The organism is Cognatishimia sp., assembly GCF_049116455.1.
GTDB lineage: Bacteria > Pseudomonadota > Alphaproteobacteria > Rhodobacterales > Rhodobacteraceae > Cognatishimia.
The window spans coordinates 336502-446932 of the sequence record NZ_JAGDYW010000003.1 but is presented as its reverse complement, the minus strand read 5'-3'; the positions used below and the strand labels follow the sequence as shown (position 1 = coordinate 446932).

At 53.4% G+C, this 110431-nt stretch carries 120 protein-coding genes and 1 tRNA gene; 72 read left to right on the top strand and 49 right to left on the bottom strand.

The annotated features are described in order from the left end of the window. Nucleotides 1-137: 137 nt before the first annotated feature. The 5 genes from scpA to JXQ85_RS07120 all read left to right on the top strand — a co-directional run bounded on the left by scpA (nt 138) and on the right by JXQ85_RS07120 (nt 5008). Nucleotides 138-2276 (top strand): methylmalonyl-CoA mutase, encoded by a 2139-nt coding sequence (gene scpA, locus JXQ85_RS07140; RefSeq protein ID WP_421748193.1) that lies wholly within the window; start codon nt 138-140, stop codon nt 2274-2276. A 141-nt stretch (nt 2277-2417) separates the two neighbouring features. Continuing rightward, on the top strand, nt 2418-2897 hold the full coding sequence (locus tag JXQ85_RS07135) for a GNAT family N-acetyltransferase (protein ID WP_421748192.1): 480 nt from the start codon (nt 2418-2420) through the stop codon (nt 2895-2897). A 39-nt stretch (nt 2898-2936) separates the two neighbouring features. Then, nucleotides 2937-3617: a TerB family tellurite resistance protein gene (locus JXQ85_RS07130; protein ID WP_421748191.1), complete on the top strand. Its 681-nt coding sequence runs from the start codon at nt 2937-2939 to the stop codon at nt 3615-3617. Beyond that, complete coding sequence (locus JXQ85_RS07125) at nt 3617-4621, top strand: endonuclease/exonuclease/phosphatase family protein (protein WP_421748190.1); 1005 nt, start codon at nt 3617-3619, stop codon at nt 4619-4621. The genes JXQ85_RS07130 and JXQ85_RS07125 overlap by 1 nt, the downstream gene beginning before the upstream one ends. A 30-nt stretch (nt 4622-4651) precedes the next feature. Next, complete coding sequence (locus tag JXQ85_RS07120; RefSeq protein WP_421748189.1) at nt 4652-5008, top strand: hypothetical protein; 357 nt, start codon at nt 4652-4654, stop codon at nt 5006-5008. Here JXQ85_RS07120 and JXQ85_RS07115 read toward each other — a convergent pair. From JXQ85_RS07115 to JXQ85_RS07100, 4 genes are all read right to left on the bottom strand, one after another. Continuing rightward, nucleotides 5005-6543, bottom strand: coding sequence for a Ppx/GppA family phosphatase (locus JXQ85_RS07115; RefSeq protein ID WP_421748188.1), 1539 nt, complete (start codon nt 6541-6543; stop codon nt 5005-5007). The genes JXQ85_RS07120 and JXQ85_RS07115 overlap by 4 nt on opposite strands. 68 nt (nt 6544-6611) lie before the next feature. Further along, nucleotides 6612-8792, bottom strand: coding sequence for an RNA degradosome polyphosphate kinase (locus JXQ85_RS07110; protein ID WP_421748187.1), 2181 nt, complete (start codon nt 8790-8792; stop codon nt 6612-6614). A gap of 167 nt (nt 8793-8959) precedes the next feature. Then, nucleotides 8960-9631 carry an HdaA/DnaA family protein gene (locus JXQ85_RS07105; RefSeq protein ID WP_421748186.1) on the bottom strand — a complete coding sequence of 224 codons (672 nt, stop codon included), beginning with the start codon at nt 9629-9631 and terminating at the stop codon, nt 8960-8962. A gap of 1 nt (nt 9632) precedes the next feature. Then, the gene (locus tag JXQ85_RS07100; protein ID WP_421748185.1) at nt 9633-10712 is read right to left on the bottom strand and encodes an AI-2E family transporter; all 1080 of its coding nucleotides are present in this window, start codon (nt 10710-10712) and stop codon (nt 9633-9635) included. Nucleotides 10713-10917: 205 nt separating this feature from the next. On the opposite strand from JXQ85_RS07100, the gene JXQ85_RS07095 reads away from it, so the two are divergent. After that, entirely contained in the window at nt 10918-11124 is a 207-nt protein-coding gene (locus tag JXQ85_RS07095; protein WP_421748184.1) for a hypothetical protein, read from the top strand. A gap of 122 nt (nt 11125-11246) precedes the next feature. Here JXQ85_RS07095 and JXQ85_RS07090 read toward each other — a convergent pair whose 3' ends face one another. Together JXQ85_RS07090 and ftrA are read right to left on the bottom strand one after the other, a co-directional pair. Beyond that, on the bottom strand, nt 11247-11576 hold the full coding sequence (locus tag JXQ85_RS07090; protein WP_421748183.1) for a DUF1330 domain-containing protein: 330 nt from the start codon (nt 11574-11576) through the stop codon (nt 11247-11249). A gap of 89 nt (nt 11577-11665) precedes the next feature. Beyond that, the gene (gene ftrA / locus JXQ85_RS07085; protein WP_421748182.1) at nt 11666-12655 is read right to left on the bottom strand and encodes a transcriptional regulator FtrA; all 990 of its coding nucleotides are present in this window, start codon (nt 12653-12655) and stop codon (nt 11666-11668) included. A gap of 108 nt (nt 12656-12763) precedes the next feature. Between ftrA and JXQ85_RS07080 the strand changes: the two genes are divergently transcribed. Together JXQ85_RS07080 and proS are read left to right on the top strand one after the other, a co-directional pair. Next, nucleotides 12764-13138, top strand: coding sequence for a nuclear transport factor 2 family protein (locus tag JXQ85_RS07080; protein ID WP_421748181.1), 375 nt, complete (start codon nt 12764-12766; stop codon nt 13136-13138). 464 nt (nt 13139-13602) lie between these two features. After that, entirely contained in the window at nt 13603-14955 is a 1353-nt protein-coding gene (proS, locus tag JXQ85_RS07075) for a proline--tRNA ligase (protein WP_421748180.1), read from the top strand. 74 nt (nt 14956-15029) lie between these two features. Here proS and JXQ85_RS07070 read toward each other — a convergent pair whose 3' ends face one another. Next, a complete protein-coding gene (locus tag JXQ85_RS07070) occupies nt 15030-15437 on the bottom strand; it encodes a hypothetical protein (protein WP_421748179.1) in 408 nt (135 codons plus the stop codon). Between the two features lie 83 nt (nt 15438-15520). Here JXQ85_RS07070 and JXQ85_RS07065 point away from each other — a divergent pair, with 83 nt between their 5' ends. The 4 genes from JXQ85_RS07065 (at nt 15521) to JXQ85_RS07050 (ending at nt 18502) form a co-directional block, all read left to right on the top strand. Further along, complete coding sequence (locus JXQ85_RS07065) at nt 15521-15871, top strand: MerR family transcriptional regulator (RefSeq protein ID WP_421748178.1); 351 nt, start codon at nt 15521-15523, stop codon at nt 15869-15871. Between the two features lie 90 nt (nt 15872-15961). Beyond that, nucleotides 15962-16471: a DUF2937 family protein gene (locus JXQ85_RS07060; protein ID WP_421748177.1), complete on the top strand. Its 510-nt coding sequence runs from the start codon at nt 15962-15964 to the stop codon at nt 16469-16471. A 74-nt stretch (nt 16472-16545) separates the two neighbouring features. Next, entirely contained in the window at nt 16546-17829 is a 1284-nt protein-coding gene (locus tag JXQ85_RS07055; RefSeq protein ID WP_421748176.1) for a lipoprotein-releasing ABC transporter permease subunit, read from the top strand. Next, the gene (locus JXQ85_RS07050) at nt 17822-18502 is read left to right on the top strand and encodes an ABC transporter ATP-binding protein (protein ID WP_421748175.1); all 681 of its coding nucleotides are present in this window, start codon (nt 17822-17824) and stop codon (nt 18500-18502) included. Before JXQ85_RS07055 ends, JXQ85_RS07050 begins: the two co-directional genes overlap by 8 nt. Nucleotide 18503: 1 nt before the next feature. On the opposite strand, the gene JXQ85_RS07045 is transcribed toward JXQ85_RS07050, so the two are convergent. Together JXQ85_RS07045 and JXQ85_RS07040 are read right to left on the bottom strand one after the other, a co-directional pair. After that, nucleotides 18504-18950 (bottom strand): DMT family transporter, encoded by a 447-nt coding sequence (locus tag JXQ85_RS07045; RefSeq protein ID WP_421748174.1) that lies wholly within the window; start codon nt 18948-18950, stop codon nt 18504-18506. 42 nt (nt 18951-18992) lie between these two features. Continuing rightward, nucleotides 18993-19655, bottom strand: a complete 663-nt coding sequence (locus JXQ85_RS07040) for a DNA-3-methyladenine glycosylase I (RefSeq protein ID WP_421748173.1) — start codon at nt 19653-19655, stop codon at nt 18993-18995. Nucleotides 19656-19891: 236 nt separating this feature from the next. On the opposite strand from JXQ85_RS07040, the gene JXQ85_RS07035 reads away from it, so the two are divergent. The 3 genes from JXQ85_RS07035 to JXQ85_RS07025 all read left to right on the top strand — a co-directional run bounded on the left by JXQ85_RS07035 (nt 19892) and on the right by JXQ85_RS07025 (nt 22362). Continuing rightward, nucleotides 19892-20515: an ATP-dependent Clp protease proteolytic subunit gene (locus JXQ85_RS07035; protein ID WP_421748172.1), complete on the top strand. Its 624-nt coding sequence runs from the start codon at nt 19892-19894 to the stop codon at nt 20513-20515. Between the two features lie 159 nt (nt 20516-20674). Beyond that, the gene (clpX, locus tag JXQ85_RS07030; protein WP_421748171.1) at nt 20675-21940 is read left to right on the top strand and encodes an ATP-dependent Clp protease ATP-binding subunit ClpX; all 1266 of its coding nucleotides are present in this window, start codon (nt 20675-20677) and stop codon (nt 21938-21940) included. 65 nt (nt 21941-22005) lie between these two features. Continuing rightward, nucleotides 22006-22362, top strand: coding sequence for a RidA family protein (locus tag JXQ85_RS07025; RefSeq protein WP_421748170.1), 357 nt, complete (start codon nt 22006-22008; stop codon nt 22360-22362). 75 nt (nt 22363-22437) lie between these two features. Here JXQ85_RS07025 and JXQ85_RS07020 read toward each other — a convergent pair whose 3' ends face one another. Together JXQ85_RS07020 and JXQ85_RS07015 are read right to left on the bottom strand one after the other, a co-directional pair. Then, nucleotides 22438-23133, bottom strand: coding sequence for a Hint domain-containing protein (locus JXQ85_RS07020; RefSeq protein ID WP_421748169.1), 696 nt, complete (start codon nt 23131-23133; stop codon nt 22438-22440). A gap of 454 nt (nt 23134-23587) precedes the next feature. Then, nucleotides 23588-24073 carry a flavin reductase family protein gene (locus JXQ85_RS07015; RefSeq protein WP_421748168.1) on the bottom strand — a complete coding sequence of 162 codons (486 nt, stop codon included), beginning with the start codon at nt 24071-24073 and terminating at the stop codon, nt 23588-23590. Nucleotides 24074-24325: 252 nt separating this feature from the next. Here JXQ85_RS07015 and JXQ85_RS07010 point away from each other — a divergent pair, with 252 nt between their 5' ends. The 3 genes from JXQ85_RS07010 (at nt 24326) to JXQ85_RS07000 (ending at nt 27468) form a co-directional block, all read left to right on the top strand. Continuing rightward, nucleotides 24326-25156, top strand: coding sequence for a sulfite exporter TauE/SafE family protein (locus tag JXQ85_RS07010; protein WP_421748167.1), 831 nt, complete (start codon nt 24326-24328; stop codon nt 25154-25156). A 190-nt stretch (nt 25157-25346) separates the two neighbouring features. After that, the gene (gene dusA, locus JXQ85_RS07005; protein ID WP_421748166.1) at nt 25347-26405 is read left to right on the top strand and encodes a tRNA dihydrouridine(20/20a) synthase DusA; all 1059 of its coding nucleotides are present in this window, start codon (nt 25347-25349) and stop codon (nt 26403-26405) included. 199 nt (nt 26406-26604) lie between these two features. Further along, a complete protein-coding gene (locus tag JXQ85_RS07000; protein ID WP_421748165.1) occupies nt 26605-27468 on the top strand; it encodes a calcium-binding protein in 864 nt (287 codons plus the stop codon). A gap of 59 nt (nt 27469-27527) precedes the next feature. Here the strand turns inward: JXQ85_RS07000 and JXQ85_RS06995 are convergent, their stop codons facing one another. The 3 genes from JXQ85_RS06995 to ccmI are packed head-to-tail and all read right to left on the bottom strand — an operon-like array spanning nt 27528 to nt 29511. Beyond that, the gene (locus JXQ85_RS06995) at nt 27528-27791 is read right to left on the bottom strand and encodes a DUF1289 domain-containing protein (RefSeq protein ID WP_421748164.1); all 264 of its coding nucleotides are present in this window, start codon (nt 27789-27791) and stop codon (nt 27528-27530) included. Between the two features lie 23 nt (nt 27792-27814). Further along, a complete protein-coding gene (ruvX, locus tag JXQ85_RS06990; protein WP_421748163.1) occupies nt 27815-28297 on the bottom strand; it encodes a Holliday junction resolvase RuvX in 483 nt (160 codons plus the stop codon). Beyond that, nucleotides 28297-29511, bottom strand: a complete 1215-nt coding sequence (ccmI, locus tag JXQ85_RS06985) for a c-type cytochrome biogenesis protein CcmI (protein WP_421748162.1) — start codon at nt 29509-29511, stop codon at nt 28297-28299. The genes ruvX and ccmI overlap by 1 nt, the downstream gene beginning before the upstream one ends. A gap of 207 nt (nt 29512-29718) precedes the next feature. Here ccmI and JXQ85_RS06980 point away from each other — a divergent pair, with 207 nt between their 5' ends. Continuing rightward, on the top strand, nt 29719-30117 hold the full coding sequence (locus JXQ85_RS06980; protein ID WP_421748161.1) for a hypothetical protein: 399 nt from the start codon (nt 29719-29721) through the stop codon (nt 30115-30117). Nucleotides 30118-30265: 148 nt separating this feature from the next. Continuing rightward, entirely contained in the window at nt 30266-30865 is a 600-nt protein-coding gene (locus JXQ85_RS06975; RefSeq protein ID WP_421748160.1) for a superoxide dismutase, read from the top strand. A 49-nt stretch (nt 30866-30914) separates the two neighbouring features. Here the strand turns inward: JXQ85_RS06975 and JXQ85_RS06970 are convergent, their stop codons facing one another. After that, nucleotides 30915-31922 (bottom strand): hypothetical protein, encoded by a 1008-nt coding sequence (locus JXQ85_RS06970; RefSeq protein ID WP_421748159.1) that lies wholly within the window; start codon nt 31920-31922, stop codon nt 30915-30917. Nucleotides 31923-32084: 162 nt separating this feature from the next. After that, a complete protein-coding gene (locus JXQ85_RS06965; RefSeq protein WP_421748158.1) occupies nt 32085-33458 on the bottom strand; it encodes a tryptophanase in 1374 nt (457 codons plus the stop codon). 245 nt (nt 33459-33703) lie between these two features. Between JXQ85_RS06965 and JXQ85_RS06960 the strand changes: the two genes are divergently transcribed. Next, nucleotides 33704-34345 (top strand): LysE family translocator, encoded by a 642-nt coding sequence (locus tag JXQ85_RS06960; protein WP_421748157.1) that lies wholly within the window; start codon nt 33704-33706, stop codon nt 34343-34345. Between the two features lie 6 nt (nt 34346-34351). On the opposite strand, the gene JXQ85_RS06955 is transcribed toward JXQ85_RS06960, so the two are convergent. Beyond that, nucleotides 34352-34900 (bottom strand): TIGR00730 family Rossman fold protein, encoded by a 549-nt coding sequence (locus tag JXQ85_RS06955; protein ID WP_421748156.1) that lies wholly within the window; start codon nt 34898-34900, stop codon nt 34352-34354. A gap of 100 nt (nt 34901-35000) precedes the next feature. Here JXQ85_RS06955 and JXQ85_RS06950 point away from each other — a divergent pair, with 100 nt between their 5' ends. After that, nucleotides 35001-36542 (top strand): LysM peptidoglycan-binding domain-containing protein, encoded by a 1542-nt coding sequence (locus JXQ85_RS06950; RefSeq protein ID WP_421748155.1) that lies wholly within the window; start codon nt 35001-35003, stop codon nt 36540-36542. 165 nt (nt 36543-36707) lie between these two features. Next, nucleotides 36708-38531, top strand: a complete 1824-nt coding sequence (locus JXQ85_RS06945; RefSeq protein ID WP_421748154.1) for an ABCB family ABC transporter ATP-binding protein/permease — start codon at nt 36708-36710, stop codon at nt 38529-38531. Here the strand turns inward: JXQ85_RS06945 and JXQ85_RS06940 are convergent. From JXQ85_RS06940 to JXQ85_RS06930, 3 genes are read right to left on the bottom strand one after another with little or no spacing between them, the layout of a single operon-like run. Next, on the bottom strand, nt 38501-38947 hold the full coding sequence (locus JXQ85_RS06940; RefSeq protein ID WP_421748153.1) for a hypothetical protein: 447 nt from the start codon (nt 38945-38947) through the stop codon (nt 38501-38503). The two genes, JXQ85_RS06945 and JXQ85_RS06940, sit on opposite strands and share 31 nt — an antisense overlap. 14 nt (nt 38948-38961) lie before the next feature. Then, the gene (locus JXQ85_RS06935; protein WP_421748152.1) at nt 38962-42675 is read right to left on the bottom strand and encodes an efflux RND transporter permease subunit; all 3714 of its coding nucleotides are present in this window, start codon (nt 42673-42675) and stop codon (nt 38962-38964) included. Next, the gene (locus tag JXQ85_RS06930; protein ID WP_421748151.1) at nt 42672-43913 is read right to left on the bottom strand and encodes an efflux RND transporter periplasmic adaptor subunit; all 1242 of its coding nucleotides are present in this window, start codon (nt 43911-43913) and stop codon (nt 42672-42674) included. Before JXQ85_RS06930 ends, JXQ85_RS06935 begins: the two co-directional genes overlap by 4 nt. A 206-nt stretch (nt 43914-44119) precedes the next feature. Here JXQ85_RS06930 and JXQ85_RS06925 point away from each other — a divergent pair, with 206 nt between their 5' ends. From JXQ85_RS06925 to der, 3 genes are all read left to right on the top strand, one after another. Continuing rightward, a complete protein-coding gene (locus JXQ85_RS06925) occupies nt 44120-44800 on the top strand; it encodes a hypothetical protein (protein ID WP_421748150.1) in 681 nt (226 codons plus the stop codon). An 84-nt stretch (nt 44801-44884) separates the two neighbouring features. Next, complete coding sequence (locus JXQ85_RS06920) at nt 44885-46189, top strand: PQQ-binding-like beta-propeller repeat protein (RefSeq protein ID WP_421748149.1); 1305 nt, start codon at nt 44885-44887, stop codon at nt 46187-46189. Between the two features lie 47 nt (nt 46190-46236). After that, nucleotides 46237-47703: a ribosome biogenesis GTPase Der gene (gene der / locus JXQ85_RS06915; protein ID WP_421748148.1), complete on the top strand. Its 1467-nt coding sequence runs from the start codon at nt 46237-46239 to the stop codon at nt 47701-47703. Between the two features lie 51 nt (nt 47704-47754). On the opposite strand, the gene JXQ85_RS06910 is transcribed toward der, so the two are convergent. Beyond that, a complete protein-coding gene (locus JXQ85_RS06910) occupies nt 47755-47898 on the bottom strand; it encodes a hypothetical protein (RefSeq protein ID WP_421748147.1) in 144 nt (47 codons plus the stop codon). An 84-nt stretch (nt 47899-47982) separates the two neighbouring features. Here JXQ85_RS06910 and JXQ85_RS06905 point away from each other — a divergent pair, with 84 nt between their 5' ends. Further along, nucleotides 47983-48219: an EF-hand domain-containing protein gene (locus tag JXQ85_RS06905; RefSeq protein WP_421748146.1), complete on the top strand. Its 237-nt coding sequence runs from the start codon at nt 47983-47985 to the stop codon at nt 48217-48219. A 58-nt stretch (nt 48220-48277) separates the two neighbouring features. Here the strand turns inward: JXQ85_RS06905 and serS are convergent, their stop codons facing one another. Further along, complete coding sequence (gene serS, locus JXQ85_RS06900) at nt 48278-49570, bottom strand: serine--tRNA ligase (protein WP_421748145.1); 1293 nt, start codon at nt 49568-49570, stop codon at nt 48278-48280. Nucleotides 49571-49776: 206 nt separating this feature from the next. Between serS and JXQ85_RS06895 the strand changes: the two genes are divergently transcribed. The 11 genes from JXQ85_RS06895 to JXQ85_RS06845 all read left to right on the top strand — a co-directional run bounded on the left by JXQ85_RS06895 (nt 49777) and on the right by JXQ85_RS06845 (nt 57999). After that, a complete protein-coding gene (locus tag JXQ85_RS06895) occupies nt 49777-51003 on the top strand; it encodes an EAL domain-containing protein (RefSeq protein ID WP_421748144.1) in 1227 nt (408 codons plus the stop codon). A gap of 138 nt (nt 51004-51141) precedes the next feature. Beyond that, the gene (gene yajC / locus JXQ85_RS06890; RefSeq protein WP_421748143.1) at nt 51142-51426 is read left to right on the top strand and encodes a preprotein translocase subunit YajC; all 285 of its coding nucleotides are present in this window, start codon (nt 51142-51144) and stop codon (nt 51424-51426) included. 22 nt (nt 51427-51448) lie between these two features. Further along, the gene (gene secD / locus JXQ85_RS06885) at nt 51449-53110 is read left to right on the top strand and encodes a protein translocase subunit SecD (protein WP_421748142.1); all 1662 of its coding nucleotides are present in this window, start codon (nt 51449-51451) and stop codon (nt 53108-53110) included. A gap of 2 nt (nt 53111-53112) precedes the next feature. Further along, nucleotides 53113-54081, top strand: a complete 969-nt coding sequence (gene secF, locus JXQ85_RS06880; RefSeq protein ID WP_421748141.1) for a protein translocase subunit SecF — start codon at nt 53113-53115, stop codon at nt 54079-54081. Continuing rightward, nucleotides 54074-54826, top strand: coding sequence for a TSUP family transporter (locus JXQ85_RS06875; protein WP_421748140.1), 753 nt, complete (start codon nt 54074-54076; stop codon nt 54824-54826). Before secF ends, JXQ85_RS06875 begins: the two co-directional genes overlap by 8 nt. A gap of 25 nt (nt 54827-54851) precedes the next feature. Continuing rightward, nucleotides 54852-55211: an Mth938-like domain-containing protein gene (locus JXQ85_RS06870; RefSeq protein WP_421748139.1), complete on the top strand. Its 360-nt coding sequence runs from the start codon at nt 54852-54854 to the stop codon at nt 55209-55211. Nucleotides 55212-55214: 3 nt separating this feature from the next. Then, entirely contained in the window at nt 55215-55832 is a 618-nt protein-coding gene (gene ccmA / locus JXQ85_RS06865; protein WP_421748138.1) for a heme ABC exporter ATP-binding protein CcmA, read from the top strand. Next, nucleotides 55829-56485: a heme exporter protein CcmB gene (gene ccmB / locus JXQ85_RS06860; protein WP_421748137.1), complete on the top strand. Its 657-nt coding sequence runs from the start codon at nt 55829-55831 to the stop codon at nt 56483-56485. Before ccmA ends, ccmB begins: the two co-directional genes overlap by 4 nt. A gap of 92 nt (nt 56486-56577) precedes the next feature. Then, on the top strand, nt 56578-57330 hold the full coding sequence (locus JXQ85_RS06855; protein WP_421748136.1) for a heme ABC transporter permease: 753 nt from the start codon (nt 56578-56580) through the stop codon (nt 57328-57330). Beyond that, entirely contained in the window at nt 57327-57476 is a 150-nt protein-coding gene (gene ccmD, locus JXQ85_RS06850; protein WP_421748135.1) for a heme exporter protein CcmD, read from the top strand. Before JXQ85_RS06855 ends, ccmD begins: the two co-directional genes overlap by 4 nt. After that, complete coding sequence (locus tag JXQ85_RS06845) at nt 57469-57999, top strand: DsbE family thiol:disulfide interchange protein (RefSeq protein WP_421748134.1); 531 nt, start codon at nt 57469-57471, stop codon at nt 57997-57999. The genes ccmD and JXQ85_RS06845 overlap by 8 nt, the downstream gene beginning before the upstream one ends. Before the next feature lie 24 nt (nt 58000-58023). Here JXQ85_RS06845 and JXQ85_RS06840 read toward each other — a convergent pair whose 3' ends face one another. After that, nucleotides 58024-58368 (bottom strand): DOPA 4,5-dioxygenase family protein, encoded by a 345-nt coding sequence (locus JXQ85_RS06840; protein ID WP_421748133.1) that lies wholly within the window; start codon nt 58366-58368, stop codon nt 58024-58026. A 171-nt stretch (nt 58369-58539) separates the two neighbouring features. On the opposite strand from JXQ85_RS06840, the gene JXQ85_RS06835 reads away from it, so the two are divergent. After that, the gene (locus tag JXQ85_RS06835; RefSeq protein ID WP_421748132.1) at nt 58540-59253 is read left to right on the top strand and encodes a DUF1223 domain-containing protein; all 714 of its coding nucleotides are present in this window, start codon (nt 58540-58542) and stop codon (nt 59251-59253) included. Nucleotides 59254-59322: 69 nt separating this feature from the next. Here JXQ85_RS06835 and purB read toward each other — a convergent pair whose 3' ends face one another. Then, the gene (gene purB / locus JXQ85_RS06830; RefSeq protein ID WP_421748131.1) at nt 59323-60627 is read right to left on the bottom strand and encodes an adenylosuccinate lyase; all 1305 of its coding nucleotides are present in this window, start codon (nt 60625-60627) and stop codon (nt 59323-59325) included. A 77-nt stretch (nt 60628-60704) separates the two neighbouring features. Here purB and JXQ85_RS06825 point away from each other — a divergent pair, with 77 nt between their 5' ends. Beyond that, nucleotides 60705-61040 (top strand): hypothetical protein, encoded by a 336-nt coding sequence (locus JXQ85_RS06825; RefSeq protein ID WP_421748130.1) that lies wholly within the window; start codon nt 60705-60707, stop codon nt 61038-61040. 60 nt (nt 61041-61100) lie between these two features. Here JXQ85_RS06825 and JXQ85_RS06820 read toward each other — a convergent pair whose 3' ends face one another. The 6 genes from JXQ85_RS06820 to JXQ85_RS06795 all read right to left on the bottom strand — a co-directional run bounded on the left by JXQ85_RS06820 (nt 61101) and on the right by JXQ85_RS06795 (nt 66780). Continuing rightward, entirely contained in the window at nt 61101-62318 is a 1218-nt protein-coding gene (locus JXQ85_RS06820) for an alpha/beta fold hydrolase (protein WP_421748129.1), read from the bottom strand. A 114-nt stretch (nt 62319-62432) separates the two neighbouring features. After that, nucleotides 62433-62732, bottom strand: coding sequence for a YciI family protein (locus JXQ85_RS06815; RefSeq protein WP_421748128.1), 300 nt, complete (start codon nt 62730-62732; stop codon nt 62433-62435). 141 nt (nt 62733-62873) lie between these two features. Then, nucleotides 62874-63620 (bottom strand): hypothetical protein, encoded by a 747-nt coding sequence (locus JXQ85_RS06810; RefSeq protein WP_421748127.1) that lies wholly within the window; start codon nt 63618-63620, stop codon nt 62874-62876. 39 nt (nt 63621-63659) lie between these two features. Then, a complete protein-coding gene (locus tag JXQ85_RS06805; RefSeq protein ID WP_421748126.1) occupies nt 63660-64784 on the bottom strand; it encodes a glycosyltransferase 61 family protein in 1125 nt (374 codons plus the stop codon). A 202-nt stretch (nt 64785-64986) separates the two neighbouring features. Further along, complete coding sequence (glnA, locus tag JXQ85_RS06800) at nt 64987-66393, bottom strand: type I glutamate--ammonia ligase (protein ID WP_421748125.1); 1407 nt, start codon at nt 66391-66393, stop codon at nt 64987-64989. 48 nt (nt 66394-66441) lie between these two features. Further along, nucleotides 66442-66780: a P-II family nitrogen regulator gene (locus tag JXQ85_RS06795; protein ID WP_265020959.1), complete on the bottom strand. Its 339-nt coding sequence runs from the start codon at nt 66778-66780 to the stop codon at nt 66442-66444. A 183-nt stretch (nt 66781-66963) separates the two neighbouring features. Here JXQ85_RS06795 and JXQ85_RS06790 point away from each other — a divergent pair, with 183 nt between their 5' ends. The 3 genes from JXQ85_RS06790 (at nt 66964) to tig (ending at nt 70512) form a co-directional block, all read left to right on the top strand. Then, nucleotides 66964-68712: an NAD(P)H-hydrate dehydratase gene (locus JXQ85_RS06790; RefSeq protein WP_421748124.1), complete on the top strand. Its 1749-nt coding sequence runs from the start codon at nt 66964-66966 to the stop codon at nt 68710-68712. A gap of 190 nt (nt 68713-68902) precedes the next feature. Then, nucleotides 68903-68987 (top strand) — tRNA-Leu (locus tag JXQ85_RS06785). Nucleotides 68988-69177: 190 nt separating this feature from the next. Next, complete coding sequence (tig, locus tag JXQ85_RS06780) at nt 69178-70512, top strand: trigger factor (protein WP_421748123.1); 1335 nt, start codon at nt 69178-69180, stop codon at nt 70510-70512. A gap of 125 nt (nt 70513-70637) precedes the next feature. Here tig and JXQ85_RS06775 read toward each other — a convergent pair whose 3' ends face one another. Both JXQ85_RS06775 and JXQ85_RS06770 read right to left on the bottom strand, forming a co-directional pair. After that, entirely contained in the window at nt 70638-71207 is a 570-nt protein-coding gene (locus tag JXQ85_RS06775; RefSeq protein WP_421748122.1) for a YdeI/OmpD-associated family protein, read from the bottom strand. Between the two features lie 78 nt (nt 71208-71285). After that, nucleotides 71286-72218 carry an alpha/beta fold hydrolase gene (locus JXQ85_RS06770; RefSeq protein WP_421748121.1) on the bottom strand — a complete coding sequence of 311 codons (933 nt, stop codon included), beginning with the start codon at nt 72216-72218 and terminating at the stop codon, nt 71286-71288. 84 nt (nt 72219-72302) lie between these two features. On the opposite strand from JXQ85_RS06770, the gene JXQ85_RS06765 reads away from it, so the two are divergent. Further along, nucleotides 72303-73016, top strand: a complete 714-nt coding sequence (locus tag JXQ85_RS06765) for a helix-turn-helix transcriptional regulator (protein WP_421748120.1) — start codon at nt 72303-72305, stop codon at nt 73014-73016. Between the two features lie 282 nt (nt 73017-73298). Here JXQ85_RS06765 and JXQ85_RS06760 read toward each other — a convergent pair whose 3' ends face one another. From JXQ85_RS06760 to rpsF, 6 genes are all read right to left on the bottom strand, one after another. Continuing rightward, the gene (locus JXQ85_RS06760; protein WP_421748119.1) at nt 73299-74225 is read right to left on the bottom strand and encodes an acyl-homoserine-lactone synthase; all 927 of its coding nucleotides are present in this window, start codon (nt 74223-74225) and stop codon (nt 73299-73301) included. Nucleotides 74226-74391: 166 nt separating this feature from the next. Then, nucleotides 74392-75093 carry a LuxR family transcriptional regulator gene (locus JXQ85_RS06755; RefSeq protein ID WP_421748118.1) on the bottom strand — a complete coding sequence of 234 codons (702 nt, stop codon included), beginning with the start codon at nt 75091-75093 and terminating at the stop codon, nt 74392-74394. Nucleotides 75094-75135: 42 nt separating this feature from the next. Then, the gene (locus JXQ85_RS06750; protein ID WP_421748117.1) at nt 75136-75540 is read right to left on the bottom strand and encodes a helix-turn-helix domain-containing protein; all 405 of its coding nucleotides are present in this window, start codon (nt 75538-75540) and stop codon (nt 75136-75138) included. Between the two features lie 208 nt (nt 75541-75748). Then, nucleotides 75749-76369 (bottom strand): 50S ribosomal protein L9, encoded by a 621-nt coding sequence (gene rplI / locus JXQ85_RS06745; RefSeq protein ID WP_421748116.1) that lies wholly within the window; start codon nt 76367-76369, stop codon nt 75749-75751. A 12-nt stretch (nt 76370-76381) separates the two neighbouring features. After that, nucleotides 76382-76609 carry a 30S ribosomal protein S18 gene (gene rpsR, locus JXQ85_RS06740; RefSeq protein WP_073249614.1) on the bottom strand — a complete coding sequence of 76 codons (228 nt, stop codon included), beginning with the start codon at nt 76607-76609 and terminating at the stop codon, nt 76382-76384. A gap of 25 nt (nt 76610-76634) precedes the next feature. Continuing rightward, nucleotides 76635-76991, bottom strand: coding sequence for a 30S ribosomal protein S6 (gene rpsF, locus JXQ85_RS06735; RefSeq protein WP_072790533.1), 357 nt, complete (start codon nt 76989-76991; stop codon nt 76635-76637). Nucleotides 76992-77249: 258 nt separating this feature from the next. On the opposite strand from rpsF, the gene JXQ85_RS06730 reads away from it, so the two are divergent. Together JXQ85_RS06730 and JXQ85_RS06725 are read left to right on the top strand one after the other, a co-directional pair. Then, nucleotides 77250-77711, top strand: a complete 462-nt coding sequence (locus JXQ85_RS06730) for a hypothetical protein (RefSeq protein ID WP_421748115.1) — start codon at nt 77250-77252, stop codon at nt 77709-77711. A gap of 134 nt (nt 77712-77845) precedes the next feature. Then, the gene (locus JXQ85_RS06725) at nt 77846-78418 is read left to right on the top strand and encodes a YceI family protein (RefSeq protein WP_421748114.1); all 573 of its coding nucleotides are present in this window, start codon (nt 77846-77848) and stop codon (nt 78416-78418) included. 129 nt (nt 78419-78547) lie between these two features. Here the strand turns inward: JXQ85_RS06725 and JXQ85_RS06720 are convergent, their stop codons facing one another. Continuing rightward, complete coding sequence (locus JXQ85_RS06720) at nt 78548-79753, bottom strand: cytochrome b/b6 domain-containing protein (RefSeq protein ID WP_421748113.1); 1206 nt, start codon at nt 79751-79753, stop codon at nt 78548-78550. A gap of 161 nt (nt 79754-79914) precedes the next feature. On the opposite strand from JXQ85_RS06720, the gene fabD reads away from it, so the two are divergent. The 3 genes from fabD to JXQ85_RS06705 all read left to right on the top strand — a co-directional run bounded on the left by fabD (nt 79915) and on the right by JXQ85_RS06705 (nt 82089). Then, the gene (gene fabD, locus JXQ85_RS06715) at nt 79915-80853 is read left to right on the top strand and encodes an ACP S-malonyltransferase (protein WP_421748112.1); all 939 of its coding nucleotides are present in this window, start codon (nt 79915-79917) and stop codon (nt 80851-80853) included. Nucleotides 80854-80883: 30 nt separating this feature from the next. Further along, a complete protein-coding gene (gene fabG, locus JXQ85_RS06710) occupies nt 80884-81621 on the top strand; it encodes a 3-oxoacyl-[acyl-carrier-protein] reductase (protein WP_421748111.1) in 738 nt (245 codons plus the stop codon). A gap of 234 nt (nt 81622-81855) precedes the next feature. Continuing rightward, nucleotides 81856-82089: an acyl carrier protein gene (locus JXQ85_RS06705; RefSeq protein WP_421748110.1), complete on the top strand. Its 234-nt coding sequence runs from the start codon at nt 81856-81858 to the stop codon at nt 82087-82089. Nucleotides 82090-82154: 65 nt separating this feature from the next. Here the strand turns inward: JXQ85_RS06705 and JXQ85_RS06700 are convergent, their stop codons facing one another. Beyond that, complete coding sequence (locus JXQ85_RS06700; RefSeq protein ID WP_421748109.1) at nt 82155-82466, bottom strand: HigA family addiction module antitoxin; 312 nt, start codon at nt 82464-82466, stop codon at nt 82155-82157. A 23-nt stretch (nt 82467-82489) separates the two neighbouring features. Then, nucleotides 82490-82771 carry a type II toxin-antitoxin system RelE/ParE family toxin gene (locus JXQ85_RS06695; RefSeq protein ID WP_421748108.1) on the bottom strand — a complete coding sequence of 94 codons (282 nt, stop codon included), beginning with the start codon at nt 82769-82771 and terminating at the stop codon, nt 82490-82492. Between the two features lie 143 nt (nt 82772-82914). Here JXQ85_RS06695 and JXQ85_RS06690 point away from each other — a divergent pair, with 143 nt between their 5' ends. The 4 genes from JXQ85_RS06690 (at nt 82915) to JXQ85_RS06675 (ending at nt 86897) form a co-directional block, all read left to right on the top strand. After that, nucleotides 82915-83796 carry a DUF1835 domain-containing protein gene (locus JXQ85_RS06690; RefSeq protein ID WP_421748107.1) on the top strand — a complete coding sequence of 294 codons (882 nt, stop codon included), beginning with the start codon at nt 82915-82917 and terminating at the stop codon, nt 83794-83796. A 130-nt stretch (nt 83797-83926) separates the two neighbouring features. Beyond that, a complete protein-coding gene (gene fabF / locus JXQ85_RS06685; RefSeq protein WP_421748106.1) occupies nt 83927-85183 on the top strand; it encodes a beta-ketoacyl-ACP synthase II in 1257 nt (418 codons plus the stop codon). 3 nt (nt 85184-85186) lie between these two features. After that, entirely contained in the window at nt 85187-86338 is a 1152-nt protein-coding gene (mltG, locus tag JXQ85_RS06680) for an endolytic transglycosylase MltG (protein WP_421748105.1), read from the top strand. A 106-nt stretch (nt 86339-86444) separates the two neighbouring features. Beyond that, on the top strand, nt 86445-86897 hold the full coding sequence (locus tag JXQ85_RS06675) for a hypothetical protein (RefSeq protein ID WP_421748104.1): 453 nt from the start codon (nt 86445-86447) through the stop codon (nt 86895-86897). A gap of 184 nt (nt 86898-87081) precedes the next feature. On the opposite strand, the gene JXQ85_RS06670 is transcribed toward JXQ85_RS06675, so the two are convergent. Next, nucleotides 87082-88440, bottom strand: coding sequence for a DUF3179 domain-containing (seleno)protein (locus tag JXQ85_RS06670; protein WP_421748103.1), 1359 nt, complete (start codon nt 88438-88440; stop codon nt 87082-87084). A gap of 166 nt (nt 88441-88606) precedes the next feature. On the opposite strand from JXQ85_RS06670, the gene JXQ85_RS06665 reads away from it, so the two are divergent. From JXQ85_RS06665 to cysE, 19 genes are all read left to right on the top strand, one after another. Beyond that, nucleotides 88607-89029: a hypothetical protein gene (locus JXQ85_RS06665; protein WP_421748102.1), complete on the top strand. Its 423-nt coding sequence runs from the start codon at nt 88607-88609 to the stop codon at nt 89027-89029. After that, a complete protein-coding gene (locus JXQ85_RS06660) occupies nt 88944-90323 on the top strand; it encodes a DNA-packaging protein (protein ID WP_421748101.1) in 1380 nt (459 codons plus the stop codon). Before JXQ85_RS06665 ends, JXQ85_RS06660 begins: the two co-directional genes overlap by 86 nt. Before the next feature lie 96 nt (nt 90324-90419). Beyond that, entirely contained in the window at nt 90420-91595 is a 1176-nt protein-coding gene (locus tag JXQ85_RS06655) for a phage portal protein (RefSeq protein WP_421748100.1), read from the top strand. Beyond that, nucleotides 91588-91818, top strand: coding sequence for a GTA head formation protein, RCAP_rcc01685 family (locus JXQ85_RS06650; RefSeq protein ID WP_265020930.1), 231 nt, complete (start codon nt 91588-91590; stop codon nt 91816-91818). Before JXQ85_RS06655 ends, JXQ85_RS06650 begins: the two co-directional genes overlap by 8 nt. Before the next feature lie 8 nt (nt 91819-91826). After that, entirely contained in the window at nt 91827-92369 is a 543-nt protein-coding gene (locus JXQ85_RS06645) for an HK97 family phage prohead protease (protein WP_421749037.1), read from the top strand. 28 nt (nt 92370-92397) lie between these two features. After that, nucleotides 92398-93582, top strand: a complete 1185-nt coding sequence (locus JXQ85_RS06640; protein ID WP_421748099.1) for a phage major capsid protein — start codon at nt 92398-92400, stop codon at nt 93580-93582. 153 nt (nt 93583-93735) lie between these two features. Then, nucleotides 93736-94350, top strand: coding sequence for a head-tail connector protein (locus JXQ85_RS06635; RefSeq protein ID WP_421748098.1), 615 nt, complete (start codon nt 93736-93738; stop codon nt 94348-94350). Next, complete coding sequence (locus tag JXQ85_RS06630) at nt 94347-94685, top strand: phage head closure protein (RefSeq protein ID WP_421748097.1); 339 nt, start codon at nt 94347-94349, stop codon at nt 94683-94685. Before JXQ85_RS06635 ends, JXQ85_RS06630 begins: the two co-directional genes overlap by 4 nt. Next, nucleotides 94682-95092, top strand: a complete 411-nt coding sequence (locus JXQ85_RS06625; protein ID WP_421748096.1) for a DUF3168 domain-containing protein — start codon at nt 94682-94684, stop codon at nt 95090-95092. Before JXQ85_RS06630 ends, JXQ85_RS06625 begins: the two co-directional genes overlap by 4 nt. 39 nt (nt 95093-95131) lie before the next feature. After that, nucleotides 95132-95545 carry a phage major tail protein, TP901-1 family gene (locus tag JXQ85_RS06620; RefSeq protein WP_421748095.1) on the top strand — a complete coding sequence of 138 codons (414 nt, stop codon included), beginning with the start codon at nt 95132-95134 and terminating at the stop codon, nt 95543-95545. Between the two features lie 3 nt (nt 95546-95548). Further along, nucleotides 95549-95881 (top strand): gene transfer agent family protein, encoded by a 333-nt coding sequence (locus JXQ85_RS06615; protein WP_421748094.1) that lies wholly within the window; start codon nt 95549-95551, stop codon nt 95879-95881. Continuing rightward, nucleotides 95868-96080: a rcc01693 family protein gene (locus tag JXQ85_RS06610; RefSeq protein ID WP_421748093.1), complete on the top strand. Its 213-nt coding sequence runs from the start codon at nt 95868-95870 to the stop codon at nt 96078-96080. The genes JXQ85_RS06615 and JXQ85_RS06610 overlap by 14 nt, the downstream gene beginning before the upstream one ends. Continuing rightward, nucleotides 96073-96732, top strand: coding sequence for a phage tail tape measure protein (locus JXQ85_RS06605; RefSeq protein ID WP_421748092.1), 660 nt, complete (start codon nt 96073-96075; stop codon nt 96730-96732). The genes JXQ85_RS06610 and JXQ85_RS06605 overlap by 8 nt, the downstream gene beginning before the upstream one ends. A gap of 10 nt (nt 96733-96742) precedes the next feature. Beyond that, nucleotides 96743-97375: a phage distal tail protein, Rcc01695 family gene (locus tag JXQ85_RS06600; RefSeq protein WP_421748091.1), complete on the top strand. Its 633-nt coding sequence runs from the start codon at nt 96743-96745 to the stop codon at nt 97373-97375. After that, entirely contained in the window at nt 97375-98250 is an 876-nt protein-coding gene (locus JXQ85_RS06595) for a DUF2163 domain-containing protein (RefSeq protein WP_421748090.1), read from the top strand. Before JXQ85_RS06600 ends, JXQ85_RS06595 begins: the two co-directional genes overlap by 1 nt. Next, nucleotides 98247-98711: an NlpC/P60 family protein gene (locus tag JXQ85_RS06590; protein ID WP_421748089.1), complete on the top strand. Its 465-nt coding sequence runs from the start codon at nt 98247-98249 to the stop codon at nt 98709-98711. Before JXQ85_RS06595 ends, JXQ85_RS06590 begins: the two co-directional genes overlap by 4 nt. Next, complete coding sequence (locus JXQ85_RS06585; RefSeq protein ID WP_421748088.1) at nt 98711-102634, top strand: baseplate multidomain protein megatron; 3924 nt, start codon at nt 98711-98713, stop codon at nt 102632-102634. Before JXQ85_RS06590 ends, JXQ85_RS06585 begins: the two co-directional genes overlap by 1 nt. Then, nucleotides 102631-102990: a hypothetical protein gene (locus tag JXQ85_RS06580; protein ID WP_421748087.1), complete on the top strand. Its 360-nt coding sequence runs from the start codon at nt 102631-102633 to the stop codon at nt 102988-102990. The genes JXQ85_RS06585 and JXQ85_RS06580 overlap by 4 nt, the downstream gene beginning before the upstream one ends. Before the next feature lie 107 nt (nt 102991-103097). Further along, complete coding sequence (cysE, locus tag JXQ85_RS06575; RefSeq protein ID WP_421748086.1) at nt 103098-103901, top strand: serine O-acetyltransferase; 804 nt, start codon at nt 103098-103100, stop codon at nt 103899-103901. A gap of 72 nt (nt 103902-103973) precedes the next feature. Here the strand turns inward: cysE and JXQ85_RS06570 are convergent, their stop codons facing one another. The 7 genes from JXQ85_RS06570 to JXQ85_RS06540 all read right to left on the bottom strand — a co-directional run bounded on the left by JXQ85_RS06570 (nt 103974) and on the right by JXQ85_RS06540 (nt 110335). Then, nucleotides 103974-105272, bottom strand: a complete 1299-nt coding sequence (locus JXQ85_RS06570) for a pyruvate dehydrogenase complex dihydrolipoamide acetyltransferase (RefSeq protein ID WP_421748085.1) — start codon at nt 105270-105272, stop codon at nt 103974-103976. A 12-nt stretch (nt 105273-105284) separates the two neighbouring features. After that, complete coding sequence (locus JXQ85_RS06565; protein ID WP_421748084.1) at nt 105285-106655, bottom strand: pyruvate dehydrogenase complex E1 component subunit beta; 1371 nt, start codon at nt 106653-106655, stop codon at nt 105285-105287. A 3-nt stretch (nt 106656-106658) separates the two neighbouring features. After that, nucleotides 106659-107039, bottom strand: coding sequence for a VOC family protein (locus tag JXQ85_RS06560; RefSeq protein ID WP_421748083.1), 381 nt, complete (start codon nt 107037-107039; stop codon nt 106659-106661). Nucleotides 107040-107051: 12 nt separating this feature from the next. Then, complete coding sequence (gene pdhA, locus JXQ85_RS06555) at nt 107052-108041, bottom strand: pyruvate dehydrogenase (acetyl-transferring) E1 component subunit alpha (protein ID WP_421748082.1); 990 nt, start codon at nt 108039-108041, stop codon at nt 107052-107054. A gap of 139 nt (nt 108042-108180) precedes the next feature. After that, nucleotides 108181-108483, bottom strand: a complete 303-nt coding sequence (locus JXQ85_RS06550; protein WP_265020912.1) for an FtsB family cell division protein — start codon at nt 108481-108483, stop codon at nt 108181-108183. Nucleotides 108484-108647: 164 nt separating this feature from the next. Then, nucleotides 108648-109337 (bottom strand): SOS response-associated peptidase, encoded by a 690-nt coding sequence (locus tag JXQ85_RS06545; protein WP_421748081.1) that lies wholly within the window; start codon nt 109335-109337, stop codon nt 108648-108650. 104 nt (nt 109338-109441) lie between these two features. Then, nucleotides 109442-110335: a fructose bisphosphate aldolase gene (locus JXQ85_RS06540; RefSeq protein ID WP_421748080.1), complete on the bottom strand. Its 894-nt coding sequence runs from the start codon at nt 110333-110335 to the stop codon at nt 109442-109444. Between the last annotated feature and the right edge of the window lie 96 nt (nt 110336-110431).

Sequence of the window (110431 nt, the reverse complement as noted above, 5' to 3'; positions counted from 1 at the left end):
TCTAATATAGGCCATGCGCGCGCAAATTCGATGGCTGCTGATGCAATCAATAGAATTATTTTTGCAGACCCGCGCTTAACGGGACGCAATGAGACGACCAAGGCAGCCTGCTGCTTTGACAGAAAAAGGACGTCGCCATGACTACCAACAAAGTCACCAAAGAAGAATGGGCAAAACTCGCAGAGAAAGAGCTGCGTGGCCGTCCGCTGGAAGATCTGAACTGGGACACCCTGGAAGGCATCGAGGTCAAACCGCTTTATACGCAGGATGACACCGATAAGCTGGACCACATGGGCACCTTGCCAGGTTTTGGCCCGTTCACGCGTGGTGTAAAGGCGTCCATGTATGCAGGCCGCCCTTGGACGATCCGTCAATATGCGGGTTTTTCAACGGCTGAAGAGTCCAATGCCTTCTATCGCCGCAACCTCGCCGCCGGTCAGCAGGGTGTATCTGTGGCCTTCGATTTGGCAACGCACCGAGGCTATGACTCTGATCACCCACGTGTGGTAGGCGATGTTGGTAAAGCTGGCGTTGCGATTGACTCGGTTGAGGACATGAAAGTGCTCTTTGACGGCATTCCTCTCGACAAAGTGTCTGTCTCGATGACCATGAACGGCGCGGTTATTCCAATCTTGGCAAGTTTCATCGTCGCTGGTGAAGAACAGGGGCATGATAAGGCACTGCTGGCGGGCACCATTCAGAATGACATTCTGAAGGAGTTCATGGTGCGCAACACCTATATCTACCCGCCAGAGCCTTCGATGCGGATCATTTCGGACATCATCGAGTACACCTCGAATGAGATGCCAAAATTCAACTCGATCTCGATTTCCGGCTATCACATGCAGGAAGCGGGCGCGAACCTAGTGCAAGAGCTGGCCTATACGATCGCAGATGGGCGGGAATACGTGCGTGCGGCCATTGAAGCAGGCATGGATGTCGATAAATTCGCGGGTCGCCTAAGCTTCTTCTTTGCGATTGGCATGAACTTCTTCATGGAAGCTGCGAAACTACGCGCGGCACGCCTGTTGTGGCACAAGGTCATGACCGAATTTGGGGCGAAGTCCGAGCGCTCCAAGATGCTGCGTACCCATTGTCAGACCTCTGGCGTGTCGCTGCAGGAACAAGACCCGTATAACAACGTGATCCGCACAGCCTATGAGGCGATGTCTGCAGTTCTGGGTGGCACCCAGTCGCTGCACACCAATGCTTTGGATGAGGCGATTGCGCTGCCAACTGATTTCTCAGCGCGTATTGCGCGGAACACCCAGTTGATTTTGCAGGAAGAAACCGGCGTTACCAATGTTGTCGATCCTTTGGCGGGGTCCTACTACGTCGAAAGCCTGACCGCAGAGCTGGCTGATAAAGCTTGGGCTTTGATGGAAGAAGTCGAAGAAATGGGCGGTATGACCAAGGCTGTGGCCTCTGGCATGCCAAAGTTGCGCATCGAAGAAAGTGCTGCACGTCGTCAGGCCATGGTTGATCGTGGCACCGAGGTCGTTGTCGGCGTGAACAAGTATCGCAAAGACAAAGAAGAGCCGATCGACATTCTGGATGTCGACAATATGGCGGTTCGTGACAGCCAGATCGCGCGTCTGACCAAAATGCGTGACACACGAGATGCCGATGCTTGTCAGGCGGCTTTGGCTGAATTGACACGCCGCGCGAAAGAGGGTGGCAACCTGCTGGAAGCCGCCGTTGAAGCCGCACGCCAACGTGCCTCAGTCGGAGAGATCAGCATGGCAATGGAAGATGAATTCGGCCGCCACCGTGCGGAAGTGAAGACCCTGGCAGGCGTCTATGGCGCAGCTTACGAAGGCGACGAAGATTTCGCGCGCATTCAGCAATCCATCGAAGATTTCGCAGAAGAAGAGGGCCGCCGCCCACGTCTTCTGGTGGTTAAGATGGGCCAAGACGGTCATGACCGTGGGGCCAAGGTGATTGCGACCGCCTTTGCGGATATCGGCTTTGACGTGGATGTAGGGCCATTGTTCCAGACACCAGATGAAGCTGCACAGGATGCTATTGATAACGATGTGCACGTCGTAGGGATTTCATCACAAGCCGCGGGTCATAAAACATTGGCACCACAGCTGATCAAAGCGCTGAAAAACAACGACGCAGAAGACATCATTGTTATCTGTGGCGGGGTTATTCCGCAGCAGGATTACGACTTCCTGAAAAACGCAGGTGTGAAGGCGATCTTTGGTCCGGGCACCAATATCCCTGAGGCGGCACAGGATATTCTGCGCCTCATCCGCGAAGCACGCGCTTAAATGATATGCAATACAGGGGGCAATTTGCCCCCTGTTCCACATCTCAGAAGGGCTTTGCTTCAAGAGAAATCTTGGAACAGAAAAAAGGGTTGTTTGCGCGCCCTTTCTGCCTAGGGTGGCCTCTGAATAGAGGACACGCCCATGATTATTCGCAAGGCCATTTCAGCAGATGCCGCCAGTGTTGCGGCGATTTGGAATGCTGAAATCCGTGCTGGTGTCAGCACGTTTAACTCAATTGAAAAATCAGATGCCGAAATCGCTGGCATGATCGAAACCGCAGGTGCTGCGTTTCTTGTTGCTGAACACGATGCATCCGTTGTGGGCTTTGCGACCTATTTCGCGTTTCGTGGCGGGGTCGGCTACCGTCACAGCAAGGAACATACGGTTTATCTGGCGCCTGATGCACGCGGGCTTGGGGCTGGGCGCGCCTTGATGGATGCTTTGCTTATGGTGGCCAAAGAAGACGGCGTGCATTCAATGATGGCTGGGATTTCCGGCGAGAACGAAGCTGGAATTCGCTTTCACACTGCACTTGGGTTTAAGATGGTCGCTCAAGTGCCTGAAGTTGGCTACAAGTTTGACCGGTGGATGGACTTGATTTTGATGCAGAAATTTCTGTGACGCCCTGACTTTGACGAAGAAAATACATAGATTGAACCCATGAGCATTTGGACCCAGATCAGCGAAGCCATCTCGGCGCTTGCAAACGGCGAAAGCCTATCAGAGGTTTTTGATCGTCTGCGCACGCCTCCGGAACGGTCCGTAGCCTTCACAATTGCTGTGATTGCGCTCGGGGCCAAGATGGCCAAAGCAGACGGGCATGTCACGCGTGATGAGGTCACGGCCTTTCGTGAAGTCTTTCATATCGCACCAGCGGATGAGGCAGGAGCCGCTAAAGTCTTTAATCTGGCGCGGCAGGACGCGGCGGGATTTGAAGACTATGCGCAGCGGATTCGTAATCTCTTTTCAGAGGATCACGCCTGTTTCTGTGATCTCATGGAAGGCCTGTTTCACATCGCGATGGCAGACGGAGAATTTCACCCCAACGAAGATGTGTTTCTGGATCGGGTTGCTGAAATTTTTGAGATGGATCCGGCGCGTTTCCAGGCCATCAAAACGCGCTTCGTGCCAGATGCCGAACCTGACCCCTATACGGTGTTAGGGATTGATCAGGATACGTCGCAAGAAGACGCGCGTAAGGCCTGGCGGCAATTGGTGCGCGAAACCCATCCCGATGCGATGATCGCACGTGGCCTGCCAGAAGAAGCAGTAAAACTGGCGGAGAAAAAGATGATTGACGTGAATAAGGCCTGGGAAACCATCAGCGGTAAAGCGGCCTGATGCGGATCGCGACCTTTAATGTCGAATGGTTCACTCATCTTTTTGATGATGACAATCAATTGCTTTTGGATGACAGCTGGTCGTCGCGTTATGACGTTTCAAAACGGCAACAAACTGAAGCATTAGCGCATGTTTTTAACGCGATGGACGCCGACGCGATCCTCGTGGTCGAAGCTCCCGATCAAAACAGCAGACGCGCGACAGTGCCAGCGCTTGAGCATTTTGCTGAGACTTTCAATTTACGCGCACGCAATGCGATCATTGGTTTTTCCAACGATACCCAGCAGGAAATTGCGCTGCTTTATGATCCAGACGTTTTGACAGCGAAACATGACCCCATCAGCGCGCCAGATGCGCCGCGGTTCGATCAGAGTTTTGACATCGATCTCGATGTCGATGAGCAGGCCGATACGGTGGTGTTTTCAAAGCCGCCGTTAGAGCTTGCTTTGACGACCAAGGCAGGTGTCGGCTTCCGTTTGATTGGCGCGCATTTGAAATCCAAAGCGCCGCATGGCGCGCGCAATCGCGATGAGGTGATGCGCATTTCGATCGCCAATCGGCGAAAGCAATTGGCTCAGGCCGTGTGGCTGCGTCGTCGCATTGTCAATCACCTACAAAATGGCGAGTCGCTTATTGTGGCGGGGGATTTGAACGACGGCCCGGGGCTGGATGAATACGAGGATCTATTTGGCCGATCTTCCGTCGAAATCGTGCTTGGAGAAGAAGGCAGTGATTGCCTACATGATCCACATGCACGCGCTGCTCTTGGTCGAAGATTGGCCGCTCAACCCACGACCTCTCGGTTTTATATTGAGAAAGAAAAGAGGTACTTACAAGCGCTTCTTGATTATATCATGGTGTCAGCTGATCTGCGCGCGAAACAGCCAAGTTGGCGTATTTGGCACCCGTTTGATGACCGCGCCTGTTGGCGGGATACCGCTTTGCGAGAAGCCTTATTGACTGCTTCCGACCATTTTCCTGTTACAATGGATATTGATATCTGAATTGAAATTGGCCTGCGAAGGACCCAAATCATGTCTATGAAACACTTTCTTTTGATTGGTTTGCTTACAGTTGCACCCCCAGCGATTGCTGAGGAAGAGGGCGACGGTAAATCCTTGATGCAACAGGGTGCAGAACTGTTCCTACGGGGCCTGACGGAACAGATGGAGCCGGCGATTGATGACCTGAAGGCACTCACCGAAGATATGGGGCCTCAGATGTTGGAGTTCTTTTCGGAAATGGGCCCGGCTTTTGGAGAGCTCATCGATGAGGTGGAAGATTGGAGCATTTATGAAGCCCCAGAGGTTCTCCCCAATGGCGACATTATCATTCGCCGAAAGCCAGATGCACCTGTCGAAGAATCCGAAGAAGGCATCATCGAACTTTAAGCGCTGATGAGAGTCAGGTCTGCTTTCATAGCGTTTGCCAAAGATTCCAATCGGGCTGCAGCAACTTCACCGTAAAGCGAAGATGCTGAGGCGGGGAGAGTCAGCTCTAAAGATTTCGCCGCAGGATCGTAGGCAAACTGCCCCATCTCTGCGTCCTTCTTCATCCACAGCATCGCGCCAAACCGCATGGCTTTGCCCAGCACTTCTGCCTCGTGCAGCTCTTTGTCTGTGAGAAGGCTGAACATATCCGCAAACCGTGTGCCTTCGCGCTTGTTGCGGTAGCGATGTAGCAAGGCCAACCCTAAGAATACACGCTCATTGTGGCTCAGGCCACCCAGGTTAGCGCGCGTGGCATAGTCAAAACAGGTTTCAGCCCGATAGTCAGAATGCGCGCGCCAGCTGACGTCATGCAGCAAACATGCCGCTTTTACCAAGCGCATGCGCACGGGATCTGCATTTGGAAAGAGCGGAGTGACAAAACTAAAAAGCGATTTACCAAAGCCGGGCAGACGCGCATCTTTGTTTTCAGCGAACCGGCAGGCTTCGATCAGAGGGTCGCGTTTGCGCAGCTTTTTGGGCATTTGTTCATACAGCATGCCTTCACGAATGCCGTAGGATGAAATCGCAATGTCATGTGGCTCAAACCTTTCCGCCACGCCAATCAACACTTCGATTGCCATTGGAATCAAAGACATACGCAAAGCTGATACACCGCACCGCTGGCGCAGCTCTTCTGGGTTATAGGCTTGGATATAGGCTGCGGTTTTTCGAATGTCATCTGTGTCCATCCGGTATTCATGCAACACGCGCAGCGGATAATTCCTGCGCTCCATATCGATACGCGCAATGGCACGCCAAGAGCCGCCCACCAAGAACAGACGGTTCTGCTGATCGCCCATATAGGCTTGAAGCTCATCGAGGGATTTATGAATATAGGCGCGCCGTCCTTCAACGCCTCCAGCCACATCGCGCAGTTTCAGCGGACCAAGTTGTGACGTGACGCGTTTACCAATTTCACCATCGCTCATTTCAGCGAGTTCCATGGACGAGCCGCCAATGTCGCACACAAGACCATAGGAACCAGGCCAGCCAAGTAAAACGCCTTGGGCGGAAAGACGGGCTTCTTCTTGGCCGTCAATCACGTGGATGTCCAAACCCGTTTCGCGCAGCACCTCAGCGCAAAAATCAGGCCCGTCTTTGGCTTCTCGCACCGCGGCGGTGGCAACGGCAGTCAATGGCTCGTGGCAGATGTTGGCGGCAATATCTTGAAATCTGCGGATCGCATTGAGCGCACGTACACGACCTTCGGGGTTCAGATGGCCGGTTTCGGACAGGCCAGCCCCCAGCGTACACATGATTTTTTCATTGTAGAAATACGCGGGGCTGCGGGCCGCCCCATCAAAGACCACCAGTCGAACAGAGTTTGATCCGACGTCTACAACGCCAACACGCGACAGCTTTCGCGCAGCTGCATCGTCAAATAGCGGGCGGCCAAAAGGCCCCCAATCCTGTGCGGAATCGCCAGTGCCGTCCATGAATCACTCCGTATGACGTTGATTTAAAATGCGTCAGTCATGAAGCAGCGTCAATGCAGCAGGATGCCTCAGCGGGTGCCATTTGTGTGGGTCAGTTTTGGCACATCGGCTGCACCAGCAGATCCTCGGCCAGAAAGCGACGGGTTTTCCATAAAGAAGCGGTGGCAATTAAAGGCAAATTGGCCTTCCGGCACAGGTTCACGATCAAAACCGCCATCTGGGTTCATCACCCAGCTTTGCGCCACATCCGCAAGGTTCGCTGCCATAACTTGGCTGACAATCTGCGCCTTCACGGTTGGGTTTTTGATTTGCACCAGCGTTTCCACGCGGCGATTCAAGTTACGGCCCATCCAATCGGCTGATGAAATATAAACGTCGGCCTCCTTAGATGGCATCCCGTGACCATTGCCAAAACAAGCAATGCGGCTGTGTTCCAGAAAACGTCCGACGATGGATTTCACCCGGATGTTGTCGGAAAGCCCTTTTATGCCGGGACGCAGACCACAGATGCCGCGCACCACAAGGCTAATTTTCACGCCCGCCTGAGAGGCTGCATAAAGCGCGTCGATGACTTCTGGTTCGATCAACGAGTTCATCTTGGCCCAGATTTCCGCAGGCCTACCAGCTTTGGCGTGTTCTATCTCGGCGTTGATTTTTGCAATCAGAGTGGATTTTAAGGAATGCGGCGAGATCGCGAGGTTTTCCAATCGATCGGGCAGCACGTAGCCCGACAGATAGTTAAAGACTTTGGTCGCATCGCGGCCAAGACCATCGTCGCAGGTGAAAAAGCTAAGGTCCGTGTAAATCTTGGCCGTGATCGGGTGGTAGTTGCCGGTTCCATAATGGGTATAGGTCACTAGACGGTCGCCTTCGCGACGCACCACGGTTGAGATTTTGGCGTGGGTCTTCCAATCAGTGAAGCCGTAAACAACATGCGCACCTGCGCGCTCTAATCGGCGGGATTGACGAATGTTGGCGGCCTCATCAAAGCGCGCTTTGAGTTCCACCAAAGCCGTGACGGATTTGCCGTCTTCGGCAGCTTCACAGAGGGCCTCCACGATTGGAGAGCGATTGGACGTGCGATAAAGCGTCTGTTTGATCGCCACCACATTGGGATCACGCGCCGCTTGCGTAAGGAACCTCACCACCATGTCGAAGGTTTCATAGGGGTGATGCAACAGCATGTCTTTTTGTTTAATTGCCGCAAACATATCACCGCTGTGGTCCTGAACCCTTTCAGGCACACGGGGTGTGAACGAGGGCCACAGCAAATCTGGGCGGTCGTCCAGAACCAGCTCTTTCAGATCGGCGATGCCAATCATGCCTTCGATTTCAACCACTTGATCGCTTTTCACATGCAGCTCGCGCATGATCAGATTTTGCAGACGTTTGGGCGCGTTGGCCGACATTTTCATGCGCACAACTTCGCCACGACGGCGGCGTTTCAATGCGACTTCAAACTCGCGCACCAGATCTTCTGCTTCTTCTTCGACTTCAAGGTCGCTGTCACGCAATACGCGGAAGGTGCAATGGCCTTTGGTTTTGTAGCCAGGAAACAAACTATCCAGATGCAGAAGCAGCAGGTCTTCCAGTGGCAGGAACCGCTGTTGATCGCCTTCGGTTGGCAGCTCGATAAAACGGTCAATCTGTTGTGGAATCGGCAACAGCGCCTGCAGGAAGCGTTTGTCTTTTTTACGCTCAAGCTCCAAGGCCAGAGAGTAGCCAAGGTTGGGAATAAATGGGAAGGGGTGCGCCGGGTCGATCGCCAGCGGAGAGAGAACCGGGAACACTTTGTTCAGAAAGAATTCCTGCAGGAAAGGTTTGTCGTCTTTCGTCACACCCTTGTGGTTTAAGAGCACGATATTTTCGGTTTCTAGCTCATCCCGAAGCGCCACAAAGATGCTCTGCTGGGATTGCATCAGGTTGCGCGCATCCTCGTTGATCAGAACCAGCTGTTCTGAAGGTGTTAGACCGTCTTGGCCCGGAGTGGCATTCCCTTCACGAAAAAGCTCACGCAGACCGGCCACACGTACGGTGTAGAATTCATCCAGGTTGGCCGCAGAAATCGACAGGAACCGCAGACGTTCCAATAGGGGAACGGAGGTGTTTTCGGCTTCTTCGAGCACGCGCCAGTTAAAGCTGAGCCAGCTGAGCTCTCGGTTAAAGAACCGCGAGGGGCCAGCGCTGTCGATCCCGGGCAGATCTACGGCGGTCGGAAAATCGGATTTTAGGAAGTCTGCTTGAGTCATTTGGGCCATATGCCAGAGAACGGTGACGGAAAGATGACAATCTTAGAGTGCATCGGAAGGATGTCCAGTAGTGTTTGGCAATCAAATAAACAGCTTAGAGGCGTATCTTGCGCGCCCATTGTATAGATATTGGTGTTTGGAGAGATCCGATTGTGTTGTTTTATCAACTACACTTTATTTCGCAGATGCCGGCTCGCAAACGGGCGGGTGATCGGCTTTTTTTCCGACAAAGATGCGCGATCGAGGTCTTCGACCAAATCGCGGGCGGCCGCATAGTTGCGGTCGATTTGTTTGACCAGAAACGGGATGGTGTCCGGTGTTGGTACCAATTGCCGGTCGTAGAAGAGTTTGGCCAGTAAAACAGACAGCAGCATATCGTCTGGATCAGACAGTGTGGCATTCATCGTACCCTGCATACGGCTGGCAAGGTCGGGCAGGCTGAGGCCCCAGTGTTTGGGCGCCTCAATGCCAGTTAACAGCAGTGTATTGCCTTCAGCCAACACAAGATTGTGCAAGTGAAACAGGGCATCTTGCGCTGACGGGTGATCGCCGATCAGATGTACGTTTTCCACAGCGACGGGTTTGCTGGCAAGCTGCGGGATATCGGCATCTGGCAAATCGAGGGCCTCGACAACCTGGCCGCCACTCAACCCCATCCACACATGCACCAGATGGGTTTTCCCACTGCCAGCGGGGCCAGAAATCACAAGTTTACCGCTGGACCAATTGGGCCAGTTTTCCACCAGCGCCACTGCCATGGCATTGGCTTCTGAAACAAAGAAGTCATCGCGGCCCAGTGCAGGGCGCACGGGCAAATCGAAGCTGAGTTGTTCTGCCATATTAGCCGTCTTTTTGTTCTGCTTGGCGACCGATCTGACCGGTGTAAAGCCGCGAGGCTTTGTACTGATCCGCAGCGTAGCGCACAAGCACTCCAATGGCGGCGGCCACAGGAACGGCAACCAGCATGCCAACAAAGCCAAAAAGTGTGCCGAATACCGTCAATGCAAACATCAACCAGACCGGATGCAATCCAACAGAACTGCCGACCAGCTTAGGCGTTAGCACATTGCCTTCGATCACTTGGCCCAAGCCAAAGATGGCAGCAACCAAACCCAAAGACATCCAGTCTCCCCAAAATTGGAAGAGGCCGAGGCCGATGGCCAGTGCGCCGCCCACCAGAGCGCCGACGTAGGGAATAAAAGTAATCAAGCCAGCGATAAAACCGACAACCAAACCAAATTGCAGCCCGACCAGCATAAGTGAGATGGCATAGTACGTGCCAAGGATCAGGCAGACCGTGCCCATGCCGCGCACAAAGCTGGCAAGGGTTTGATCGATTTGCAGAGACAACATGCGGATGACAGGGGCATGATCGCGTGGCAGCAAGCCGTCGATCTTGGCAATCATATTGTCCCAGTCCAATAGGAGGTAGAAGGCCACAACGGGCACAATCACCAGCAAAATGGCGACATTCAGAAGCGAAGCCGCAGAGGTCAGCGCTGTTTGCAACAAAGCACCGCCTTTGGTTTGAACTTGTTCTCCGATGGCCGCCAAGGCCTGGCTTACGGCGCTATCTGGTTCCAAAAGTTGCGGGAAACGCGTTGTTAAAAAGGTCTGCAGATCCGAGGCCAGTTGCGGGGCGGTTTGAATAAGCGATGTGGCCTGTGACACGAGTGTTGGCACAACTGCCAATACCATCACCACAAAGATGAGGATGACCACCAGCGTTATGATCGTCGTGGCGGCCGCGCGACTGCAACCCATGCCTTCAAGGCGATCTGCGACCGGGTCAAGGAAATAGGCAATGGCTCCGGCCAACACAAAAGGTAGGATCACATCTCCCAAAAACCAAAGTGCTACTAAAAAGACCGTGGAGGTGATCCCCCAATATTTGACTTGATCTTGTACCGGAAGAGCCATTCTCGCCTCGCTGCCTGTCCTGATGAGACACATGGCGTATGAAACCGTTCAAATCAAGCTTTGGCAATTTGTGGTCTCTGTCGCCAGAGATCGAGAATAAACCCCACATCACCAATATTGATGAATAAGACCATATTAATTCATTTTGAGAATGCCTAAGCAGCTCCCATCTTCTAGATGCAAACCGACAAAAGGAGATATTGTCATGACCACTCTAGTGGATCGCCAACACATTCAGCATTTTATATCGCCGGCTATATCGCCATGGGTCGCCGCGTTGATCGTCACTGCTGTCTTCAGCTTTGGACTGGGCGCGAGTATCGAACTGCCGCAGTCAAATTCTGCGGATATTGTATTGGATGGGGATATCCCTGATTGGCACGGGAACGTAAAACGCTCGCATGGCGGGTAGTTCTATGCGTTTTTTGAAGGGTTGCACCCAAATGACTATACAGACGAAATATCGTTTCAAAGTCATCAGAAGGGTGCAACCAGCTGGAAAATGGCACATTCGATTGGTGCCAAAATTTCGTTTTAGTCGAGCGCGGCAACCTCGGCTTGTACACCGCTATCATCGGCTGCAATGGTCACGCTATATTCCGAAAACGCCAGATCGCGTGACGGGATCACCGATTGATATTCGGGGCTTTTAAACACCATATCAACGGCGGCTTTGTTCGGGTATTCAACAATAAACACGGTCTTTGCAGGACGGTGCCCAACCACCACCTCGTTGATCGTGAAATTCTTTTTGATTGTTGCTCCGGCTTTTTCCAATAGGGGGCCTGTCACCCGGAAATATTCAGCCAGAGCCAACGGCTCGTCATCATTCATTGAGACCATTGCCACTACGGTAACGGACATTGCTCACTCCATATTATCATCCCACCGTCGAGCGTATCGGTGATTGTGCAATGGGGCAATGCTCACTTGGCGTTACTATTCTTTTGATTTCACAGTGGGTTGGCCTCTGCGCCAAGGCGGGCGCGATATTTGTTCGGGGCGATTCCCATGATCTTGCGGAAATCGCGGCGAAAGGTTTCTGCTGACCCAAAACCACAAATATCCCAGACATCTGTGAGGGGCACGCCACCGCGTTCCAGCAGCTCGGCCGCACGGGCGACGCGTTCAGATTTGAGCCAATTCAATGGGGTGATCCCCAGTTCTTCATGAAACCTGCGCGCCAAAGTGCGTGGGCTTGTGCCACTTTCCCGCGCCATACGATCAACAGGCCAGCTTTCATTCAACGAGGTGCGAATGTGATCTTGTAGTGTCGCCAGACCTGATCCAATGCGTGCCATGGGTTCCGGCCGCGGAATGAACTGACGCTGCCCCCCATCGCGCTGTGCAGGCAAAACCAGCCTGCGTGCCACAGACGTCGCGACCTGCGCGCCAAAATCTTGCCGAATGATGTGCAGCCCTAAATCTAGACCGGCTGCTGAACCAGCAGAAGTATAAACGCCATCACCTTCCACAAACAGGACATCCGGATTAACCGTTATGGCCGGATACATCTTGGCGAGCTTATCCGTATAGCGCCAATGTGTGGTTGCAGACTGTCCATCAAGCAAGCCAGCCGCCGCCAAAACGAACACGCCCGAACAAATAGAAGCGATACGAGCGCCATTGGCATGGGCAGCGCGTAAAGCCTCACAAAGCGTGTCAGGCACAGGGGTATCTGCGCCGCGCCAACCGGGAACGATGATCAGGCTCGCGTCTGACAGCAGATCGAGGCCTCCGTCGGCCTGCATTGTGATCCCGCCTGTCGCGCGGATCGGGCCGGGTTCTGATTTGACGGTGGCGTATCTGTACCACTGGTCAAACTCGGGTCGAGCAAGTGCAAACAGCTCAACTGCGATCCCAAACTCAAATGTGCACAGCCCGTCATAGGCAAGGGCACACACCAAGGGGGCGTTAGAAGAGGTTTTGGCGTGGTGTATCATCAGGTTTCAATGTTGGCAGGATATGACCGTTTAATGTCTATTCTGTCAGTATCGCGATTTTATGGGGCATGGCAAGACAGGGGTAGGACATTTAACGGAGTAAGACACATGAACCAGATGAACGACTTAATCGCAGCCATCGACACGTATTTTGACGCGATCCACGAATGTGATGTGGAAAAACTAAACGCCGTCTTTCATCCTCAATCTAGCCTGTTTGATGCCGACAATGGCAATGTTTTTGTAGAGCCCATTGATAGCTTCAGCCGGGATGTGGCCGGTCGGGTTTCGCCTGCTAGTGTGGGGCAAGACAAAGAGGCAGAGATCCTGATGATCGATTACCTCTCACCGATCAGTGCGACCGTGAAAATCCGCATTCGCGCTCATAAGAATATCTTTCTTGATCACCTTGGTTTTGTGAAAGGCGAGAATGGCTGGCAGATTGTGTCTAAGATTTGGAATCTTGAGCGTAGCCTCGATTAACCGATTGGCTAAATCGGCAATTTATTGATTTAGGAATTTGAGAGGACAGATGTCGCGATTTGGAAGGCCCGTAAAATATACCTTAGCGGGATCAATCATGGAGCGAACAAAAGCCTTCCTGACGGGGTACACGCCTATGAGGCGGCTCAGATCATCCCAAATGCCGAGCACATCTATGTGCCTGACGCGACCCATTTTAGCTTTCTGGCGGAATGCAAACCAAAGGGTGCAGATATTCTGAAAAAGGAAGGCGAGCTTGATCCACTACGTGGAGATGAAGGGGACGGTCCCGGGGCGCACTTCACCAAGACATGGCTGAGAAGATCGGCGCATATCTGGGACAAAAGCTATAGGGGCATGCTTTAGAGCGTGTTCCCACAACGGGACAGACATCTGCCTGCTTGCCTGCGGTCAGGGAAGGCCCTAAACCGTGGGCAAGTTAAAATTCAGCCCATGGAGCTCAGATGCGCCTGTCCCGTTACTTTCTACCGGTTCTGAAGGAAACACCTTCGGAAGCTCAAATCGTCAGCCACCGCTATATGCTGCGGGCCGGAATGATCAAACAATCCAGCGCAGGGATCTATTCTTGGTTGCCGATGGGCTTCAAGGTGCTGCGCAAGCTAGAGAACATAGTCCACGAAGAGCAGATCCGCGCCGGGCACGTGCCGATGCTGATGCCAACGCTGCAATCTGCGGACCTTTGGCGGGAAAGTGGTCGATACGATGGCTACGGGGCAGAGATGCTGCGCATGAAAGACCGTCATGAGCGCGACATGCTGTTTAGCCCAACCGCTGAAGAGATGTTCACAGATGTCTTCCGTAGTCATGTTAAGTCTTACAAAGACCTGCCGCTGACACTCTATCAAATCCAGTGGAAGTTCCGCGACGAAGTCCGCCCACGCTTTGGTGTGATGCGTGGCCGCGAATTCTTTATGAAAGACGGCTACAACTTTGACCTTTCCAAAGAAGACGCGCTGCACGCCTATAACCGTCACTTGGTGAGCTACCTGCGCACCTATGAGCGTATGGGCCTGCAAGCGATCCCAATGCGTGCGGACTCCGGTCCAATCGGTGGGGACTATACGCACGAGTTCCTCGTGTTGGCGGAAACCGGTGAATCCGAAGTCTTCTATGACAGCGACATCACTGATCTGAAATTTGGTGACCGCGAGATTGATTTTGATAGCCATGCAGAATGTCAGGCGGTCCTAGAAGAGTTCACATCTCGTTATGCTCGGACTGATGAAACCCATGACGAGGCAGCCTTTAACGAGGTGCCTGAAGAACGTCGTCGCACGGCGCGTGGTATCGAAGTGGGTCAGATCTTCTACTTCGGTACTCAGTACTCTGAAAAGATGGGTGCGACGGTGCAAACGCCGGATGGGCAGAACGTTCCTGTGCACATGGGGAGCCACGGTATTGGTGTCTCTCGTCTGTTGGGTGCGATCATCGAAGCAAGCCATGACGACAAAGGTATCATCTGGCCAGAAGGGGTCACACCGTTCCATGTGGGCATCGTGAACCTTAAGCAAGGTGACGAAGATGCAGACGCAGCTTGTGAAGCACTAGAGAAGAGCATCGAAGCGCTGGGCCTAGAGCCGCTTTATGATGATCGTAAAGAACGTGCAGGCGGTAAGTTTGCGACGATGGATATGATTGGTCTGCCTTGGCGTATCACTGTTGGCCCACGTGGTCTGAAAAACGGTGTGGTCGAGCTGACATCGCGCCGGACGGGTGAAAGCGAAGAGCTGTCACCAGAAGGGGCCGTAAAGAAGATTGCAGAGATATATGCCAACCATCGTGTGAGTGGTCTGTAAAGCAAACACACTGAGCAATCAGAATTCACTATAGGTAAGAGAAAGGCGGGGCAGACCCCGCCTTTTTTGTTGCACTAGCTTGCTATGTCGTCGTCGCGCACTGGCAGCGACTGCAATATGCCCCAAGTGACTTCAGCGACTAAGAAAATCCAGAGAATAGGGCTGGCGCCCATTAGAAGTGCATTTAACTGCCAAGCGGAAAAGGCCCAACGCCCAACAGCGTCATAGCGCGCGAGGCTGGGATTGTTCAGACGCAGACGCAGCACGGACCAGATCAACACAACTGTGCCAAAGAAGTTGGCGAATAGCACCGCATAGGTGTTGAGCGCGGGCAGGGGAGCCAATCCAAAGGTGTCATGCATTCCACCCATTGCTGACCAGAACAGTGCTAGTGTTATGGGCGTGGCAAAGGGCCAGCTGACCAAAATGTCGTACCAAGCAGAAAGCCGATAGATTTTGTGGAAAGTCGATTTGGAGAGCATTCGGATATCCTTTGTCTTCGAATGCCTGCGCGTATAGACCTTTGACATAGGTCCAAGGTCAACAGGTAATCGGCGGGGAAATCATGCGGATCGGAGAATTGTCAGAACGTACCGGGGTGAGCTGTGATGCGCTGCGCCTTTATGAAAAACGTGGGCTCATTCAATCCGTGCGTCGTGGAAACGGCTATCGCGATTTTGACAAGGTCATGGTGGAGCTTGTTGGGATGATCCGACTGGGGCAGAGCCTAGGATTTACCCTGTCTGAGATGGGCGCGCTTTTTGCACAGATGAATGGCACACTCAGCGAAGACGAAGTGGCGCATGTGCTTGGCGAAAAGCTAACCGAGATCGATAGCAGGATCGCCGGGTTGCAGGAGTTGCGCGGTATTTTGTCGGCTCGGATTGCGGCGGCCTGTCCTTTGGGGGTGACGTAGGAGCAGCGGGACTTTGCTGGTGAAGCGGTTGTAGCTTGCATAGGAACGCCTACGGCGTGAATATTTTAGAAAAAATGAAAGAGTGGCACCGTGATTGTGAAATCTTTGACATTGGCAGGCGGTTTGAGCGGTGCGGCGGCGCTGTCGCAATTTCCTGAGTATTCGCAGCAATATGCGCAGCGGCTTGGCGGGGCAGTGGATGAGCTGCGCCTATTTGTTGAAGACTTTGATGCAGATGCGGCCAGTGTTGGGTTGGCACGCGAGGCTGCACTGGTGCAATTGTCAGAAGCCGGCGCGTTGGGCGCCGCGCGGGCTGACACCATGCGCGGCAAGATAGACCGATATGATCGTTTGAATGCGGCACTGGGCGCATTGAATGACGCGGGGCCATTCATGCGCGCCTATCATGCGGCGCATCTGAATGATGCGGATATCGCGCGTGCGGCCTGGGCTGATTACAAACCTTCTATGCCTTTAACCTTTGAAGGGGCCGTGTTTTCGGGTGCCGGTTTAGTGGGCGGCGGCTTGTTGATATCACTGCTGCTGGGCTTGCTTCGTCTACCGTTTCGGCGGCGGAATGTGGCCGAGCACACTGCTTGACCCGCCTCTAGGGGCTGCTTACGGTGCGCAAAAATTACGCCCTGTAAAGGGCATTGAGTTGATTGAGAGCAAACATGGCAGTCACCGCGCCTTTTTCACGATTTGAATGGATGATCGCCTGGCGATACCTGCGTGCGCGCCGCGCCGAAGGTGGGGTCAGCGTGATGACTTGGATCAGCTTAATTGGTGTGACACTGGCAGTCTTTGCCTTGATCGCGACCTTGGCTGTGCGCTCTGGCTTTCGCACGGAACTGGTGTCTGCCACTTTGGGGGCAAATGCTCATGTGACGGTCTATCAAAGCGCAGAGGTCTCTGCCCGAGGTAAGCTGGATCGCAACATCGAAGACTTTAACGCAATGGCTGAACGCCTGCGCCAAGTCGAAGGGGTTACACGGGCCGCACCTTTGATCAAAGGGCAAGTCATGGCCAATCTGCGGTCTCGCAATGCGGGCGTTGAGATTTTTGGAATTACCCATGAGAACTTGCTGACCATCCCACGCGTTGGACAATCAGAAAATACTCTGGGGGATGTGGCGCGCTTCCCTGAGGGAATTGCGATTGGGTCCGGTGTTGCGCGTGAGATTGGGGCCTCGGTAGGGGATCGCATTAAGCTGATTTCGCCGAATGGGGTCAAAACGGCCTTTGGTACGTCCCCTCGGGTGAAGTCCTTTGAGGTGGTTTATATCTTCTCGACTGGGCGTTATCCGATTGATCGCACACGTGTTTATGTGCCGTTCTCAGAAGCACAGAGCTTTTTCAACGCCGAAGGCGTGGCCCATGAGATTGAAGTCATGGTCGAGGATCCAGATGCGGTGGAAACCCTCGCTTTGGATTTGATCAAGGCAGGCGGCGCGCGCACTTTGATCTGGACTTGGCTCGATGCATCGGGTGGTTATTTGCGGGCGCTTGAGATCGAAGACAACGTGATGTTTATCATCTTGGCGATCCTCGTCTTGGTGGCCTCGATGAATATTATCAGCGGCCTGATTATGTTGGTGAAAAACAAAGGCAAGGACATCGGTATTCTGCGCACGATGGGGCTGACCGAAGGGGCTGTTTTACGGGTGTTTTTCATCTGCGGTGCTTTCACTGGTGTGATCGGGACCGCCTTAGGTGTGATCCTTGGTTGTTTGTTTGCGATCTATATCGATCCGATCTTTTCTTTTGTGAATTACGTCGCCGGTGGCGGTGTCTGGGACCCTGCGGTGAGGGGGATTTACCATTTGCCTGCTGAGTTGCGGCTTGAAGATGTTTTGAAAGCCGTCAGTTTGTCTTTGGGGCTGTCATTCATTGTAACCATTTTTCCGGCCCGCCGCGCGGCACGAATGAACCCGGTAGAGGCGCTGCGCTATGAGTGATGTTCTTAGTCTTTCTGGGGTGACCAAAACCTATAATGCGGGCCTGCCCAATGAGGTCTCGGTATTGCGTGGCTGCGATCTGACGCTGGCCGCAGGTGAAGTTGTGGCTTTGGTTGCACCGTCTGGATCGGGCAAATCGACCTTGCTGCACATCGCGGGGCTGCTGGATACGCCTGATACAGGCACTGTTGAGATTGCTGGCCAAGAGCTGAGTGGTCGTTCCGATCGCCGCCGAACCATCACGCGCCGTCAAGATGTGGGGTTTGTCTATCAGTTTCACCATCTTCTGCCCGAGTTTACCGCGATGGAAAACATCACCTTGCCGCAGCAAGCCAACGGGGTGTCAGTCAAGGCTGCGCAAGAGCGGGCGCGGGATTTGATGTCTTCAGTGGGCGTCGCAGATCGCTCGGATCATAGACCGGCTGCGCTTTCTGGTGGAGAACAACAACGGGTGGCCTTCTGTCGCGCGCTGGCGAATGCGCCTAAGCTGCTGTTGGCAGATGAACCTACGGGTAACCTTGATCCGGCTACCTCGGATAAGGTGTTTGATGCCCTGATGAGCTTGGTGAAAGGCACCGGCATGGCGGCGCTGATCGCAACGCACAATATGGAGCTTGCGGCGCGAATGGATCGCGTGGTGCACATGCAGGATGGTGTTCTGACCGAGGGTTGATTTAGCCTTGTTGGGTCAGCCAAACGCCAAAGGCCATCACGCTTAATCCTGCTGCTCGTGTCAAAGACAGAGGCGAGACCTGCGCGCCGAAAAGGCCATAGTGGTCGATGGCGGCTGCCGAGATCATCTGGCCGATCAGCACAAAAAACACCGCATTCCCCACGCCGAATTTTGGCGCGATGAAAGTGACAGAAAGCACATAGAAAGCCACAAAGAAACCGCCGCAGAGAAATTGCTTTGGCGTGATCGATAGCCGAGACAGTTTTGGGATTTCGCCAGAGATAACCAGCAGAAGTGACGCTGCCAATAAAGCGACACAAAACAGGACCGCAGTCGCAGCAATAGGAGATCCTAGGCTTTTGCCAAGGCCTGCATTTAAAGCAGCCAATAGCGGGATACCAATACCCGCGGCAAGCATCACAAGGGCGTAGATCGTTGTCTGTGGCATTCTGCTTCCCTCATTTTCCCTCAGCTGCGCGTATATTGCAGCTCAAACGCTCATCGCCAGAACTTGACTAATCTGCGTCAGCCCGCGTCCAGATTGGTCCATCCAGGCGTTAAATGCTGTCTGAACGGCTTTTTGTGCAGTCTTTGATGTGGCAGGCTTATCAATCACGCCTTCGGCGATCAAACGTGCCGTCACGTCTTGAGATAGAATGAAACTATCGACGCCCATGAAGCGCAGACTATAGGGTGCGGACATACCACCCATTCGCGATGCCCGTTTTTTCAGCACATCCAGCAGGCCTATGAATTCAGTGGCAGGCCAATCCGCGATGACTTTGCTGATACCACCTTGATATCTGAGCTCTTGAATGAAGATCGCGTTATCGATCACGGTGCGCAGCTTCATGCCATTGCGTACCACCGCTGGGTTGCTGAGCAGTGCGTCAAATTCTTCGTCGTTCAAAAACGCACAGCGGTTGACGTTAAAGCCGTCAAAAGCCTCTTCAAATCCCGGCCATTTGTTTTCGATGACTTTCCAGTTGAACCCAGCCTGAAAGATCGACTTGGTGAATTGTGCAAGCCAGCGATCTTCGGAAATCGCGGCTAGTTCAGATGCGCTTGATGGGGAGGAAAGTAAGGCCTCTAATGCCTGCGGCCCTCCCTTACGGTCTGCAGCAATCGCAAAGAGTTCATCAAAATCGCGCATAGACCTATCCTTTATCCAATGGTTCTCACCATAGTCGCGCGGGCAGTTGTTTTTAAAGTCAAATCCCTATGCATTTTTGCACAAGGCTTGAAGGTTTTGTGCTTAGGACGGAAGGCAATTTGAAAGGTGCTCTTGCAGCTCCCGTGGCGCGATACTAAGACTCTTTTAGGCACTGGCCGATACAGTGCAGTTTACCGTGCGATTTACAGCGCAGATACAGCAAGAGGCAGGCGATTATGAAAGATCCGATTGAGACCTACATGAACCTCGTTCCAATGGTGGTTGAACAGACCAGCCGCGGCGAACGAGCCTATGATATTTTCTCGCGCCTTCTGAAAGAGCGCATCGTTTTCGTGAACGGCCCGATTCACAGCGGCATGAGCCATCTGATCGTTGCGCAGCTTCTGCACCTTGAAGCGGAAAACCCAACCAAAGAAATTAGCATGTACATCAACTCACCTGGTGGTGAGGTGTCTGCAGGCTTCTCGATCTATGACACCATGCAGTACATCAAACCGAAGGTCTCCACATTGATCTGCGGTATGGCGGCTTCTATGGGGTCCGCGATTGCGATCGGTGGCGAAAAAGGCATGCGGTTTGCACTGCCGCATTCTGAAGTCATGGTGCACCAGCCATCTGGCGGCGCGCAGGGTATGGCAACAGATATTCTGATTTCCGCGCGTCACATCGAACGCACGCGCGAGCGGTTTTATCAGATGTATATGAAGCACTCAGGTCAGGACTATGAGACCGTTCAAAAGGCGTTGGATCGCGACACTTGGATGACGCCTGATGAAGCGAAAGACTGGGGCCACATCGATGAAATCGTTGAAAATCGTCCCAAAGAAGATGCTGAATAAGCAGCTTTAATACTCTGACCCGTCGGAATGTTCACTAGCGATCACGACGGGTCAATTTGAGATTGTACAGGCGCAAGCGCTGCCCTAAGCTGGGCGGAACACGCGATACACATGATGCAGAAGCGTCCTGCGTAACTTACTGAGGCCGAAAGGTAGACCATGGCATCAAATTCCGGCGGTGACAGCAAGAACACCCTTTACTGCAGCTTCTGCGGCAAAAGCCAACATGAGGTCCGCAAGCTGATTGCAGGGCCAACCGTGTTCATCTGTGACGAATGTGTCGAACTTTGCATGGACATCATCCGCGAGGAAACCAAAGCCAGCGGTCTGAAGTCTTCTGAAGGTGTGCCAACGCCGAAAGAAATCTGCGAAGTTCTGGATGACTATGTGATTGGTCAAGCCGTTGCAAAACGCGTTTTGTCTGTTGCGGTGCACAACCACTACAAACGTTTGAACCACGCCCAGAACTCTGGCGATATTGAACTTCAAAAGTCTAATATTCTGCTGATGGGACCCACGGGCTGCGGTAAAACGCTTCTGGCCCAAACGTTGGCACGTATTCTGGATGTGCCATTCACCATGGCCGATGCCACCACGCTGACTGAAGCGGGCTATGTCGGTGAAGATGTTGAAAACATTATTCTAAAGCTGTTGCAGGCGTCAGAATATAATGTCGAACGCGCACAGCGCGGCATCGTCTACATCGATGAAGTCGACAAGATCACACGCAAGTCTGAAAACCCATCTATCACCCGCGATGTATCGGGTGAGGGCGTTCAGCAAGCACTGCTGAAATTGATGGAAGGCACCGTCGCTTCCGTACCACCTCAGGGTGGCCGCAAGCATCCACAACAGGAATTCCTGCAAGTGGATACGACCAACATCCTGTTCATCTGTGGTGGTGCTTTTGCAGGTCTGGATAAGATCATCGCGCAACGCGGCAAGGGGTCTGCAATGGGCTTTGGCGCGGATGTGCGTGACAATGATGCGCGTGGTGTTGGCGAGATCTTTAAAGATCTGGAGCCAGAAGATCTGCTGCGCTTTGGTTTGATCCCAGAATTTGTCGGTCGTCTGCCCGTTCTGGCGACGCTGGAGGATCTTGATGAAGACGCTCTTGTCACCATCCTGACCCAGCCCAAAAACGCATTGGTGAAACAGTACCAGCGTTTGTTTGAGCTGGAAGACACTGAGCTGAACTTTACCGATGATGCGCTGCAAGCCATCGCACGCCGCGCGATTGAACGTAAAACCGGTGCACGTGGTCTGCGCTCGATCCTCGAAGACATCCTACTGGACACAATGTTTGATCTGCCGGGGATGGATAGTGTGACTGAGGTTGTCGTGAACGAGGAGGCCGTGACATCTGATGCCGCGCCTCTGATGATCCATGCAGACGCAGAGGCAGAGCCCGCGTCAGCCGGTTAAGCCAAACACATAAAGTTAATCAACGGCGCGCTTTAAACCGCGCCGTTTTTCTTGAGGGATATACCATGACCATCAAACGCATCCATTCAGGCGGTGAATTCGAAGCCAAAATTGGCTACTGCCGTGCCGTTGTTGCAGGCGGCTTTGTGCATGTTGCAGGTACAGTCGGGCAGGGCGAAACCGTGACCGAACAGTGCCAATCCGCGCTAGAGACCATCAAAGGGGCTTTGGAGCAGGCCGGCAGTGATCTCTCAAAGATCGTGCGCGTGAACTATTACCTCGAAGACCGCGCAGAGTTTGAACCTTGCTGGCCGATTTTGGCAGAGGCCTTTGGTGAAAACCCTCCTGCTGCAACGATGATTGAATGTGGGTTGATCGATCCGAAATTTCGCATCGAAATTGAAGTAACGGCGCTGGCCTAGTTTCTGCCAAGCTTCAAAACGACAAAACGCGCCCATGGAGGCGCGTTTTTCTTTTAAATCAGAATCTTGTTTGGATCAGTTGATGTGAACCAAAGACGCTTCTTGTTTGTTCAACGAGCGGCGTGCAACTGCGAAATCCTGCAGGGCACCTTTGTTTTCCAGCTCTGGAAAGAGCGTGAAAATCTCAGTGCGTTGCGCGTCGCTGAGCGTCGAAACTGAATAGTCACCCGGCTGGAAGCTTTCAGACCACGCGCCGTTGCCCAGCACCACTTCGTGCTGTTCAAATAGGATGTGGAAATAGGTGACTTCAGCGACATTTGCCTTGGTGACGCCTGGTTTGCCGACAAGGTGTTTCGCCGCAACCAAAGTCTCGCGCTCATCAAACAACAAGGCGTTGGCATCATTTGCAATCAGCATGCGGTGGTTCGGAGACACCATCAGATCCGTTTCCGGCTGATTGTGGCCCAAGCTACCGGCTTTAATCAAAATCGGCTGTAGATGCGGGTTGGCAGCCAATTCGATGGCGTCCAATGACCGTTTTCCAATCCATGCGATTTCTTGCAAACCATTGTCTCGTGTAATCACGCGCTCGCCTTCGCGCAGCGCTTGAACAGGGCGTTCTCCCGCCATCGTGGCGATCTTTGCGTCTTGAGCAAAGCAAATGGTGTCGCTCTGTCTAATCGTAATGTTTCTCATGTCCCAACCTTTCACGTGCAAACGAGCCCCAACGCCTGCATTTTCCGCCATGATACTCTTGGCGGTCATACTCATACCTAAGCCTCTCATCCCAATCGGTGATCCGATCCGAGGCAATCTATTCAACAGTTTACACCTAAGTCACAGAGCGACGAAGATGGCTGGGTCACGTTTTAGACATCTGTTTGGGAAAGAAGAGGGGAATTATTTTGGGCTTCTGACCTATAAGGCGAAGTCGTTCTTGGAATGGAAACTAATTAAAGAAAATACCAGATAAAGTGCAGTGATCGTGAATTATTGTTGCCAATTTCGATACAACGGCAAACGCCGAAAAAGATTAACCAAGTGTTTAAAAGCCACAAAATCGGTGTCTGGAAAGATTTGAATTCTAATCAATTTCTGCCAATTGGCCTGATTGTCTCGGGATCGGAAACTTAACCGCCTTCAAAATGGCGCTAAGGCTGCGAATCAAACTGGTATCGGGATAGGGCAAACCCATTCCGAGAAACAATCTACTCATTCTGGGTATCTAACCGTTTGAAAAGTGGCCAAATCGGCTTTTCGCGAAAACCAAAGGATCTCCATCGCGCAGATGCGCGTGCACGACTCGCCCAATGATCAGCAGGTGATCGCCAGCGTCGTGCGTGGCGGTTTGCTGACATTCAAGCACCGTCAAAGCGCTGAGCAGCTTCGGTGGCTCTGTCATTGTCCAGGCGCTATCAAAGGCGTTAGCTCGATCAGCGAAGTCATTGGCAATCTGCTGTTGATCATCGCGCAACATTTGCACCGAAAACTGCGCCGCCTTGGCAAAAGCGTCATAGCGGTCTGAGTGTTTGTCGATAGACCAAAGCATCAGCGCAGGGTCGAGCGAGACAGAGCTAAATGAGTTGGCGGTAATCCCAACTGGGCCCTTGGTGGTTTGAGTCGCGACAACAGTCACCCCGGTTGCAAATTGCCCAAATGCCGCGCGCAAAAACTGCTGATTGTCCCCATTCGGGACGAATGCCTTAGTCATAGAAGGGCCCGCTGCTTTAATTTTGTGAGCCCAAACTAGCGGGGCGAACCTATGCAGACAAGCGGCTGTCAAAGGGATGTGAGGGGAATAATTCGAACTGGGTTAGAATTATCTTAGTGCTTTTTCACCAAACCGTTGATCAGGGATATCAGAAAGTCAGATATCATTATGTAATCTGTTGAGGACCCGTCTGTTGAGTGCTCGCTGATTTCTGGTATCAAACCTCAATTGTTTCGATCTTTGGGGGCTCATGTGCCGTACGATCCACTCCTACTTGTGCAGCTCGCAGTTGGTCTTTTGATCACCGGCGCTTTGGCGGGTGTCCTTGCAGGCCTATTGGGCGTCGGCGGTGGAATCGTCATTGTTCCGGTGTTGTTTCTACTGTTTGATGTTCTGCAGGTGCCTCAAGACGTGGCCATGCACCTCGCGGTCGGCACATCCCTATGCACAATTGTACCGACTTCGATTTCATCTGCGCGTGCGCACGCCAAACGCGGGGCGATTGACGTGGGCCTTTTAAAACGTTGGGCGCCGTGGGTGTTTGCTGGCGCATTGATTGGTGGGCTTCTATCTAAAGTGCTGAACGCAGAGGTTTTGACTCTGATTTTTGGATTTGTCGCTCTTGGCGTCTCGCTAAATATGGCGATACCAAAGACGCTGGTCATCGCGCGCGATCTCCCCAAGAACATCATAGGCGGCAGCGCAATACCGGCGGGGATTGGTGGGTTTTCGGCGCTGATGGGGATCGGCGGAGGCACACTTTCGGTCCCAATTTTAAGTGCGTTTTCCTTTCCTGTGCACCGTGCGGTGGCAACTGCATCAGCTTTCGGTCTGGTGATCGCTGTGCCTGCGGTCTGCGGCTTTATTTGGTCCGGGCTTGGCGTTGCAGGTCGCCCGCCAGTTTCATTGGGATATGTGAGTATTCCAGCTGCTGTGTTAATCTTTTCAATGAGCGTCGTAACTGCGCCGTTTGGTTCAAAATTGGCTCACAGTTTGAACCCAGCACGCCTGAAACTCGCCTTTGCATTGTTTCTATTTTTAACGGCATTGCGCATGCTTTGGTCTTTTTTCGGTGCCAGTTAAAGCACGTGCTTAGAATTTCTGTTAGAGGTTTCTGATAGCTTGATGCTTCGTTCCTGATTGTCTTTTCACATCGCTTAATTTGTGTCATATGGCCTTGTCTCAACGTGCCGAAGTTTGGTGTAACCAACCCTTTGCACAGTGATGTCCTTAAAACGGACAATTCGTAAAGAAATGCAGGAATGTCCTGGGCATGTCGGAAGTCAAACTCGATAAAATATGCGCCAAAGGCGTTTCAAAACAAAGCGTTAGCGATGTTTCAAAGGCGGCACGCCTCTCTGTAGCCCCCATGATGGATTGGACGGATCGCCATTGCAGATACTTCCATCGCGTGCTGTCAAAAGAGACATTGCTTTACACCGAAATGGTCACAGCGCCGGCGCTTGTTCGGGGTGGCGCATTGCATTTGCTAGAATATTCTCAAGAAGAGCACCCGGTGGCCCTTCAACTTGGTGGGTCGGATCCGGCAGAACTTGCGCAGGCGACAAAACTAGGTGCTGACGCTGGCTATGACGAAATCAACCTGAATGTTGGCTGTCCTTCAGACCGCGTTCAATCAGGCACATTTGGTGCGATTTTGATGAAACAGCCTCAGTTGGTCGCTGATTGCGTGAAAGCCATGAAAGACGCAACGGATGTCGAGGTCACGGTGAAATGCCGCCTTGGAGTAGATGATCAGACACCAGAGGACACGCTTCCACAATTCCTAGAAACCGTCGTCGCAACCGGTCTATCTCGGCTTACGATACATGCGCGCAAAGCCTGGCTGAAAGGCCTTTCGCCAAAAGAAAATCGCGATATCCCACCACTTGACTATGATTTGGTGCATCAGATGAAGACCGATTTTCCAAAGCTTCACCTGTCGATCAACGGCGGTATTGCGACGTTGGATGAGGCTTTGCCACATTTGGAGCGCGGTTTGGATGGCGTCATGATTGGGCGGGCCGCTTACCACGATCCAGCGAATGTGTTGTTGGACGCAGATCAAAAGATCTATGGCGCAGATTATGGCATTCAGGCGCATGACGCGGTTCATGCGATGCTGCCTTATATTGAGGCGCATGTAAGCCGAGGTGGAAAGCTTAGTCAGATCACACGCCATATGCTTGGGCTCTTTACAGGACGTCCCGGTGCGCGTGCCTGGCGTCGTGTGTTGTCGGAAGGTGCTCCGAAAAAGGGGGCAGGGCCGGAATTGGTGCTAGAGGCTCTATCATATGTGGCTGAAACGCATCGAAATCAAGCGGCTGAGTGAGGCTAGCGATTGCGTCCTTTGATAGGCTTCGAAGGTGGTAAACCCAGCGTGATGAAGCCTCATTGATTATGGTTTCGAAGCGATCAGAACCCGATGTCGGTATTGTTTCCACAACTATAACAATAACTTCTTGCGCTTTGCTTTCGCCTTAAAATTGCCTAAATCCATAATCGTTAAGATTTGTTTAAGGCGATTCATCATGGAATATCTGTTTATATTTGGTCTTCTGGCCGCAGGCCTTTCAGCAGCGGGTGTTTTTTCAAACGAGCCCATCGATGAGGACGACACGGATGAAGGTCCAGAGACTGGAGATTCGTTAACAGGATCACAGGGCGACGATATCCTTAGAGGTACCTCTGGCAATGATATCATCATCGGCAATGGTGGCGATGATTTGCTACAAGGTTATTCTGGCAACGATCTCATCGACGGTGGTTTCGGCGACGATTCATTGGGCGGTGGCGACGGTCGTGATGCTTTGATTGGTAACTATGGCGATGATCGCCTGTGGGGCGGAGCGGAAAGTGATGTTCTCGCTGGTGGCCCAGGTGACGACCGGCTCTTTGGCGGTGATGGCGATGATCTTTTGGAGGGTTGGTTTGGCGAAGACACCATGCACGGGCAAGATGGCGATGACATCATGCTGGGTGTTGATATTGACGAATTCAACCAGATTACCGAGCAAGCCAATGACGCAGATACCATGTACGGTGGTGAAGGCGAAGACCATATCCTGATGGGCAGCGGCGATGAAGCCTATGGGGATGAAGGTGCAGATATGTTTGTCACGGGTACCTATGTTTCGCCTACAGACGTGCCCATGATCAACGATTGGGAGCTTGATGAGGACATGTTGACGATCGTTGTCGACAATGGCGCTAGCGCAGTTGGAACCGTGACCATTGGTGAAAGTACAGATGGCGTGGATATGGCCAACGTATACTTTGACGGTGTTCTGGTTGCGCAAGTTGCGGGTGCTTACGGTGAAATCGATATAGATGATATCACTGTAGTTGAGGCCTCCGCGTACTCGGTCCCAGATTTCGAACGCATTACGATTTAGGCTGAGCTAGTAGGATAGAATTGGAAAAGCCTTGTCATACCGGCAGCGCTTTTCTGTGATTACTCATCAGTTGGTTGCCGGCGTTTCCGTCCACCGCGACGTTTTTTTAGCAACGCCTGCCGGGCAGGAAGCTCCTCGATCAGTGCGGCGCGTGTATCTGGCGACAACTGACTCCACTCAGTAATTTCCTCTATTGTTCGGAAACATCCTGTGCAGATTTTTTCAGTGCGGTGCATTACGCAGATCTGAATGCAGGGCGATGCGATTTCATTTCGCGCCCACACCGCGTTTTTCTGATCCTGCGAATTTTGATCTTTTGGCATTGTCCTGCCCCTATGATCCCAACTTATTGTGCACGTCTGATATGGGCCAGTCGATCTAGCGCCCCTTGTAAGATATACCCAGCCGCCACGTGATCAATAACCTCAGAGCGACGTTTTCGGCTGGTATCCGCCTCGATCAACGCGCGTTCTGCGGCAACCGTTGAAAGACGCTCGTCCCAAAGAAAGATCGGCAGGGGGGTGAGCTGAGCCAGATTACGGGCAAAGGCGCGAGTGGATTGAACGCGCGGTCCCTCAGAGCCATCCATGTTCAATGGCAGTCCCAGAAACAGGGCAGCGATATCGCGTTTCTGGATGATCTCTAGCAATTCAGCGGCATCAGTTTTGAACTTTTTACGCTTGATGGTGCTTAGGGGGGTCGCTATCGACTGAAAGGTATCAGACACAGCCACGCCAATGGTTTTGGTGCCCAGATCGAGCCCTGCAACAGCACGCATGCTTGGGATTTCACCGGCATGGTCGTCGATGGTTTCGTAAATTTTTTGCATCAGTTGTTTAGTCCTGCTCGTTCTGCAGCTGCGCGAATGGCTGTAAGCGCCTCGGGGGAGCCTGCAAAGACCTCTTGGGCTTCCGACCAGATGATGCGTGCCTTATCAAGATCACCCAAAACGCCATAGGCGCCAATCAACTGAGCCCATTCCTGAGGCGTGCCACCTTCTGTGCCAAGCCTCTCTGCGAGACCTGCGACCATGCCTTGAATCATTTCGGCGCGGTCTTCGGCGCTTAAGTTATCTGCGGCTTCAACGTCCTCTGCTGACGGGCCACGCGCAGCAGGAGGCGTATAATCAACACCGGCAATCCAAGCGAGATCGTCGATGCGGGCGCGGATCGGCGCAATCCATGGGGCATTTTCCGGGCCAGTCTCTAGAAGATCACGCCAATTGCGAAACGTCATATCGGGGCGTCCGTTCTGCGACATCATTAGTCCAGAGTAGTAACGCGCAAACCCATTGTTTGGATCACGCTCTAGGGCCGCACGTAAGGCGACTTCAGCTTCCGGAGACACATAGCTCTGAGCAGCGCGGATCATCATGTCTGCCAGTTGCACGTAGTCAAAGCTGCTCGCGTCATCCGCCTTCAGTGCAATCACGCGCTGCTGTGCGATGTAGGCGGCTTTGAAGTTTTGTACTGTAGCTTCGTTGCGCGCGAGAAGAGTGAACCCTCGCAACTCATTGGGTCGCTCTTTGACGGCTGTGCGCAATTGTTCCAGCAGTTTGGCAAAATCCGGGTCAATGTCTGGAGGTGCGCTTGCTGGCAGTTGTGCTTCAAAGGCGGCTTGAGAGGGCCGGTTGGCCAAAGATTCCCGTGCAAGTTCTTTGCGATCGGCCAGACCCAGATCTGGATAACCTGGGTTTCCGATTGTTTGATAGATTCCAAAGCTTCCCAACAACAGTAAAGCGCCGCCAAAGGCTAAGCCAACTCTGGTGATCGACGTGTTCTGTTCAGAGCCGCTGCTTTCAATTTGCACCTGAGCATCAGCGGCCAGTATGCGGCGAGAAATTTCCACCTGGACTCGCGCGGCATCTTCTTGTGACAGCACACCCCGGGCCAGGTCACGGTCCACTTCGGCCAATTGATCACGATAGACCTGTAGGTCATAAGCGGCGGCGGTGACATCGTTGCCATGTCCACGCCGCATGGCTGTGACAAGGAAAAGCCCTGTCACCGCAAGCAACCCAATAGAAGTGATCCAAAATGGCATGGCTTCCGTCCTTAGTCCCAAGTGATGTAGCTCCTTGTCGCAGGAGAAAAAAGCCCTTGTGGGTGCAATGGTGCAAAGTACCGCAGGTCAGGATGTGGTTTTTGCTTGGCAAATTTGTCTAAAATAGATACCCGCTATAGGTGAATAGTATTATCGATTGCACTAATATTGTGTGTGATTGAAATTTGAATTTGCACGGGAAACAAAATGAATCTGAAACCATACGCGATTGCAGCATTTTGCCTTTTTGGAACAACCGCAGCTGCTGACGTTTATAAATGCAGCTTTACACAAAATGGAGCAGGTGGCTGGAGCGGTAAAACGCTTATGGTGCAGTTTGACGAAGCCAAAAACTCGGCGCAAGTCATGCACAATCAAACCATGGCAGTGTCTAAAGAATGGTATCCCGCGAAGCTCAACTCTGCAGATGCAAAGCGTGCTGTGGTCTCGTGGAAAATCAAATTGGTCAAAGATCGCAAAGGTCAGCAAGCAAATCTAGATTATCGCTTGCGTTTGGTAAAAAGCTCCAATCGTGGTGTTCTAACTATGCGCCCAGAGACTTATGCGAACAACTTCCAAACCAACGGCACCTGTCAGAAACAATAAGACCCATTCTCGGAGTGCTTTAAATCTTGCATTCCCCAAGGTGAATCTCTTCAATATTCAATAAACGCTCACCTTTGCCCTTGACCTTTCACCCTTGAAAGTCACATCTGTCATCCCGAGAGACCGCACGAATAGAATGGAGGCCACCATGGCTTTTGAACTTCCTGATCTTCCTTATGCACATGATGCGCTTGCCGCTCACGGCATGTCCGCAGAAACTCTGGAATTCCACCACGACCTGCACCACAACGCTTACGTGACCAACGGTAACGCAGCAATTGCTGGCACAGAGTGGGACGGCAAGACCCTCGAAGAGATCATCGTAGGCACCTACGACAAATCTGCCGTTGCGCAGAATGGTATCTTCAACAACATCTCCCAGCTGTGGAACCACAACCAGTTCTGGGAAATGATGGGCCCAAACAAAACCGCAATGCCGGGCGAGTTGGAAAAAGCCATCGTTGAGTCCTTTGGCTCTGTCGATGAGTTCAAATCCCAATTCTCCGCAGCAGGCGCGGGCCAATTTGGTTCCGGCTGGTGCTGGTTGGTGAAAGACACCGATGGCGGTTTGAAAGTAACCAAAACTGAAAACGGTGTGAACCCACTGTGCTTCGGTCAAACAGCTCTGCTGGGTTGCGACGTATGGGAGCACTCCTACTACATCGATTTCCGCAACAAACGTCCTGTTTACCTGACCAACTTCTTGGACAACTTGGTAAACTGGGAAAACGTTGCTGGCCGTCTGTAAATTCGGTTATTTGAGAGTTTAAAAGGGAGCCTATAGGCTCCCTTTTTTATTACGAAGGTATTCTGTAGACAGCTTGTGGGGCGTCTGTAGTGGCTTGACCAATTGGGATCGGCGCGATTTTGGGAATTTTTATCGCGCTACAGGTTTCTGCCCTTTCCGATTGATCCCAATCTGTGAAACGAGCAGCCTTTATACATGCTGTAAATATCTGCGAGTTTAAAGCAGCGCGGCCTTCATCATCTAGGAAACCGATTTGAGATAGCTCCTTACTTTCAATGACGTTTACAAACCGAGTTCGCAGAGTCTTTAACGCGCGTTCTTCTTTGGGATCGATGCCTTCTTGGACGCCTAACGTTGGAATTCGGCCATCTTGATGAAGATCGATTAGATCATCCTGAAGCGCTTTACAGAATTTGGGGGGGGCACCATCCAAGTGGGTGCAATTTCGTGCAGTGCTGAACGAAACGATGTGTATCGTATCTCGGTAAGCCGCTGCAAAATTTCTCAGAGGTCCAAGTAGATCCTTTGCTTTGACTATCAAAGAGACCACATCGTCCACAGATGAAAGTGGACTTGTCGTATCAATCTGCAGGCCAATATTATTCTTAATATCTGAGGCGATCCGAGCCATCTCTCTCTGAACGCTTAAGCTGTTCGTCTCAAAACCATATCGAGATTCAGTGTGAGACTTTATCTCGGTTCCTTCTGAAAGAACGTATGTACAATTACTAGACGCGCTTGTTTGGGTATTGAAATCCAAGCTGTTTACGCATTTGAGTTGAGCGTCGTGAAAGCTCTTTAACTTTTTCAGAGCTTTTGAAACATGAGTTATAGTGTCTTCAGCCGACTCTTCATCACTCACAGTGTAAAGCGCCAAAGGTGCAGATACAGCCAGAATGTAGTGATAACGGTCCAGTTGTTCCGATTGGGTAATGGCCCTAAAAGTCGTCTTATTCAAAACCGGGCTCACATAACCACCCGGCGTATAAAATTCATCTTTAATCTGATCGCATCCAGTTAGCGCGATCGCTGCAAATAGTAGTGTTTTTAACTTCATTGTCCCTCTCCGGTAATTGGATCCCGAGAGGTTTCTCACCCAGGTTGTGAGTATCTGATGCAGTTAGTGAATACGTCAAGGTAAAGTTGTGTAACGGGCTCGCAGTCCCATTTCTAGGTTGTGTCTTTGGTTGCGAACCCGATCTTTTCTACTTTAATTGCATCAATTGGGGGCTAAATGCGCGAATTTGCATGTGAAATGCCGCATGAGTTTTGGCTCCCATGAGATTTGAAACCCTTTAAGATCATCTTTACGATCAGCCAGCTCTTCAAAGGCTTCGACAATGTAATCCGCGTGGCTTTGCGTGTAGGTGCGACGAGGAATGGCCAGACGGACCAAATCCATCGCCGCAGGGTGTTCTGATCCATCCGGATGGCGACCAAACATCACCGTACCGATTTCACAGCTGCGAATGCCCGCGATTTCATAGAGCGCAACAGCGAGTGCCTGACCGGGATATTCGGTTGGAGAGATATGTGAAAGCCACGCACGGGCATCGATGAAAACAGCATGTCCCCCTGCAGGTTTGACAACAGGTACACCAAGGGCGGATAGGCGCTCGATGATGTATTCATTGGTTCGGATGCGGTAGCGCAGGTAGTCTTCATCCACAATTTCCGTCAGGCCTTGGGCAAGGGCATCCAGATCTCGACCTGCGAGGCCACCGTATGTGGGGAAGCCTTCGGTGCGGATCAAGGCGTTGCGGGCGGTTTCCGCAAAACCATCGTCATTGAGGGCGAGCCAGCCGCCAATATTACCGAAGGCATCTTTTTTGGCAGACATGGTCATGCCGTCTGCCTCTGCAAAACAACCACGCACAATGTCGGGGATACTGCGATTTGCCTGACCGGCTTCGCGTTGTTTGATAAACCACGCGTTTTCTGCAAAGCGACAGCCATCGATGAAAAACGGTTTATTGTGTTGCTTGGCCAGCGCAGCGACGCCTTTGATGTTTTCAAGCGATACCGGCTGTCCGCCGCCCGCGTTATTTGTGATCGTCAGCATTACGCAGGGGACGGCGTCGCCGTGGGTTTCCAGATAGTCTGCCAGTTTTTCAAGATCCATATTGCCTTTAAACGGATGCTCGGACTGCGGATTTTTTCCTTCTTCGATCACCAGATCATGCGCTAAGGCACCTGAGCTTTCGATATTGCCGCGGGTTGTGTCAAAATGGGTGTTTGACGGGATCATCCGGCCTGCGCCGCCGAAAGTTTCAAACAAGATCGCCTCTGCAGCGCGCCCTTGGTGGGTGGGGATGATGTGTTTGAATGGCATCAAGGCCTGCACAGCATCGCGGAACCGATAGTAGCTGGGGGATCCGGCATAACTTTCGTCACCACCCATGACGGCGGCCCATTGGGCGGCTGACATGGCGCCGGTGCCGGAATCCGTAAGTAGATCAATGATCACATCGTCTGAATACAGAGCAAAAAGGTTGTAATGGGCCTTGCGGATCAATGCCTCACGCTCAACGCGCGTGGTCATGCGGATGGGTTCGACGGATTTGATGCGGAAGGGTTCGATAATGGTCTTCACAGTTGGGCTCCAAGTTAGGCCCCAGAAGACTCGTGGCAACACAAACACGAAAGGGCCTCTGCGCTGCGGTTGCCCAAGACCGTGATGGCCGGACCGCGCTCAGCGCCCATTAAGTTGCGCTAATGTTGTGACTTTTTACGCGACAAAGAGTCAATGGACTAAAGTGGATGGGCGGACATCAAAACGCTTGCCGAATTTCAGAGTTGAGAACATAGTATGAACATCGATAGAAAAGGACCGTGAAAATGCATGAGATATCGACCTATTTGCCAGGAATTTTATTGGCCTATTCCGCGTTCTTATTGGCCATCGCAAGCCCCGGTCCGAATATTCTAGCGGTGATAGGCACTTCGATGAGCGTGTCCCGTGGCTGCGGCGTAGCTTTGGCTTTGGGTGTGGCCAGCGGGTCATTCACTTGGGCGATTTTGACGGTCTTTGGCCTGTCGGCTTTGCTTGCGACCTACGCGAGCGCATTGATTTTTATCAAGATTTTCGGCGGGCTGTATCTGCTGTGGCTGGCCTATAAGTCCTTTAAATCTGCCCTATCCAAACCTGATATTGAAGCCAAAGAATTGGCCGGTGGGCGGCGCAGTTGGGGTGGGTATTTCCAACGTGGTTACATTGTACAGATGACCAATCCAAAGGCTGCGCTAGCTTGGATTGCGATTATCTCTCTAGGTCTCAAACAGGGCGCGCCAATGTGGGTTGCTGCAGCGGTTGTCTTGGGCACCTTCGCGATGTCGATTGCCATCCACGTGCTCTATGCGTTGGCGTTTTCAACACCCGTAATGATGCGCATCTACGGTGGCGCGCGCCGCTATATCCAAGGTATCCTGGGAGTGTTCTACGCCTTTGCAGGGATCAAGTTGCTGACCAGCCGATTGTAAAGATCCTCAAAGCGCCGCTTTCAAAGCGGAGGTCGTGGCGGGCACGGTCTCTGCAATTGAAATGTATGCCTTCAAGGACGCATCAGCAAACCCCTGATCAATGACATGATCAATCAGCCCGATCAGCGGGTCCCAGTAGCCATTTACGTTCAACAAAACGATGGGCTTGTCGTGCAGACCCAGTTGGCGCCATGTCAGCACTTCAAAAAGCTCATCCAGCGATCCAGCGCCGCCGGGCAGGACCACAACCGCATCACAATTCATGAACATGACCTTTTTGCGCTCGTGCATGTTTTCGGTGACGATAAAGCTGGTCAGATCGGTTTTGCCGACCTCGCGTTTTAGCAAATGTGTGGGAATCACTCCGAAGGTTTCGCCCCCAGCGTCCTGCGTTGCGCGGGCTACGGATCCCATCAGCCCAATATCTCCAGCGCCATAGACCAAACGCCAATTTTCATCAGCAATGGTCTTACCAAGGTCTAAAGCCGCTTGTTCATAAGCTGGATCAACCCCAGAGCGAGAGCCGCAGAAAACACAAATTGAGGCGCTGGCCATGGGAAACTCCTGTGGAATCAATGCAGTTTTGACCATGGTTACCCAAGTTGCTAGGGTCGCTCAACTAAGACGACTGCCAAATACTGGGGAAAGGGCAGCCATGAGTAAATTAACGACAATCCTGTCAGGACAATCCGTCGTGATAGGAGGGGCCGCAGCAGGTGTGATTGCCGTAGGGCTTTATGTGGCCGGCGTGTTTGAACCCGCAGAGGTACTTGAGCCCGCGAATGATCCATCAGCCACCACTCCGGTTGTTGCGACAGAGGATACCAACAAGCCAGAGCCAGAAGCCGCGCCCACAGCAGAACCCGAACCGGGGGAAACTGCTGTCGCTGAAACAGTCGATGAAGATCCGGGTACTGTGGCCGAAGACATTGCCACCGAAAACAGCACGGCACCTGTGGATGCAACGCCATTGCAGGTTCCGGCTTTTGATGTGGTACGCATTGAAACCGATGGCAGTGCGATCATCGCCGGGTCAGCCGATCCTGAAGGCGGCGCGATCCGCATTTTGTTAGATGGCGAAGAAGTTGCACAATCTAACACGGGTTCTGATGGGCAGTTTGCTGGATTTGTCACTATTCCTCCCAGCGACACAGCGCGCGTTCTTAGCCTTGTGCAAGAGATAAACGGTACAGATGTCGTGTCTGATGAGACGGTGATTGTGGCGCCAGTGGTCGCAGTAGCCACAGCTGAACCAGCTCCTGCAGTGGTTGCGGAAGCAACAGGTGGCGAGGCAGCTGAGACAACCGAAGTTGCTACGTCTGAGACCACAACCATTGCCGAGGAGAACAATACTGTTGTTGCAGAGGCGGTAACTGCGGTTGAGGATGCGGTTGAGAATTTTGTCACAAATACAGCTGAAGACGTAACTCCCAATGTGGCTGAAGTGGCAGAAGGCGCGGCAGAGCCGGTCTCTGCTGCAGCAGAGACAGGTGAAGATATCATTGCTGACATCACAGCTTCTGCGGAAACTTCGGCGCCCGAAGCGGCTGAAGTTGCAGAAGCTGCGCCATCTGTGTCTCAGCCTGAAACTGATCCTGAACCAAAATCAGAAACCGGAATTGCAGCGGCGGTCGAAACCGAACCGGAAGAGCCCAAAGCGCCAACAGTCATTATTGCAAGCAATGATGGTGCACGTGTGGTCCAAGCTGGCGGAGACGTCAATGAAGAGGTGCAAAAGGTCGTTTCGGTGGATGCGATCACCTATTCCGATGCAGGAGATGTGCAGATTGCGGGTCGCGCCAGCGGTGGTGGCTTTGTTCGGATCTATCTGAACAACGCGTTAAGGGCCGAAACCAGCGTCGCAGCGGACAACAGTTGGTCGACCGGGCTCGATGATGTGCCGGCTGGAGTATATTCATTGCGCGCAGATCATTTGGATGCCGAAGGCAAGGTTCTATCGCGTGTGGAATCTCCATTTAAACGCGAAGCTCCAGTTGATCTGGCTGTGGCCGCAATTGAAGTCGAAAAGCGCCGCGTCGTGCAGGTGACGGTGCAACCAGGCACAACGCTTTGGGCCATCGCCAAAGAAAACTACGGCGACGGGGTGCAATATGTGAAGGTCTTTGAGGCCAACAAAGACCGGATCAGGAACCCTGATCTGATCTATCCGGGGCAGATATTTACCGTTCCAGAGTGATCGCAAGGTTTACGTAGACGTCAGGAGAGGGCCATTGGTCCTCTCTTTTCGTTTCAGCCCATGTCAGCAGCACAAATCCTTCCAGATTACGGCCTTGGGTATCTGGTCATTCCGGCCTCGGATGCATAGTGTCATTGTTCGGATAGCAAGCGATCGGAGCAAGCGATGCAGCAGTGGCGCACAGCCTCACCAGAAGAGTTGGAACGGGCGAAAAGCCGGTCTGGTTGGGACATCATTCGCAGAGTTGCACCGTATCTTTGGCCCGAGGGGCGCAATGATATTAAGATGCGTGTGGTCATTGCTATGGTGGCACTGGTGTTTAGCAAAGCTATCGCAGCGGTTATTCCACAGATATTTGGGGCAGCAGTAGATACTTTGGCCGAAGAGGGTGCGTCGATCTTTGTTTTGGGCGCAGTTGGTTTGACGCTGGCCTATGGCATGGCCCGCTTCATGTCGATTGCCTTTCAGAACCTGCGTGACGCGGTGTTTGCCAAGGTCGGTCAACGGGCATTGCGTAGTCTCGCGCTTGAGACCTTTGAACACATTCACCGCTTGTCGATGCGCTACCACATCACGCGTAAAACGGGTGGCTTAAGCCGGATTATTGAGCGTGGCGTAAAGGGGGTCGAATTCCTACTCCGCTTTATGCTGTTTTCGATTGGGCCGTTGATTCTAGAGCTCGTGTTTATCGCAGGTATTCTATGGTGGCAGCTGGATGCCTGGTATTTGGCAGTTATCGTTCTGACAATCGCAGCCTATGTGTTCTTCACGTTTAAGGTCACTGAATGGCGGGTGAAGTTGCGCCGGATCATGAATGATCAAGATACCGATGCGAACCAAAAGGCCATCGACAGTCTGCTGAACTTTGAAACCGTAAAATATTTCGGTGCTGAAAAGCGCGAAGCAGAGCGGTATGACCAATCTATGCAGGGTTATGAGGCGGCTGCACTTAAGACGGCATACTCTTTGGCGGGTCTTAATGTTGGACAGAGTTTCATCATTACATCGGGTCTTGTGGCCGTGATGGTGATGGCGGCGATTGGTGTTGAAAACGGCACTTTGTCTGTTGGCCAATTTGTTGTGGTTAACGCTTACATGATCCAGATCACCATGCCTTTGAACTTCCTTGGGACTGTTTACCGAGAAATCCGTCAAAGCCTTGTTGATATGGGCGAAATGTTCGACCTGTTGGGGCAACCTGCCGAAGTTTCTGATCTACCTGATGCCAAAGATCTGAAGGTTGATGGGGGCCGGATCGAGCTTAAAGATGTGGCCTTTGGCTATGATGAAGAACGCGCGATCCTTAAGGGAGTAACTCTGACGGTTGGGGCAGGGCAGAACGTTGCCATTGTCGGGGCGTCTGGCTCCGGTAAATCCACCATTGGCCGCCTACTGTTCCGTTTTTATGACGTGCAGGGCGGGTCTTTGTCGATCGATGGTCAGGACGTGCGTGATGTCACACAACAAAGCCTGCATGACGCGATTGGGGTTGTGCCACAGGATACGGTGCTCTTTAACGATACCATTCGCTACAACATTGCCTACGGGCGCGATGATGCCACAGAAGAGGATATCATTGCGGCAGCAAAAGCAGCGCAGATCCACGACTTCATTTCCTCACTGCCTGAGGGGTATGAAACAGCCGTGGGCGAGCGTGGCCTAAAACTGTCAGGTGGCGAAAAGCAGCGGGTCGGCATTGCGCGTACCCTGTTGAAAGATCCGCCTTTGCTGTTGCTGGACGAAGCGACATCCGCTTTGGACACCGAAACCGAACAGTCCATCAAAGATGCTTTGGCACTTGCGGGTCACGGGCGCACGGTGATCACCATCGCGCACCGTCTGTCGACGATTGCAGAAGCCGACCGCATTGTGGTGCTTGAAAAGGGTGAAATCTTTGAAGAAGGCACCCATAGCGACCTGCTTGAAAAAGAGGGCCGGTATGCGCAGCTATGGCATCGTCAACAGAGTGAAGATTCTGCGGCGGCATGAAGAACAAGTGCGCCTCTGTTTTCCCAGGCCTCGTCGTAGTTTATGGCGTTGGCATGGGTGAGGCGCCAGATGCTGTTGATGCGGTTCATCAAATAGCTTGAGTGCCAGTTCACCAGTTCGTTTCCGGCTGCGTCGTAAGCGGTTTCATCCGTTCCGATAATAGCCTCTGACAGGCTGGTGGCATGCACCAGATAAACGTTCTGCAACACATAGGCGACGCCACGCAGATCATGCACCTGATCCACCGCTTGAAAGGCTTCAATTGCCTCATCAAGCGTGTTTAACCGCAGCGTGGTGCCCTTTAAAGCGATTTCAAAGGGAAATACGAGGAACTCAGCGAGTCCCTCGTATTTTTTTGAATTCAAAACATTGTGGTAGTCCTGCATGAAATTACGCAGGTTTTCTTCCATGGTCATGGTTTACTCATTAACTATTCAGCCGCTTCAACCTTTGCAGGTTTCGGGGCTTCGACGGGCATCAAGGGTTTTGGATTATCATCCCAAAGGATTTCTGGCGATTTAATCCGTTTGGCCGAGCGCCGCAAGGCCCAGTCCTGCGCTGCTTTACTTCCGCGACCCCGGGTCACTTTCGCAATCAGGCGGAACATCCAGCTGACGTAGGTCGTGAACCACACGCGCAACGCAAGCATTGAAGGGGTGAAGACCAGCGTAAGAACCGTGGCAACACCCAGACCGAAGACCACTGCGGTCGCCAGTTGTTTCCACCAAAGCGCCGTAGGGCTATCGATGGAATAGCCGCCATCCACGAAATTCAGGCTGAGGCCAAACATCATTGGCGCGAGGCCTGCCATGGTGGTGATGGTGGTCAAAAGAACCGGGCGAATACGGTCTTGCGCAGTACGCACAATCGCTTCGATCCGTGGCATGAACTGACTATATTCTTGATAGGTATCGATCAGAACAATGTTGTTGTTCACCACGATCCCTGCCAAGGCGACAATACCTGTCCCGGTCATGATGATTGAGAAAGATTGCCCCATGACAAGCATCCCAATCAGAACACCTGTTGTCGACAGAACCACCGCCAGCAAAACCAGCGCCGAGTTGTAGAAGCTGTTGAACTGTGCCAGCAGGATGATGAACATCAGACCCAAAGCGCCAGTGAAGGCAGTTTGTAGGAAGGCCTGAGATTCAGCTTCGTCCTCTTGGTCGCCAGTCCACTCCCATTCTATCCCATTGGGGAAAGGGGTGGTTTCTTCAGCCCATTTGGTGATCGCTTCGATTTGCACCGCAGGGGTCAAAGGAACACCGGTAAAGCCACGATCCTCAAAGTCGGCTTTGGTGCCGTCGTCGGCATTCCAAGCCTCCATGCTGATCAGCTGGGTTTCACCTGTGTCAGTGTTGCTGGCAAGAATCATACCGGCTTGGATGCCTGCTTTGACATCAAAGACGCGGGTTTGCTCGACCCGGCTGATTTCAGCAAGTTTTGGGACAGGCTTGCGGGTGATGAAGTTTGACAGCGGAACCAATCCGTCCTGCGTGCGCACCTTCAGCGTATCCAAGGTGGACAGAACACGATCCTTTTCCGGCAGACGTACGCGGATGTCGATTTCCTCGTCGTTGCCAGCAGGCGTATAGCTGTCCAGTAGAATACCGCGTGTCACCAGTTGCACCATGGCGCCAACTGTGGCCACGTCTGCGCCGTAACGGCCGGCCTTTTCAACGTCCACGTCGATTTGCCAGTCAATGCCGGGCAGGGGCAGGGTGTCTTCGATCAGGGTTAAACCAGGTGTGGCCTCAAACTGAGCGCGCACAGCCCGTGCAGAGGTCAGCAGGTCTTCCCAATTGTCGCCTTTCACACGGAAGTGCACAGGCTTGGCAGACGCAGGACCGCGATCCGCAGAGAGGATCTCGATCTTGATCCCAGGGATTTGCTGCAGTTGTTCAGTCAGCTCATCGATGATCAAGTCACCATCAAAGTCTGCGGCTTTAATCGCGCGATCCACCGTGACACCGACCAATGGAATGGTGAACCATGGCTCTTTGGTATCTGGGCGATCTTCCCAAGCAATGGTCTCCATCTGGATTTGGCCGATGGTGTCCTTAGGAGGTTGCGCGCCGCCAGTGTTGTTGTTCAAGCCACCTTCGCCTGCAAAGGCAAAAGCTGTTTTGATCCCCGGATGCGCCAGAACGATTTCCTCGGCCTGCTCCACCAGACTGTCTTTTTGCTCTAGTGAAAGGTTGCCCTTTGCAAGAACATAGACAATTGCCATTTCGGGTTCGGATTCAACGAAGAATTCAACGCCGTTATTGTTCTCACCAAAGTATGAGAAAACAGTCATGACAAAGCCCACGACGGCCGCAATTGAGACCAAAGGCATGATTGGGTTGCCCGCAATCAGCTTGATGAACTTGCCAAAGAGCGACAGTCCTGAACCAACTTTTACGCGGCGCTGACGGCGTTCCAGCATGACGGCGTCTACTGTGATGGACGCTGCGAAAGCACCCAGTATAAAGACGATGAATCCAAAGAAGAATGGGCCACCACCGCCTGCAGCACCCGCTTCACCCATCAAATACATTGGGTTCAGGATTTGCATTGCACCCAAGAACACCAACAGTAGGGAGGGCGGCACCAGCAAGATGCGCACCAACCAAGGTGTCTTTTTGCGCAAAGCCACAGAGCTGTTGTGGAAGAAGCGGCTCAAGCGACCTGAGACACCACCCATGACAGGCAGGTAAATCAACGCAACAACCAGCGAAGCTGACAAAACAAAGATCAACGTTACCGGCAGCATGCGCATGAACTGACCCGGAACGCCCGGCCAGAAGAGCATCGGCAAGAAGGCACAGAGCGTTGTCGCTGTCGATGAGATGATCGGCCAGAACATACGTTTGGCTGCTTCGATATAGGCGTGCATCGGGCCGACGCCCTGATGAATGCGCTTATCGGCATATTCCACAACCACAATCGCGCCATCCACCAACATCCCAACCGCAAGGATCAGACCAAACATCACCATGTTGGAGATCGTAATGTCCATCAGCCCCAAGAGGGTGAAACACAGCAAGAAGGAAGTTGGGATCGCAAAACCAACCAAGAGGGCAGCGCGGGTCCCGAGGGCCGCCAGAATGACAATCATCACCAAAGCAACCGCTGTCAGAACCGAGCCCTCAAGCTGGCTGACCATAGAGCCAACAATGCGGCTTTGGTCATTAGAGGTGCCAACTTCCACAGAGGCTTTCAACTCATGTGGCCAATCCGCAGAAGCTTCGTCCACGGTTTGTTTGATCAATTCCGCGGTGCCAATCAGGTTGAAACCTTTGCGTTTCACAACCTGCAACGCGATGGTGTTTACGCCGTTAAAGCGTGCAGTGCCGGTGCGATCTTCAAAGGTCAGTTTAATCTCTGCCAAATCGCCCAAAGTAACCACTCGGTCGCCATTGGTTTTGATCGGCAGGGAATAGACATCCGTGGCTTCATCGAAGCTGGATGGAATTTTAACGGCAAACTTTCCGCTTGCCGTTTCGATCTCACCGGCTGCGATCAGTTGGTTGTTGTTGCGCACAACGTTGATCAGCTCACCTGCCGTGACGTTGTAGCTTTCCAGACGCAGGGGATCGATCAGGACCTCAAGCATTTCATCGCGCTTACCGGCGATGCCTGCCTCTAGGACGGCATCAAGTGATTCCAGCTCGTCCTGCAGATTATCGGCGACCTGCGACAGGGTGCGTTCAGGGACGCGGCCTGTGAGGTTTACAATGATGATCGGGAATTCAGAAAAGTTGATTTCGTTGACCGTGTAGGTGTCAGCGCCTTCTGGGAATTGGCTTTCTGCCTTACCCATCGCGTCACGCACGTCGGCCATGGTTTTGGTCTTGTCCCAGCCAAATTCGAACTCAAGCGCCACACCGGCATATCCTTCGGCCGCCGTTGAAGACATGGTTTTCAAACCATCCAGATCAGCGAGTTCGGTTTCCATAGGCTTCACAAGAAGCGTTTCGGAGTCGGAGGCTGAAATACCTTGAAAAGGAACAGAGACAAAAAGCGCCGGAATATCGATGTCCGGCTCACCTTCTTTCGGAAGGTTCCAATAGGCTGCTCCCCCTGCAGCAAGGGAGAGCACAATAAAGGCTATGACCATCCGCGCCCGGGACGCGGCCCAATCGACAACTCCGATCATTCGTTTGTCTCCTGATAGGATGCTTCAACTGGTACGCCGGCAACGACGTATTCCTGGCCGATGATGATGACGTCAGCCTTTTCAGGTAGGCCTGCCAGCCAGATGCCATCGATAGTGTCTCGCAAAACGGTCACAGGCACAAAATCGGCTTCGTTGTCTTTTGTCACCACACGTACGCCCAATTGGCCGCTGTCATTCAGCGTCAGGGCAGATTGCGGCAACAGGTGCGCAGATTTGCCTTCAGCGGCGATAATGATTTCAGCTGTCTGGCCATCACGGATGCTGAGGTCATCGTTTGGCACTTCAAGCTCAACGCGGAAGGTCCGTGTGGTTGGGTCCGCGGCACGTGAGATAAAAGTAACCTGGCCACGTACTTCTACGCCGCTTGCAAGTCGAGCACCGCCGAATGCGCCTTGCTCTACACGGTTCACTTCGGTTTCAGGCACAAAGCCCACCAGTTTGATCGGGTTCAGCTGGATGATGGTTGCGCAATGCGCGCCATTTGGACCTTGGGCTTGTAGCAAGCTGCCAAATTCCGCTGTGTCAGATTCCAAGAGGCCAGCAAATGGCGCACGAACCGTCAGACGGTCGATCTCTTTCTGTGCCGAGGCGACCCGTGCCTCTGCGGCCTGAATGCCTGCCTGCGCACTATCAAGGCCAGATGTTGCTGCGGCCACTGCGGCTTCAGCCGCGCGGACTGTAGCTTGTGTGGACGCGACCCGCGTTTCAGAGGCAAAGCCATCCTTGGACAGTTTGGATGCCGCATTGTCGTTAATTTTTGCTTCGTCTAACCGTGCGCTGGCTTCTTGAACGCGCGCCATTGCAGTTGGCACACCTGCGTTCGCCTCAATCAGACGTGCTTTTGCTTCCGCCAATGTGGAAGGGCGTGTACCCGGATCGATTTCACAAATAATCTGGTCTTTTTCCACAAAAGCGCCTTTGCGCAGGGGCTGTGAAGTTACAAGGCCCGACGTTTCGGCAAGAACATCAATCTGACGTTCTGCTTCGGTTTCACCTCTAACAATGACCGCGCTGTCGATTTGACGGGCTTCAGAATGCATGGCCACAACCCGCACTACATTGCTGGCGATTTCGACTGTCTCCTCTGCAGCGGGCTCAGCGCCGTCTTCGGTGGCCGTTTCCGTCGATGCAAAAGCCAACAGCGAGTCGCGCTCGATGATGAAGTAGTACATGAATGCCGTAACAATACCGGCGATGATCAGAGGAATGAGTCGCATTACTGCTTACCTTGTGTTCACGCGTTTGTGTATGCAGGTAGAAATTCGCGCCGAAATTGCAAGAGGGCAGCCGCAAGTTTCTGAACTGTTCGGTTCAGTTTAGTTTCAACGTTGCCATTCTGCAAGCTTTTGCCTGTGTCACGGCTTTGACTTGGCAGTGGTAAAGTGACGCGTTAAGAGTGTCGCAAATAAGTAAGGATACCACCGTGAGCGATACCGACAGCTTTATTGAAGAAGTTTCAGAAGAGGTCCGCCGTGACCGTCTATATGGTGTATTCCGCAAATACGGCTGGATAGCTGTTTCTGCGGTTGTCCTGATTGTCGGCGGTGCAAGCTATAATGAATATCGCAAGGCACAGACGACCGCGACTGCTGAAGCCACAGGGGATGCGCTGATCAATGCGTTGGATGCCAATGAAGCTGAAGCACGCATCGAAGCTTTGCAAATGGCAACTTTGGAAGCGTCAGAAGCCGAAGTTGTGCGTCAGTTCCTTGTCAGCTCTGAGCAAGTCACGTCTGGAGATACGGCTGCCGCAGCTGCTTCGCTTGAGAACTTTCTCAATTCCGCGCCGGAAACTTCGCAAATCTACAAAGACATTGCAGAGTTGAAGGCCCTGTTGCTGGCGGGCGATGACATCTCTCGCGATGATCGCCGTGCGCGTCTTGAGCTGCTGGCTCAGCCAGGGGCTCCATTGGCCCTGATCGCGTCAGAGCAAATTGCATTGCTTGATATCGAAGCAGGCGAGACCGCAGCAGCAATTGAGCGCCTGCAGGGGCTTATTGTTGATGCCGGAGCCACCGCAGGCTTGCGTCAGCGCGCATCTCAGTTGATTGTGGCTTTGGGCGGGGAACCGGAAACGCTTCCTTCTTTGGCGACAGCGCAGTAAAACCCATACCATCGGCCTTTTAATTCGATCTAAAGTATCGATCTGGTCGCATGTTAAAGAACGATAAAACCGGAGGGCAGGGCCTTGGCACAACCAAAATGGATCATCGCGGCAGCGGTCGCGGCCATCGTCAGCGGTTGTGCTGAACGCGAAGTAATCCTGCAGGGCGAACGCGAAGAACTGCGTGGCGAAGCTCCGCAGATCGAATTGCCATCTGAAACCCGCGCCATCCGGCTGGCCAATCAATCCAGCAATGCCAATTGGACCCACCGCCACGGCACCCAGAAATACCGTACGGCGCATCCTGCCCTGGCAACCGCACCAAATCTGACGTGGACCGCGGATGTGGGTGAAGGCGAAGGCCGCCGTCAACGGATCTCTACCGACCCTGTCGTTGCTGACGGTCGTATCTTTACCATCGACAGTGCCGCGACTTTGGTTGCCACCAGCACGGATGGCACTCGGCTGTGGTCCCATGACATGACCCCAACCGGGGATAAGTCGAATGACGCATCTGGCGGTGGTCTGGCTGTTGCAGACGGCAAGCTTTTTGTCACCAATGGGTTTGGTCGCATGTTGGCCATGGATCCTGCATCAGGCGAAGTTCTTTGGGAGCAACGTCTTGGCGCCACTGGCAGCGGGTCTCCGACCGTTTATGGCGGCTTAGTCTATGTGATTTCAGGCGATGATCTGGCTTGGGCTTTGGACGCTGACACTGGCCGTATCGAATGGCAGCTTTCCTCGACACCTGATGTAAACAACCTGCAAGTGCCATCGGCCCCTGCGGTCACGAATAAGTTCGTGGTCTTTGGCTTCGGTTCTGGCGAAGTACAGGCAGCCTTCCGCAAAGGCGGCCTGCGCTTCTGGGATGCAGGTGTGCAAGGCAGCCGCGTTGGGCGTGCGCTTTCTACTGTTGGTGACATTTCCGGTGATCCGGTTGTTGTCGGCAATACCATCTACGTCGGTAACCATTCTGGCCGTCTTGTCGCTCTGGACGCTGACACCGGCGCGCGGAAATGGACTGTTGAAGAGGGCGCACTCAGCCCAGTTTGGCCAGCAGGGGACTCTTTGTTCTTGGTGAACGAGCAGAACCAACTAGTGCGTCTTGAAGCCAAGTCTGGTGAAACCATCTGGGCCAAACGCCTACCTGATTTCATCAAGCCAAAACCAAAACGTCAAGTGCGCCGTTATGGTCACTATGGTCCGGTTCTGGCTGGAGGCTGGCTCTGGGTGGCATCGTCTGATGGCACACTCAATGCCTTTGACCCGACGTCTGGCGAGTTGCATCGTTCTGTGGAACTGCCACATGGTGCGTCATCTAACCCGGTGGTCGCTGGCAACACTCTTTATGTGGTCAATAAAAAAGGCGAATTGCTCGCTTTCCGTTGACCTAAAATTGCTGTAATGCGGCATCTTCGGATTCTCTGGAGAAACTTATGAGTTTCACTCTCGCTATCGTGGGGCGCCCAAATGTGGGTAAATCCACGCTATTCAACCGCTTGGTCGGCAAAAAGCTGGCGCTGGTCGATGACCAGCCCGGTGTCACGCGCGACTTGCGCGAAGGCGAGGCGCGTCTAGGTGATCTGCGCTTTACCGTGATCGATACGGCGGGACTTGAGGAAGCAACCGATGATTCCCTTGAGGGGCGCATGCGTCGTTTGACCGAACGCGCGGTAGATATGGCTGATGTGTGTCTCTTTATGATTGACGCGCGGGCTGGTGTGACACCAACCGATCTGGTCTTTGCTGAAATCCTGCGCAAACGCTCTGCACATGTGATCTTGGCCGCCAACAAAGGCGAGGGCTCCGCTGCGGATTCTGGTGTGATTGAGGCCTATTCATTGGGTCTTGGCGAACCAATTCGCTTGTCTGCGGAACACGGCGAAGGTCTGAACGACCTTTACGGGCAACTGCTGCCGATCGAAGAGAAATTTGAAAAGATCAATGAAGACAACGCACCTGTTGTGGATGTCACATTAAATGAGGACGAAGAGGACGAAGACTTCGTTCCTGCGCCTACCCGTGAAAAACCTCTGCAAATCGCCGTTGTCGGCCGCCCGAATGCTGGTAAATCCACGCTGATTAACCAAATTCTGGGCGAAGACAAAATGTTGACGGGTCCTGAAGCAGGGATCACCCGCGATGCGATTTCCTCTCGGATCGATTGGAACGGTGTTCCAATGCGGATCTTTGACACCGCGGGCATGCGTAAGAAAGCCAAGGTGCAGGAAAAGCTGGAAAAGCTATCCGTGTCTGATGGATTGCGTGCTGTGAAATTCGCCGAAGTGGTGATTGTCCTCTTGGATGCGGCCATTCCGTTTGAGCAACAAGATCTACGCATCGCCGACCTCGCGGAACGCGAAGGGCGGGCCGTGATTGTCGCCGTGAATAAGTGGGACATCGAAGACGAGAAGCAGGAAAAACTGCGCAATCTCAAAGAAGCCTTCACTCGCTTGCTGCCACAACTGCGTGGCGCACCGCTGATTACCGTATCTGCGAAGACCGGTCGCGGCATGGAGCGTCTACACGATGCGATCATGCGTGCCTATGATGTCTGGAACCGCCGCGTGCCAACTGCGCAGCTAAACCGTTGGCTGACGGGCATGCTGGAACAGCACCCGCCGCCCGCACCACAAGGCAAGCGCATCAAGCTACGCTACATGACACAGGCCAAAAGCCGTCCACCTGGATTTGTGGTCATGTGTAGCCACCCCGATAAAATCCCAGAGAGTTATAACCGCTATCTGGTAAACGGGCTGCGCGAAGACTTTGACATGCCGGGCACACCAATCCGGCTATTCATGCGCGGGCAGGGCGACCAGAACCCCTACAAAGGCAGCCGCAAGAAAAATGCCGGCGCCTTGAAAAAGCACCTCAAGCCGCGTGCGATCCGGGAAAAGTAATTATAGAAAGCCCGCCGACTTCGGCGGGTTTTTTCTTTTCTATACGATATTTTAGAAATGGGTCTTGTTCTGCCGATGCTTCAGCGGAGCCTTGCCATCGGCGGATTTTGCCAAAGCGCATAGGCCAGATTTGGCCGCGATTTTAGGCTGAACTTCGCGACGCCTTAGCGCCAAAATGCCGGAAATCCAAAACATCTCCAAGCTGTATTGAGGGCGCAATTCAGAACCGTCATGGCTGATCTCACGGGGATGCACCCGGACAAACTTTGGAGACTAAAAATGAAAAAACTCGCACTTTTTGCCACTTTGACCATCATGGGCCTGGCCACAACAGCGATCGCGGATATCCTGATCGAGGATACAGATGGCAACGGGACATTCAGCCTTGCGGAAATGCAGGCGGTTTATCCGGAATTGTCTGAAGAACGGTTTGTCACTATCGACACAGACGAAAGCGGTGAGCTTTCTGAGGACGAACTAAAGGCCGCGATGGATGCAGAGCTTCTGGCGAAGTAAGTATAAACAAAGAAGGCCCGGCGAAAACCGGGCCTTTTTAAAGAGTTATGGGCGCAAGTTAGACCAGTTGGCCATCCGCTGAGAGGGTGGTTTTTCCACCAAGATATGGTGCCAGAACCTCTGGTAGCGTCACGGAGCCATCCTCTTGCTGGCCATTTTCAAGCACAGCGATCAGGCAACGGCCCACGGCCAGACCAGAGCCGTTCAAAGTGTGAACATACTCAGGTTTGCCGCCATCAGCTGGCTTAAAGCGCGCGTTCATGCGGCGGGCTTGGAAGTCCCCTGTTGTAGAAACTGAGCTGATCTCGCGATAGCTGTCCTGACCCGGCAACCAAGCCTCGATGTCAAAGGTGCGGCGTGCGCCAAAGCCCATATCACCAGTGCAAAGCACAACGGTGCGATAAGGAATGCCCAGAGCTTCCAGAATGCCCTCAGCACATTTCAGCATACGTTTTTGTTCCGCATCAGATTCGTCCGGATGGGTCACAGACACCATCTCAACTTTCTCAAACTGGTGCTGACGCAGCATACCCGCTGTATCGCGACCGGCAGAGCCTGCCTCGGAACGGAAGCACAAGGAGTGCGCTGTCATGCGGATCGGCAGATCGCGCGCGTCGAGAACGTCGCCCGCGACAGAATAGGTCAGCGGGATTTCTGAGGTGGAAATCAGCCACCAGCCATTGGTGGTTTGGTAGCTGTCTTCGGCGAATTTCGGCAATTTATCAGTGCCATACATCGCCTCATCCCGCACCAGAACCGGTGTGTTGATCTCCGTCAGACCGTTCTCATCCACATGGGTGTTGATCATGAACTGCGCCAGCGCACGGTGAATACGTGCAACGGCGCCCTTCAGATACACAAAGCGCGCGCCAGAAATTTTGGCGGCTGTGTCAAAATTCATCGAGGCCGTAACGCCACCGATTTCATAGTGTTCTTTTGGCTTGAAATTGAATGTCGCGGGCGTGCCCCACTTGCCAATTTCAACGTTGTCGTCTTCATCAGAACCTTCGGGCACGTCCTCTGCGGGGACGTTGGCAATACGCGCCAGCATATCTGTCAGCTTGGCATCCAGATCTTTGGCTTCGTTCTGCATCGCCGCCACTTCGGCCTTCTTTTCGCCGACAAGAGCACGCAGGCGTTCAAATTCAGCTTCATTGCCGCTAGCTTTTGCAGCACCAACTTCTTTGGCGGCTTTCTTTTGATCTGACTGCGCCTGTTCAGCTGCCGTGATCTTGGCGCGACGCTCTGCATCGACAGCCAAAAGCTCGGATGACATCGGCGCGTCTCCACGGCGGGAGAGGGCGGCATCAAAAGCTGCCGGATTTTCGCGGATCGCACGGATGTCATGCATGGGATCAAGTCCTTTAAAAGTGATTCATTTGGTGACCTGCTTATGCCGCATTTTTTGTCCCGCTGTAAGCGCCTGATCAGAGCGCGGCCAAAAAGATGCTTTTCAGTGCTTTGGTATGCAGTCAGCCAAATATGGATCAAATTTTCAAAACATAGTTCTGCATCAAAAAAGGAATTTTAGAGCCCATTAGGAGGTTGGGCTTAGACATGGCGCAAGGTGCGTATGGGTGCGTGATGTCGCTGTCAGTTGTTGAAGTAAACTTGCAAAAGGGGGAGCTGCTTTATCAGCAGGGGGATCCCAATGATTCCGCCTATGTCGTTGAATCTGGAGAGATTTTGCTTTTTGACCACGTAAACGGCAAGCGCGTAGATCGCGAGCGCAGGCGGGCTGGCAGTATTTTAGGGGAGACGTCGATACTAACCGGAAAGCCGCGCGCTGTTTCGGTGGAGGCTGTTGTCGCGACCCGGCTCTACCGGATTTCGGCAGAGGATATTCTGACACAGTTTGCCCAGCTTGATCCAATTTTGCGTTCTTGTGTGGAAACCACAATTGATTTCGTTGCGCGGATCAATCGACCCAAACTGCAAAGTGATCAAGTGCCCATCGCTCCCAGCACGTTGCGCGATTCCCAGAAGATTATCGAGAGGTTTCGGTTCGAACTCGACATTAGCAAGGGGTTGAAATCAGGTCAGTTTTACATGGCCTATCAACCGATTGTTGCGCTTCAAAGCGGTGAGGTTCACGGGTTTGAAGCGCTGATGCGTTGGCAGCACCCCGAGCTTGGATCTATTCCACCAGATCGTTTTGTTGATGTTGCAGAACGTATGGGGTCGGTCGGGCAGTTAACGGAATTTGCCTTGATTGAAGCATGCGCTGCTTTGCGGCAGCTTATTGATGTTTCTGGGCGTGAACTTTTTGCTTCGATTAATGTATCAGGTCAGGATGTAGATCGCTCTGGGTTTGTTGATTTTTTACAGCATGTCTTTGATCTGAATGGGATTTCACCCAAGCAGATTAAACTTGAAGTCACCGAAACTGCCCTGGTGCCAGATTCACCAAGTGCCAGTGCAAACCTGGACCAAATGCGCGCGTTGGGGTGTGGAATTTCAATCGATGATTTTGGCACCGGCTATTCAAACCTTGGGTATCTGAAAGCCTTGCCATTAACGGCCATTAAAATCGATCGGGCCTTTGCTGGGGATGCCGTGCAAAATGCCGTGTCGCGCAGCATCGTACGGCTATTGGTTGGGCTCGGACATGAGCTTGGGGTTGATGTGATTGCCGAAGGATTAGAAACCAAGGATGACGTCGATTTATTGCGCCAAATCGGGTGCGTTTTTGCGCAGGGCTATTTCTTTTACAAACCGATGGCTCTGCCGGATTTCATCAAGATCCTTCAATCTTCTCCCTCCGGGCGGCAGTTCGTGGCCTAACTTTACGTTTTTCACCTGAAAAATCAATTTTTCCGTCTTGTTTCCTGCCTTGCATCTAGGGGCGCGGACACATAGGTTCCCTGCAAAATTCGCGACGTTAACGCTCGCATAAACCTCGCATAGACAAGGAACCACCCTATGGAAGCTTTCGGCCAGTTTATCCCTCTCATTCTGATCTTCGCGATCATGTATTTCCTGCTGATCCGCCCTCAGCAGAAAAAGGTCAAAGATCATCAGGCGATGGTGGCTGCTGTGCGTCGTGGCGACGAAGTTGTCACACAGGGTGGCCTGATTGGTAAGGTTGTGAAGGTCAAAGATAACAACGAGCTGGATGTTGAACTGGCAGAAGGCATCAAGGTGCGCGTTGTTCAGTCCACATTGGCACAGGTTGTGTCCAAGACTGAACCAGTTGATTCTAAGTAAACTTTAGCAAGGCAGGCGCAACATGCTGCAAATCGCCCTTTGGAAACGGGTTCTGATCTGGAGCGTCTGCGCCCTGGGTTTGCTACTCGCGATGCCCAATGCGTTTTACCCACGCGTTGAGGCACATAACGATGCAACCGCATCGATCGAATCTGGTTTTTCCGGTAACGGTCTAGAAGAGCAGGCGGCCATGTGGCCGTCTTATCTGCCTTCTTCCCTCGTAAATCTTGGTCTAGATCTGCGCGGTGGCGCGCATCTTCTGGCCGAAGTTCGGGTCGAAGATGTTTATGAAACCCGCATTAAGTCGCTCTGGCCAGAAGTGCGCAATCTTCTGCGTGAAGAGCGCGCAACGGTTGGCACGATCCGCCTGCAACCGTCTGCGGCGGACGTTCTAAAAGTTAAAATCTCGCGCCCAGAAGCCATTCAAGATGCTGTCTCTGCAGTGCGCACCCTTGCGCAACCCGTTGTGTCTTTGACCGGTGCAGGGTCTACAGATCTGCAGGTCTCTGCTGAAGACGACATGGTTGTGGTCACGCTGTCTGAAGCAGAACGTCTGGCAACCGACGAGCGCACAGTGCAACAGGCACTTGAAATCATTCGCCGCCGGATCGACGAAGTCGGTACGCGCGAACCAACCATTCAACGCCAAGGGTCTGATCGTATCCTGATCCAGGTGCCGGGCATTGGGTCCGCAAGCGAGTTGAAAGAAATCATCGGCACAACTGCACAACTGACGTTCAATCCAGTGGTTGGCCGTGCTGATGACGCAAATTCCCCAGCGGGGGCGGGCAATGAAATCGCGCCGTCTTTGGATGAGGAAGGTGTCTACTACATTCTGGAAAGTGCGCATGTCGTCAGCGGTGAAGAGCTGGTTGATGCACAGCCAAGCTTTGATCAAAACGGTCGTCCGGCCGTGTCCTTCCGCTTTAACCCATCAGGTGCGCGCGCTTTTGGGGATTATACCGCAGAAAACATCGGCTCTCCGTTTGCGATTGTGCTGGATGGCGAAGTCATCAGCGCGCCGGTCATTCAAAGCCATATTCCGGGCGGCTCAGGTATCATCACCGGCAACTTCGGTGTTGAAGAAAGCACTAACCTCGCGGTTCTGTTGCGCGCAGGTGCATTGCCAGCAGGTCTTGAGTTCCTAGAAGAGCGCACAATCGGCCCAGAGCTGGGGCAAGACAGCATCGAAGCGGGGCGCATTGCCTGCATCGTGGCCTTTGCTGCCGTACTGGTCTTTATGTTCCTTAGCTATGGCACCTTCGGTGTGTTTGCCAATATCGCGTTGATCATCAACGTTGGCCTGATCTTTGGCCTTCTGTCACTGATTGGCGCAACGCTGACTTTGCCGGGCATTGCAGGTATCGTCCTGACCATCGGTATGGCAGTAGATGCCAACGTGCTGGTGTTTGAGCGTATCAAAGAAGAACTGAAGTCTAAAAAGGGTGTCGCGCGGGCGATTGATCTTGGCTACGAAAAAGCGCTGAGCGCAATTATCGATGCCAATATTACCACCTTCATTACTGCGGTGATCCTTTTTGCCATGGGCTCTGGCCCAGTGCGCGGCTTTGCGATCACCTTAGGGGCAGGGATTATGACCTCGGTCTTCACTGCGATTTTTGTCACTCGTCTGATGGTCGTGATTTGGTTTGAACGCCGCCGTCCAAAAACCTTGGAGGTGTAAGGATGCGCCTAAGACTAGTTCCACAAGAAACCGCATGGGATTTCTTCGGTAAGACGAAGATCTCTGTCGGCTTTTCGTCCCTGATGATCATCGCATCGATTGCGTTTTTCTTCATTCAAGGTCTGAACTTTGGCATTGATTTCCGGGGTGGTACAACCATCCGGACCGAAAGTGCACAAACTGTAGTCGTGGGTGATTACCGCGACGCTATTGCACCTTTGGGCCTTGGCGATATCACCATTACCGAAGTCTTTGATCCGACCTTTGAAGACGATCAAAACGTGACCATGATCCGCATTCAGGCCCAAGACGGCCAAGAGGCGGTGACTGCAGATATCATCAAAGATGTCGAAGTTGCCCTGAAAGCAGTCGCGCCTGATATCACTTTTGTGTCGGTTGAATCCGTTGGTCCGAAGGTCTCGGGCGAGCTGGTGCAAACCGCTGTGATCGCGGTGCTTTTGGCGATTGGTGCGGTTCTGATTTATATCTGGCTGCGATTTGAGTGGCAGTTTGCAGTCGGTGCGGTTGCCGCGCTGGTGCATGACGTCATTCTGACCATCGGTATATTTTCGGTACTGCAGATCAAGTTCGATCTAGCCATTATCGCGGCGCTTCTGACGATCGTGGGCTACTCGCTGAACGATACGGTTGTTGTGTTTGACCGTGTGCGTGAAAACCTGCGCCGCTACAAGAAACGCGATCTGCAAGAGGTTCTGAACCTTTCGATCAATGAAACCCTCAGCCGGACTGTGATGACATCTGTCACCACATTACTCGCGCTTCTGGCCCTATTCGTTTTGGGTGGAGATGTTATTCGTGGCTTTGTCTTTGCTATGATTTGGGGGGTTATTGTGGGTACATATAGTTCGGTCTTTGTCGCATCGACCGCCTTGCTGAAGCTGGGCGTAAAGCGGGATTGGTCCAAGCCTGACAATAATTCAGGCAATCAATTTGCCAACGTAGATGCCTGACGCCCTAAGCACAGTCCTGGCAACGCCAGGACTGGCATGGCTGGTTCTCACTATTGGAGTCGCGGGCATTGTCCGCGGCTTTACTGGTTTTGGCACAGCGCTGATCTTTGTGCCGGTGGCCAATATCTTTTTGCCAGCCGCTGATGTGATCGCCATCACTATGCTCGTGGGTTTTGGCGGTTCTGCCGCTTTGCTGCCGCGTGCGTTGAAAGTGGCTGAAATCAAAGATGTCTCTATCCTCGGTGGGGCAGCGGTTCTGACCGTACCAATTGGCCTCTGGGTGATGACGCAACTGCCACAAAACACCATCCGCTGGGCTGCCGCTTTCATTGCTTTTGCCATGCTTTCGGCGCTTGTTTTGGGTTGGCGCTATCGTGGTCGGATTGATGTGAAACGTCTATTGGGCATTGGCGCAGCTGGTGGCGCGATTGGCGGGATGACCGGGCTGACCGGGCCTGCGGTGATCCTGTTCTATTTGGCCAATGGATCGCGGGCTGAAATCGTGCGGGCCAATACGATCTTGTTCCTTGCGATGCTGGATGTTGTGATTGTTGCGAATATGGCGATTGCGGGATTGATCACATGGCCTTTGGTCAACTTGGGGCTATTCCTCGCAGTGCCGTATTTCCTAACCGCACGCGTAGGGCAGGCGATGTTTGACCCGAATTACGAAAAGACGTATCGAACAATGGCTTATCTGGTGATCGCGCTGGCTGTTGTGACAGGCTTGCCGATCTGGGATTAACCGTGGTTGGGACAAAGGATGCCCCATGATATTGACCGAGATCCAATACGCTGACGCGCAACCCATCGAAAGTTATGGTGCGGATTTTGTACGCATTGCAGGCGAGGTGATTGCTGCACCAACTGTTGTGCATGCGGAAGGTGCGCTGCATTGGACGGGTACAGACGATACGTCGGCGATCCTTGCCTTGGCAGATAAGCTTGATTTCATTCTTCTCGGGACAGGATCAGAGCTGCGTCACGCCCCCGCCGAATTTCGCAAGACCTTAGAGGAGGCGGGTATAGGCGTCGAAGTCATGAAGACCGATAGCGCCTGCCGCACCTATAATGTTTTGGTTTCTGAAGGTCGGCGCGTGGCCGCGGCCATTCTACCGGTGAGTGCCTGATCCTTGAGCCTGACCGTTGAAAACCTAACAGTCGCGCGGGGCGGGTTGCCTTTGTTGGCCGGGGTCAGCTTTTCGATCTCTGCAGGTGAGGCGCTGATCTTACGCGGGCCAAATGGGTCTGGCAAAACCACGCTTTTGCGCACCATTGCAGGATTGCAGCCTGCTGTAGCAGGCGTGGTTCATTGTGATGATGACGCCATCGCCTATGCCGCACATTCTGATGGTTTGAAAGCAAGCCTGACAGTCACCGAAAACCTACAGTTCTGGGCAGATGTTTTTGGTACGTCAAACATAGTCGAAGCGCTTGAGCGTTTTGATCTGAAAACCTTGGAAGATCGCCCAGCACATGCGCTTTCAGCAGGGCAGAAACGTCGTTTGGGATTGGCGCGGTTGCTCGTTACAGGCCGTCCAATCTGGGTACTTGATGAGCCCACGGTGTCTCTTGATCAGGCTTCGGTTGCGCAGTTTGCACAAAATGTAAAAGCGCACCTCGCGGAAGGTGGCATGGCCTTGATCGCTACGCATATCGATTTGGGATTGGACGCGCCAACGCTGGATGTCGGTGGGTTTAAAGCCGATCCAGTGCAGGTCTTGGGCGCTTTTCACGAGGAGTTCCTATGAAGGCGCTTCTGCTCAGAGATTTGAAATTGGCGCTGCGTTCTGGTGGTGGCTTTGGGCTGGGGCTGGCCTTCTTTCTGATCGTCGCCATTCTGGTGCCTTTTGGGGTAGGTCCCGAGAATGACCTGCTGTCAAAAATCGCAGCAGGCGTGCTGTGGCTTGGGGCCTTGCTGGCCTGCCTTCTGTCACTTGATCGAATTTTTGCCCTCGACTGGGAAGACGGATCGCTCGATCTGCTCGCAACCTCCCCACTGCCGCTAGAGGCAGTCTGCGCTGTGAAGGCATTGACACATTGGCTGACAACAGGGCTGCCATTGACGCTTGCAGCACCCGTGCTTGGGCTGCTGCTAAGCCTACCGGAAAACGGCTATCTGTGGCTTGTGACCTCTTTGGCATTGGGAACACCCGCGCTTTCGATGATAGGAACCTTTGGCGCGGCGCTGACCGTTGGCATCAAACGCGGCGGGCTTTTGTTGTCATTGCTGGTGTTGCCGCTTTATGTGCCCACTCTGATATTCGGAGCAGAAGTCGCGCGCCGCGGCACGGAAGGTCTGGCGGTTAACGGGCCACTGGCATTGCTCGCGGGTGTCTCGCTAGCAGTCATCGCGGTGTTGCCCTTCGTCAGCGCCTTGGTTTTGCGCATCAATTTGCGCTAAGAGAGAGCCGTGTTTGACCGGGATCAAAGTGACGCACTTCATTCTCTGAAACGTGAAGTGCATATCAATAGGAAAGCAGCGTAAGAGAGATCATGGCATCGATTTGGGAATATGCGAACCCGGTGAAGTTCATGCGGTTGACCGACCGGGTGCTGCCCTTTGTTGCGGTCTCCGCAGGGGTTTGTCTACTGGCGGGTTTGATCTGGGGATTCTTCTTTACACCGGATGATTTCCGGCAAGGATCGACCGTGAAAATCATCTATCTGCATGTGCCGTCTGCCTTGGTGGCCATCAATGCGTGGTTTGTGATGCTAGTGGCCTCATTGGTCTGGTTCATCCGCCGCCATCATGTGTCTGCTTTGGTGGCAAAAGCTGCAGCGCCGGTGGGCGCGGTGATGACCATGATCGCTTTGGTGACAGGCGCGATTTGGGGAGAGCCAATGTGGGGTACATGGTGGGTCTGGGATCCACGACTGACCTCCTTCCTGATCCTTTTCCTATTTTATCTGGGTTACATTGCCCTCTGGGAAGCCATCGAAAGCCCAGACACAGCCGCCGATCTGACCGCCGTCCTTTGTTTGGTTGGCACAGTCTTTGCGGTCCTCAGTCGCTATGCGGTGAATTTCTGGAACCAAGGCCTGCACCAAGGTGCATCAGTGATGCGGGCAGGGGCTGTGACTGGCTCAGATACTGAAGAGAAGGTCAGCAATATATTTGCGGTGCCGCTGTTTATCTCAATCGCGGGCTTCATCTTGTTATTTTTGGCGCTGACCTTGTTGCGCACTCGTACTGAAATCCGCAAGCGTCGCACGGCGGCTTTGATTGCACGGGAGCAATTGCCATGATCCCTGATCTTGGAAAATACGCAGGCACCGTGTTGTCCGCCTATGGCGCGTCGATTGTGCTTTTGATCGGACTGGTATGGATCAGCCTGCGTGCGTCCAAAAAAGCCAAAGTTGCCCTTGATCAAGTGGAGCATAAAGATGGCTAAAGTATCGCCTTTGATGATTGCACCGCCTGCGATTTTTGCAGGTTTGGCAGCGCTTTTTTTCTTTGGGATGCAACGCGATAATCCCGACGAGTTGCCAAGTGCGATGGTCGGGCGAGAAGCGCCAGCTGTTGAGGTCACTGAGCTTGGCTTCCTAGCGCCATTTACGGATGCTGATCTGCGCAATGGCGAGTTGACGCTTGTTAATTTCTGGGCCTCTTGGTGTGCGCCATGCCGCGCCGAACATCCAACGTTGATGCAACTTCAGGACGAAGGCATCAAAATAATGGGTGTAAATTATAAAGACAATGCCCAGAACGGTGCTGCCTTCTTAGAAGAACTGGGTGATCCCTTTGCCAAAGGTGGCGCGGATACCAACGGTAAGATGGCGCTGAATTGGGGTGTCTATGGCGTGCCTGAAACCTATCTGGTCGACGGCGATGGCAAGATACTGCTGCGTATCGCTGGACCCTTGGTGCAGCGCGAATTGGAAAAACGCCTGCGTCCGATCTTAGACGCCCAATAAGGGCTTTGCAGCGGTGACACTGCCTTAAACCACGCCGAAAATCGATAGGTCTAAATCCAGGCCAGCCCCTAGCCAAATCGCATGATCTTGGTGGTCCGCCAGAGCATTCCCAGTTTCAGGGTGCGCAAAGACAATCAACCCTTCTCGATTAAGGGCCAGCCAAGGCAAAAGCTGATCAAACTGCGTCGGTGTTGCCGTCAGCTGGCACGATGGCAGCGGATGCGGGCCAACGCCTTGATCATGCATATGTCCAATGGATACGCCAAATCGCTGTCCTGCTTCCTCACACAACGCGCGGGCGCGGGATTTGCTCTTGGCATCAAAATAGATATGGGCGTGATAGCCGCGAATGGTATCTGTCTGTTTCATAATCCGAATTTGGCAGTTCTGGATAAAAACGCAATCCGTGCTTTGCACACAGATTCTGTGCAAATTTGAGGATGACGCAGAGTTGACGGAATTCTCGCAATTCGTTGATTGGCGTTTCATCCACATTCGTTTTATGCATGAAACAGACCATAATTATGGAAGGTTTTGGGGATGACAGCACTAAAGCGATGGGTTGGGATCGCTGCGTTTTCAGTCGCAGGCGCTTTTGCTTCTCTGGCAACAGCCGGGGAGCACCCGGTGGTTGTTGAGCTCTATACCTCTCAGGGCTGCAGCAGTTGCCCGCCGGCGGATGCTTATTTCGGTCAAGAACTTGTGGGCCGGGATGACATCATCGCTTTGGCGCTGCATGTCGATTACTGGGATTACATCGGTTGGAAGGATGATTTTGCCAATCCTGCCTATACCAAACGTCAGCGCGGATATGCGCAAGCTGCCCGCAAACGCTCGATTTACACCCCGCAGATGGTGATTGGAGGCGTTGATCACGTTGTGGGCAATCGGCCGGCGGATGTGCGCGCGAACCTTGCCAAACACAGCGATGATGGCTCCGATATTGATCTTGTGGTGACCCGTAATGGTGATCGTTTAACCATCACTCTGGACAGTAAAACCAATCAACGCGACCCGATGGTTGTGCAACTGGTGCGCTATTCAAAGAAAGAAACCCGTAATATCAAACGCGGTGAAAACGCGGGCCGAACGCTGAACTACCACAACATCGTCACCCATTGGGAAACGGTTGGGGACTGGAATGCTCGGCGTGCAAAGACCATAACAGCCAAAGCCCCCGGCGATGCGCCTGTAGTTGTGATCGTACAGCGCAAGGGGTTTGGTCCCATCGTGGCAGCCGCTGAACTGCGCTAGAAATTACTCATTTCAAAAGAAAAAGGCCCGGCGAAAGCGCGGGCCTTTTTGCATTCATGTAAGGTAAGATCACTCACCAAAGACGCGTTTGAAAATCGTATCCACGTGTTTGGTGTGATATTCCATGTTGAATTTCTGGTTGATGCCATCTGTGCCAAGCGCTTTGACCACATCATCGTCAGACAGCAGCTCTTCGCGGAAATCGGTACGGAATTCCCAAACCTTCAGAGCGTTGCGCTGTACCATGACGTAAGCGTCTTCACGCGAAACACCCGCTTGGGTCAGAGCCAGCAGCACGCGCTGAGACATCACCAGACCTGGGAATTTGTTCATGTTGTCCAACATGTTCTCTGGGAAGATCAGCATCTTGTCGATCACGCCAGTCAGACGTGCCAATGCAAAATCAAGCGTCACACAAGCATCTGGACCAATCGCGCGCTCTACAGATGAGTGGGAAATGTCCCGCTCGTGCCACAGAGCTACGTTTTCCATCGCTGGAATAACCGACATACGCACCAGACGTGCCAGACCTGTCAGGTTTTCTGTCAGAACCGGGTTCTTCTTGTGCGGCATCGCAGAGGAGCCTTTTTGGCCCATGGAGAAGAATTCCGCACCTTCCAGCACTTCGGTGCGCTGCATGTGACGGATTTCAATGGCAACGTTTTCAATAGACGATGCGATCACACCAAGTACAGCAAAGAACATCGCGTGACGGTCACGTGGAATAACCTGTGTGGAGATCGGCTCTGGCTTGAGGCCCAGTTTCTCACAAACATGCTCTTCGACCGCTGGCTCGATGTTGGCGAATGTGCCAACCGCGCCGGAGATCGCGCCGGTTGCGATTTCTTCACGCGCAGCTTTCAGACGATCCAGGTTGCGGTCCATTTCCGCGTAGAAACGCGCGAATGTCAGACCCATGGTGGTGGGTTCAGCGTGGATGCCGTGGGAACGACCAACGCGCACAGTGTCTTTGTGCTCGATCGCGCGTTTTTTCAGCGCGGCCAGCAGACCTTCCATGTCTTTGATCAGGATATCTGCAGAGCGTACCAGCTGAACATTCAAGCAAGTGTCCAAAACATCAGAAGAGGTCATGCCCTGGTGCACAAAACGCGCTTCTTCAGAACCTACATGTTCTGCAAGGTGAGTCAGGAAAGCAATGACGTCATGTTTGGTCACAGCTTCGATCTCATCGATGCGCGCGACGTCGAAGTCAACATCCTTGGCTTTCCACACAGCGTCAGCATTTTCACGCGGGATCACACCCAGATCGGCCTGCGCGTCACAGGCGTGTGCTTCGATCTCGTACCAGATTTTGAACTTCGTTTCTGGTGACCAGATGGCAACCATATCAGGGCGGGAATAGCGTGGGATCATGTCACAACCTTGTGTTCTCAATGCATGTCGCGCGTCGTATAGACTGCGGGGCAGTTTGGAACAAGGCAACATTGGCAATGATGGTACAAATCTCCCTTTTTTTATTGGCTTTGGCCGCGCCAGCGTCAGCCGATGATTGGTCTGCTATGACCGGCGACGAAATCAAAACAGCCCTGAATGGGATTACGCTCGAATATGCCAGCGCAACGCAGAGCTTTTCAGCAGATGGATCTACAGGATATGTTGCCGGTCGTCCGAGTTACGGCGCATGGGAGGTACGCGGTGACCAATATTGCAGTGTCTGGCCGCCCAGCGATCATTGGGCCTGCTATGACATGATGCAAAAACCTGGTCAGCTGCGCTTCATCGGGGGCGCAGGTGACATCACCGACGGTCAAATTAAATCGCCCTAAGTGTCGCGATTCTCAAATAATTCTTGGGTTGAATGCCCGCAGCGCTAAGGGAGAATTCCCCTAGTCTTCCGCCAGCTCCGTAATCACCTCGCTTGATTTCTCAAGTGTGCGATGGACCGGGCACCGGTCCGCGATTTCCAACAGACGGGCCCGCTGTGCGGTGTCCAATGCGCCGTTCAGGTGGATCACCCGTTTGAAACTATCAATCCGTTCACCAGATCCGGTGCCTGCATCCTGCGCATGCACCTTGTTGTGCCTCACATCGACCCAGACATGATCCAAAGGCCAGCCTTTGCGGCGGGCATACATACGGATCGTCATCGAGGTACAAGCCCCCAGACCAGAAGATAAGAACCCATAAGGCGTCATGCCTTTGTTCGTGCCACCATAGGCCAATGGTTCATCTGCAAGCGTATGATGGAAAGGGCCAGAATTCACATCCTGCAAAAACCCAGTCGCATCTGCTTCAGAGACGCGCACCACCCCTTCAGGGGCCCCAATCGGCGGGGCAGGTGGCGTCAGCTGCATGTATCTCGCAGCCCAGGCCGAAATCACTTCGGCTGCATATTCCGCATCTTCTGGTCGGCTGATCAGGTGATCGGCGTCATCCAGAGTGACAAAACTCTTTGGGTGTTTCGCGGCACTGAAAATCTGCGCGGCGTTTTCGATATCGACCACGTCATCAAGCGGCGCGTGCATCACCAACAAGGCACGATGCAGACCTTTGATCGCTGGGGCCAGATTTTGGGCCGAAACATCTTCGACAAAAGCTTTGCGAATTGTGAACGGTCGACCACCAAGGCTGACCTCGGCTTGACCCGCTGCCGCGATGCCCTCAAGCGCGTTGCCAAAATTATGAGTGACATGACGAGGATCAAACGGTGCGCCAAGGGTCGCAACGGCCCGCACACTTGGCATGTCACCGGCAGCGCGCAACACTGCGGCCCCACCAAGGGAATGCCCAATCAACATATCAGGCGCCATGCCCCGATCAGCTAAATAGGCCGCTGCCGCATGCAGATCAGCCACGTTTGAGCTGAAGGTTGTGTTAGAAAACTCGCCTTCGGAATGGCCAAGCCCTGTGAAATCAAACCGCAGAACCGCCAACCCCATCGAGGCCAGGCGACCCGCAATGCGCCGGGCCGCAGGAATATCTTTGGAACAGGTGAAACAATGCGCAAAAAGCACCGTTGCCAGATGGGGGCCATCCGGCAAATCAAGCCGCGCCGCCAGCTTTTCGCCGCTGTGGCCCGTGAATGTGATGCGTTCCGTAATCATGCTCGGTTGGTCCTTTTGCCATTGCACAGCCAATTTGGGGCAAGCGGCGTCAAAACCCAAGATAGGTTACGGATTTGTCACGGGATGGTGAGAAGGGGTGAAAATTTGAGACCGCTAGAGCGTAGTTATTTGATCTTCCAGTATTTTCCCCCAGGTGAATATCTCATAGCTCCGAAATTCAGGCACATAGAACGGATCATTCAGGATCAGGGTTTCAACCTCTTTGCGGGAATTGGCTTCGATAACCCAAAGCGCTCCGCAGAATTCTTGATCGGGATTAGGCTTTAATCCGCCACCGATTAAAAGCTCTGGATGGGCGCGCACATAGGCAATATGCGCGTCACGGCGCGTTTTGTCTGCTCTGATAGAAAGCATGTCTGGCGTGTCTTTGAAAATAACGGTCCAACGAGTCATCGAGGCTCCTTTCGTTTCTGAAAGGATATATCAGTCAAAGAATTGGATTTAGGGCCACTAAGCGATCCGCAATATGGCCACGTTTATTGACTGTAGTATGGCCTACAACGCGCATGAATGCGCGGTTTATCTTTTAAGATCTTACGGAGACACAAACTCAGGAAGCTTATGTTCTGCATCCTTCATCCGCGCGTTCTTAAAGAACGCATAGTTATCTGCGGCGATTTCTTTGGCCGGGGTATACTCAAAGCTATTGTAGAATGTATCCGCGCCATATTCTTGCAGAGGTAGTTCCTGCCAATCCGTCAGAATCTCATCGTAGTGGTCTGAAAGAACTCGGGAATCCGGAGAAAGATTGTTGACCAAAACCAGCCCTGTCGGGCGGCAGCCCACAACATTGATATCTAGATCGGGGCGGTATTTTTGCAAGATCGGGATGAGTTTCCACACATCGCCGGTCCAAGCGCTCGCGGGAGCGTCGTCGACATTCCGAGTCGTCATTTCATGGTCAAACGGGCAGCAATCATGCATGGCAATGACGCCACCGGCATGAGAATTGCGCTCTGCGTTGATGAAATCTCGCAGTAGAAATTCCATTAAGTGCATGCCGTCCAGAAAGCTAAAGCTGAGCTTCACATTCAACGCATCCAAGACATTGCTTTCAAAAAACGCATCGCTGGTTTGCTGAAAGCACATCAGAGCTGGTTTTTGACCAATCACATTGGTGGTAATTTTAAAGAAAGGGTCAACGGCGATTGTTTTGCCGCGCACCGGTTCAAAGGTTCGACCAGTCCGGCAACCAATTTCCATATACCAATCAAACAGATTGGCCTGTTGGATGTTTCTCAGGAAGCGCACGTAGCGCAGATCTTCTGGTTTATTGAACATAGAATGGCCCTTCGGGTTCCTGATACAGCATTTTTGGCATTACGCAGCGGCTTTGTTGCGGCGGCGGCGACGGAATTGGCGCAGCCATTTGCGTCTGGCATTGCGGTCCAGCATTTCTTGACCCAGGTCCAACCCTGCATTCAGCGACAATCGTTCTGCCTCAGGATCTGGTAAAGACCAAAAGGTATTCGCACTGATCATGCCATGGGTGATCAACGCGGCTTTCAAAGCCTCAAAGTCTAAAAATGACACGGATAAATGATCGCTGCGCTTAGGCGGCCAATAGATGTTTCTTAAGACAGATATCGGCTCAACAGGCAGGCCGCGTCGGTCGTTCATTTGCAGCAACATCATGCGTGGCAGACCATCCCTACGTTGAATAACAACCGCCTGTTGGTGCTCGCGTTTAACCATTGCAAAGAGATGCAGGGCGGACCCTTCAGCAAAGATCAATTTACCGGCGGTCTGGAACAGTTCGACCTGTTCTTGCAGCGAAAGCTTTTCAGGGGCGACCACGCGATAGCCCTCGCGTTCCAGCAAGGATTCAAGATGATCCTCGCATGCATACCGGCCAGCGTTTGGTCCAAGTTGAGAGCGGGTAAGGTAGACTTTAAGTTCCGGATCGACGGGCTTTTTGGCAGGTAGGCGTTGATCAATCCATCGGTGAAAACCCGGTGTCCCCAGCCCGCCAAGCGCCTCGCCGTAGGTGTTACTACACGTATGGATCTGCGTATAAACTGCAGGCTTAGATCTGATTTTAATGTCGTTCTCAAAGCCAAGCAGTCGGACAAAAGGTTCGATCAACGGAAACTGCGCCCGAGGGCGTTTGGACGTGTTCCAGAAGACCACATTCGTTTCCGACGGTAGATGTTCCAGCCCCCATAAACGTCCTAAACAATTCAGGATCACATGCCCGAATTGATTGCGGGCAACACCGCCAAAAAATGAAGGCGTGTCAATGGTTTCGGACGATGAGGGGAGGGCAGGCATGCCCTCGGGTACAGACATGATGTCTTCTGATCTGATATCTGTTCCCGGCAACGAAAATCCGTTGTCGTCATAGATTCCGAACGCACGCTGCGTGCGGCTTAATCGTTGGCCTTCTAAAAAATGGCCACGGCTTGGCCCAAATACTCTGGGCTCGTAGGATTCTGATAATGCCACTGTCTGCTCAATGGTTGAATTAATTTTTTTTAAGAAGTTAGGGCAGGAGGAAATGCCCTGTCTACGCATTTTCTGATTATTTTTGCAGACCAAAAAGAACTGACGCCTTTTGGCTTCAGTTTGAGACAGAGCCACGCGAAGGTGGCTGAAACAAAAAAGGCGCTCATAAAGAGCGCCTTTTCCGTAAGTCTTACCGCTAGGATTAGCAGCTGTAGTACATGCCGAATTCCACTGGGTGTGGTGTGTGCTCGTACATTTCAACTTCTTCCATTTTCAGCTCGATGTAACCTTCGATCTGATCTTTGGTGAAGACGTCGCCCGCAGTCAGGAAGTCGCTGTCTTTTTGCAGCTCGTCCAGTGCTTCGCGCAGGGAACCACATACAGTTGGGATATCCGCCAGCTCTTCTGCAGGCAGGTCATACAAGTTCTTATCCATCGCTTCGCCTGGATCGATCTTGTTCTGAATGCCGTCAAGGCCAGCCATCAGCAGTGCTGCGAAGCACAGGTATGGGTTGGCAGATGGATCAGGGAAACGTGCTTCAACGCGCTTCGCCTTAGGAGATTCAGTCCAAGGAATACGAACACAACCGGAACGGTTACGTGCAGAATATGCGCGCAGAACTGGAGCTTCGAAGCCTGGGATCAGACGCTTGTAGGAGTTGGTGGATGGGTTTGTGAAGGCGTTCAGCGCTTTCGCGTGCTTCAGGATACCACCAATGAAGTACAGAGCTTCTTGGGACAGATCAGCGTATTTGTCGCCTGCAAACAATGGCTTACCATCTTTCCAGATGGACATGTTCACGTGCATACCTGTGCCGTTATCGCCATAAACTGGCTTTGGCATGAAGGTTGCGGACTTGCCGTAAGACTGTGCCACGTTGTGGATGATGTACTTGTACTTCTGCAGCTCATCCGCTTGCTTGGTCAGGCTATCAAAGATCAGGCCAAGCTCGTGCTGACAAGACGCCACTTCGTGGTGGTGTTTGTCAGTTTTCATACCCAGACGCTTCATTGTAGAAAGCATCTCAGAACGGATGTCTTGTGCATCGTCTGTTGGGTTGACTGGGAAGTAACCACCTTTAAGGCCAGGACGGTGGCCGGTGTTGCCCATTTCGTATTCGGTGTCTGTGTTCCAGGACGCATCCTGCGCATCAACTTCGTAAGATACTTTGTTGATTGTGTTGGAGAAACGTACGTCGTCGAACAGGAAGAACTCAGCTTCTGGACCCATGTAAGCAACGTCGCCGATGCCGGAGGATTTCAGGTAAGCTTCTGCTTTTTCCGCTGTGCCACGTGGGTCACGCTCGTAAGCTTCACCAGTGTCTGGCTCTACGATAGAGCAGTGGATGCAGATTGTTTTCTCAGCATAGAACGGATCAACATATGCAGATGTTGTGTCTGCGATCAGTTTCATGTCTGAGTTTTCGATGGATTTCCAACCCGCGATGGAGGAACCGTCGAACATGAAGCCTTCTTCAAGGAAGTCTTCGTCGACCAGGTCAACGTCTACAGTCACGTGTTGTAGTTTACCGCGTGTATCAGTGAAACGAATGTCGACATATGCCGCTTCTTCGTCTTTGATCAGCTTGAGAACTGCGTCTGCGCTCATTCTCTTATCCCTTTCGGTTATAGATAATGGGTGGTTTTAGATGATGGCTTAAAGCGCGTCAGAACCGGATTCACCGGTACGGATGCGGATCGCTTGTTCAATCGTGCTGACAAAGATTTTGCCGTCGCCGATTTTATCAGTTTTCGCCGCGTCCACGATAGCTTCGATCGCTTGGTCGACTAGGTCGTCATCAAGAACAACTTCGATTTTGACCTTTGGCAGGAAGTCCACAACATATTCTGCACCACGGTACAGTTCTGTGTGGCCCTTTTGACGGCCGAAACCTTTGACCTCGATCACAGACAGACCTTGGACGCCTACGTCCTGAAGGGCTTCTTTCACTTCGTCCAATTTGAACGGTTTGATGATCGCTTCGATCTTTTTCATCGGGGACTCCTCACCTGAAAAATACTTGGCTTGCTGATCCCACTTTCAAGGCAGAGCTACAATTGGCTATGATGACGCGGACCTGCTTGGCTTGGGTGATTTTAGGGTGTTGCTTAAAAATTAAGCAAAGTGACGCCAGAATGAGCTGAATTGAATCGCTTTTGAAGACTACTGAGAGATTAGATGACTGAACTTTTAACAGCTGCCCAAATGCGCGCCATTGAGCAGGCTGCGATTGATTCCGGTGAAGTAACCGGCTTGGAGCTGATGGAACGCGCCGGGCAGGGCGTAGTTGAGGCCATTTTTGAAGAATGGCCTGAGTTGGAAACGGGTGGGGATCGAGAGGCCAGCCCTTCAGGCTCCGCGGAGTATTTAGCGAAAGATGAAACGCCTTTTCGCGCGATTGTTTTATGTGGCCCCGGAAATAATGGTGGCGATGGCTTTGTTGTTGCGCGGCAGTTGTTTGAGCGAGGCTGGGCGGTGGAGGTGTTTCTGTACGGCGATGCAGAAAAGCTGCCGCCGGATGCGCGGGTGAATTATGAGCGTTGGTTGGAGTTGGGGGAAGTTGGAGCAATCACTCCAGATTGCTTAAGCGCTTGCAAGCGCCCGCACATCATCATCGATGCGATTTTTGGGACCGGTTTGAAACGGCCTCTGCCCGAAGTCATTGTTTCGATGCTGCACTGGCTTTTGAAGCATCGCCGCCCATGGAAAGGATCACAAAGATCAGAGCGGCAAGTCGTTTCAGAGAAAATGGTTTGTATAGATATTCCGTCGGGAGTTTGCGCTGATTCAGGAGAGGTTGTTGGCCGCTCAATTGAATTCGATCTTGACGATAAAGACGACGATACTGCTTGGCCTAGGGAAATGGCAAAGAGCGTAAAGGGTAATCTGACTGTAACTTTTCAAACACCTAAATTGGGTCATCACCTCGAATTTGGAGAAAGCCGGAGTGGTTCGGTGCGCAGAGCTAATATCGGATTGGAGCGTTTTGCCGTTGAACGTGGCTTCGGGATCGGCCTTAGAGAAGATATTGAACGCGTAGCGCTACTGGAACCGGTCTTTAACGGGCGCGAATTCATAGACGGCGTCTATGTGACTCCATTTATTAGGAAACATGGTTGGCATAAGTTCGAATATGGTCACTCTTTGGTTGTTTCCGGCGGTGCCAATCAAACCGGAGCGGCGCGTCTTGCCGCACGTGGGGCATTGCGTATTGGCGCAGGGCTTGTCTCACTCGGTGTTCCCGCCTCTGCAAGACAAGAAGCCGCGTCTCAATTGACAGCTATCATGCTGCAAGAGGTTGAGAGCGCTGAAGATTTAACGGAATCCCTGCAAGATGAGCGTATCAATGCGTTGTGTTTGGGGCCGGCTTTAGGGCTGGATCGCGCGAAATATCTTGTGGCGGCCGCTCTAGCTGAGAAACGCGTGACGGTATTGGATGCGGATGCTTTGTCGGCCTTTGCGAATAATCCAGACGCTCTGTTTGCAATGTTGCATGAAAACTGTGTGCTGACGCCCCATGGGGGAGAGTTCGCGCGTCTTTTTCCTGATATTGCCGAAAAACTGAACGCCGTGCCGACCAAGGGACCGGCCTATTCCAAAGTAGACGCGACACGTGAGGCGGCGAAGCGTGCCGGGTGCGTTGTGCTCTTTAAGGGAGCAGCCACTGTGATTGCAGCGCCGGACGGGCGCTGTTCGATCAACTCAGCGCATTACGAACGATCAGCCCCTTGGTTGGCGACGGCTGGGGCCGGCGATGTGTTGGCCGGATTTATTACGGGACTTTTGGCGCGTGGGTTTTCGCCGATGCAGGCTGCTGAAACAGCCGCTTGGCTACATGTGGAATGTGCGTTGAAGTTTGGCCCTGGTTTGATCGCCGAGGACATTGCTGAGCAATTGCCAGCAGTGTTCCGGGATTTAGGTGTTTGAAAGCCCTTTCTTGGCCCTCCCTCTTAAAGGGGGAGAGGACGTCACGCGGAACAGCTACACCTGAATGAAACATGGGTAGGGGCAGCGCCCAAATAAGAAATGAAATTTCCTGCATTTTTCCTCTTACATCCCATTTCGACCTTTGCTAGGAAGCGCGAACGAAACGGCGACAGAGTCGTTTCACTTGGATGCGGGTGTGGCGGAATTGGTAGACGCACCAGATTTAGGTTCTGGCGCCGCAAGGCGTGGGGGTTCAAGTCCCTTCACCCGCACCATCTCTCTCTTTAAACAAATGATCGAATGTCCATTGTGGCGACTGATGGCTAATTGATGCCTTTGAATGCCGTTCTGCCGGTATTTCCACGTCACATTCGCCTTGCACCGATGGCTTTGAAGCCCTATTAGAGCCTCTGATTTATTAGGCTGCGGCGCACAACTCCGCCCAACTTTAAGAAGGATGCCACAATGCAGGTCACCGAGACCCTAAATGAAGGCCTGAAGCGCGGTTACGATATCGTTGTCACCGCTGCTGAGCTGGAAGCAAAAGTTAACGAAAAGCTGGTCGAAGCGCAGCCTGAAGTCGAAATGAAAGGCTTCCGCAAAGGCAAAGTGCCTATGGCTCTGCTGAAAAAGCAATTTGGTCAGCGTTTGCTGGGCGAAGCGATGCAAGATGCTGTTGACGGTGCGATGAACGAGCACTTTGAAAAGTCCGGCGATCGCCCTGCATTGCAGCCAAAAGTCGAAATGAAAAACGGCGAAGAGTGGAAAGAAGGCGACGACGTAAACGTTGAAATGTCTTACGAAGCTCTGCCAGAGATCCCAGAAGTTGATCTGAAAGACATCTCTCTGGAGAAAATGGTTGTCAAAGCGGCTGATGCTGACGTTGACGAAGCGCTGGCAAACCTTGCGGAAACCGCACAGGATTTCAAAGCGCGCAAAAAAGGCACCAAAGCGAAAGACGGTGACCAAGTTGTCATGGATTTCGTGGGCAAGATCGACGGCGAAGCCTTTGAAGGCGGCGCGGGCGACGACTTCCCATTGGTTCTGGGTTCCAACCAATTCATCCCTGGCTTTGAAGAGCAGCTGGTTGGCGTGAAAGTAGAAGAAGAGAAAGACGTCACTGTGTCTTTCCCTGAAGACTACCAAGCTGATCATCTGGCGGGCAAAGAAGCTGTCTTCTCTTGCGTAATCAAAGAAGTCAAAGAGCCGGTTGCGGCAGAAGTTGACGACGAGCTGGCGAAGAAATTCGGTGCAGAAGATCTGGCTGGCCTGAAAGGCCAAGTGGCTGAGCGTCTGGAAGCAGAATACGCCGGTGCGTCCCGTCAGGTTCAGAAACGTGCGTTGCTTGACGCGCTCGATGCAAAAGTATCTTTCGATCTGCCACCATCCCTCGTGGAAGCAGAGGCAGGTCAAATCGCGCATCAGCTGTGGCACGAAGAAAACCCAGAAGTTGAAGGCCACGATCACGACAAGATCGAGCCAACTGACGAGCACAACAAACTGGCAGAGCGTCGCGTACGTCTAGGCCTGTTGCTTGCAGAGCTGGGCCAGAAAGCAGAGGTCGAAGTGACCGACGCGGAAATGACCCAAGCGATCATGAACCAAGCGCGCCAGTACCCTGGTCAAGAGCGTCAGTTCTTTGAATTCGTTCAGCAGAACGCACAGATGCAACAGCAACTGCGTGCGCCACTGTTTGAAGACAAAGTGGTCGACTATGTGTTCGAACTGGCTGAAATTTCTGAGAAAGAAGTTTCCAAAGACGATCTGCAGAAAGCTGTTGAGGCGCTGGAAGAAGAGTAATTCTTCAACCCGCGATCAGATGATAGGAAGGCCACCCAATCGGGTGGCCTTTTTTGTTGTAAAGATGAACGTCCAAGCCTGGGGCTAAGTCTTGCGATCTGTTCTATGTGGGGACAAATGGCTGTTCAGATTTTCTTTCTAAGCTGAGGGATTTTCAGACCTTCCGCAGAAGAAGAAATCAATATTTCCAAACGGTTTCTGCGCGTCTGTTCCTTTTTGGCGCTCATGATCCACCAGATCGACTCGCGTTTATAAGATGGGGCAAGCGTATCGAAAAACGCCCATGCTTTGGCATTTGCCTTGAGCTGATCCATGAAAGATTCTGAAAGGTGGATATTCCTGTCAGAAACCCTGTAGCCGATTTTGTCTTTTCGACATTGGAACAGTTCCAATCCTTTGGATTTCATGCGCCCGTCTTTGATCAATTTATGCGCCTTATCAACATTTACTGCACTCCAGACGCTGTTTGGTTTACGGGGTGTGAAACGTATACGATAGCTGTCCTCATCAATCGTTTTTCGGATGCCGTCGGTCCACCCGTAACAAAGCGCAACATCTACAGAATCCGACCAAGTGAGCCCCGGTTTGCCGCTGTGCTTTTTGTAGTAACCAACCCACATCTCGTTGACTGAAGGTCCGTTTTCAAACCATTCCGTAAAAGCATCTTGGTCATAGAAGAACTGTAGATTTTGCATGGAGGACTTTCTGTTTTTACGACCCATCTGGCCAAGCGAGCTGCCATGTACTGGGAGCGGGCCTGTCGAGGTCAAAAGCTATTTGGAGAGCCAATTCAGAATGAGTGCGTTTGTTTCGTCGGGCATTTCCTGCTGAATCCAATGCCCACAGGCAAGGCTTTCAACGTCAACACTGGGAACGAAATGGGGAAGCGTTTCGGATTGGGGGATCATGTCGTGCTCGCCGTAAATCATCAACGCGGGCGCTTTCACAATTGGGTCGATGTTTGCCAAAATGTGCCAGTTGCGATCTAGGTTGCGGTACCAATTGATACCACCGGTAAACCCTGACATTTCAAAGGCTTCGACAAAGACAGACAAATCATCATCGGACATAATTGGATCCCCATGGGGCGCTTTTGCCTCGGCGAGGTTGATCATCATCATGCCAGAGGCTGGTGGCACCGGGGGCAGGTTTTTGCGGAAAAGGTTGCGTAGAAATTGTTCTGTGTTCAGATCCAAGATGTCATCAGCAACGCCTGGTTGACGGTTGAAATGAACAAAATAATTGTCGCTGCCAAATATGGCTTCCATGAACTCGATCCATGGCACCTCTGTTCGGGCCTGATATGGCAAAGCGAGGTTTATAATTTTGCGCACACGGCTGGGGTGCAGCAGCGAAAGGCTCCAGACAATGTTTGCGCCCCAGTCATGTCCAATGAAGGTTGCATCGTCATACCCAAAATGATCAAGCAGACCAACGAGGTCGCCGGTCAGGGCGGCGATGTCGTAGTCCGTAACAGTGGTCGGACGCGACGAGTTACCAAAGCCTCGTTGGTTCGGAACGATGACATGATATCCCGCTGCCACGAGGGCCGGTATTTGGTGCCGCCATGCATAGGCATGTTCGGGCCAGCCATGGCACAGAACAATGGGATTGCCGGTGTTTTCAGTTCCTGCCTCAAAGACTTCAAGACTGCCCCCTTTCACTGAAAGCATTTGGGGGGCAGGGAAGGTCGATGTCTGTGTCATTTCGAATGTCCAAATTAGATTACATACACCTTGTGCCACTAATTGGTTTCAAATTTTGACACCTTTTGTGATATGCTTTGCTTTATGCAAATACGTGACCGCCAAGATGCTATTATCCGTAGCCTTCGCCGAGAGGGGTCTTCTACGATTGAGCAGATCGCTCAATCGGTTGATGCGTCGCGCAGTACAATCCTGCGCGACATCTCCGCTTTGCGTGACCAGGGGTTCGTGATCCACTCTGAACCAGGACGCGGGGGCGGGGTTTATTTGGATCCCCAGTCAGTGCAAACCACTGCGCGCCTGACGGTGCCTGAAATCTTCGCACTTGTCATAAGTGTCGCCAGCATACGCGCCGCAGCAAATCTACCATTTTTCGAGCTCGCGGATGCCGGCCTCGCAAAGATCGAGAAATCCCTGCCATCCGATAAAGTCCGAGACCTCCGCCGCTTTATGGATTGCCTTTGGATTGGACCGCTTGCGCCGCAGGTTGATACGTCCAACATTGGATCTGTTGACAGTTCTCTTCTGACAGCTTTTGAAACTGCATTTCTGAAACGCCATCTTTTGCAGTTCCAGTACTGCGACGCAAAAAACAACGTTACGGAGAGACGCGTTGAACCACAGGCTTTACTTATCTTGCCGCCGCTTTGGTACCTCGTTGCATGGGATCCGAAACGCAGTGATTTCCGGCATTTCAGAATGGATCGCATAACCAAGCCTGAATGTCTTAGCGATAGAAAATTCCAGCGCCGCCATGTGTCGTTCGATGAGGGCGTGAAAAAGGTTCGATATGCGTAGCTCGCTTTGAGCTTGTGTACCTATATCTAGCGCTACAACACGCTCACTTACTTCTTTGGGGGTTCTGAAAATCGCATCTACATCTGACTTTCCGTAGTCAGCAGTAGAAATCAGAGGAGGCTGCCTTGGAGTAAGGCAGCCTCCGGTTTGTTGCGCCGTTGGGGAGCGCAACCCGTCCAGGGGATGATTGGACGGTGTTCGCAAGGTGGATGGATCACGCGAAGCCGCGTGGATCATTTTTCAAAGATTGAGGAAGCGCCGGGTAGCCTTTCGGTGAAGGGCTTATGCTGAGCGCAAAACCTCGCCGTTACGGCTTTTCGAGCTTTTGGGCAGTTGAGCGGCAATTCGCTGAAGTTCTACAACGTCGGATGTGCCAATCTTTTGTGACAGCATCTCCATCAAGGCGACGGCCGCAGAGATTTCCTTATCCGATTCAGCACCAGTCAACTGGTCAAAGCAGTATTCCCGCAGATCTGTGATACTGGCACCTGGCTTTGACAGAGTTTCAAGGTCCCCTTCATCACCCGGCAGTGCCGCTAGGCTCATTTCTTGGGCGATTTCACGCCATTCTAATTTGCGCAATGCCTCTTCTTCAGAAATGAAGATGTCACCTTTTATACCCGCAAATTCACGTACATTCGCGATGCGTTGATCCGTACAATCCAGCAGAGCAGCAAGAGCTTTTACTTTTCCCATGGGAACAGTTTCGCCAACGTAGCCATGCGGTGCATTGTTGGAACGTTTCAACACGCGGTCCATGACTGGATCAATCACGGTGATAATATCGGTGATACCCGAATCCTGCGCGTATTCTAGGATGCCCAACATAAGTTCGCAGGTCGCGGTGGAAACCGTGTGTTTGCTTTTCTCACCTTTTAGGCGCTGTGTATCGACGCAAAAACGTGTGCTTTCCCAAATGTTTGGGCTTCGTACAGGTGCTTCTCCGCACAGTATCGCATCAAAGACATCAGACAGCATATGTGGACCTGTGGTCTGCAGTACGCGAGCACAGGAAATCACATTCATATTGTCGTCGACGCCGACAATATAGCCCGGGTCCATATGATCGAACTGATCGATCTCCTTACCGTCTTCAATGTTTACTTCCCAGCCAAGGCGGCCAGCAAAGACCTGAGCCCTCAGGCGATACATGTCATCCAGCAGCGGCTGGAACTGATGCTTGTTCAACCCATCAATTACAATAATCATTTCTTACCCCATCCTTACGATTAGATCGTGGTTAAAGGGTAAAGTTTCGACAAATTTTAGCTATTAGGGAAATCCCGTAGTTGCATCGGTGAGGGTGATCGTAGAAAATCCGGCGCTTTTGGGCACCGGATTGAAAAATGTCGATAGATTTTAACTGAAATTGACGTCAGCTGGGGTAAATCAAATCCATGCCAACGGCCCGTCCAACGGCCTGGGCTGTGGTCAATGCAAAAAGCTTATTGCGTGAAGATCGCAGATGAACCTCGACTGTTCGGTTTGAGATATTCAGAATGTCCGCAATATCCTGTTGCGATTTACCTGCCGCAATCCATTGCAGAATTTCAATCTCACGTTTGGATAGGTTCGGATGGTGCAAAAAGCGCGTGATCGGCGCGGATGTCATCACATGATCATGAACATGGGATGCGATCTTTTGCAGTTCCGCCATGACAGAACGTCGTTGCTTTTTCCATTCCTGTTCGGAACAATCCCGCGTGACACTTAACATGCCAAATTCGCCGTATGGACCACGGATCGGAATAGTTGTTCCGCGCTCACTTACGCCAAATTCACTGGCATCATTAAAGACACGCCGAAAATTCGCGTCGCGGCTCAAACGAGACCAGTCTACAGGAGCAATACTTTTCATCGCCGTGTGTAGGGTCGGATCAAGATTGTGTAGACCCTGTTCCTGATAGTGGTTCTGCCACTCTTCTGAGTAGGTCACATAAGCATGCATTGTACCGCCAGCCGGGTTGATTCCAGCATAAGCTGCATCATCAAAGCCAAAGGTTTCGCAAATATCGCTCAGATAATTTGCGTAAAGCTCGTCCGAACGTGGCGCGTCGTGCAGGCTAAATAGTTCCAAACTCATCCCTCCTAACCACGGAAAGGTGGTCGAGAGCCGCGATTAAGAGTTCGCGACGCTCAAATTATCTTGATGCGTTTCCATCACCATGGAGCGCATAAACGCCAGAACAGCACTTCGCTGGCTGTTTGGCAACTTTCGATACAGTTCCATCATTTCGATCGCATCGCGATCTGACAAGAACTCCATTTTATCTACGGGTTCATCTGTGACTTCGGCACCATCTTCTGAGCGTTTAATACCCTCGAAGAAATATACAACATCTACACCCAGCTTCTCGGCTACTGCCCAAAGGCGTGAGGCGCTGACCCGGTTTGCTCCGGTTTCATATTTTTGAATTTGTTGAAATTTTACGCCAATGGCGTCGCCGAGTTCGGTTTGGCTAATGCCGATCGCGTGGCGACGCGCCCGAATTCTTTTGCCAACCAAGACATCGATCTTATTCATACTTCACCTGTCGTTCTAACTACTAAGACAACACAGAAAGCAGGGAGCTTTCGTATCGCGGCGACACTTATACACAAACCTTTCTGCCTGAATTATGGCGTCAGGGCAAATTCTTCGCCTTAAAGTTGTTAGAATGCTGAATTTTTCAGCACTGGTTTGTATAAAAGGTGGCGCGCTTGGGGCGCGACACCCGATCTTTTAAAACCAATTAAGACTCTGCGTCTTCTTCAGTTTCTGCAGGCGCGTCTTCGACCAGATCGTCGTCGTCAGCGGCTGCGGAACCGATATCGTCGAACAGTTCGGCGATTTCGAATTCTGCTTCAGCTTCAGCTTCTGCGGCCAGTTCCTGAATGGACTTGCCGGAGGCTTGCAGTTCTGCTTCTTCTTGTGAACGAGCAACGTTCAGTTCGATTTCAACAGAGACTTCTGGGTGCAGACGAACTTCTACGTTGTGCAAGCCAAGGTCTTTGATCGGAGAGATCAAAGCGATTTGCTTACGGTCAACAGTGAAGCCTGCTTCGGTTGCAACGTCAGCTGCGTCACGTGGTGTGACGGAACCGTACAGAGCACCAGCATCAGAAGCGGAGCGAATCACAACGAACTGCTGGCCAGCCAGCTTTTCGCCCAGAGATTCTGCTTCTTGCTTTGTTTCCAGGTTGTGTGCTTCGAGTTGCGCTTTCTGCGCTTCGAACTGTGCAACATTGGACGCAGACGCGGTTAGCGCCTTGCCCTGTGGCAGCAGGAAGTTACGAGCATAGCCCGCCTTCACATCAACAACTTCGCCCATTTGGCCCAGTTTGGCCACGCGCTCAAGAAGGATAACTTGCATGTCAGTCTCTCCTTATTTCACAGCGTAAGGCAGCAGAGCGAGGAAACGCGCGCGTTTGATCGCACGAGCAAGCTCACGTTGCTTTTTTGCGGAAACAGCGGTGATACGGGAAGGCACAATTTTGCCACGCTCAGAGATGTAGCGTTGCAGCAGTTTTGTGTCTTTGTAATCAATCGCTGGTGCGTTGTCGCCCGAGAATGGGCACACTTTACGACGGCGGAAAAATGGTTTTGCAGCCATGATTTACTGTCCTTTCTTCGCGCTATCAGTTGCGGCGCTCACGGCGGTCGCCGCGATCGTCACGTTTTTGCATCTGAACAGACGGACCTTCCGCATGTTCGTCAACTTTGATGGTCAGAACACGCATAACATCGTCATGCAGACGCATCAGGCGTTCCATTTCCTGGATCGCTGCCGCGGATGCGTCAGTTTTCAGGAAGGCATAGTGGCCCTTGCGGTTCTTGTTGATTTTGTAGGCCATCGTTTTAACGCCCCAGTACTCAGACTCGACGAGGGACCCGCCGTTGTCGGAAAGTACGGAACCAAAATGTTCGATAAGACCTTCAGCTTGCGTGTTGGACAAGTCCTGACGCGAGATGAAAACATGCTCATAGAGTGGCATGTGAACTCCAGTTCGTTACAAGCGCATTTCAAAGAGCGAGGCATCCAGCCTTTTTGCGCCTCACCCACGAGAGACTGCGCGGTTCTAATATTTGCAAAAAGGATGGCGCTGTATAGCGAACTGGGGGTTTAAAGCAACCCTCTTTGAATTTGGAAACAAACTGTTTCCGCCTTAATTCAAAGGATTTTGCCCAAATTGCGCCGTTTTTCACGGACAGGTTGAGGATGTCTCTAATTCCTGAAGAAAGTCGGGTCAATCATGGTGATAGAAGTCGCGCCTACGAACAGCTTGCAGTTGTTGCAGTCATGTCTGGAAACCTCCACCCGCGTACTGGCGATGGTCCTAGGTCTCGGGATTGTTGCGGGCGGGGCGGCTTTGATGGTTATGCCAGGATTTGATTCCGAAGGTCTGGCGATGATAAAACTCGTGATGGGATTAATTTTGGTTGCCGTTGGGGTGTCCTTTGCGCGGGTCGGCTGCGTTCGAAAGCCAGTGGAGTTGGCCTTTGATCGTTCCACACAAGAGTGGAAGTTGGTTTCGCGCAAAGGCACGCGGCAGACCTATGAAGACGTCGCACCGCGCGGTTCTGTGTTAACCCTGCGCGGGTTGACCGCTGCGATGCACAATGATCGCGCAGAGCCTCTGTTTCACATGCATGTCGATGCGCCGGTGCGCGCCGTACTCGTGCAAGAGTCGCGCCGCATGCAGGCCGCAGTTTAAGCGGCTCAGCCAGATCGGTCATTCCAAGAGGATTTTCTGTGCGCGCTTGCACATATTTTGTTGGGACACTGTGAATTGATAAACAACCCAGCAAGATGATTTGTTTCCTGTGAACTTTATCAGGGAATAAACCTATGAAATCTATCCTCCTTGCAACTGGCCTGATGGCCGCAGCAACCTTTGCTCAAGCTGGTGCAGAAAAATATGTTCTGGACGCAAGCCACAGCCAAATCGTCTTTTCTTACAATCACCTAGGCTACTCTACGACCTACGGCATGTTCTCTGGCTTTGAAGGTGAGATCATGTTTGATCAAGAAGCCCCAGAAGCATCTTCGGTGTCCGTATCATTCCCAGTCAAAACCATGCTGACCGGTTGGGAAGCGCGTCTGGGCCACTTCATGTCTCCTGACTTCTTTGATGCAGCGGATGATGAAATGGTCAGCTTTGTCTCTACAGGCATCGAAGTCACAGGCGAGGGCACAGCCTTGATCACCGGTGATCTGACATTGAACGATGTAACAAAATCCGTGGTTCTGGACGCCAAGCTTAACCAAGTGGGCGACCACCCGATGGCAGGTAAGCCTTGGGCGGGCTTTGATGCCACCACAACGCTGGTTCGTTCAGAGTACAACTTGGGTATGTTCGCACCGTTTGTAAGCGACGAAGTACCGGTGACCATTTCGATTGAAGCAATGAAAGCTGAGTAATCTTCTAAGCCTGTCGCGCTCAGATTACATCAAAGCGAAATCTTAAAAATGGCCCGCAGAGATCTGCGGGCCATTTTGTTTTGGGAATTGATGGCGTTGGTTTTAACGGCTGTAGTCTCTAGTGACACATTAGGATCGTTCGGCGGTCAACTCGATCACGACCTCGACACCAAAACCCAAGTTGGTTTCATCGGGCATATTGTCCCCGATGCCAAAATCCTGACGGTTCAATGAGGTCTGACCGCGCATGGTCGCAATGTTCTGATCTATCGCCAGCTGAAAGGGCAGTGTAACGGGCACAGAAACGCCTTTCAACGTAACAGTACCTTGCGCCAAATACTGTTCATCCCCGTTTGGATCGGCAAAAATTTCCGCTGAAAACTGCGCCGTAGGAAATCCAGCGACGTCAAAGAAATCAGCACCCATGGCCTGTTGTGTCACGGACCCCAGCGACAAAGACCCGATGGCAATTTCAACCACAGTATTCCCGAGCGGGCCTTCTGTTAGCTTTTCGTCAAAGCTGATTTGAGCGGTCCAATCGGCAAAGCTGCCTGTAACCGGCCCCCCAAATTGGGTGATTTCGATGGATATGGTGCCCTCGGTGACATTCCAGTCCGAGACAACGTCGCTGAGCTCTGCGGTCTCAACAGATGTGTCATGAGACGTGAATGCGCCGCCAAATGTGCCGATGCCCATAGCACCCGCCCAAATCGCCAGTGCAATCGCAAAAGGTGCAAAGGATCGGTGGTCAGGTGCGACTTCCACCGAAGGTGTGCGCCCAGGTAACATACGCTGCAGGGTTTGGTCTTTGTCGATGATGAAGTGTTTTAGCGCGCCGCCAATATGGGCCAGAATGGTTAATCCCAGCACGATGATCAAAATGAAATGCAGCGATGCAGTGAACGCCGCGAGGGCTTCGGATTTCGGAACGAGCGGTAGATTTTGCCCAATCGGTAACCAAATGGGGGCAAAGCCTTCGGTGGAGGCATGGTGAATCCATCCTGTCAAAGGAACGGCCAGCATCGAACCATAAAGCAGCCAATGCGCGGTTTCAGCGGCAGTGGATTCCAGTTTGTTTTCAGAATTCAGCAATCCCGGTCGCTTTTGACTGATTGCCCAAAGGATCCGCAGCAATGCCGTCAGGAAAGCCAAGATGCCGACGGTTTTATGGGCTGAAAACATCGTTGCCTTCAACGCGAGTTCGGCATTGGTGTCAAAGGGCAGTTTCTGCGCAATGATACCAAGCGGAAAGGCCGTCAAAATCAAAAGCGCTGTCATCCAATGAAAGATCTTAGCGAGGCTGCCGTAATGGGCGTGCGAATTGGCAATGGGCATCAATGGGTCCTGCTTGCTGATAGGTTGCGACACGATAGGCGCAGATCCCTGGAAGGCAAAGCGTGGCGAGGGCGAAACTCGGTTCAGCCGCGCGCAATGACATTGCACAGATGCACAGGGTTCGGTATTGCGGATAAAACGCAATAAATTTGGGAGTTCTCATGAGCCGAGCATTCGTTTTTCCGGGACAGGGCGCACAGACCATTGGAATGGGCAAAGCCTTGGCCGAGGCATATCCAGCCGCGAAAGCCGTCTTTGACGAGGTGGATGACGCGCTGGGGGAGAAACTCAGCACATTGATCTGGGAAGGCGAACAGGCCGACCTGACACTGACCCAAAATGCGCAGCCTGCGTTGATGGCGACCTCTTTGGCTGCATTGCGTGCTTTGGAAGCCGAAGGCGTATCCGTAGACGCGGCGTCTTTTGTGGCTGGTCACTCCCTTGGGGAATATTCCGCATTGGCGGCGGCGGGGTCTTTGACCATTGCTGATACTGCGCGTTTGCTGCGTACCCGTGGCGAAGCGATGCAAGCGGCCGTGCCGGTTGGTGTTGGCGCGATGGCGGCTCTGCTGGGCTTGGATTTTGCGGCGGCGACTGAGGTTGCCGAAGAAGCGGCGCAGGGCGAAGTCTGTCAGGCAGCGAATGACAATGATCCGGGGCAGGTGGTTGTCTCTGGTCACAAAGCCGCCGTGGAACGCGCGGTTGAGATTGCCAAGGAAAAAGGCGCAAAACGCGCGGTTCTTCTGCCCGTCAGTGCACCGTTCCATTGTGCATTGATGCAGCCAGCCGCCGAAGTGATGGCCGAAGCGCTAGATGGCGTGAATATTGAACGCCCGAGCGTACCACTTGTGGCCAACGTGCGCGCGCAGGCTATCTCTGATGCGACAACAATCCGCTCCTTGCTGGTTGAACAGGTGACAGGGTCTGTCCGCTGGCGCGAGTCCGTGGCTTGGATGTCTGGCGAAGGGGTGACCGAGATCTACGAGATCGGCGCGGGCAAAGCCCTGTCGGGTATGGTACGCCGCATTGATCGTGCGATTGCATGTACTGCCGTGGGCACGCCAGATGACGTCAAAGCCGCCGCTGAGAAGCTGGCTTAAATTTAACAGATTTGAATTTCAGGAGTTCAAATGTTTGATCTAACAGGTAAATCCGCCCTCGTGACTGGCGCCTCTGGCGGCATTGGCGGCGAAATCGCTAAAGCGCTGCATGCGGCTGGCGCAAACGTTGGCCTTTCCGGTACTCGCGTAGAGCCTCTCGAGGCCCTTGCGGCGGAACTGGGCGAGCGCGCTTTTGTTTTGCCATGTAACTTGGGTGACGCGGACGCAGTGAAAGAGCTGCCTAAGCAAGCCATCGAAGCCATGGGTAGCCTTGATATCCTTGTGAACAACGCAGGCATCACCAAAGACCAGATATTCATGCGTATGTCGGATGAAGAATGGCAGCAGGTGATCGATGTGAACCTCACATCAGCGATGCGTCTCTGCCGGGCGGTAATGCGCCCAATGATGAAGGCGCGTTGGGGCCGGATCATCAATATCAGCTCCATCGTGGGCGCGACAGGTAACCCGGGTCAGGTGAACTATGCGGCCTCTAAGGCGGGTATGGTTGGCATGACCAAGTCGATTGCCTACGAAGTCGCAAGCCGTGGCATCACTGCGAACGCAGTCGCGCCGGGCTTTATCGCAACCGCGATGACCGAAAAGCTGAACGATGAGCAAAAAGAAGCCATCAACAAGCAAATCCCAAGCAACCGCATGGGCACACCTGCTGAAATCGCAGCGGCGGTTCTTTATCTGGCCAGCGATGAAGCGGGCTATGTGACCGGAACCACCTTGCATGTGAACGGCGGCATGGCCATGTTGTAACCACCGAACGGGCTGGGGCAGGGCGAAAACCTCATACCAGCCTTTCGGGAATTACAGTGCGAAAGCGTTTGCCTATTAGGAATCATATGCTATAGGCGGCGCAGTTTCCGGGTGAGCCGTCTGGCTTTCCGGGTATCCGGGGGAGCCGGAACAAGAGCCGCCCATACGGGCAATCTATTATCCGCTGTGCGGAAGACCAAAGGCCATTTTGGCCAGTACGAATGAGGAATTGACATGAGCGACGTCGCAGACCGCGTAAAAAAGATCGTTGTAGAACACCTGGGTGTTGAAGCAGACAAAGTTGTTGAGGGCGCATCCTTCATCGACGATCTGGGCGCAGACTCTCTGGACACCGTAGAGCTGGTTATGGCTTTCGAAGAAGAGTTCGGCATCGAAATCCCTGACGACGCAGCAGAGACCATCCAGTCTTTCGGCGACGCAGTGAAATTCATCTCCGAAGCTTCTTAAGTTTCGTTAGAGATCAATTCGGAAAGACCCCTCGCGCAAGCGGGGGGTTTTTTTGTGTTTTGGGGTCAAGCCGCTTTGGTGTTTTCGCTTATCGCGGGCAGGGGTTTGATAGCAGACACATCGACCTCATCCTTTGCAATGGCAAGGTCGTAGGTGCTTTGCATGGTCAGCCACATTTCCGGCGTTGTTTGCAGTGCCTTTGCCAGACGGAAGGCCGTGTCAGGCGTGATCCCGCAATCGCCGCGCACCAGACGTTCCACGCGGCTGCGCGGTACATGAATGATTTCGGCGAACTTGATCGAGGATAGCCCCAGCGGCTTGAGGTATAGCTCTTTAAGCACCTCGCCGGGGTGCATTGTGAAGTCTAGTAAGCTCATCTCACTTTCCTTTCCTCGCCGACCTAGTGGTAATCAACGATCTCAACATCCGCTGGGCCATTTTCGGTCCAGATAAAACAAATGCGCCATTGGCCGTTGATCCTGATCGAGTGCTGCCCGGCGCGGTCGCCTTTGAGGGCTTCGAGTTGGTTCCCCGGAGGGCTGCGCAGGTCGTTCAGGTCTTTGGCGCTGTCTAAGACAATCAAAAGGGCTTTGATGCGTTTTGTAAGGTCAGGGGATAGGCCCTTGAAGTTGTCCCTGACCACGTGTTTTGCTCGTTTGCCTTTGACGCTTTGAATAGTCATTTAAGAAAGTGTACCATGTTGCGCAACATGGCGCAAATTTATGTGGTGAGTTTAACTTAGTATCTGTAAATAGTACGCTATGGTTTCCATAAAATTAACTCGTCATTCATCCTTAAAATCACTCATTTCATTTCGCGGTTAATATGAAAAACATTATCCTCACCCACTCATTGAGCGCAGAAGGGACAATTCGGAAATTCCTTATAAATAGCGGACTTTCTTCAAACACATCTGTTGTGGGAACGTTCGATGATTTCTCTCACGGCCCGATTGAAACGACTGAAACAGCTAGAGACTTCATTAGAACCCGCGTCGATTACTGGAAAACAATCGATCTATTTGATAACCCTCGCTTTTCCGAAACTGATACTAGTTCAGCATACGTCGAAGAGTTCTTGAATATTCTTAGATCGGATTTCGTAGAATTCTGGACTACGGGGACTGTCCAAGAGACGTTTTTCATCACTGTTTATGTTAGTCTGCTTTTACTAGAAAACTTTGATCCTGGCAGCATCGCAATTCGAGAGTTTTCCTCTGATAAACGGCTTTGGGGTTTAGGAGTGTTGAAGGAAGAGGAAATCTCGGAACTCTATTCACAATGCAATGCTGAAAAGATTGACGCATCAAGTTATGCGAAAGCTTGGAAAGCGCTTTCTTCTGGTAGTTCAGACGCGGTGTCAAAGTTTGCCGAAGGGCAAGGCGGGAAATCGATTCTGGGGAATGCATTTAAGGCCTACGCACTGCGCTTTCCTGAGTGCAATGGCGGTGTTGGATCGATAGATCGACGCTTGCTAATGGCTGGAAGCGAAGAGATGAGAAAGTCAGCGCATACCATAGGGAGAGCAATGGCCGCAGGAGGAGTGGACGAAAGAGATTATGTCGGCGATTTATTCCTATTCCGTCGGTTGGTTGAGTTAAGTCAAGCCCCACGTCCGTGGTTTGAACTAGTAGGTGATCTAAGTACAATGAGAACCAGTTCGGCTAAGTTGACCACCGAGGGACGTGCAATTCGGGATCAGTTGTAGTTCAGTTGTTTCACCGAACGGTGCTTTGTGAAAATCCCCAGCCAATTTCCACCAACCCGTGAACCCACTCTTGCCCCTCATGCCCAACCCAAGGTATGAGCATTCAACGAATTGAGGAAAGGGCAGCACTATGCGTCGTGTCGTCATTACAGGTCTGGGTCTGGTGACCCCATTGGCATCCGGTGTCGAAGAAAGCTGGGCTCGTATTCTGGAGGGTAAATCCGGGGCGGGGCCGATCACTCGGTTTGATGCCGAAAACGTCACAACCAAATACGCTTGCGAAGTGCCTTTGGGCGACGGCAGCGATGGGACGTTCAATGCCGATGATTGGATGCTGCCAAAAGAGCGTCGTAAGGTCGATGACTTTATCCTTTACGGCATCGCGGCGGCAGAGATGGCTGTGCAAGATGCGGGCTGGACCCCTGAGGGCGAAGAAGATCGTCTGCGTACCGGCGTGATGATTGGCTCTGGCATCGGTGGTCTGAACTCGATTGCGGAAACTGCGATTCTGATCAAAGAGCGCGGCCCACGTCGGGTATCTCCGTTCTTTATTCCGGGTGCGCTGATCAACTTGATCTCTGGTCAGGTGTCGATCCGTTACGGCTTTAAAGGCCCGAACCACTCAGTAGTGACCGCTTGTTCCACGGGTGCGCATGCGATTGGTGACGCGAGCCGTTTGATCAAAAACGGTGATGCGGATGTAATGATTGCAGGCGGTGCAGAGGCGGCGATCTGTGAGATCGGGATTGCGGGCTTTAACGCTTGTAAAGCTCTGTCCACAAAACGTGCGGATGATCCACAGGCAGCGTCGCGTCCGTATGATGAGGACCGTGATGGTTTTGTCATGGGCGAAGGCGCGGGTGTTGTCGTCTTGGAAGGCTACGATCACGCTGTGGCACGTGGTGCCAAGATTTACGCCGAGGTTCTGGGTTATGGCCTGTCTGGCGATGCCTATCACATCACCGCGCCATCTGAGGACGGTGAGGGCGGTGAGCGTTCCATGCGTGCAGCTCTGAAAGACGCGGGCAAAGAGCCGGCGGACATCGATTATATCAACGCGCACGGCACATCTACCATGGCCGACAGCATCGAGCTGGGCGCGGTGGAGCGTATGATGGGCGATGCGGCGGCAAACGTCACCATGTCATCCACGAAATCCATGACTGGCCATCTTTTGGGTGCTGCTGGCGCGATTGAGGCGATCTTCTCGATCCTCGCGATCCGTGACCAAGTTGCGCCGCCGACCATCAACCTCGACAACCCTGCGGTTGAAACCAAGGTTGATCTGGCACCGAACAAAAAGGTCGAGCGTAAGATCGACGTGGCGCTTTCGAACTCCTTTGGCTTTGGCGGAACCAACGCCTCGGTGCTTTTCGGGAAGGTCTAACCCATGTGGCGGAGCATTGCGTCAAACGCGATAACCTTGTTGATTGTCGCGGTGTTCCTGCTGGGCGGGGTGATCTTATGGGGGCAGTCTCAGTATACGGCTGAGGGGCCTCTGTCGGAAGCCATCTGTGTGAAAGTGGATCGCGGCTCGAACATGCGCCGCGTGTCTGGCAAGCTGGAAGAGGCGGGCGCTGTGTCAAGCGGCGCTTTATTCCGCATCGGCGCGGACTATGCTGAGAAATCATCGCAGCTGAAAGCCGGCTCCTTTTTGGTGCCAGCAGGTGCTTCGATGGAAGAGATTACCGATATTGTGACCCGAGGTGGCGCGTCAACTTGCGGCACTGAAGTGGTGTACCGTATTGGTGTGACCCGTGCCTCTGTGCAGGTGCGCGAGCTCGATCCAGCAACCAACCGCTTTGTCGATGTCGTGTCCTTTGAGCCATCCGAAGCCGAAGCACCTGAGATTTTCGTGCAGGTGCGCGCGCAGTCTGACACGCGGTACCGCATTGCGATGGCGGAAGGTGTAACCAGCTGGCAGGTGGTTGATGTTCTGGGCCGCATTGATCTGCTGGGTGGCGAAGTTGAGGTGCCTGCAGAAGGCACTTTGGCCCCGGATTCCTATGAGATCCGCGAAGGCGACACGCGCGCCTCTGTGATTGAACGCATGCAATTGGCGCAGGCAGCGGCTGTGGAAGAGATTTGGGCGGCGCGGGATACTTCGGTGCCATTGTCCTCTCCGGCAGAGCTGCTGATCTTGGCCTCGATTGTTGAGAAGGAAACCGGTGTGGCCGAAGAGCGCCGCCAAGTGGCGAGTGTCTTTGCCAACCGTTTGAACCGTGGCATGCGGCTGCAAACGGACCCGACGGTGATCTATGGTATTACCCGCGGGCAGGGCACGCTGGGCCGTGGTCTGCGCCGCAGCGAATTGCAGCGCGAGACGCCGTGGAACACCTATCAGATTGATGGCCTGCCTGTGACCCCAATCGCCAACCCGGGCCGCGCAAGCCTTGAGGCAGCAGCGAACCCTGACACGACGGAGTATATCTTCTTTGTGGCGGATGGGACTGGTGGCCACGCCTTTGCGACGACATTGGCCGAGCATAATCGGAACGTGGCAAAGTGGCGTGAGATTGAGGCTGAGCGGGCTGGTCAGTAGTCTGGACTGCAACATTGTCGACTAAAATTCAGGTCAAATTTCGAACTGGATACCTAATTATTCTTAATAACTTCATTAGAAGGTATTTTTAGCAATGACTTCGTTTATGAAATATGATGACGCAAGCTGGCACTATGGTGGTGAGTTTCCAGCTGGTTCTCCATCGGAATATGGGGCCACCCATATAGCGTTGTTTTTAAGGTGGTGTTTCAAGAATGGATGGGCAGGAGAATACCACCAGAAGAACTGGCCAGCAGAAATTCAAGAAGTCATTACAGGTACAGCTTCTGCAACGTCCTTTTTCTTTGATAAATGCGGTGAGAAACTCACAAGCGAAGATTTATCGGCAAAAGGAAACAAATTTGCTGAACGTTATTATGGTGAAAGTGGTTTGTATCTCCATGATTATGCCAGTGAGTTTGGCGAGCTAATGTACGTGGGGCCGGAAAAAGCTCATGATTTCAATCAATTCTCCAGAATGATTCAGCGACGAATAAATTCGGATGTCTATACGTTTGAAGATCTGGCCAAACCTAAACCGTGGTGGAAATTTTGGTGACCCATTTTATTCTTCAATTCCAAAAAGTTAAGAACGATGAGTGGAAATAGATAGGTATCTGTTATTCCTAAACGGAATTCGCAATGCTGAATTGTTTGTAAAATGCGAATGCTTTCTGGCTAGATTTGAATTAGTCGCGTGCAGTCGGACTATTACAATAATATTTTGAAAATATTGGTCAGATTCACCCACTCCACAACTCCGTCTTCGGATAAAACTGCGACCAAGCAAACCAGAACGCTTGGTGGCTACCAAGCGGCGCTCCGCTGGCGTCCACGGCTTTCACGCCGCCTGCGTCGATCACGAGGTTAACGTTTTCGACCGCAATAGCTTCGCCGCGTTTTAGGGCGAGGAAGGCTTTGCTGCGTTGAAAAGCGACGGGTTTACCGGAGGCGGTGATGACGCCGATGATGTCTTCATGCACGGGCAGGCGCGGATCGATATCTCCGACGGGGAAGATGGGGCCGCCTGCGTCGCGGCCGTTGCGGAAGTCGAAATTGCGGCCCAGGGCCAATTCTTCAACCAAAACAGTGGTTTCTGGGTGGGCTTTCTTCCATGCGCCCCATTCTGTTGTGATGACATTGGCTTGTTCCAGCTGGATGCCTTTGCGGGCCAGCCGACCTGTGACGGCGGTGCCTTTGAATGTGTCAAAGACCGAGCCGCTGGTGATGTCATACATGACTTTGTTTGAGCGGATCAGCAGGCCTGAGGTGCGTAGGACGGGGCGTTTGATGCCTTTCACGTCGGTGAAATAGGCCTGAGCCGCGCCGCAGAGGGTGCAATAGGGAATGCCAAGGTCGCGGCCGCCGAGGGTGTCGTTGACCATCTCGCGCACTTCCATGATCTGTCGCGGATAGGCGCGGTATTCGCCGTTCACTTCGATGCCAAAGACAATGTCGCTGTCTTTGAGCCATGTGGCTTCTTCTGCTGGTTGGACTTCGGGATTGTCAGCTGCTGGAATGCAGTTGCAGGGATCGTCGGTGGTGTCGAAGGGGCGATCGTCGATCAGGACACCTCCCCAAGAGACATGCCGCCAGTCGATGTCGCCTTTGACAAAGATCTTATCCCAGCCGGGCACAACAGTGGTGAAGATGGCGCGTTTGGCTTTGAGGTAGTCCGGTGGAGCCGGCACGTCGAAGGCGATGAGGTGATCAGTGATGACACCCCAATGGTTGCGGCGTGGGGGTGAGATGCCGAGGAGGGCCGCAGCGGAGTTGGCAAGGGCTTGGTTGAGTTCTCTGCCGGTGGCAAAACGCATGAGGTCGGCGATGATCCAGGCCACGCGCACGTCTCCGGCATTGGTGATGGAGTGAAGCGCTGCATATTGAGGCTCCCCCCAGCGGCCATCTTGCATGCTGTCGATGAAGGCCGTTTGGATAGCGGTTTCGAGATCGTCCGTCAGGGGGCCGGTCATGATCGTTGGCGGTGTGCCGAATTGGTCTACGGCATGGGCGGTTTGCGCAGATGCTGCGATGGGCAAGGACGTAAGAGCAACGAGAAGCGCTGAGGTGAGCGCTGCTTTGAAACGAATGATCTGAACCATAGGGCCGCCTTTGCTGTATATGCGTTGAGCGTAGATTTCACGGAAAGCCGATCAAGAGCCAATCACGTTTGGGTTAGGGACGTTGCGATGGTTTGGGTCTGCCTGTTAACTATTTGTAAATAAACAAAATATTGACAGTCGTCACGGTATTTGCTAAACGCTTTATATGCTGGAAGAGATGGGCGCGGCCTTGGGGTATGACCTCAAGGTCGGTTTCATTTCGCTCGTGTGGGAGGCAACAACACGAGAGGCGAAATACATGCAAAACAATGAAACGCCACAAAACGCTCCTTCGCTGGAGGAGGAATTTGACGCGGTTCGCCAGACTTTGGCGCATCTGACCCTGTCCCTGCGGGGGCTGGAGGATGAGGTCATGGCTGGGGAGCCTGCGTCAGTGCGGGAGGCGAGCAAACTGCTCGCGGATATCCGCACCTGGAGCCGTTTGGCGATTGAAACGGAGGCACGGTTTGAAAAGCGACGACAGGAAAAAGAAGGAATTGTGGATGGATATGCGCTCGATCTCGTTGAGGCCCGACGGACGATCGGGTGCCGATTGGCTCGCTTGCGAAAGTGCTGCCGTTCGGGATGACTTTCTGGATCAGTTGGAAGAGGGAGAGCTGTTGGCTCTCCCTTATTTGTTTGAGTTTTGGGCGATGGGGCATCAGCTGCCGCCAGATGGCATGGATTGGAAGACTTGGGTTATTTTGGGCGGTCGAGGGGCTGGGAAAACGCGGGCTGGGGCGGAATGGGTTCGGTCCATGGTGGAGGGTTCTCGTCCCTTGGATGCGGGGCGGGCGTCGCGGGTGGCTTTGGTTGGGGAGACGCTGGAGCAGGTGCGTGAGGTCATGGTGCATGGGGAGAGCGGGATTATTGCTTGTTCGCCGCCGGATCGGAAACCTGTTTGGCACGAAACGCGGCGTCGGTTGACCTGGCCGAATGGGGCCATGGCGCAAGCGTTTTCAGCTCATGATCCTGAGCGGCTCAGGGGGCCGCAGTTTGATGCGGCTTGGGTGGATGAGTTGGCGAAGTGGAAGAATGCTGAAGCGACCTGGGACATGCTGCAATTTGGATTGCGGCTGGGGGAAAATCCCCGGCAGGTGGTGACCACGACGCCGCGCAATGTGCCGGTGTTGAAGCGGATATTGGAGCTGGATACGACGGTGCAAACCCATGCCCCGACGGAAGCGAACCGGGCGAATTTGGCGGCGAGTTTCTTGGAAGAAGTTGAGCGGCGATATGCCGGCACGCGGCTGGGGCGGCAGGAGCTTGAGGGCGTGTTGATGGCTGACATTGAGGGGGCTTTGTGGACGCGTTCAATGCTGTCGGCGGCGCAGGTTTCGAAAGCGCCTGAGTTGGGGCGGATTGTGGTGGCCGTGGACCCTCCGGTCACAGGAACAGCCCAATCGGATGACTGTGGGATTGTCGTTGTTGGGGCTGTGATGGACGGGCCACCGCAGGGATGGCGCGCCTTTGTGCTGGAGGATGCATCAGTGTCCGGGATGTCGCCGCAGGGCTGGGCAGAGGCGGCTTGTGAGGCGGCGCGGCGTTGGGGGGCGGATCGGCTGGTAGCTGAGGTCAATCAAGGTGGTGATCTGGTTGAAAGCGTCTTGCGGCAGGTTGATCCTTTGATGGCCTATCGGGCGGTGCGGGCTTCGCGTGGCAAGGTCGCGCGGGCGGAGCCGGTGGCGGCTTTGTATGAGCAGGGGCGTGTGGGGCATCTGCCGGGGCTTGGCACCCTTGAGGATCAGATGTGTTTGATGGGGCCGCAGGGGTTTGAGGGTGACGCATCGCCGGATCGGGTGGATGCGCTGGTTTGGGCTTTGACGGATGTGATGTTGGAGCCGGCGGCGAAGTGGTCTCGGCCAGCGGTTAGGTCTTTGTAGGGCGTTGCACTGTAAGAGAACGCATATGTGTCAGGGGTTTAATAGGTTTTTGTCAGATTGGTTTTCAACAGAGCAATGAGGGCAAAGGCGAGGCGCATGGTGTTTAATTTTCTAAAACGACGAGGTGAGACCGTGCCGGAACAAAAGGCCAGCGCGGTGGCGCCTGTGGTGGCGTATCAATCCTCGGGCCGAGTGGCTTGGTCACCGCGCGACACGGTGTCTTTGACCAAGACCGGCTATGCGGGAAATCCGGTTGGGTTTCGCTGTGTGAAGCTGATTTCTGAAGCGGCGGCGGCGGTGCCTTTGGTGCTGGAGGATGCGGAGAAGCGGTACGAGGCGCATCCTATTTTGTCACTGTTGGCGCATCCTAACCTGGCGCAGGGGCGGGCGGAGTTTTTGGAGGCTTTGGTCGCGCAGTTGATGCTGTCTGGGGATGGCTATGTGGAGGCTGTGGGAGAGGCGGGATTGCCTGTGGAGCTGCATGTTTTGCGGTCTGACCGCATTCGTGTGATGCCGGGGGCGGATGGCTGGCCTGCGGGCTATGAATACGCTGTTGGCGGGCGCAAGCATCGGTTTGAGGTCTCCGGGCTATCGACGATTTGTCATCTGCGGAATTTTCACCCGCAGGACGACCACTATGGGTTTTCGCCCATGCAGGCAGCGGCGATGGCGCTGGATGTGCACAATAGCGCGTCGTGCTGGTCGAAGGCTTTGCTGGATAATGCGGCCCGGCCGTCTGGGGCGATAACCTATAAGTCTGCCGATGGGCAGGGGTCTTTGAGTTCAGATCAGTATGATCGCTTGGTGTCTGAGATGGAAAGCCATCATCAGGGGGCAAGGAATGCAGGGCGGCCGATGTTGCTGGAGGGCGGGCTGGATTGGAAGCCCATGGGGTTCTCTCCATCGGATATGGAGTTTCAAAAAACCAAGGAAGCGGCGGCGCGGGAGATCGCTTTGGCCTTTGGGGTGCCGCCGATGTTGTTGGGCATTCCGGGCGATGCGACCTACGCAAATTACCAAGAAGCGCATCGGGCGTTCTTTCGGTTGACGGTTTTGCCGCTGGTGAGCCGCGTGGCTGGGCGTTTGGCGGATTGGCTGGGCGGGTATTCCGGCGAGGCTGTGATGCTGAAGCCAGACCTGGATCAGGTCCCTGCTTTGAGTGCGGAACGGGATAGCCAATGGGCGCGCGTGCAGGCGGCGGATTTTTTGACACCTCAGGAAAAGCGCAGGCTGCTGGGTCTGCCTCCGATGATGGAGGGGGCGGATGGCTGAGGGGGACCGATACGGGTTTGAGGCATTTGATTGTGCGCCGGCTTTGCGGTTGGAGGCGCATGAGCGGGTGGCGAAGCTGCAATTTGACAGTTTGAACAAGCGATTGGACCGGATTGAAGCGCTGATTGAGCGGCTGGAGAAACGGCTGTGGCTGACGGTTTATGGCGTTGTTGGGGTGATCCTGGCGCAGGCCTTTCAGTCGCTGATCGAAGCGGGGATGTGAGGATGGAAATGGATTTTGAACGCAAGTTTGCGCGTTTTGGCGAGGGGCTGACGGTTGAGGCAGGCAATGTGATTGAGGGCTATGCGTCCTTGTTTGGCGCTACGGATCAAGGTGGCGATGTGGTGCAAGCGGGGGCATATGCCAGTTCATTGAAGGCGCTGAAGGCGGCGGGCCGATCAGTGAAGATGCTTTGGCAGCATGATCCGGCGCAGCCGATTGGGATCTGGGATGAGGTGCGTGAGGATGCGCGTGGTCTATATGTGAAAGGCCGGTTGCTGGACAGCGTTGCTAAGGGGCGCGAGGCGGCGGCTTTGATTGCGGCGGGGGCAATTGACGGCTTGTCGATTGGTTACCGGACCGTGAAGGCTGCGGAGGATGAAAAGGGCCAGCGGCTTTTGAATGAATTGGAGCTATGGGAGGTGTCTTTGGTGACGTTTCCGATGCTTCCAACGGCGCGTGTGGCGGCCAAAGGGGATGCACCTGACGCTGACATAATGCGGGCTTTGGCGGGTGTTTTTGATGACGCGCGCCAGGAGATGGCGCGGGACTAAGCGTCGTTAACTTTCGAAAGGGTTGAGGATGACCAAGACGGGGACCGGGCTGATGGCTCGGAACGGAGAAGATGTGTCTCCGGTTGAGGGGGTAAAGGCCGCGGTGGCGGGGTTTACGTCTGAATTCAAAGGCTTTCGAGCGGACATTGAAAAGAAATTGCAACAGCAGGACGAGCGAATGAACAAGTTGGATCAGAAGACAATGATGGCGGCGCGCCCAGGGCTGGAGCGCACGGATTATGAAGCGCCGCATAAGAAGGCGATGGCGGCATATCTGCGTACAGGTGACGACGACGGGCTGCGCGGGATTGAGCTGGAAGAGAAAGCTCTGTCTTCGGTAATGAACGGCGATGGCGGCTATTTGGTCGATCCGGTCACCTCTGAAACGGTCAACTCGGTTCTGGCCTCCACGGCGTCTATTCGGGCGATTGCGAATGTCGTGAATGTGGAAACAACGTCGTACGATGTGCTGATTGATAGTACCGAGGCGGGTGCTGGCTGGGCGGATGAGACCTCTGCCAGTTCTGAAACCGGTACTCCGACAATTGAGCGGATTGCTATTCCATTGCATGAGCTGTCTGCCCTTCCCAAGGCGTCCCAGCGCTTGCTGGATGACAGTGCCTTTGATGTGGAAGGATGGTTGGCCGGGCGCATTGCGGACAAGTTTGCCCGTGCTGAGGCAGCGGCGTTCATCAATGGGGATGGGGTCGATAAGCCTACGGGTATTCTGAACCATACAGCCGTGGCTAATGATAGCTGGAGCTGGGGCAATATTGGCTATGTGGCAACCGGTGTTGATGCTGGCTTCAGTGGTGGTGATGGGCTGATTGATCTGGTCTATGCGGTGGGTGCTGATTACCGCGCGAATGGCTCTTTCGTGATGAATTCCAAGACCGCGGGTTCAGTACGCAAGCTGAAGGATGCAGATGGTCGCTTTCTTTGGTCTGATGGTTTGGCTGCGGGGGAACCTGCACGTTTGCTGGGCTATCCGGTGCTGATTGCTGAGGATATGCCAGATATTGCGACCGGTGCGGATGCGATTGCTTTTGGCGATTTTTCAAGCGGTTACACGATTGCGGAACGTCCTGATTTGCGAGTTCTGCGTGATCCATTTTCGGCCAAACCCCATGTGCTGTTCTACGCAACCAAACGTGTCGGTGGCGATGTGAGCGACTTTGCAGCGATCAAACTGCTGCGGTTCGCGGTGTCCTAAACGGGCGTCGTGAGGGGTAAGGCGGTGATGTGACCGCCTTGCCGGGGCGTGCGCCTGTGACGCGTTTCTGGCCGCTCCCCTCCCACCGAGTGACGCGTGGTGCGCGCCCCATTTTGAGTTGGGGAGAGGTGAGGGGAGCGAGAGGTTTGGAGGATGTCCATGTATTTGGTGGATGAAACAGAATTGCCGGTCTCGGCATTGCCCATGGCCGAGTTTCGCGCACATTTGCGTCTGGGAACGGGGTTCACTGAGGACAGCTTGCAGGACAGCGTGCTGGAAGGGTTTTTGCGGGCGGCGATAGCGTCGGTGGAAACCCGTTGCAGTAAAGTTTTGATTGCCCGCGTGGTGACCTGGCGGATGCGCGATTGGCGTGATCCTGAGGTTCAGGTTTTGCCTTTGGCTCCGGTGACTTCGGTGGAGGCGGTGCGTCTGTTGGATGGTGCAGAATTGCCGACTGAAGTGGCGTCTTCCGCATACCGGTTGGATATGGATGCGCATTATCCGATGTTGCGTGCGGTTGGCGTTTGTTTGCCTGCGCCTGTGAGCGGCGGGCAGGTCGAAGTTGTGGCGACCGTGGGGTTTGCAGCGCGTTGGTCGGATGTGCCCGCAGATTTGCAACAGGCGGTGCTGATGTTGGCGGCGCATTACTATGAATATCGCAACGAGGTGTCATTGGGCGGTGGCTGTATGCCTTTTGGCGTGACCAGTCTGATTGCTCGCTATCGCAGACTAAGTATTGGCCGCATGGGGCTGGAGGGCATGTCATGAGGCAGCCTTTGTTGAACCGGCGTATGGTTTTGGAAAGCGTGGCGCGGAATTCTGATGGTGCTGGGGGCTTTGTGGAAAGCTGGGTCGCGCTTGGGGAGCTTTGGGCTGAGGTGAAGCCTCGGTCTGGCGGTGAGCGGGATCGCGAAGATGTCGGCGTCTCTCGGTTGGATGTGAAGGTGACCATGAGGGCTGCACCTGTCGGGTCATCCAAACGGCCTGAGGCGGGGCAGCGGTTGCGTGAGGGCACGCGGATTTTCAGGATTTTGGCGGTGACGGAGCCCGATATGGCAGGGCGTTACCTAACCTGTTTGGCGCGCGAAGAGGTGGCGGCATGAGTTATGGCGTGGCGGTGGCGCTGCAGGCGGCGGTTTACCAGCATTTGCTGGCGGATGGCGACCTGAGCGGGTTGGTTGGCAGCGCGATTTATGACGAGGTGCCAAATGGAACCATTCCATCAACCTATGTGACCTTGGGGCCGGAAACGGCGTTGGATAGGTCAGACGGAGATGGCGGTGGAGCGCTCCATCGTTTTGAGGTTTCAGTGGTGTCTGACGTGAGCGGATTTGCAGGAGCCAAGGCAGTGGCCGTGGCTGTTAGCGATGCGCTGGCAGGTGCCGCGTTGAGCTTGGCGCGGGGGCATTTGGTGGCTTTGCGATTTGAGCGGGCTGTGGCGAGCCGGGAAGAAGCCGCAAACTTGAGACGGATTGATCTGCGTTTTGCGGCGTGGGTTCAAGACAGCTGATCAGGTGATTGAATTTATTGACAGAAAAGGACTGGGCGGATGACGGCACAGAACGGGAAAGACCTGCTTATCAAGGTGGATATTTTGGGGGACGGCAGCTTTGCGACGCTGGCCGGACTGAGGGCAACTCGGATCAGCTTTAACGCGGAAAGCGTGGATGTGACTTCGCTTGAGAGCCAAGGCGGTTGGCGTGAATTGCTAGGTGGCGCAGGGGTGAAATCGGCGTCGATCTCGGGATCTGGTGTGTTTAAAGATGCGGACACAGACGAGCGTGCACGGCAGCTATTCTTTGATAGCGAGGTTCCTGAGTTTCAGGTGATTATTCCGGATTTCGGCACTGTGGAGGGACCGTTTCAGGTGACGTCATTGGAGTATGCCGGAACGCATAATGGCGAGGCAACCTATGAGTTGGCTCTGGCTTCGGCGGGTGCGCTAACGTTTGTGGCGGCCTAAGAAATGGTCAATCCACATGCAGGAGAGGTGGCGCTGGTTGTGAATGGCGAGCGCTGCTTGGCGAAACTGACTTTGGGGGCATTGGCGAGACTGGAAGAACGTTTGGAAACTGGGTCTTTGATGGCTTTGGTGGAACGCTTTGAGGGCGGGACGTTCAGCGCATCGGATGTGATTTCGTTGCTTTATGCGGGGCTCGCGGCCTGTGGTTGGGAGGGTTCTGAGGCTGATCTGGCCGAGGCTGAGGTCGAGGGCGGCCCGATGATGGCAGCCCGAGTGGCAGCTCGGATGTTGGCGGTGGCCTTTGTGGTTCCCGGAGATGGCAATGACGCTGTCTAAAGGTGGGTTTGACTGGGCCGCATTGATGCGAGCGGGGCTGCGTGGATTGCAATTGCGACCACAGGAATTCTGGGCGCTGACACCGGCAGAGTTGGCGATGATGTTGGGGCAGACCAAGGGCGTGGCTCCGATGAGCCGAAGCCAGTTGGATCAGTTGCTGATGGCCTATCCAGATCAGAAGGAAACGGATGATGAGTGACTTTGAGAACCTAGAAGACCTGCGGGATCAGCTTTCAAATATCGGCGATACGGCGGAAGTGACTGGGGATGTTATGGCAGCCTTTGATGGTGAATTAAAGCGCGTGCGGCAAAGTTTGCAGACCTCGGGTGGCGATTTTGAAACCTTTGAAAAAGGAATGTCCAAGGGGCTGAAAAAGGCCGTGGATGGGCTGGTGCAGGATGGCGACAGCCTGAGTGATGCGCTGCGCAATGTGTTCAAGAGCGTGATGGATGCGGCTTATGAGGCGGCGGTGACACCGGTGACGGATCACTTTGGTGCACTGATTGCGCGTGGGGTTGGCGGGCTGTTCAGCGGGTTGATGCCTTTTGCAAACGGAGGTGCTTTTTCGCAAGGACGCGTGATGCCCTTTGCCAATGGCGGCATCGTAAGCCAGGCGACGGCTTTTCCAATGCGTGGTGGGCTTGGGGTTATGGGCGAGGCTGGACCCGAAGCGATTATGCCTTTGGCGCGCGGGGCGGATGGCAAGCTGGGTGTGCGCGGTGGCGGCGGGCGAGCTGTGCAGGTGGTGATGAATATTCAGACTTCGGACGTAGAGGGCTTTCGACGCTCGCAAGGGCAGATCGCTGCGCAGATGAGCCGCGCGATTTCTCGGGGTCAGCGGAATTTATAAGGGGTTCGTGATGAGTTTTCATGAAGTGAGATTTCCGGCGAATTTGAGCTTTGGATCTGTCGGTGGGCCCGAACGGCGCACAGATATCGTGACGCTTTCAAATGGGTTTGAAGAGCGCAACACACCCTGGGCGCATGCGCGGCGGCGTTATGATGCGGGGGTCGGAATGCGATCTTTGGACGACATCGAGGTGCTAATTTCCTTTTTTGAAGCGCGGCGTGGGCAGCTTTATGGGTTTCGCTGGAAGGATTGGTCTGACTACAAATCTGGCAAGGCGCTGGCGGATGTGGATTTTCGCGATCAGGTGATTGGTGAAGGGGATGGCGCAGAGCATGTGTTTCAGCTGCATAAGGTCTATCGCAGTGGGGAGGCGCGCTATACGCGGCCTATCTTGAAGCCCGTCGCTGGTACCGTGCGGGTTGGCGTTGCGGATACAGAACAGCAGGAAGCTGTTGATTTTACGTTAGATACAGCGCGCGGGGAGATCACATTTGCCGTGGCACCTTCCCCTGGGGAACAGGTGACGGCGGGTTTTGAGTTTGATGTGCCGGTGCGCTTTGACACGGACCGCATTCAAACAAGCGTGGCGAGTTTTCAAGCGGGTGATATGCCGAATGTGCCGGTGGTTGAGGTGCGTGTCTGATGAGTATTTCTGCGGAATTTGAAGCGCATCTACGCACCGGTTTGACGACTTTGGCGCGCTGTTGGCAGGTCAAGCGGCGCGATGGCGTCACCTTTGGGTTTACCGACCATGATTGTGATTTGGCGTTTGAGGGGCAGATTTTTGGCTCTGGATCTGGCCTGACAGCGTTGGCGTTGGAGCAGGGTACTGGGCTGAACGTCGATAATTCCGAGGCGCTGGGTGTGTTGAGCGATGTGTCGATTTCGGAGGAAGAGATTTCAGCGGGGCGGTTTGATCATGCTGAAGTCACCTGTTGGCTGGTGAATTGGGCCGATGTCTCGCAGCGCTGCATCCTGTTTGCAGGGCATATCGGGGAGATTACGCGCAGTGGCGGGGCCTTTCGGGCGGAGTTGCGTGGATTATCAGAACCACTGAACCAACCGATGGGGCGGGTCTATCAGAAACCTTGCAGCGCAGTGCTTGGGGATAAGCAATGTGGTGTAGATATTCATGATCCAATTTTCTCTGCTGTGTTTGAGGTTGTCGAGCAGCATAGCCCTGAAGTGATTGAAGTTGCGCTGAATGACAATTTTGTGGCCGGGTGGTTTCAGCACGGGGTTGTTGTGGATGAGGCGCGCGGCTTTACGGGTATAGTGAAATCAGACGAGGTTGCCGATGGGCGGCGCGAGCTTACCCTTTGGACACCTTTACCTGCGTCTTTGAACGCCGGAGATCAAATTAGGGTGGTTGCGGGCTGTGACAAGCGCTTCGCAACCTGCCAATTCAAGTTTTCTAACACTCTGAATTTTAGAGGGTTCCCGGATGTTCCTGGCGATGAGTGGATCACGACTTTACCGCGTCAGGACGGGGCAAACTCTGGTAGGAGTTTGCGATGACAGATACGGCAATAGCGCAGCAGGTCCTACAAGAGGCACGCGCGTGGATTGGCACGCCATATGTGCATCAGGCATCGGTTAAACATGCAGGGTGCGATTGTTTGGGACTGGTGCGTGGGGTTTGGCGTGGCGTCCTCGGAGAAGAGCCCGAAGAGGCACCTGCTTATACTGCGGATTGGTCTGAAATTTCAGGACAAGAGGCGTTATGGGCGGCAGCGCGACGGAACTTGCTTGTGAAGCCGACGAGGGTTCCCGCGTTGGGTGATGTGATCCTGTTTCGAATGCGCGATGGGGCGATGGCGAAGCATCTTGGGATACAGTCGTGCATTGGAGAAACGCCTGCCTTCATTCATGCCTTCGGAGGGCATGCAGTGGTGGAAAGCCCATTGAGTGCCCCCTGGGCGCGCCGGGTCGTGGCGCGGTTTTCTTATCCAATTCAATCTGTTGAGGAGGCAAGCTAATGGCGACGATGCTTTTGTCCGCTGCTGGGGCAGCGATTGGTGGAGCCGTTGGCGGCTCGGTTCTGGGCTTGTCTTCAGTGGCGATTGGGCGCTTTGCAGGAGGGCTGCTTGGCAATGCGATTGATCAGCGCTTGATGGGCAGTGGGGCGGCTGTGGAAACGGGGCGAATTGACCGATATCGCATCACGGGGTCCGCTGAGGGCCGCGCGATTACGCAGGTTTTTGGTCGTATGCGTATCGGGGGCCATGTTATTTGGGCGACGCAGTTTCAAGAAGTTGTGACCCAGACCGGTGGCGGCAAGGGGATGCCGAGCCGTCCGAAGGTGAATGAGATCAGCTATACGATCTCCCTGGCGATTGGGCTTTGTGAGGGGCAGATTTCGGGTGTCACGCGGCTATGGGCGGATGGGCGCGAGGTATCGCAGAAAAGCGTGACGATGCGGATTTATGACGGCAGCGAAGGCCAACTGCCGGATCCTAAGATGGAAGCCGTTGAAGGCGTGGGCACGGTGCCAGCCTATCGTGGTTTGGCTTATGTGGTTTTCGAGGATCTGGATCTCGCGCCCTACGGCAATCGTATTCCGCAGTTTTCCTTTGAGGTATCGCGGCCTACGCCGGTTGAGCAGCCAGATACTGCGTTTGAACCGACGCGAGCAACACAGGCGGTGGCTTTGATCCCGGGGACGGGGGAATACGCTTTGGCAACTGAGCCCGTTTATCTGGAAAAAGGTCCGGGGCAGTCGGAACCTGCGAATGTGAACGCGCCGGGTAATCAAGCAGATTTTGTGACCACGATGGATGCGCTTGATAGTGAGTTGCCGAATTGCGGGGCGGTGTCGCTGATTACCAGTTGGTTTGGCACGGACTTGCGTTGTGGTGAGTGCGAGATTGGGCCGCGGGTTGAGACCATAGCGACCGATGGGACGATGCCTTGGCAAGTCTCGGGAGTATCTCGAAGCCAAGCGCAGGAGGTGCCTGTGGTTGGAGATCGGCCTGTTTACGGGGGGACACCTTCGGACCAATCGGTGGTTCAAGCGATTGAGTATCTGAAGGCACAGGGGCGGTCGGTGATGTATTACCCCTTTGTTTTGATGGAACAAAGGGCTGGGAATATATTGCCTGACCCTTGGACGGGTGAAGATGGCCAGCCTGCCTTACCATGGAGGGGGCGGATTACGCTTTCGGCGGCTCCGGGGCAGGAAGGAAGTCCAGACGGAACGGTGGCGGCAGAGGCTGAGGTCGCGGCGTTTTTTGGAACAGCGAGTGCCAGTGATTTTGTCGTATCAAATAGGGCAGTGACCTATTCTGGTCCGCCCGAGTGGCGATATCGGCGGTTTATTTTGCATCAAGCTGCGCTTTGTGCAGCGGCGGGCGGCGTGGATGCCTTTTGCATTGGATCAGAGATGCGTGGGCTGACGTCTATTCGAGGGGAAGGTCGAGAGTTTGTGGCCGTGACCCAGCTTATTGATTTGCTGCGTGAGGTGCGTGTGATCCTTGGGCCGGATGTAAAGCTGAGCTATGCCGCTGATTGGTCAGAGTATTTTGGCTATCAACCCGAGGATGGCTCAGGAGATCGGTATTTCCATCTGGATCGACTTTGGGCGGATGATGATTTGGATTTTGTCGGCATTGATAACTATATGTCTCTGTCTGATTGGCGAGATGAGGCAGGGCATGCGGATGCGGACCATGGCTCGATCTATGATCTTGACTACCTCATGGCCAATATCGAAGGCGGCGAGGGGTATGATTGGTATTACCACTCGGATGAAGCGCGCGAGGCGCAGATACGCACGTCGATTGAGGATGGGGCTTATGGCGAGCCCTGGGTCTATCGCTACAAGGACATCAGCAATTGGTGGGCGAATGCGCATCATGAGCGCATTAATGGCGTGAGGCAGGCGGAGGCGACAGCTTGGGAGGCGCAGTCAAAGCCGATTGTCTTTACAGAGCTTGGTTGTGCAGCGGTCGACAAAGGCACCAACCAGCCCAATAAGTTTCTGGATCCGAAGTCGTCTGAAAGCAGTTTGCCGTATTTTTCCAATGGGATACCGGATGATTTTATTCAGCATCAGTATCTGAAAGCGCAGTATCGCTACTGGGCGGATGAGGCCAACAACCCGGTGTCTGAAGTCTATGATGGCCCGATGATTGATATGTCGCAGGCCTATGTCTGGGCTTGGGATACGCGGCCATTTCCTCGGTTCCCGCGCAATAGGGACCTATGGAGCGATGGGGACAATTATAGGGCTGGCCATTGGATTTCCGGGCGCACGACGCATCGATCTTTGGCCTCGGTTGTGCGCGAAATTTGTGAGGTGGCAGGTGTGAACCGGTTTGATGTGTCTGGGCTATCTGGCATGGTACGCGGCTATGCAGTGGATCAGGTGACGTCGGCGCGGCAGATGCTTGAACCCTTGATGATCCGATATGGCTTTGATGCGGTGGATCGCAATGGTGTGTTGAGCTTTGTCATGCGCGATGCCGAGGCGGCATTGAAGCTAGACGAAGTTTATCTGGGCATCACCGAAGACCTGCCTTTTGGTATCGAACGCCAGCGTATGTCAGAGGCAGAGGTGATCGGCCGAGTGCGGGTTCAGGCGGTGGATGCGGTTGGGGATTTTGATACGTTGGCCGAAGAGGCGATTTTGCCGGATCAAGAGACCCACAACGTGTCGACCAGCGAGTTTAACCTCTCGATGCAACGCGGAGAAGCACGGTTGGTAGCGGAACGTTGGCTGGCTGAGGCACAACTGGCCAAGGATACCATGAGCTTCGCTTTACCCCTGTCGCAATTGGCTCTGCAGGTTGGGCAGGTCATTGAGATTGATGATGAAAACGGTGAGGCGCATCTATACCGAATTGACCGGATGGAAATCGCTGAGGCGATTCAGTGTTTTGCAACGCGAGTGGCAAAAGAACTCTATGAGCCAGCTATGCCGATGGTGACGGATGATGCTTTATGTGGATTTTCCTCTCCGGTGCCGGTGACACCTTTGTTTATGGACCTGCCGTTGATCCGGGGCGATGAAAACGCCCATAGCCCGCACGTAGTAGCAGTCGCGGATCCTTGGCCTGGGCCGGCGGCGGTCTATAGCGCCTTTGGAGACAGCGGTTTCCAACTGAACACCGTTTTGTCGAACCGCCCGATTGTGGGTCAGCTGCAAGAGGTATTGCCCAGTGTACAGGCAGGCGTGTGGGATCGATCCGCACCGGTCGAGGTGAAGCTGATTCATGGCGCTTTGGAAAGCCAGCCAGAAGCGTCTGTTCTGCAAGGTGGTAATGTGGCGCTGATTGGCGATGGTACCGCCGGAAACTGGGAAGTTTTGCAGTTTGCGACAGCTGAGCTGATTTCTGAAAAGACCTATGCAATATCGGATTGTTTGCGAGGGCAGGCGGGCAGCGATGGTGTGCAGCCGGGTGAGTGGCCTGCAGGGTCTTGGTTTGTGCTGTTGAATGGCGCAGTGGATCAGATGGTTTTGCCTTTGGCATCTCTGGGGTTGGAGAAAACCTACCGAGTGGGACCTGCTGGATATCCAGTGTCGGATCCGATTTATACAGAGCAGGTACATCAGTTTGCCGGTAATGGGTTACGGCCCTTTAGGCCCGTGCATTTGAACGCTGAATGGAACGCCAGCGGTGATCTATTAGTCAACTGGATCAGGCGCAGCCGCATTGGCGGGGATAACTGGGAGCTGCCTGAAATCCCGCTTGGTGAGGAAACGGAAAGCTACTTGGTCGAAGTGCGAGCCGATGGGGTGCTTTTGCATTCAGAGTTTGCGCAACAGCCAGAACTCAACCTGTCACATGCGACGGCGTCCTCATGGAGCATCGATGGGGTTTTGGATCTGCAGGTGGCTCAGATCTCAGCACTCTATGGGGCGGGGCCTTTCGCGCAGATCACGATTGCGGTGCCTGCATGAGGATGGTTTTGGCGGGCGATGTCTTTGCGCTCGCCCATCGGATTGCTGCAATGCCACTGTGTGAACGGCGCAGCGCCTGTGATCAAATGCTACAGGAGGCTGACTGGGCAGATAAATATCACAAACGTCATGGTCAATGTCATCCAAGATGGGGGAATGGTAGCTTGATGGGGCGGGTTGGGCTGGATGGCGCTCCACTGGGAGCACCAAAATTCAATGACCCAGATTTCTGCGATACTTTGCTTTTGGTGATCACTCGATTGCAGGAATGGCGGGCCGTGAAACGTGGTGATACGCTAGGCCGGCCACAGGTAAATCGTCCTAATCGCGAAGATTTTACAGAACATTCTCCCTGATATCACTGGGGCGTCTTGCATTTGTCACAGTGATACTTTCCATAACAACCTTGAATTTGCTCTGAAATCCCTAAGTGGTATATCATCAGGCAAGAGAGGAATGTTGCATGGCAGAACGTCGCCCCATCATCCAAGAGCTGGACCCAGTCTGGACGCAAATCCTGCGTGAGGGTCAGGACGCTTTACAGGAAGAGCCGCTGTTGGGCGGTTTGATCCATTCGTCGATCCTGCACCATAAGTCGATCGAACAGGCGCTGAGCTATCGCGTGTCGCTGAAACTGGCCTCTGGTGAGATGTCAGAACAGCTGTTACGCGAAATCTGTGACGAGGCTTATGCCAGCGATCCAAGCGTTGCCATGGCGGCCCGTGCGGATTTGACAGCGGTGTTTGAACGCGACCCGGCGTGCCATCGTCTGATCCAGCCGATGCTGTTTTTCAAAGGTTTCCAAGCCATCCAAGCTTACCGCGTGGCTCACTGGCTGTGGCAGAATGGTCGTAAGGATATGGCTTACTTCTTCCAGATGCGCTGCTCTGAAGTCTTTGGCATCGATATTCACCCCAATGCACGTATCGGGCAGGGGATCATGATCGACCATGCCCATTCCATCGTGATTGGGGAAACCGCGGTTGTCGGCGACAATGTCTCGATGCTGCATTCCGTTACATTAGGCGGGACCGGCAAAGAAGAAGAAGACCGTCACCCAAAAATTGGCGATGGCGTTCTGATCGGGGCCGGGGCCAAGGTTTTGGGAAATATCAAAGTGGGCAACTGCTCTCGTATTGCGGCCGGTTCCGTGGTGCTGGAAGAAGTGCCGACCTGTAAAACTGTGGCAGGTGTGCCTGCAAAGATCGTTGGCGACGCGGGTTGTTCGCAGCCTGCCGTAAGTATGGATCAGACGCATATCGAATGATAATGAACTGATAATGCAATAAAAAAAAGCCGCTGGATTGAGCGGCTTTTTTGTTTTTGATTAAGGCGGCCCTTAAGCCAGCATCGCCATTGGATTTTCCAAGTTGTTGACAATGGCCTTCAGCAGATCAGATCCAACCGCGCCGTCGATGACACGATGATCTACCGACATGGTCACGCTCATAACCGTCGCGACGGCAAGATTGCCTTCTGCATCCACCACCGGTTTTTTAACACCAGCGCCTACAGCCAGAATGCCTGCGTGCGGCGGGTTCACGATGGCGTCGAAATTGTCGATACCAAACATGCCTAGGTTGGAAATGGCAAAGCTGCCGCCCTGATATTCATGTGGCGCCAGTTTACGGTCCCGCGCACGGGTGGCGAGGTCTTTCATCTCGCTAGAAAGCGTAGAAAGGGATTTCATTTCCGCGTCCTGAAGCACAGGGGTAAACAGGCCACCTTCGATGGCTACCGCTACAGCGACATCGCTGGCCTTCATCTGCAGCACGCGATCTCCGGCCCAAACGGCGTTGGCCGCAGGCACGGATTGCAGCGCCAACGCCACGGCTTTGATGATGAAGTCATTCACCGAAAGTTTCACACCGCGATCCGCCAGTTGAGCGTTGATTTCACTGCGGAATTTCAACAGTGCATCCAGTTTGATGTCACGGCGCAGATAGAAATGCGGAACCGTCTGTTTGGCTTCGGTGAGGCGCGCCGCAATGGTTTTGCGCATGCCATCCAACGAGACCTCTTCGTAGTCGCGACCCTCATAAGCGCGGGCCACTTGGTCAGCAGAGGGGCTTGACGCCATTGGTGCCGCTGCGGCTGGTGCGGAGGCTGATGGAGCTGCCGCAGGGGCCGCGCCAGGTTGAGCATTCAAGACATCGGCTTTCACGATGCGACCTTTAGGGCCGGAGCCTTTGAGCGCATTCAGATCGACGCCCTTATCTGCGGCAATGCGGCGTGCCAGAGGTGAGGCAAAGACGCGGGAACCGTCAGATGCTGCAGGTGCTGACGGCGCCGGTGCAGAGACCGCTGGCGATGGCGCAGGTGGTGCTGCATCAGCTTTGGCCGCTACGGGCGCTGCTGCGGCCGGAGAAGGTGCGGAAACAGAACTTGCGTCCTCTCCTTCTTCCAAAAGCATCGCGATGGGAGTGTTTACTTTCACGCCTTCACTGCCTTCGGCCACTAAAAGAGGGCCCATGGTGCCTTCGTCGACGGCTTCGAATTCCATCGTGGCCTTGTCGGTTTCGATCTCGGCGATGATATCGCCAGAGTTCACTTCGTCGCCTTCTTTCACGAGCCATTTGGCAAGTGTGCCTTCTTCCATGGTCGGAGAGAGCGCAGGCATTAAGATTTCAATTGGCATCTGAATGGCTCCCTAGCGATATGTGACTTGCTTGACGGCGGCGATGACCTCTTCGGTCGTGACCAGCGCAAGTTTTTCAAGGTTGGCGGCATAGGGCATCGGAACATCCTTGCCCGCACAGTTAATCACTGGCGCGTCGAGATAATCAAACGCCCTTTCCATGATCGTAGCTGACAGGTGGTTGCCAATGGATCCCACAGGGAAGCCTTCTTCAACAGTCACGCAGCGGTTGGTCTTCATGACCGAAGCCAGCACCGTATCGTAATCGATCGGACGCAGGCTGCGCAGGTCGATGACTTCGGCGGAAATGCCATCTTCTGCAAGCTTATCAGCAGCTTCCAATGCATATTGCATCCCGATGCCAAAGCTGACGATGGTCACGTCACTGCCTTTGCGCCAGACGCGGGCCTTGCCGATTTCCACGGTGAAATCATCCATGACAGGCACATCAAAAGAGCGGCCATACAAGATTTCATTTTCCAAGAAGATCACCGGGTTTGGATCCCGGATCGCAGCTTTCAACAGGCCTTTGGCGTCGCTTGCTGAATAGGGCATGACCACCTTCAGACCAGGAATTTGCGCATACCAAGCGGCGTAGTCTTGCGAGTGTTGCGCGCCGACGCGGGCGGCTGCACCGTTTGGACCACGGAAGACAATCGGACAGCCCATTTGGCCACCTGACATATAAAGCGTCTTGGCTGCAGAGTTGATGATCTGATCAATCGCCTGCATCGCGAAGTTAAACGTCATGAACTCGACAATTGGCTTTAGGCCACCAAAAGCGGCGCCTACGGCGATCCCAGCAAAACCATGTTCGGTGATCGGCGTGTCGATGACACGTTTGTTGCCGAACTCATCCAACATGCCCTGACTGATCTTGTAAGCCCCCTGATATTCAGCGATCTCTTCGCCCATCAGGTACACTTCTTCGTCCGAGCGCATTTCCTCGGCCATGGCATCACGCAGCGCTTCGCGCACGGTCTGCTGCTTGACCTCTGTACCGACGGGCCAGTCTGGTTCTAGGTTCATGACCGGCACGGCTTCAGCTGCCGCAGGTTGCGCCGCAACAGGCGCTTCGGCAGCGACCGGCGCTGGTGTGCCGTTTGCCGCTGACGGAGCAGGGGCCGCGCCGGCTTCCTCGCCATCTTCCAGCAGTGTTGCAATCGCTGTGTTAACCGCGACATTCTCAGTGCCTTCCGCCACCAGAATATGCCCAATTACACCTTCATCAACCGCTTCAAACTCCATCGTCGCTTTGTCGGTTTCGATTTCCGCAATGATGTCGCCAGAGCTGACCTCATCGCCTTCTTTCACCAGCCATTTTGCCAGCGTGCCTTCTTCCATCGTCGGCGACAGGGCCGGCATCAAAATTTCTACTGCCATTTCTTAAGATCCTTCTGCCGAGGTAATCATGCCAACGATATTGCCTTGGCCGTCTTCTACATAGGCGCAGCGGCCGACACCGGGAAAATCTGTGGGTGGGAGCGCTTCAGCACCCCCATTGGCCAGCGCCCAGGTGTAGATAATGTCGCAATCAAGGACGTCGAACGTCATAGTGCCACCACGAACAGCTGACCCTGCTGGATGGGCTTCGTCCGGGCGTTTCATCATGCCGATAGTCAGATCGCCACCCAGTCCCGGTCCTGAGGCGAGGTTGTATTCCATTTCCTCACCGCCGGGCATTGGTGCGAAATCCCAGCCAAAAAGCCCTGAATAAAAGGCCTTACCGGCCTCAACATCTTTCACGTATATTTCAAAATGTGCCATGATGTCAGCTCCTTACGCCACAATGTCGGTCCACAGCTCGCTTTCAGCGGGCAGTGGGCTGGTTTTGGCGAATTCGGCGCTTTCGTTCACGACCTTTTTGATCTCTTTGTCGATGGCCTTCAGGTCTTCTTCAGAGGCGTGTTTACCGGTCAACAGCATCTCACGGACGCGTTCAATTGGGTCCCGTTCTTCGCGTACGCGCTGTACTTCTTCGCGGGTACGGTATTTGGCCGGGTCCGACATAGAGTGACCGCGGTAGCGGTAGGTTTTCACCTCGAGGATATAAGGTCCTTTGCCTGCGCGGCAGTGCATCACGGCCTTTTCACCGGCCTCTTTCACGGCCAAAACATCCATACCATCAACAACTTCGCCGGGGATGCCAAAAGCTGCGCCGCGGGTGTAGATATCTGGGGTGGATGTTGAGCGCTGTTGTGATGTGCCCATAGCGTACTGGTTGTTTTCAATGACAAAAATCACCGGAAGATCCCAGATCGCGGCCATGTTGAAAGTCTCATAGACCTGGCCTTGGTTCGCCGCACCATCCCCAAAATAGGTGAAGGTCACGCGATTGTTGCCTTTGTATTTGTCTGAAAAAGCAAGCCCTGCACCAATGGGCACCTGAGCGCCAACAATGCCGTGACCGCCATAGAAATGCTTTTCTTTGCTGAACATATGCATCGAGCCGCCTTTGCCTTTGGAATACCCGCCTTCGCGGCCCGTCAGCTCGGCCATCACACCGTTTGGATCCATGCCACAGGCCAGCATATGGCCGTGATCACGATACGAGGTCAGGCGTTTGTCACCTTCTTCAGCGGCGGCTTCGAGCCCAACCACAACAGCCTCTTGGCCAATATAAAGGTGGCAGAACCCGCCAATCAGACCCATGCCATAAAGCTGGCCCGCTTTTTCTTCAAAGCGGCGGATCAGTAGCATTTCACGGTAATATTCTTTCAGCGTGTCACCGCTGACATTCGGCTTTTTGGTCGCTTTTTTCGCAGCCATTGGATGCGCGCCCTCCCTGGCAGTTTCATCTGCAGTTTAATGGCCATTATAGTTTAGCCTTAAACTATCTTTGAATCCATGAAACCACGGGTTGCGCAGACACACCAGAGCAAAATTTCAGTGATTGTCAGAGTCTCGTTTACCGAATGACCATTTCATCAGCGCGCAGCATGCCCAGAACCGAGCGGGCTTGTTGGTCGACGAGGTCAAGATCAAGGTAATCGTCAGAAAGGCGTTTGGTTAGGTTTTCCATGCGGGCCACTTCGACCTGCATCATCTCAAGCTCTTGTTCCAAAAGCTGAGTTTGTGCCGAAATCTCCGCCCGGCGGAACAAGCCATAATCCCCCTGCACAGCGGCAAAGGTAAAATAGACTGCTAAACTGAACGCCACCCCAAAGAATAGGGCTGCGCCAATAGCCGGGCGGGATTTGGATACTGCCATGGTTGTTGCCACGTCTGCCTCAGTAAGTTGGGGCCTTTGCGACCCTCTGACTTCACTATGCCATAGGTGATTCGTTTTGTGAATCCCTAAAATGCAAAAATGATTCGTTTTTTTGTCTTTGGAGTCAGCTTGTTATGGTGACTCTTGCTGAGGTTTCGCGGCGATTAAAAAAGCGATCTCTGCGGGTCAAGCAATTCCGGCCCGTCATCATGCACGCCGATCTTATCAACTTTATAAGCGTCAAAATTCCAACCCGTGCCATAACTTTCGATCACCTCATCATCGTCGACTGTGCGGTGCAAGAAGTCAGCGCCCTGGCTTTCTCTGAGAATAACCGGGGTGCGCGGGTGGATATCTATCAGTTGGTCCTCAGCGGCACGAGTGAGGATGGTGCAGGTTTTTAAACCCTCTCCAAGATCCGAATAAAGCCCAGCAAAGAAGAAATGCGAGCTGTTGATCTGTGGTTTAATCGCCCAGGGTTGTTTTGCGCCTTTGGGGCCGGTCCATTCGTAATAGGCGACAGCGGGAATAAGGCAGCGCTGTTTGGCCCAGGCATTGCGGAAGGTGGGTTTTTCAAATGCCGTTTCGATTTTCGCGTTAAAGGTTGTGGCCTTCCAATCTTTCACATCGCCTTTGTGCCATTGCGGCACAAACCACCATCGCGCAGAGGTCATATGCAACCCATCTGGTTCCGCCGTCAGGCAGGGAACTTGGTTGGTGGGCTTGATGTTATAGCCCCATTGCGCCGTCTCCACGCCTTTGTCAGGGCGCGGCTTAGAGGGGTAAACATAGCCTTCGATGATCTCGGCCATTTGTCTTTGTGTCAGATGGCCGGCTGCGAATTTTCCACACATGTCAGAACTTTGAAGGAAAGGGCAGGCGGCGACAAGCCTGCAAAGAAAAAGCCCCTCTGGCGTTGGGTCAAAGGGGCTTTGAATGTCGTCATGTGAGCGAGGTGTTAGCCTGCGACAGATGCGTCGTAGATCTCGTTGATGGTCGCTTCGATGGTGCCGTTGAAGGCCGCGTCGTCTTGTTGGGCAGACAAGCCTTCGGTCAGCGCACGCGAGAAAGATGCGATGATGCCGGAGTTTACAGACAACATGTCGTTGGCTTGCTGACGGGAATAGCCGCCGGAAAGAGCAACAACGCGCAGAACCCGTGGGTGATCGACCAATGGCTGATAGAGGTTTGCTTCGTTTGGCAGGGTCAGCTTCAGCATCACATTTTGATCCTCAGACAGGGCGTCGAGTTGCGCGAGGATTTCGTCGCGCAGCATGACTTCTGCTTCGGATTTATCGGCGATGGAAATGGTCACTTCCGGCTCAACAATTGGCATCAGACCTTTGGCGATGATCTGCTTGGCTACGTCAAACTGCTGGCCAACGACAGCTTTGATGCCTTCTGCGTTCGCGGCATTGATGACAGAACGCATTTTGGTGCCAAAGATGCCTTTGGTGTTGGCTTTGTCCAGCAGTGCGTCCAGGTCAGGGTTGGGCTTCATGACTTGTGCGCCATTGTCTTCGTCGGCCAGACCTTTGTCGATCTTCAAGAACGGTACCACGCCGCGCTCTTCCCAGAGATACGTCGCAGACGGTTTGCCAGCAATATCGCCATCCATGGTGCGTTCAAACAAGATTGCGCCAACCACCTTGTCGCCGGTGAAGGCCGGAGCCTGAGCGATACGGGAACGCATATCGTGGATCAGGCTGAACATTTCGTCGTCATTGTTATAGGCGGTTTCATCAACACCGTAGAGGCGCAGCGCCTTTGGGGTGGAGCCGCCGGATTGATCAAGCGCGGCAATAAAGCCTTTACCAGCACGAATGAGTTCAGCTTGAGAAGTTTTGGACATTATGTTCCGCCTTGAAATGAAGGTGTTTCCGACAGTCTGGGACCTTGCCCCGGTTCTAAGCGACGTGCGCCCAAGAATGCAACGCCGGTAACGCTA

Coding starts and splice junctions, on each gene's coding strand:
- scpA (WP_421748193.1), top strand. CDS start 138: ATGACTACCAACAAAGTCACCAAAGAAGAATGGGCAAAACTCGCAGAG.
- JXQ85_RS07135 (WP_421748192.1), top strand. CDS start 2,418: ATGATTATTCGCAAGGCCATTTCAGCAGATGCCGCCAGTGTTGCGGCG.
- JXQ85_RS07130 (WP_421748191.1), top strand. CDS start 2,937: ATGAGCATTTGGACCCAGATCAGCGAAGCCATCTCGGCGCTTGCAAAC.
- JXQ85_RS07125 (WP_421748190.1), top strand. CDS start 3,617: ATGCGGATCGCGACCTTTAATGTCGAATGGTTCACTCATCTTTTTGAT.
- JXQ85_RS07120 (WP_421748189.1), top strand. CDS start 4,652: ATGTCTATGAAACACTTTCTTTTGATTGGTTTGCTTACAGTTGCACCC.
- JXQ85_RS07115 (WP_421748188.1), bottom strand. CDS start 6,543: ATGGACGGCACTGGCGATTCCGCACAGGATTGGGGGCCTTTTGGCCGC.
- JXQ85_RS07110 (WP_421748187.1), bottom strand. CDS start 8,792: ATGACTCAAGCAGACTTCCTAAAATCCGATTTTCCGACCGCCGTAGAT.
- JXQ85_RS07105 (WP_421748186.1), bottom strand. CDS start 9,631: ATGGCAGAACAACTCAGCTTCGATTTGCCCGTGCGCCCTGCACTGGGC.
- JXQ85_RS07100 (WP_421748185.1), bottom strand. CDS start 10,712: ATGGCTCTTCCGGTACAAGATCAAGTCAAATATTGGGGGATCACCTCC.
- JXQ85_RS07095 (WP_421748184.1), top strand. CDS start 10,918: ATGACCACTCTAGTGGATCGCCAACACATTCAGCATTTTATATCGCCG.
- JXQ85_RS07090 (WP_421748183.1), bottom strand. CDS start 11,576: ATGTCCGTTACCGTAGTGGCAATGGTCTCAATGAATGATGACGAGCCG.
- ftrA (WP_421748182.1), bottom strand. CDS start 12,655: ATGATACACCACGCCAAAACCTCTTCTAACGCCCCCTTGGTGTGTGCC.
- JXQ85_RS07080 (WP_421748181.1), top strand. CDS start 12,764: ATGAACCAGATGAACGACTTAATCGCAGCCATCGACACGTATTTTGAC.
- proS (WP_421748180.1), top strand. CDS start 13,603: ATGCGCCTGTCCCGTTACTTTCTACCGGTTCTGAAGGAAACACCTTCG.
- JXQ85_RS07070 (WP_421748179.1), bottom strand. CDS start 15,437: ATGCTCTCCAAATCGACTTTCCACAAAATCTATCGGCTTTCTGCTTGG.
- JXQ85_RS07065 (WP_421748178.1), top strand. CDS start 15,521: ATGCGGATCGGAGAATTGTCAGAACGTACCGGGGTGAGCTGTGATGCG.
- JXQ85_RS07055 (WP_421748176.1), top strand. CDS start 16,546: ATGGCAGTCACCGCGCCTTTTTCACGATTTGAATGGATGATCGCCTGG.
- JXQ85_RS07050 (WP_421748175.1), top strand. CDS start 17,822: ATGAGTGATGTTCTTAGTCTTTCTGGGGTGACCAAAACCTATAATGCG.
- JXQ85_RS07045 (WP_421748174.1), bottom strand. CDS start 18,950: ATGCCACAGACAACGATCTACGCCCTTGTGATGCTTGCCGCGGGTATT.
- JXQ85_RS07040 (WP_421748173.1), bottom strand. CDS start 19,655: ATGCGCGATTTTGATGAACTCTTTGCGATTGCTGCAGACCGTAAGGGA.
- JXQ85_RS07035 (WP_421748172.1), top strand. CDS start 19,892: ATGAAAGATCCGATTGAGACCTACATGAACCTCGTTCCAATGGTGGTT.
- clpX (WP_421748171.1), top strand. CDS start 20,675: ATGGCATCAAATTCCGGCGGTGACAGCAAGAACACCCTTTACTGCAGC.
- JXQ85_RS07025 (WP_421748170.1), top strand. CDS start 22,006: ATGACCATCAAACGCATCCATTCAGGCGGTGAATTCGAAGCCAAAATT.
- JXQ85_RS07020 (WP_421748169.1), bottom strand. CDS start 23,133: ATGAGTATGACCGCCAAGAGTATCATGGCGGAAAATGCAGGCGTTGGG.
- JXQ85_RS07015 (WP_421748168.1), bottom strand. CDS start 24,073: ATGACTAAGGCATTCGTCCCGAATGGGGACAATCAGCAGTTTTTGCGC.
- dusA (WP_421748166.1), top strand. CDS start 25,347: ATGTCGGAAGTCAAACTCGATAAAATATGCGCCAAAGGCGTTTCAAAA.
- JXQ85_RS07000 (WP_421748165.1), top strand. CDS start 26,605: ATGGAATATCTGTTTATATTTGGTCTTCTGGCCGCAGGCCTTTCAGCA.
- JXQ85_RS06995 (WP_421748164.1), bottom strand. CDS start 27,791: ATGCCAAAAGATCAAAATTCGCAGGATCAGAAAAACGCGGTGTGGGCG.
- ruvX (WP_421748163.1), bottom strand. CDS start 28,297: ATGCAAAAAATTTACGAAACCATCGACGACCATGCCGGTGAAATCCCA.
- ccmI (WP_421748162.1), bottom strand. CDS start 29,511: ATGCCATTTTGGATCACTTCTATTGGGTTGCTTGCGGTGACAGGGCTT.
- JXQ85_RS06980 (WP_421748161.1), top strand. CDS start 29,719: ATGAATCTGAAACCATACGCGATTGCAGCATTTTGCCTTTTTGGAACA.
- JXQ85_RS06975 (WP_421748160.1), top strand. CDS start 30,266: ATGGCTTTTGAACTTCCTGATCTTCCTTATGCACATGATGCGCTTGCC.
- JXQ85_RS06970 (WP_421748159.1), bottom strand. CDS start 31,922: ATGAAGTTAAAAACACTACTATTTGCAGCGATCGCGCTAACTGGATGC.
- JXQ85_RS06960 (WP_421748157.1), top strand. CDS start 33,704: ATGCATGAGATATCGACCTATTTGCCAGGAATTTTATTGGCCTATTCC.
- JXQ85_RS06955 (WP_421748156.1), bottom strand. CDS start 34,900: ATGGCCAGCGCCTCAATTTGTGTTTTCTGCGGCTCTCGCTCTGGGGTT.
- JXQ85_RS06950 (WP_421748155.1), top strand. CDS start 35,001: ATGAGTAAATTAACGACAATCCTGTCAGGACAATCCGTCGTGATAGGA.
- JXQ85_RS06945 (WP_421748154.1), top strand. CDS start 36,708: ATGCAGCAGTGGCGCACAGCCTCACCAGAAGAGTTGGAACGGGCGAAA.
- JXQ85_RS06940 (WP_421748153.1), bottom strand. CDS start 38,947: ATGACCATGGAAGAAAACCTGCGTAATTTCATGCAGGACTACCACAAT.
- JXQ85_RS06935 (WP_421748152.1), bottom strand. CDS start 42,675: ATGATCGGAGTTGTCGATTGGGCCGCGTCCCGGGCGCGGATGGTCATA.
- JXQ85_RS06930 (WP_421748151.1), bottom strand. CDS start 43,913: ATGCGACTCATTCCTCTGATCATCGCCGGTATTGTTACGGCATTCATG.
- der (WP_421748148.1), top strand. CDS start 46,237: ATGAGTTTCACTCTCGCTATCGTGGGGCGCCCAAATGTGGGTAAATCC.
- JXQ85_RS06910 (WP_421748147.1), bottom strand. CDS start 47,898: ATGTTTTGGATTTCCGGCATTTTGGCGCTAAGGCGTCGCGAAGTTCAG.
- JXQ85_RS06905 (WP_421748146.1), top strand. CDS start 47,983: ATGAAAAAACTCGCACTTTTTGCCACTTTGACCATCATGGGCCTGGCC.
- serS (WP_421748145.1), bottom strand. CDS start 49,570: ATGCATGACATCCGTGCGATCCGCGAAAATCCGGCAGCTTTTGATGCC.
- JXQ85_RS06895 (WP_421748144.1), top strand. CDS start 49,777: ATGGCGCAAGGTGCGTATGGGTGCGTGATGTCGCTGTCAGTTGTTGAA.
- yajC (WP_421748143.1), top strand. CDS start 51,142: ATGGAAGCTTTCGGCCAGTTTATCCCTCTCATTCTGATCTTCGCGATC.
- secD (WP_421748142.1), top strand. CDS start 51,449: ATGCTGCAAATCGCCCTTTGGAAACGGGTTCTGATCTGGAGCGTCTGC.
- secF (WP_421748141.1), top strand. CDS start 53,113: ATGCGCCTAAGACTAGTTCCACAAGAAACCGCATGGGATTTCTTCGGT.
- JXQ85_RS06875 (WP_421748140.1), top strand. CDS start 54,074: ATGCCTGACGCCCTAAGCACAGTCCTGGCAACGCCAGGACTGGCATGG.
- JXQ85_RS06870 (WP_421748139.1), top strand. CDS start 54,852: ATGATATTGACCGAGATCCAATACGCTGACGCGCAACCCATCGAAAGT.
- ccmB (WP_421748137.1), top strand. CDS start 55,829: ATGAAGGCGCTTCTGCTCAGAGATTTGAAATTGGCGCTGCGTTCTGGT.
- JXQ85_RS06855 (WP_421748136.1), top strand. CDS start 56,578: ATGGCATCGATTTGGGAATATGCGAACCCGGTGAAGTTCATGCGGTTG.
- ccmD (WP_421748135.1), top strand. CDS start 57,327: ATGATCCCTGATCTTGGAAAATACGCAGGCACCGTGTTGTCCGCCTAT.
- JXQ85_RS06845 (WP_421748134.1), top strand. CDS start 57,469: ATGGCTAAAGTATCGCCTTTGATGATTGCACCGCCTGCGATTTTTGCA.
- JXQ85_RS06840 (WP_421748133.1), bottom strand. CDS start 58,368: ATGAAACAGACAGATACCATTCGCGGCTATCACGCCCATATCTATTTT.
- JXQ85_RS06835 (WP_421748132.1), top strand. CDS start 58,540: ATGACAGCACTAAAGCGATGGGTTGGGATCGCTGCGTTTTCAGTCGCA.
- purB (WP_421748131.1), bottom strand. CDS start 60,627: ATGATCCCACGCTATTCCCGCCCTGATATGGTTGCCATCTGGTCACCA.
- JXQ85_RS06825 (WP_421748130.1), top strand. CDS start 60,705: ATGATGGTACAAATCTCCCTTTTTTTATTGGCTTTGGCCGCGCCAGCG.
- JXQ85_RS06820 (WP_421748129.1), bottom strand. CDS start 62,318: ATGATTACGGAACGCATCACATTCACGGGCCACAGCGGCGAAAAGCTG.
- JXQ85_RS06815 (WP_421748128.1), bottom strand. CDS start 62,732: ATGACTCGTTGGACCGTTATTTTCAAAGACACGCCAGACATGCTTTCT.
- JXQ85_RS06810 (WP_421748127.1), bottom strand. CDS start 63,620: ATGTTCAATAAACCAGAAGATCTGCGCTACGTGCGCTTCCTGAGAAAC.
- glnA (WP_421748125.1), bottom strand. CDS start 66,393: ATGAGCGCAGACGCAGTTCTCAAGCTGATCAAAGACGAAGAAGCGGCA.
- JXQ85_RS06795 (WP_265020959.1), bottom strand. CDS start 66,780: ATGAAAAAGATCGAAGCGATCATCAAACCGTTCAAATTGGACGAAGTG.
- JXQ85_RS06790 (WP_421748124.1), top strand. CDS start 66,964: ATGACTGAACTTTTAACAGCTGCCCAAATGCGCGCCATTGAGCAGGCT.
- tig (WP_421748123.1), top strand. CDS start 69,178: ATGCAGGTCACCGAGACCCTAAATGAAGGCCTGAAGCGCGGTTACGAT.
- JXQ85_RS06775 (WP_421748122.1), bottom strand. CDS start 71,207: ATGCAAAATCTACAGTTCTTCTATGACCAAGATGCTTTTACGGAATGG.
- JXQ85_RS06770 (WP_421748121.1), bottom strand. CDS start 72,218: ATGACACAGACATCGACCTTCCCTGCCCCCCAAATGCTTTCAGTGAAA.
- JXQ85_RS06765 (WP_421748120.1), top strand. CDS start 72,303: ATGCAAATACGTGACCGCCAAGATGCTATTATCCGTAGCCTTCGCCGA.
- JXQ85_RS06760 (WP_421748119.1), bottom strand. CDS start 74,225: ATGATTATTGTAATTGATGGGTTGAACAAGCATCAGTTCCAGCCGCTG.
- JXQ85_RS06750 (WP_421748117.1), bottom strand. CDS start 75,540: ATGAATAAGATCGATGTCTTGGTTGGCAAAAGAATTCGGGCGCGTCGC.
- rplI (WP_421748116.1), bottom strand. CDS start 76,369: ATGCAAGTTATCCTTCTTGAGCGCGTGGCCAAACTGGGCCAAATGGGC.
- rpsR (WP_073249614.1), bottom strand. CDS start 76,609: ATGGCTGCAAAACCATTTTTCCGCCGTCGTAAAGTGTGCCCATTCTCG.
- rpsF (WP_072790533.1), bottom strand. CDS start 76,991: ATGCCACTCTATGAGCATGTTTTCATCTCGCGTCAGGACTTGTCCAAC.
- JXQ85_RS06730 (WP_421748115.1), top strand. CDS start 77,250: ATGGTGATAGAAGTCGCGCCTACGAACAGCTTGCAGTTGTTGCAGTCA.
- JXQ85_RS06725 (WP_421748114.1), top strand. CDS start 77,846: ATGAAATCTATCCTCCTTGCAACTGGCCTGATGGCCGCAGCAACCTTT.
- JXQ85_RS06720 (WP_421748113.1), bottom strand. CDS start 79,753: ATGCCCATTGCCAATTCGCACGCCCATTACGGCAGCCTCGCTAAGATC.
- fabD (WP_421748112.1), top strand. CDS start 79,915: ATGAGCCGAGCATTCGTTTTTCCGGGACAGGGCGCACAGACCATTGGA.
- fabG (WP_421748111.1), top strand. CDS start 80,884: ATGTTTGATCTAACAGGTAAATCCGCCCTCGTGACTGGCGCCTCTGGC.
- JXQ85_RS06705 (WP_421748110.1), top strand. CDS start 81,856: ATGAGCGACGTCGCAGACCGCGTAAAAAAGATCGTTGTAGAACACCTG.
- JXQ85_RS06700 (WP_421748109.1), bottom strand. CDS start 82,466: ATGAGCTTACTAGACTTCACAATGCACCCCGGCGAGGTGCTTAAAGAG.
- JXQ85_RS06695 (WP_421748108.1), bottom strand. CDS start 82,771: ATGACTATTCAAAGCGTCAAAGGCAAACGAGCAAAACACGTGGTCAGG.
- JXQ85_RS06690 (WP_421748107.1), top strand. CDS start 82,915: ATGAAAAACATTATCCTCACCCACTCATTGAGCGCAGAAGGGACAATT.
- fabF (WP_421748106.1), top strand. CDS start 83,927: ATGCGTCGTGTCGTCATTACAGGTCTGGGTCTGGTGACCCCATTGGCA.
- mltG (WP_421748105.1), top strand. CDS start 85,187: ATGTGGCGGAGCATTGCGTCAAACGCGATAACCTTGTTGATTGTCGCG.
- JXQ85_RS06675 (WP_421748104.1), top strand. CDS start 86,445: ATGAAATATGATGACGCAAGCTGGCACTATGGTGGTGAGTTTCCAGCT.
- JXQ85_RS06670 (WP_421748103.1), bottom strand. CDS start 88,440: ATGGTTCAGATCATTCGTTTCAAAGCAGCGCTCACCTCAGCGCTTCTC.
- JXQ85_RS06665 (WP_421748102.1), top strand. CDS start 88,607: ATGCTGGAAGAGATGGGCGCGGCCTTGGGGTATGACCTCAAGGTCGGT.
- JXQ85_RS06660 (WP_421748101.1), top strand. CDS start 88,944: ATGGATATGCGCTCGATCTCGTTGAGGCCCGACGGACGATCGGGTGCC.
- JXQ85_RS06655 (WP_421748100.1), top strand. CDS start 90,420: ATGGTGTTTAATTTTCTAAAACGACGAGGTGAGACCGTGCCGGAACAA.
- JXQ85_RS06650 (WP_265020930.1), top strand. CDS start 91,588: ATGGCTGAGGGGGACCGATACGGGTTTGAGGCATTTGATTGTGCGCCG.
- JXQ85_RS06645 (WP_421749037.1), top strand. CDS start 91,827: ATGGATTTTGAACGCAAGTTTGCGCGTTTTGGCGAGGGGCTGACGGTT.
- JXQ85_RS06640 (WP_421748099.1), top strand. CDS start 92,398: ATGACCAAGACGGGGACCGGGCTGATGGCTCGGAACGGAGAAGATGTG.
- JXQ85_RS06635 (WP_421748098.1), top strand. CDS start 93,736: ATGTCCATGTATTTGGTGGATGAAACAGAATTGCCGGTCTCGGCATTG.
- JXQ85_RS06630 (WP_421748097.1), top strand. CDS start 94,347: ATGAGGCAGCCTTTGTTGAACCGGCGTATGGTTTTGGAAAGCGTGGCG.
- JXQ85_RS06625 (WP_421748096.1), top strand. CDS start 94,682: ATGAGTTATGGCGTGGCGGTGGCGCTGCAGGCGGCGGTTTACCAGCAT.
- JXQ85_RS06620 (WP_421748095.1), top strand. CDS start 95,132: ATGACGGCACAGAACGGGAAAGACCTGCTTATCAAGGTGGATATTTTG.
- JXQ85_RS06615 (WP_421748094.1), top strand. CDS start 95,549: ATGGTCAATCCACATGCAGGAGAGGTGGCGCTGGTTGTGAATGGCGAG.
- JXQ85_RS06610 (WP_421748093.1), top strand. CDS start 95,868: ATGACGCTGTCTAAAGGTGGGTTTGACTGGGCCGCATTGATGCGAGCG.
- JXQ85_RS06605 (WP_421748092.1), top strand. CDS start 96,073: ATGAGTGACTTTGAGAACCTAGAAGACCTGCGGGATCAGCTTTCAAAT.
- JXQ85_RS06600 (WP_421748091.1), top strand. CDS start 96,743: ATGAGTTTTCATGAAGTGAGATTTCCGGCGAATTTGAGCTTTGGATCT.
- JXQ85_RS06595 (WP_421748090.1), top strand. CDS start 97,375: ATGAGTATTTCTGCGGAATTTGAAGCGCATCTACGCACCGGTTTGACG.
- JXQ85_RS06590 (WP_421748089.1), top strand. CDS start 98,247: ATGACAGATACGGCAATAGCGCAGCAGGTCCTACAAGAGGCACGCGCG.
- JXQ85_RS06585 (WP_421748088.1), top strand. CDS start 98,711: ATGGCGACGATGCTTTTGTCCGCTGCTGGGGCAGCGATTGGTGGAGCC.
- JXQ85_RS06580 (WP_421748087.1), top strand. CDS start 102,631: ATGAGGATGGTTTTGGCGGGCGATGTCTTTGCGCTCGCCCATCGGATT.
- cysE (WP_421748086.1), top strand. CDS start 103,098: ATGGCAGAACGTCGCCCCATCATCCAAGAGCTGGACCCAGTCTGGACG.
- JXQ85_RS06570 (WP_421748085.1), bottom strand. CDS start 105,272: ATGCCAATTGAAATCTTAATGCCTGCGCTCTCTCCGACCATGGAAGAA.
- JXQ85_RS06565 (WP_421748084.1), bottom strand. CDS start 106,655: ATGGCAGTAGAAATTTTGATGCCGGCCCTGTCGCCGACGATGGAAGAA.
- JXQ85_RS06560 (WP_421748083.1), bottom strand. CDS start 107,039: ATGGCACATTTTGAAATATACGTGAAAGATGTTGAGGCCGGTAAGGCC.
- pdhA (WP_421748082.1), bottom strand. CDS start 108,041: ATGGCTGCGAAAAAAGCGACCAAAAAGCCGAATGTCAGCGGTGACACG.
- JXQ85_RS06550 (WP_265020912.1), bottom strand. CDS start 108,483: ATGGCAGTATCCAAATCCCGCCCGGCTATTGGCGCAGCCCTATTCTTT.
- JXQ85_RS06545 (WP_421748081.1), bottom strand. CDS start 109,337: ATGTGTGGAAAATTCGCAGCCGGCCATCTGACACAAAGACAAATGGCC.
- JXQ85_RS06540 (WP_421748080.1), bottom strand. CDS start 110,335: ATGTCCAAAACTTCTCAAGCTGAACTCATTCGTGCTGGTAAAGGCTTT.